Here is a 113,224-nt window from a genome sequence, read left to right on the forward strand (position 1 = left end):
CTTCAACGGCCGGATGCGCGACGAACTCCTGAATGAGAGCCTGTTCTTCGGCCTCGATCACGCCCGCAGCGCCATCGCCGAATGGCGGCAGGACTTCAACACTGCGAGACCGCATTCCTCGCTCGGATACCAGACCCCGGCGGCCTTCGCCGGAACCCTCACCGCAACCGGCTCCGACGCTTCGCTCGATGAAGGCTCCGCGCCTCCGCCGGTTGCTCACCCCGCCCCCCACGGCGTAACAGAAATCGCCGAGGCTCTAATTGCCGCTGGATGACAGCTCAGTGGCAGGTCAATGCCACGTCGTTTTCTTCGAGAAGTTTGTGGATCTCCGACGGACGCGGTGCCCTGAAATCCTGAAGCGCGAGTTTTCGCTGGGCTTCAGCGCGCATCGTCAGCATCGCCTCGCGGTAATCCGCAAAACGCACATCGGGCAGCATCCATTCGAGCACCTCGATCCCGCGCACTGGCGCATCTTCCGCGATCTTCCAGATGCAGTCGCGCAGGAAACGATAAGCAGTTTGGTCTTCGGGATCGCCCGAGCCCCAGCTGCTCGGCAGATGAACCTTCGGCCAGACCGGCACGAATGCATCCATGATCTTGTATATGGTCTCCGCCGCTATTGGCGCATGATCGTCACCTTCGCGTCCATACATTCGACCGATGCGGCCTTCGAAACCGAAGACCGCCTGCGGATCGGTTTTGAGTTCCTGCCACGCCGCCTCATGACCTGGCGTCTGATAAAGCACGGCATTGAGCTGCCAGAATTTTCGGCGACCGCGTGCACGCTTGTCCTGCTCGGTTTCCTTACCGCTATCAACCAGAGGATCTGCGCAACGCCGGTCTATGAGCGCAACCAGGTCTTCCCGTCGCCCGTACCTCGACGCCATGCCGAACAGCGGACGCATCGCCTCCTGAGATATTTGCGGGAAGCGCTCTAGCCACTCCATCGGCAGCGTCGGGCGCAGATCGTGGAAGGCGGGCTTTTCGTCCAACCAGTAGACGTGCTGCGGCGCGTTCTCGATCTCGGCCAGTTGGGGCTCGATGTAGGCGCGTAAGAACGTTTCCGCCGATCCCGGCTCTTTGAACAGCGCTGCGTCGAGCGCAGCCTCGAACGCTTCACCGTCGGCCTCGCTGTCCTTGATACCCACCTTGTCATCCTCAGCCAGGCGGCTCGGCACACCGAGGGGCGCGTTCTCCCACTGCCAAAGGGCATCGGCAACAAAGGCGGCACGGCCAAGCGAGCGCTCAAGTCGCTGCTGCGGCGACGGCTTGTCCAGGAGGGGACTGCCCGTTCCGATGATCACGAGTGGGCGCGCGGCGATCAGGGCCAGCGGCTGACCCTCACGATCACGCCGGCAGGACTATCCGCCATCGGCGTATCCGAGCCGACCGAGCAGACGAACATCAAATCGCCAGGAGGGCCGGTCGCCGATGCAGATGCCCCGGATACCGCATCGCAGGTCAGCGAGGAGGTCGCTAGGAGCAACAGCGCAACGCCCGGTGCCGCCTTTCGGGATGGCACGAAGGGCGCAGCCATTGTTGAACTGCTCCGACGTGAAGCGGGCGCTGCTCTTCCGGACCTAATGGCGGCGACCGGCTGGCAGGCACACTCGGTGCGCGGCTTTCTCTCCGGGGCGCTCAGGAAGAAGCATGGGCTGAACGTCGCCAGCGAGAAGGCTGACGGCATCCGCCGTTACAGGATCGCAGTCTGAGGCGGCGGCGGTGAATGATCTCAAGATCCAGAAGGAGATCGGAGGCCTCGCCGGTCCTTGACCTCGGCTTGCTTCGCAGCCGGTGGCTCGAGCTTTACGGCACCGAGGCCCCTATCCGTATGAGCCGCGAGCTTCTCATCCAGGCAATTGCCTACCGGCTGCAGGAGAACGCCATCGGCGGCCTTTCCGCCATTACTCGCGCCGCCCTTACGTGCGGCAGGACAACGAAGAAGGTAGAGCGGGCTCGCATCGATCGCCGTGTGAAGGCGGGCACGCGCTTCGTTCGGCAGTGGCAGGGACGGACAATCGAGGTCGCTGCCGACGGGTCTGGCGGATATCTCTATCGTGGCCGAACCTACAGGTCGCTCAGCGCCATCGCCAGGGAGATAACCGGCACAAGATGGTCTGGCCCTGCCTTCTTCGGATTGACTGTAGCGCGGGAGAGCAAGCATGGCTCGGACTGAGACGTCTCCGACCCAGGGACGGCGCCCGAAGCTGCGCTGCGCCGTCTATACGCGCAAATCCAGCGAAGAAGGCCTCGAGCAGAGCTTTAACTCGCTCCACGCTCAGCGGGACGCCTGCGAAGCCTTTATCTCGAGCCAGACCCATGAAGGTTGGCGCCTGCTGCCGGAGGCTTATGACGATGGGGGCCTTTCAGGCGGATCAATGGAGCGCCCTGCCCTCAAGCGCCTGCTGGAGGACGTGCGCGGCGGTCTCATCGACATCGTGGTCGTCTACAAGGTCGACCGGCTGACGCGATCGCTTGCCGACTTCGCCAAGCTAACCGAGCTGTTCGACGCGCACGGCACCTCGTTCGTCTCTGTTACCCAGTCATTCAATACCTCGACCTCGATGGGTAGACTGACGCTCAACGTGCTTCTTTCCTTCGCCCAGTTCGAGCGCGAGGTGGCGGGCGAGCGCATCAGGGACAAGATCGCCCTATCAAAGCGGCGCGGCATGTGGATGGGCGGCCTACCGCCGCTCGGCTATGACGGCATCGACCGAAAGCTGGTCATCAACGAGCCTGAGGCCAATATCGTTCGGGAGATCTTTCGGCGCTATCTAGAGGTCGGCTCGATTGCCGACCTCAAACGATCCCTCGACGCCGATGGCATCGTCTCGAAGCGCCGCCGCTTCGGCGACGGCAAGGAGATGGGCGGCTCCAGCCTCAGCCGCGGCGCGCTCTACCAGATTCTTCGCAACCGCCTGTATCGCGGCGAGATCGAGCATCGGGGTGAGGTTCATCAGGGCGAACACGCGGCGATCATCGGCGAGAAGCTCTGGAACGAGGTGCCGTCACGCCTGGGGGACCAAAGAAGGCGGCGTGGCATTGGATCGCGCGGGGCCTCGGCACCCTTGGGTGGTCTGCTGTTTGATCGCAGCGGCAACAGGATGAGCCCGACATATGCCGTCAAAGCAGGGCGCCGCTACCGCTACTACACGTCCCCTCGTGCGAGGCAGCGATGACAAAGGCATGCGCGTGCCCGCGCCGGACATCGAGAAACTTGTCTTCACCACCCTCGCTGGCCACCTGAGCGATCCACAGTGGCTGGCTACCATCGCTGGCGTTGCCGACCTCACCCATCTAACGAAGACGATCGAGACAGGTAAACGTCTGGCTCTGGCCATCGACAAGCAGCAGGCGGGCGCCAGCAAAGACACTGGGCCGAAGGCAGTCGCTGCGTTCATCCAGCGGATCGAGCTGGGGCAGAACAGCGTCGTCCTCGACATCAATCGCGAGGCGCTGGCTGCGGCGTTGGGAATCGCCGAGCCCGGCCGCAGCGCAGATCTGAAGGACGACGATGAGCCGATCGAGATCATCGTCCCGATGCAGCTAAAGCGCTCTGGCAAGCAGGTACGGCTCATCCTCGGCGAGGTGACCAGCAAGACGCGTTCACCCGATGGCGATCTCGTTCGTCTCGTCCATGACGGCCATCGCTGGTTCGACGATCTGCGCTCTGGCCGGGTAGCGACTGTCGCCGCGATTGCCAAGCAAGATCGCCAACAGGTTTCCCATGTCAGCCGCAACATGTCGCTGGCCTTCCTCGCTCCCGACATCACCGAGATGATCGTCACGGGCAGGCAGCCTGTCACGCTGACGCCTGAACGATTGAAGGCTTCGCGCCCCCTGCCCCTCGACTGGAACGAGCAGCGCGCGATCCTGCTCGACTGACAACTCACTAGCATCCGAAGTACAGAAGCCGCCGCCTGCCATCGGCGGCTTTTCTCGTTCGGGGCTCCAGCAAAGTGCCAGGCAACTCACGCGTTGAGCATTTTCTTGCACCATTCCGCGAGCATGTCGGGAATTTGGCCAACGGAGAAAGTCCGGCAACCATCGCGTGGAAACGCGCTAAACTGGCCGGAGAGACTGCGCTACCAGCGGCAAGATGACGGATAAGCTGCTGAAACTTCGTGAGTTTCCCCGGCGGCCTTGCATGTCAGGGAAATGCCGAAGACCGGCTGGCTGGGGCGGCAGGATTCGAACCTGCGAATGGCGGCACCAAAAGCCGCTGCCTTACCACTTGGCGACGCCCCAATGCGCGCTGCGTGCCGTGCTATAGCGTCTGGCGGATCGCCGTGCAACGATTGCCGCGTACGCGGCATCGTCATAACTCGCTGGGTCCGCCGTGTCGGCAGGGTGCCCGTCGCACCACCCCGCTCTTGGCGCGCGCGGCCTGGCTCTGGTCCTTTGCAGGACGTGCAGGCGGAGCAACGTCTGGCGTTCGGGGATCGGGCCGTCTAGGGCTCGGCGTTAAGAATTCAGAGCCTGGCAGGGATGTGCCGATGCTTTCCTTCGAGAAGCAGTTCGATCCGGCCTATGGCAGGGCGGTGGCTGTGGCCGACGGCATCCTGCGGGTGACGGCCCGCAATCCGGGACCCTTCACCTTTCGTGGCACCAACAGCTACGTGATCGGCGGCGCGAACGGCTGCTTCGTGGTCGATCCGGGACCGGACGAGCCGGAGCATGCCGTGGCCCTGGCTGCGGCCATCGGCGGCCGGCCGGTCGACGCGATCCTCCTCACCCATACGCATCGCGACCATACCGGCTCGGTCGGACGGCTGCAGGCCGAGACCTTCGCGCCGGTGATCGGCGGCGGTCCCCACCGCCCGGCCCGGCCGATGCTGGCCGACGAAGCCGGGCGCATGGAAGCCAGCGCCGACATGAGCATCGCCTTCGACCGCGTGCTCGACGACGACGAGCCCCTGACGCTCGGTGGGGTCGCGGTCACGGCGATCGCCACGCCCGGCCACGCGGCCAACCATCTCGCCTTTGCCATCGGCACGGACGGCGTGCTCCTGTCTGGCGATCACGTCATGGCGTGGTCGACGACGGTGGTGGCGCCGCCCGACGGCTCGATGCGGGACTACATGCGCTCGCTCTACCGACTCCTGGCACGCGACGAACGGGTCTATCTGCCGGGCCATGGCGGGGTCGTCGAAAGCCCGGCGGCTTTCGTCCGCGGCCTGATCGACCATCGGCACGGGCGGGAAGCAGCGATCATGGCGCGGCTGGCGGCCGGCGACCGGCATATAACCCAGATCGTCGCGGCGCTGTACCGGGACGTAGACCCAAGGCTTCATCCCGCCGCAGGCCTGTCGGTGCTGGCGCATCTAGAGGATCTGGTGGCGCGGGGCATGGCCGCGACCCCGGGGCTCGCGTCGCTGACAAGCGCCTACACGCCGACCTGACGATCCGGCCCGGAGACCCACCAAAGGCTGCTCATTCGCCGGCGGCGATTGTCTCGAGGCCCGCCATCGCGGTGTCGAGATCGGCGAGGAACCCCTCGATGATGCGCCGGTTTTCGCCGAGATCGATGCCGGTGGAACGCGACATCGACTGCATGTCGACATAGGTGTCGCCGTCATCGGCGGCGATGCGGATGACCATGTCGCTCGGAAGGCCGAACAGGAGGTCGCGTGCCACGGCCTCGATCCGGTACTGGTCGCTTTCCGGCACGGCGTAGGGATCGGCGGCCGCTTCCAGGTCGATGCTATCGCGCGGCGTCGGGATCGGAATGCCCGTCAGCCCGCTGATCCCCAGATCGCCCTCGGCGGGCTCGGGCGGCGCCGGCAGCGACGGATCGCCGACGACGATTTCCCCGATCTGCCAGCCGGAATCCTCGACCACCATCCGCGCCGTCTGGAAGACCCGTGGTGCCTCGGCGACATAGCGCCGGCCGCTGACGATGCTCGGCTGCTCCGGCGCGGCCGGAGCGGCGAAGAACGACCGCCAGCCGGTGGGGGGTTGGGTCACGGCCGCCGCCGCGACGCCGTCGGGGGCCAGCGCTTCGGTATAGGCGGCATTGGCGCGCGGATTGATGAAAGCAAGATAGGTGACGAGCGCAAACGGAAACAGCGCCACGAGCGACAGGAAACAGGCGCTCATCGCGGTGCGACCGCCATCGACGCCGCGATACCAGACCCGGATCAGCCCGACGACCGAGATGAGGAGGGCGACGCTTGCCACCCCCGCGACCAGCAGCAGCAGCCCGATCAGCGCCTGCGGCGCGATCGCGCCCAGCCGGTAGATCACCATCGCGGCGACGAGCAGGACCAGCGCGAAGGCGGCAAGCCGGCGTGCGAAGCTGGCATAGCGCAGGCGCTTGCGCAGATAGTGACCCGAAACCGGCAGGCGCCCGTAGACAGAACTCATGACCGCACCCTTCGATGTCGCCGCCGATCATAGCCCACCGCTGGCCTAAGGCGGAAGCCCCGGCGGCTGTCAGGCGGAGGGCAGGCTGTAGCCCCGGAACTGCTCGCGCAGCGCCATCTTCTGGATCTTTCCGGTGGCGGTATGCGGGATCGCTTCGACGAACACGACGTCGTCCGGCATCCACCAGCTGGCGACCTTGCCTTCCAGAAAACCGAGAATTTCTGCTTTCCCGGGGTCCCGCCCCTCCTTCGGCACGATCACCAGCAGCGGCCGCTCGTCCCAGCGCGGATGCGGCAGGCCGATCACCGCTGCCTCGGCGACATCCGGATGCCCGACCGCGAGATTCTCGAGATCGATCGTCGAGATCCACTCGCCGCCGGACTTGATGACGTCCTTGGCGCGGTCGGTGATCTGCATGTAGCCGTGCGGGTCGATATGGGCGACGTCGCCGGTGTCGAACCAGCCTTCGGCGCCGAACGCCTCGGCGCCGGTGCCCTTGTAGTAGGAAGCAGCGACCGAAGGCCCGCGCACCTTGAGGCGGCCGAAGGTCCTGCCGTCCCATGGCGTGTCTGCGTCGGAGTCGTCCGTCACCTTCATTTCGACGCCGAAGGGCGGGTGGCCCTGCTTCATCTCCAGGTCGAGCAGCGCGTCGCCCTCGAGCCCGGCGTATTCGGGCTTGATGGTGCAGAGCGTGCCGAGCGGGCTCATCTCGGTCATCCCCCAGGCATGGATGACCTGGACACCGTAATCGTCCTGGAACTTCTGGGTGACGGCGCGCGGGCAGGCCGAGCCGCCGATCACCACTCGGTTAAGGTCCGGCAAGGCCCCGCCGTGCTTTTCCAGATGCTGCAGCAGCATCAGCCAGACCGTTGGCACGGCGGCGCTGAACGTCACCTTCTCCGAGACCAGCATCTCGGAGACCGAGGCGCCATCCATCTTCGGTCCGGGCATCACCATCGCCGCACCGGCCATCGGGCAGGTGAAGGCGAGACCCCAGCCATTGGCGTGGAACAGCGGCACGATCGGCAGCACGACGTCGCGCGAGGAGAGCCCCATCGCGTCCGGTTGCTGGGCGAGCATCGAATGCAGGATGTTGGAGCGGTGCGAATAGACGACGCCCTTGGGGTGTCCAGTCGTCCCGGACGTGTAGCACATGCCGGCTGCGGTGTTCTCGTCGAACGCCTTCCAGGCGAAGTCGTCGTCGGCCTCGGCCAGCCAGTCCTCGTAGCAGGCGAGATTGGCGAGGGAGCTCTCGGGCATGTGCGCCGCGTCGGTCAGCACGACGATCTTCTCGAGGCTCGCCAGCTGCGGCGCGATCGCCTCGACGATCGGCAGGAAGGTCAGGTCGACGAACAGCAGCCGGTCCTCGGCGTCGTTCATGATCCAGGCGATCTGTTCGGGGAATAATCGCGGGTTCAGCGTGTGGTAGACGGCGCCGATACCGACGATCCCGTACCAGCACTCGAGATGCCGCCAGGTGTTCCAGGCCATGGTCGCGACGCGATCGCCAAGCCCGATCCCCTCGCGATCGAGGCGCTTGGCAAGGCGCAGCGAACGGCTCCGGACGGTGCGATAGTCGGTGCGATGGATCGGCCCCTCGACGGAACGGCTGACGATTTCACGGTGCGGGTGCTGGATCGCCGCGTGATCGATGACCTTCGAGCACAGCAGCGGCCATGGCTGCATCAGACCCTGCATGTCTTTCCTCCCGGCAATGCAACGCGCCCCTCCCCGGGCGTCGCTACTGTCGGCAACGATCGGCGCCTTGTCCAGTTGCCGGCAACTTGCGGCCCGTTGCCACAGTTCGGCCGCTTCGCGGCGGCACCGTACCCCATGGGACAAGGATCTACCGAGGAGCGCCCGATGCGTATGGAAGCCGACATCGACGCCGGGCAGGACCCAATTGCCGACACGTTCGAGGCGGTCGAGCTCGAACTCGCGCTCGACATGCAGGATCTCACCCAGAGCGATTTCGAGACTTGCGTGCGCGCCGCGGCCGCCGTCGTCGGCGGCGAACTTCTCTTCGACATTCCCGCCGACGGGACGCTCGATGACGCCTCCCGCATCGCCGCCGTGCGCATCGAAGGCACGGATCGCGACACCATCGTCTTCGCCGTTCTCAACGCCGATGCCGACAACATCCGCGTGTCGGGTCGCGAGGAGATCGGCGACCGCTTCCACGGCTTCGCCCGCGCCTTCGTCGGCGTCCTCACGCGAATCCGCGACGACCTGCCCTTCGGCCTTGCCGGCGCGGAAGGCACCGCCTAGCCTCGGAACCGCCACCGCGCAGCGTTCGAACCGAGGCTGCGGTCCGTCGACGATCGATTTAATTCCCTGGCGATCACCGGCGCAGACCGGTTGCCGCCAGGCGCTTGGTCCACAGCGCACGGGGTCCGGCTAAAGAAGCGTCCCGGACCAGCCCTTGCCAAAGACCGCAGGCTTCGCAATTGCCGCGTCTTCGAGCTCTCATCGACCGGTTCCCATGGACAGCTTCCTGACGGATTATTCCGCCTTCATCGCGCTGGCGATCGTGGGCCTGGTGTTTCTCGGCTTCGCGATGGAAGCCTATCCGCCGGAGGTCATCGCAACGGGCGGTGCGGTGGCGTTCCTCATCCTGGGCTATATCGACGGCGACGAACTCACCTCGGTCTTTGCCAACCCCGCGCCGATCACCATCGCGGCGATGTTCGTGCTGTCGGGCGCGCTGGTGCGAACGGGCACGCTGGAAGGCGCGGCGAGCTGGCTGGTGAAGAGCGCCGGAGTACGCCCCGTGGCGACGCTGGTCGTTCTCGGCACCGGCGTCCTGGTCGCTTCGGCGTTCATGAACAACACCCCGGTGGTCATCGTCTTCATCCCGATCATGACGGAACTCGGCCGCGCGCTCGGGGTCAGCTCGACGCGGCTCCTGATCCCGCTGTCCTTCCTGACGATCCTTGGCGGCACCTGCTCGCTGATCGGCACCTCGACCAATCTCCTGGTCGACGGTGTCGCCCGCGACCAGGGGCTCGCGGCCTTCTCGATCTTCGAGATCACCCCGATCGGCATCGTTACGGCGATCACCGGCGTCATCTATCTTCTCGTGGTCGGCCGCTTCCTGCTGCCGGACCGCACGTCGGCGGCAGACGCACTCGATGACGGCAGCGGCAATGAGTATTTCACCGAGGTCGTGGTGCGGGAGGGTGCGCCGGCAATCGGCGAGACCGTCGGGGCTGCCTCTGCCTTCAGCGCGCGGGGCATCCGCCCGCTGGCGCTTCGGCGCGGCTCGGAGACGACGCGCAAGGGCGTCGAGGAGGTCACGATCCAGAAGGGCGACCGGATCGTGATGTTCGCCAGCCCCGAGGAACTGCTGACGCTGCATGCCGACGAGAACTTCCGCGTTGCGCGGGTCGCAGCGTCGGCGGCCAAGGATGACGAGCGGGTCGTCGTCGAGGCGACGGTCGCGGCGCACCGGCGGGGCATCGGCCGGCAGATCTCCGATCTCGTCGGAATCTCGGGCTCGGGCGTGCACGTCCTCGGCGTCCGGCGGCACCGGCACGTGCCCGGCCCCTCGCTCTACGACACGAAGCTGCGGCCAGCCGACGGGCTGCTGCTCGAGGGACGACCCGAGGCAATCGCGCGCATCGCCGAGGCGAACGATCTCATCGGCATCGATCTCAGCCAGGCGCGGCCCTATCGCCGGCGCAAGGCGCCAATCGCCATCGGCGCGCTGCTCGGCGTCGTCGTCCTCGCGGCATTCGGCATCGCCAGCATCCAGATGCTCGCCTTCATCGCTATCGCGGGGCTGCTGCTGATCCGCGTCCTCGATGCGGACGAGGCGTGGCGCTCGATCAACGGCGACATCCTGATCCTGATCTTCGCCATGCTGGCGATCGGCATCGGCATGCAGAACACCGGCGCGGTGGAACTGATGGTCGGCGGCCTCGCGCCGCTGCTGTCGGGCGCCTCGCCGCTGGTCGTCATCCTGATCATCTATGCGGTATCGTCGATCATGACGGAGATCGTGACCAACAACGCCGTCGCGGTGGTGGTCACGCCGATCGCCATCGCACTCGCTGCGTCGGTGGGAATCGATCCGCGGGCGCTCGTCGTGGCGGTGATGTTCGGCGCTTCGGCGTCCTTCGCGACGCCGATCGGTTACCAGACCAACACGTTGGTCTATGCGGCCGGCAACTACAAGTTCATGGATTTCATCAAGATCGGCGTGCCGATGAACATCATCGTCGGCATCGCCAGCTCGATCGCGATCTATTTCTACTATTTGTAGTATGATGGCCGACGATAGCGCGGCCGGCGGTCAGGTCTCCTGGCGCCGGCCCCTGCCCCGCTGCCCGCCGCGCTGGGCGCGGATGGCCGCCTGCGCCGCGGCCAGCCGCGCGATCGGCACGCGGAAGGGCGAGCACGAGACGTAGTCGAGCCCGGTCTGCTCGAAGAACGCGATGGAGGCGGGATCGCCGCCCTGCTCGCCGCAGACGCCGAGCGAAATGTCCGGCCGCGTCCGCCGCGCCTTCTCGACGCCCATGGCGATGAGCTCGCCGACGCCCTCGACGTCGATCGTCTGGAACGGATCGCGCTCGATGATGCCCTCGCGCATATAGGTCGACAGGAAGTTGCCGGCGTCGTCGCGGGAGATGCCGTAGACTGTCTGGGTCAGGTCGTTGGTGCCGAAGGAGAAGAAGTCGGCGACTTCCGCGATCGAGTCGGCCCGCACGATGGCGCGCGGCAGCTCGATCATCGTACCGACCTGGTAGGTGACGGTGCGGCCGCGCTCGGCCATCACCTGCGCCGCGACCCTGTCGATGCGGTCCTTGACGAAGTCGAGCTCGCGCCGGAGGCTGACCAGCGGCACCATGATCTCCGGCACCACTGCGTCGCCGGTCTTCTCGCCCGCCTCGATCGCCGCCTCGAAGATCGCCCGCGCCTGCACCTCGACGATCTCGGGATAGGAGATGGCGAGCCGGCAGCCGCGATGGCCGAGCATCGGGTTGAACTCTTCCAGCGCCGCGATGCGCTGCTTCAGCACCGCCTCCTCGACATGCAGCGTCGCCGCGGTCTCGGCGATCTCGGTGTCGCTCTTGGGCAGGAACTCGTGCAGCGGCGGATCGAGCAGGCGGATCGTCACCGGCAGGCCGGCCATGATCTCGAACAGCTCGATGAAGTCCGAACGCTGGATCGGCAGCAGCTTGGCCAGCGCCTCACGGCGTCCCGCCTCGTCGCTGGCGAGGATCATCTCGCGCATGGCGCGGATCCGGTCGCCTTCGAAGAACATGTGCTCGGTGCGGCAGAGCCCGATGCCCTCGGCGCCGAAGGCCCGCGCCGAGCGCGCCTCGATCGGCGTCTCGGCATTGGTGCGCACCCGCATGCGGCGCGCCCGGTCGGCAAATTCCATCAGCGTCGCGAAGTCGCCCGTAAGCGAGGGGCGCTGCAATGTCACCGCGCCCTCGATCACCTCGCCCGAGGCGCCATCGATGGTGATGCGGTCGCCTTCGTGCAGCACGAGGTCTCCTGCGTGCAGCGTCCGGTTGGCTGCGTTGATGCGCAGCGAGCTCGCTCCGGTCACACAGGGCTTGCCGATGCCGCGTGCGACGACGGCGGCATGGCTCGTGGTGCCGCCACGGATGGTCAGGACGCCTTCGGCGACATGCATGCCGTGGATGTCTTCCGGATAGGTCTCGGTGCGGACGAGAATGACCGCCCGCCCCTCGTTGACCATCTCCTGCGCACGCTCTGCGGTAAACGCAATCTCGCCCGTCGCCGCGCCCGGCGAGGCGGGCATGCCGCGCGCCAGCACGACGAGATCCGACGAGCGCTCGATCGTCGGATGCAGCAGCTGGTCGAGCGAGGCGGGGTCGATCCGCAGGATCGCCTCGGCTTCCTCGATCAGCCCTTCCTTCACCAGTTCCACGGCGACGCGGATGGCTTCCGCCGGCGTTCGCCGCGCCAGCCGCGACTGCATCAGGAAGAGCTCGCCGTCGCCGACCATGAACTCGACCTCGACGGCGTCGCCGACATGCGCCTCGATGCGGCGGACGAAACCGGTCAGTTCGTCGATGTCGGCAGGAAACGCTGCCGCGCCTTCCTGTTCCGCCAGGTCGATGACCGGCGGCCGGCCGCCGATTTCCTGCTGGCGATGCGAGCCGAGCCAGAACTCGCCGGAAAGCCGCGACTCGCCGCTCTGCAGGTGCCGGGAGAGCGCCCGGCCGGTGCCGGAATTCAGGTTGCGCTCGTTGAAGATCATCGCATGGGCGGTGACGGCGAGGCCGGCATTCTCCGGGATGCCATGCAGGACCCGGTGCGCGACGGCGACCGGACGGCGCCAGCTGGCAAAGCTGGCCTCGACGACGCCGTAGAGCTGCTCCAGCGGCGTCTGCGGCAGGACGAGACCGATCTCGTCGTCGAGATAGGCCTGATAGCGGGCGATCAGCGCGCGCCACTCCGCCACCGAGCAGGGCTCTTCGCCCCAGCCGGCACGTTCGCGCTCGGCATCGAAGATTTCCTCCAGCTCCGAAGGGTCGGCGCCGAAGACCAGGACGGCGAAGCTCTCGATGAAGCGCCGGTAGCTGCGATAGGCGAAGGAGAAATCGTTGAGTTCGGCGGCCAGCACGTCGACCGTGCGGTCGTTCAGCCCGACGTCGAGCACGCTTTCGGCGATGCCGGGCATCTGCGAGCGGGCGCTGGTGCGCACCGCCAGCAGCAGCGGGCGGCGATCGCCGCCGAACCGCCGCTCGGTGACGGCCTCGAGATCCTCGATGGCGCCGCGCAGATCGGCCCGCAGCGCCTGCGGCAGGTCCTCGCCGACGCCGATGGCCTCGCGCCATGCCGAGGTCGCGATGGTGAAACCGGGCGGCACCGGCAGGTCGAGCGAAGCCAGGAGGGCGAGGTTCGCACCCTTCAACCCCAACGCCTCGGCGGCGTCGGCCGGCCGATCCGCCGTGCCGCGTCTGAAATGGAAAATTCGCTTGGGCATCGAATGCTGCAGACTGCCTCCCGTACGGGGGTGCCTCTCCCGGACCGCCCACGTCTAGAAGAAGATAGGCGCAACGCCAATTGCTGCAATGCAAAAACAGCCGATCCGCCGAGGGCGGCCGGGATCAGGCTGCGAGCCGGCCCGATGCCGGCTCGCAGCGATAAGACGCTAGAGGTGGGATTCGATCACCGCAGCCATCTGCTCGGGCGACAGCGAGCCCGAATATTTGTCGCCGTTGACGAAGAAGGTCGGGGTCGCCTCGACGCCGAACTCGGCCTGGCCGCGCTGCTGCGTCTCGACGATCTTCTCCTGCAGTTCCTTGTCGTTCAGGCAGGTGGTGAACTCGTCCTGGCTCATCCCGGCGAGCTTGGCGATGTTCAGCAGCGCGGCAGACGCGTTCTCCGCCCGCGCCCACTCGCCCTGCTGGTCGAACAGCACGTCGATCATCGCGGTCCGCCTTGCGTCGTCGGCGGTGCAGCGCGCCAGCATGAACGCGGCCAGCGCGCGCGGGTCGAAAGGGAACTCGCGCAGGATCAGCTTCGCCTTGCCGGTGTCGATGTACTGCTGCTTGATCGCCGGATAGGCATTGGCGTGGAAATCGGCGCAGTGGCTGCAGGTCATCGAGGCGTATTCGATGATCGTGACGGGCGCATTCGCGTCGCCGATGATCACATCGGGGAGCGGCCCCTCTTCCATCAGCGCCTCGACATCGGCCGAGCCCGAGGCGGCGGGCGCCTCGGCAGCCGGCGTGACGGCCTGCGTCGCCGGAGCCTCGGCCGGCGCGGTCTCGGCCTGCGCCATCTGGACGACGCCCTGCGGCGCGGCGATCGCGTCCGCTGCCGCGCTGTCGACCTCGTCGGTGCAGCCCGCGAAGGCCAGCAGACATGCGCCCGAGAGGAGCAGCGCTGCCCTCGGAAGGGTCACGGAACGGGTGCGGGCGGCAGAGTTCTGTTTCGTCATAAGGAAGCGACCTTCACGGCAAGAGACAGCGTTCCCCGTCGATGTACGGGAGAAATGCGGCATTTCCAACTCGCCGAGTGAGGACGGCTGGGCGCGCCGGTTACTCGGCGTCGCGCCTCGATCGCCGCAGCGAGGCCTTGGCAAATTCCCGCAAGGCGTTGCGCAGCTTGGGATCCTCGATCCGCGAGACCATCGCCTCGATCCGTTCCGGCTCGCCCGCGACGAGGTCGCGCAGCGCCGGCCGACGGTCCACCTTGTCCGGGGTGACGGATTTTTGAACGATCTTGATCCGGTCGACGGCGGAAAAGCCGAAGAAGGCATTGACCCGCCCGATCAATTCGCTGGTCTGGTGCTGCAGCCGCAGCGCCGCCGCCGCCTCGCAGGCGACGATCAGCGTCGCCGGCTCGAACGGGTCGGTGTCGCTGCGCTGGGCGGGCCAGACCAGGCGCTCGGGCCGCGTGACGTCATGCAGCCGCGCCCCGGCGATCTCGGCCCATGCGGAGATCAGCCCCATGGTCATGCCGGCCTTGCGGCGCAGGATCGGATCCATGACGCCACCGACAATGTCGGCGATCGGCTGCACGCCGCGCCGGGGAAAGCGCGAGGACGGGCCGCGCGTGTCACTCATCGAAGAAGGCCTTGAAGGGCGCGGTGAGGCTGCGACCTTGTCGGCCTGGCGGCAGCGCCATCTCGCCATGAGGCGCGCTGGCGGCTAGAGAACGGCGCCAAACCGGAACTCTCGATGTCCATCGCCCCGCCTCCGCTCTCTCTTGACCTGCTCGAATGGTACGACCGTCATGCCCGGACGCTGCCCTGGCGCGTCTCGCCGCAGGCGCGGGCTGCAGGAATCCTGCCGGACCCGTACCGGATATGGCTGTCCGAGATCATGCTGCAGCAGACCACCGTCGCAACGGTGAAATCCTACTTCGCCCGCTTCGTCAATCGCTGGCCGGGCGTCACCGATCTCGCCGAAGCGCCCAAAGGCGAGGTGCTCGGGGCCTGGGCCGGCCTCGGCTACTACGCCCGCGCTCGGAACCTGCATGCCTGCGCGCGGACGGTGGCCAGCGAGCATGGCGGCGCGTTCCCGACCACCGCCGCGACGCTACGCGCCCTGCCCGGCATCGGCGAATACACCTCCGCCGCGATCGCCGCCATCGCCTTCGACGAGCCGGCCGCCGTGGTGGACGGCAATGTCGAGCGCGTCGTCAGCCGGTTGTTCGCCATCGAGACGCCGCTCCCGGCCGGGAAGAAGGAGATACGCGCCCGGACGAGCGAACTCACGCCCAATCTCAGGCCGGGTGATTTCGCGCAGGCGATGATGGATCTCGGCGCGACGATCTGCACGCCGACCCGGCCAGGCTGCATTCTCTGCCCGATCCGCCCGCATTGCCGCGCGGCGGCCGAGGGCCGACCGGAGATGTTTCCGGTCAAGAAGCCGAAGGCGGAGGTGCCTTCCCGCCGCGGCGCCGCCTTCGTCGCGATCCGGCGGAGCGACGGTGCCGTATGGCTGCGCAAGCGGGCGACGACAGGCATGCTGGGCGGCATGAGCGAGCCGCCGAGCAGCAACTGGAACGCGCGTTCGGACGGGGCACTCGGGAGCGCAGCCGCGCCCTTCCCCGCCGATTGGCAGGCCTGCGGCACCGTCTTCCACGGCTTCACCCATTTCAAGCTGGCGCTCGACGTCTACCGCGCCGCGGTCGAAACGGATCCACCGGGCGAGGGCTGGTGGTCGGCGCCGCAAGCGTGGGACAGCGAGGCGCTGCCGACGCTGATGCGCAAGGTGCTCGCCGCCGCCGTCCCCGATACCCTCTGAACAGGCACGTCATGATCATCGACCATATCGTCTTCGACATCGGCAAGGTGCTGATCCACTACGATCCGCATATCCCCTATCGCACGATCATTCCGGACGAGACCGAGCGGGCGTACTTTCTTGCCGAGGTATGCTCGCACGACTGGAACCTCGAGCAGGATCGCGGCCGTCCGTGGGCGGATGCCGAAGCCGAGGCGATCGCGCGCCATCCCGACCGGGAAGACGATATCCGGGCCTTCCGCCGCAACTGGCACATGATGGTACCGCATGCCCATGACGGCAGCGTCGCGATCATGCGCGAACTCATCGCCGCCGGCATCGACGTGACGCTGCTGACCAATTTCGCCTCCGACACGTTTTGCGAGGCGCAGGCGAAGTTCCCGTTCCTGACCGAGACCCGCGGCGTCACCGTGTCGGGCGACATCCAGCTGATCAAGCCGGACGCGGCGATCTACCACCGCCATGCCGCGGATTTCGCGCTGGAGCCGGCACGGACATTGTTCATCGACGATACGCCGGTCAACGTCGCGGGGGCGCGGGAAGTGGGCTGGCAGGCCATCCACTTCGTCTCCGCCGAGGCCCTGGCGCGCGACCTGTCGGCACGGGGCCTGCCCGTGCCGACGCTGCCGCGCTGAGGTTCCGGTTCGGCGCCTTACGCCTCGACGGCGCCGAGGCTGTCGCGGATCGTGCGGCGCAGGTCGTCGATCGAGGTCAGCGCCTCGCCTGTCCGAACATGCCAGAACGTCCAGCCGTTGCAGGTGTCGAGCCCCTGCACCCGGGCCCCAATGCGGTGGATCGAGGCGGCGTCGTCACCGATGGCGATCGTGCCGTCGGCCCGTACCCGCGCCGTCCAGCGTCGCTGGGAGTCGGTGAGTTCGGCGCCCGGCTGCACCAGCCCGGCCTCGACCAGGCTGACGAACGGCACGCGGCGTTCGGCGCGCTTGCTCACCGCTGCCCGCACCGAATGGGCTTCCAGCGGCTCGACCGCGGCGATCCGCGCCTCGGCGACCTCGATATATTCGTCCTCCCTCTCGATGCCGACGTAATGGCGGCCGAGACGCTTGGCGACGGCGCCGGTGGTGCCGGTGCCGAAGAATGGATCGAGCACCACGTCGCCCGGCTTGGTCGAGGACAAGAGCACGCGGGCGAGCAGCGCTTCGGGCTTCTGCGTCGGATGCGCCTTGCGCCCATCGGCATCCTTCAACCGCTCGCCGCCCGAGCAGATCGGAAACAGCCAGTCGGAGCGCATCTGGATGTCGTCGTTGGCCGCCTTCATCGAATCGTAGTTGAACGTATAGGCCTTGGCGTTCTGGTCGCGCGATGCCCAGATCATCGTCTCATGGGCGTTCTGGAACCGGCGGCCGCGGAAATTCGGCATCGGGTTGGTCTTTCGCCAGACCACGTCGTTGAGGATCCAGAAGCCGAGATCCTGCATCGCCGCGCCGACGCGGAAGATGTTGTGGTAGGAGCCGATCACCCAGATCGTGCCGTTGGGCTTCAGCACGCGCCGCGCCGCCAGGAGCCAGGCACGGGTGAAGGCGTCATAGGCCTGGAAGCTTTCGAACTGGTCCCAGGCGTCGTCGACCGCGTCGACCTTCGATTGGTCGGGGCGCGTCAGGTCGCCTGCCAGTTGCAGATTGTAAGGGGGGTCGGCGAAGATCACGTCCACCGAATTTTCCGGCAGCGCTTCCATACGGGCGACGCAGTGGCCCTTGTGGATGCGGTCGAGCCATTCGGACCGATCGTTCTCGACGGACGTCGCAAGGGACGCGGAGCTTTTGTATGCCATGATCACCACCGGTTACGCGGGTACTCGTCTGGCATCATGGTTACCGAACGACGTAAACAATCGGTGAAATAGTGGCTTTGTCCGATCGGGCGCCGCGTGTTAGGCGACGCGGACCATATCGCCCGCCGCCTTTTGCCCGCGCCGGAGCGATCCCGACCCCCCCTTCTGCGTGGAGCTGATGATGGCCGACCCCCTGCTCGTGATCTTCGACTGTGACGGCGTGCTCGTCGATTCGGAGATCATCGCCGCGGCGGTGGAGACCGAGATGCTGCAGGAACAGGGGATTGAGATCGAGGCCGCCGACTTCGCGACGCGCTTTGCCGGACTGACCTGGCCGATGATCATGGCGCGGCTTGCGGAGGAGACCGGCACGCGGTTCCCGAAGGATTTCGCAGCAAGGGTCGATGCCGAAATCGACCGACGGCTGGAGAGCGAGGTCGAGGAGGTTCCCGGCGCCCGTGAGGCGATCGAGCGGCTGACCTTGCCGCGCTGCATCTGCTCGAATTCGTCGACGCGCCGGCTGGAGCTGATGCTCGACCATGTCGGCCTGTGGGACGAGTTCGCGCCGAACGTCTTCAGCGCCACCGAAGTGGGAACGAAGAAGGGCAAGCCCGCCCCCGACGTCTTCCTCTACGCCTGCGAGCAGTTTTCCGTCGCCCCGAAGGCCAGCATCGTGATCGAGGATTCGGTGCATGGCGTTACCGCGGCCGTCACTGCGGGATGCCGCGTCGTCGGCTTCACCGGTGGCCGGCACAGCTATGCCGGCCATGCTGAAGCGCTCGCCGAGGCGGGCGCCGAGACCGTGATCAGCCGGCTCGCGGATTTTCCGGCAGTGGTCGAGGCATTGGCGATCTGGTCGGACGCTTGAGGCGGCGCAGCGGCGTCAGCGCCGCGCCGCCGGTGCGGATCAGGCAGGCGCGGTGCGCCGGATCACTCCGGCGGCCCCTCGTCGAAACCGGCATAGATGACCACGCGGGTCTCGCTGGGGTCGAGGGCGATGCCCTGGTCGACATAACGGAAGGTCTTCGCCCCGCCCCCCGGTGCGATCGACACGGCCTGTCGCCCGAGCTCGGAGTAGATCACGTCCTCGCCGAGCAGCACGGCGACCCGGATCGGCAGGTTCACCGCGCGGGCCTGCGCCGCGGCACCCGGAACGATACGGCCTGTCACGCCGACCTGCATGCGCAGGCGGCCATCGACGATCCGGCAATCGCGCGTCGCCTCGGTGATGGACGCGACGTAGTCGACCTCGTCGCCAACATTCTTGCGCAGGATCGCCGTCCCTTCGCGAAGCGTCACCTGGGGACAGAAGCGCGATTCCGATCCAGCCTCCCACGCCGTCGCAGCGCCCGGAGCCGCGAGGGCGCCGGCATCAGCCTCGAGTTGCGCGCCGTTATTGCTCGAGGAACACGCCGACAGCAGCGCCATCGCGCCGCAGACCATAGCGCCCCTGAGGGCAGTCACCATATGCATCGCTCGGTTCTTCCCTTATTGTGACGCGCCGTTCTATATCAGCCGGATCGCGGATAGGCGACGGGTAGGGCGCCCGACAGGCGACGGATCACCAGCCTCATGCGAGCGGAATGCGAAGTGGAGACGACGTGAAATACGTGAGTTCGCGAGGCGAAGCGCCGGTCCTCGGATTTGCCGATGCCCTGATGGCGGGTCTTGCGAGTGACGGCGGCCTGTATGTTCCCGAGACCTGGCCGACGCTGGACGCCGCGGCCATTCGCGGCTTTGCCGGCCGGCCCTATGCCGACGTCGCCTACGACATTCTCCTGCCCTTCGTCGGCGAGGATATCGCGCCCGCCGACCTGAAGCGCATGGTCGACGAAGCCTACGCCACCTTCCCGCATCCGGCGGTCGCGCCGCTGGTGCAGGTCGGGCCGGCGCATTTCGTGCTGGAGCTTTTCCACGGGCCGACGCTGGCCTTCAAGGACGTCGCGATGCAACTCATCGCGCGGCTGATGGACCATGTCCTCGCAGAGCGTGGGCGGCGCGCGACCGTCGTCGGCGCGACGTCGGGCGACACCGGCGGCGCGGCGATCGCCGCCTTTGCCGGCAGCCACCGCACAGACCTGTTCATCCTGTTCCCGCACGGCCGGGTGTCGCCGGTGCAGCAGCGCCAGATGACCACGTCGGGCGCGGACAACGTCCATGCCGTCGCCGTGGACGGAACGTTCGACGACTGCCAGGCGCTGGTGAAGGCGATGTTCAACGACAGGCGCTTCCGCCAGGAAGCGGCACTGTCCGGCGTGAACTCGATCAACTGGGGCCGGATCATGTCCCAGATCGTCTATTATTTCACCGCTGCAGTCAGCCTCGGCGCACCGGACCGGACCGTCTCGTTCACCGTGCCTACCGGCAATTTCGGCGACATCTTCGCCGGCTACGGGGCGCGGCGCATGGGCCTGCCGATCGAGCGGCTGGTCATCGCCACCAACGAGAACGACATCCTGGTGCGCTCGCTGGATCGCGGCCGCTACGAGACCGGCGGCGTCCACGCCACCATGTCGCCGTCGATGGACATCCAGGTCTCGTCGAATTTCGAGCGGCTGATCTTCGAGGCGAGCGGCCGCGATGCCGATCTGGTACGGCGCCTGATGCAGCAGCTCGGCCAGTCGGGCGGCTTCCAGCTACCGGACTCGGTGCTCGCGGCCATTCGGGCTGAGTTCGACGCCGGGGCGACGAACGAGGCGGAAACCGCCGAGACCATCCGCCGGATGCTCGCGACGACCGCCTATCTCCTCGACCCGCACACCGCCGTCGGGGTGCATGTCGCCGAGACCCACATGTCCGGAACCCCGATGATCACGCTCGGCACCGCCCATCCGGCAAAATTCCCGGATGCCGTCAAGAAGGCCTGCGGCCTCTCGCCGGCCCTGCCGCCAAGCCATGCCGACCTGATGCAAAAGATCGAGAAAGTGGACCGCTTGCCCAACGATATCGATGCGATCGAGCAGTACGTACTCGCGCGTTCCCGCGCGGTCACCCAAGGAGCCGACGCTTGAGCGTCGAAGTCACGCGGCTCGCGAATGGGCTGACGGTCGCCACCGAGACGATGCCGCTCCTGGAGAGCGCCGCGCTTGGCATTTGGGTGAAGGCAGGCGCCCGCGACGAGGCGCCCGCCGAACACGGCATCGCGCATCTGCTCGAGCACATGGCGTTCAAGGGCACCAGCCAGCGCAATGCGCGCCAGATCGCCGAGGAGATCGAGAATGTCGGCGGCGAGCTGAACGCTGCCACCAGCGTCGAGACGACGTCCTATTACGCGCGGGTGCTCAAGGACGACGTGCCGCTGGCATTCGACATCCTCACCGATATCCTGATCGATTCCCGCTTCGACGAGCAGGAGCTCGAGCGCGAACAGCAGGTGATCCTGCAGGAGCTCGGCGCCGCCGAGGACACGCCCGACGACATCGTCTTCGACCACTTCCAGGCGACGGCGTTTCGCGACCAGATCATCGGCCGGCCGATCCTCGGCAGCCGCGAGACGGTGAAGTCCTTCGAGCCGCATGACCTGCGCCGCTATCTCGCCCGCCATTATGCGCCGAACAACATGATCATCTCTGCGGCGGGCGCGGTCTCGCACCAGGCGATCGTCGACCAGGTGACCGCGGCCTTCGGTTCCGGCACGGTGTCGCCGCTGCCGAACCGGGCACAGCCGCGCACGCTCGCCAGCTACACCGGCGGTGAGTTCCGCGAGGAACGCGACCTCCAGGACGCGCAGATGGTGCTCGGCTTCGAGGGCCGGCCCTATTACGCCCGCGATTTCTACGCCTCGCAGATCCTGTCGCTGATCCTCGGCGGCGGCATGTCCTCGCGGCTGTTCCAGGAGATCCGCGAGAAACGCGGGCTCTGCTACGCGATCTACGCCTTCCACTGGAGCTTCTCCGACAGCGGCATCTTCGGCATCCATGCCGCGACCGGGGAGGAAGAACTTGCCGAACTCGCGCCGGTGATCGTCGACGAACTGCTGAAGGCGTCGGAGAACATCACCGCCGAAGAGGTGACGCGGGCGAGAGCCCAGATGCGGGCGAGCCTCTTGATGTCGCAGGAAAGCCCCGCCGCGCGCGCCGGCCAGATCGCCCGGCAGCTGATGTTCAAGGGCGAGACCATCGCCAACGAGGAGCTGATCGCCCGGCTTGACGCCATCGACGCGCCGCGGCTGGCCGATCTCGCCCAGCGTCTGTTCGTCGGCACCAACCCGACGCTCGCCGCCATCGGGCCGTTGTCGCGCCTGCCCGCCCAGGCGGACATCGCCGGGCGCCTGACCAGCGAGAGCGCCGGCGTGGCCAGGGCCGCCGCGGGCCGCTGAGCGAAGCGCGATGAGCGTCCTCGACCTGCTCAACGGACCGCAGTTTCCCAGCCTGGAGGGTGACGGCGTCATGCTGCGCATGCCGCGCCGGACCGACTATGTCGCCTGGAAGGAACTGCGAGCCGAAAGCCGCGACTTTCTCAGGCCATGGGAGCCGCTGTGGATGGCGGACGAACTGTCCTGGGAAAGCTACCGGTTGCGGCTGCGCCGCTACGGGCTGGAAGCCCGCGAGGGCGCCAGCTTCACCTTCTTCATCTTCGATGCCGACGGCGTGACGCTCTATGGCGGCATCACGGCCGGTCTGATCCGACGTGGCGTCGCGCAGAGCTGCATGCTCGGATACTGGATCGGCCAGCGCTATGCCGGCGCCGGCCTGATGCAGCGCGCGGTCGAGGCCATCAAGCTGTTCGTCTTCGACATCCAGGCCCTGCACCGGATCGAGGCGGCCTGCCTGCCTTCCAACGCCCGCTCGATCAGGCTACTGGAGAAATGCGGTTTTCACCGCGAGGGGCATCTGCGAAATTACCTGAAGATCGCCGGCCGGTGGGAGGATCATTATCTCTACGCGCTTCTCGCCGAAGAATGGTCGGGTTCGCAGTCCAGAGCTGGTGCCAGCAGGACGGGCGAAGCGTAGGCTCGCCATGCATTTTCGCCGACATCCAGGAGGCTCTGCCGCGCGCATGCGATCGATGACGGTATTCGGCAATATCGCAGTGGCAGTGATGGCGTTTCTCATCGCGCTTCTCGCCACGACGATGCCGTCACGGGCGCTGGAGCCGGTCAGCATCGCCCGCGAGGACACCGCGATCGACATGCAGACCGCCGTGGAGATCTCCCGCGGCGAGGGACGTAGCTTCCAGGTCTCCACCGTTCCCGGCGCCGACGGCATCGTGCGGCGGATCGAGATCGAGGCGACGTCGCCGCAGGCGTCCGGCCTCTGGGCCACCTTCGCGCTGGCCAACAACACCGACGAGCAGCTCGACCGGCTCGTCGTCGCGCCGCATTTCCAGCTCGTCGGCTCGGGCGTCTGGCAGCCCGATCTCGGCTCGCAGCGCATCGCCTCGATCACGCCCTCGCAGGGCTTCGCCCTCGAGCGCCAGCCGAGTGCCGAAGCCGACGTCTTCCTGGTCACGCTCGACCCCGGGGCGGTGGTGACCTTCGTCGCCGAGATGACCGCGAGCAGCCTGCCGGACATCCGGCTCTGGGAGCCCAACGCCTACAAGGACACGGTCAACGCCTTCACCCTCTATCGCGGCATCGTCCTCGGGATTGCCGGCCTGCTCGCGGTCTTCCTGACCATCCTCTTCGTCGTCAAGGGATCGGCGATGTTCCCGGCGACCGCCGCGCTCGCCTGGGCAGTCCTCGCCTATATCTGCATCGACTTCGATTTCTGGCAGAAGCTGGTGCCGATCCTGCCCGGCCAGGAACGGGTCTGGCGCGCCAGTACCGAGGTGGCACTTGCCTTCACGCTGGTGCTGTTCCTCTACACCTATCTCCATCTCAACCGTTGGCACGGCGTCCTGTCGATCTTCACGGTGGTCTGGCTGGCGGCCCTCGGCGGTCTCGGCGCCATGGCGGCGTTCGATCCGCAGCTGGCGTCCGGCATCGCGCGCCTGTCGCTGGCCGCCACCGCGGTCGCCGGCCTCGGCCTGATCGGCTTTCTGTCCTTCAAGCGGTTCGACCGGGCGATCATGCTGATACCGACCTGGTGCCTGATCGGGCTCTGGCTGTTCGCGGGCTGGATGACGGTGACCGGCCAGATCGACAACGACATCATCCAGCCGGCACTCGGCGGCGGGCTGGTGCTGATCGTGCTCCTGATCGGCTTCACGGTCATGCAGCACGCCTTCGCCGGCGGCAGCTTCGCGCACGGGCTTCTGTCCGACATGGAGCGTCGCTCGCTGGCGCTGTCCGGCACGGGCGATGCGGTGTTCGACTGGGACGTCAGCCGCGACCGCATCTTTGCCGGTGCCGACGGCGATGCCCTGGCCGGGATGCCGATCGCCTCGATGAACGGGCCCGCGCGCGACTGGCTTCCGATCCTCCATCCGGACGACCGCGACCGGTTCAAGCTGACACTGGACACCATCCTGGAACACAGGCGCGGCCGGATCACCCAGGAATTCCGGATGCGGGACGAAGATGGCCATTATCACTGGGTCTCGCTGCGGGCCCGCCCGGTGCTCGGCAGCGACGGCGAGGTGGTGCGCTGCGTCGGGACGCTGAAGGACGTGACGGAGCGCAAGAAGGCCGAGGAGCGGCTGCTCCACGACGCGCTGCACGACCAGCTGACGGGCCTGCCCAACCGCGAACTGTTCATGGACCGGCTGGATGCGATCGGCGTCCTGTCGAACACGCGGGAGGACGTCCATCCGACGCTGTTCCTCATCGATCTCGACCGCTTCAAGCAGGTCAACGACGATTTCGGCATTGCCACCGGCGACACGATCCTGCTCACCGTCGGACGGCGGCTGAAGCGCATCCTTAAGCCGCAGGATTCCCTCGCGCGGCTCGGCAGCGACCAGTTCGGCCTGATCCTTCTGTCGGAGACCGAGGTCGGCGCCGTCGCCAGCTTTGCCGAGGCGCTGCGCGAGGCGATCAAGGCACCGATCGCCTTCGCCGGCCGGGAGATCGTGCTGACCGGCTCGATCGGCCTGACCGGCTGGACCGAGGCCTCGACGGCCAACGAGGCGTTGAAGGAAGCCGAGCTCGCCATGTATCAGGCCAAGCGCTATGGCGGCGACCGGATCGAGCCGTTCCGCCCGGCCTACAAGACCATCGGATCGAGCCGCTTGCAGCTCGAGGCGGACCTCAGGCGGGCATTCGAGCGCAACGAGCTGTCGCTGGCGTTTCAGCCCATCGTCCGCCTCGATACCGAGTCCGTCGCGGGCTTCGAGGCGCTGCTGCGCTGGGAACACCCGCGCCGGGGTGCCGTCTCGCCGAGCGAATTCGTGCCCATCGCCGAAAGCACCGGCCTGATCGTGCAACTCGGGCAGTTCGCGCTGGAAGAGGCAGCCAAGCGGCTCAGCGACTGGCACCTGATGACATCCGATCAGACGATCTTCGTCTCGGTCAACATCTCCAGCCGGCAGCTGATCCGCCAGGACCTGATTGCGGACGTTCGCACCGTCGTGTCTCGCTATCGGCTGCCGCCGGAATCGCTGAAGCTGGAACTGACCGAATCGCTGGTCATGGACAATCCCGAGCGCTCGGCGCAGCTCCTGGCGCGCCTCCGGGAAATCGGCGTCGGCCTGTCGCTCGACGATTTCGGCACCGGCTATTCGTCGCTCGCCTATCTGATGCGCTTCCCGTTCGACACGCTGAAGATCGACCAGTCGTTTCTGCGCAACAACACCCAGCCGCAGCGGCCGATCATCCTCAATTCGATCGTGACGATGGCCCATGATCTCGGGCTGAAGGTGGTCGCCGAGGGCATCGAGACCGAGTCCGACCTCAATCTCCTGCGCCAGCTGAACTGCGAGTTCGCCCAGAGCTTCCTGTTCTCGCAGCCTTTGACCGTCGATCAGGCGCGCAAGATGCTGCTCGACCAGATGGGCCTGAAACGCGCCAGTTGAGCTGGCGGTCAGGCGTGGCCGGCCTCGCTGGTCAGGAACGCCGCGTTGACGCCCAAAAGCGCCAGGGCCCGGCCGTATTTGTCATCGAGCTTGCTGTCGAAGACGATCGACAGATCGGCCTTGCAGGTCAGCCAGCCATTGGCAGCGATCTCGCCCTCAAGCTGGCCCGGCGCCCAGCCGGAATAGCCGAGCGCCATGATCGCCGTCCGCGGACCGATGCCCTGCGAGATCGCCTTGAGGATGTCGAGCGTCGGCGTCAGCGAGATCCGCTCGGCGACGGAGACGGTGGATTCGGAATCGTAGTCGTCCGAATGCAGGACGAAGCCGCGCCCGCGCTCCACGGGACCACCCATGCAGACCGACACTTCGCGACCGCCAGCGGGCAGCCTGATGTCGTCCTCGCTCTCGACGATGCCGAGCTGGGTCAGGAGCTCCGGGAAGCTCACATGCTGGGGCTTGTTGATGATGAAGCCCATGGCGCCGCTCGGCGAGTGGGCGCAGACATAAATGACCGTCCTATTGAACGGCTCGGCGTCCAGAGCCGGCATCGCGATGAGGAAATGACCCTCGAGCGAATCCGCGGTGGTCTCTTCGTTCTCGTCTCTCAGCATCATCATTCCCGATCATCCTTTCCGCGACCGTGCCCTATCGTGGCACCGCCGCGCCGATCCGACCAGAGCAAGATAGTCACGCCGCGCCCCCTTTGCTGGCCGGTCGCGTGATTTTGAGTGGCTGCGCCCGAAGGTCCTGGTTAAGGATCGCCGCCTGCCTTTCTGCTCGGGCACCTCGACAAACCGGAAACCGGAGAGCGATGCGCCTTCTCGAAACCTGCCGTTTCGCAGCCACCGCCATCGGCATCCTTGCAGCAATGGGCTCTGCCGAAGCCCGTTCCGTAAGCGCCGCGGAGCCGATGACCGTCCGCCTCGCCACCGCGCCCGCTGGCGCAGATGGCAGCGTGCGGGGCGCGCTGATCCTCGACCTTGCGCCCGGCTGGAAGACCTACTGGGTGGATCCAGGCGCCTCCGGCATCCCGCCGACGATCGACTTCACCGCCACCGAGGGACTTGCTCACGCGGATTTGCATTTCCCGGCGCCGCAACGCTTCGGCGAAGGGCTCGCGCGCGCCAACGGCTACAGGCATTCCCTGGCCGTGGCGTTCGTGCTGGCGCCTGAAACGGGCGCAGCGCTCGGCCCGGTGGCCGCCTCCGTCCTGCTCGGGGTCTGCCGCGAGATCTGCGTCCCCGTCCAGGCGACGCTGACCACAGCGGAGGCCGATAGCGCCGCCGTCCAGGCCGCCTTTTCGGCGCTTCCGGTCAGGGGCGAGGCAAGCGCGCTTGCGTCCGCAACGCTATCCGGCGACATGCTGGCGGTTGCTATCACCCGCCCCGAAACGGACGAGGCGGACGTTTCCGACCACGCCGCCGATCTCTTCGTTGCCGGTCCCGCTGGCTGGTATTTCGACGAGCCGGGCGCGCCAGCGCGTCACGGCGACGAGCTGGTGTTCCAGGTACCGGTGCTGGAGCGGCCGCGCGGCGAGACGGGGCCGCCCGAGCGCGTCGACGTCGTCTTCACCGATAACGCCGGCGCCCTCGAGGCAAAGGGCCTCGCGGTCGCTCTGTCGCAGTAGTTTCGGCTCGACAAAGCGTCGAAATGCTCCAGTTGCACCGGCGCGGGCAGGTGCCGGCAGCAGACCGGAAGCGTTCCGGGAAGGGAAAGACGAGACATGGCTATCGGTGTAGGCGACAAGATCCCCAACGCAACCCTCAAGACCCGGACGTCGGACGGACCGGTGGATCTGTCGACCGAGGAGATCTTCGGTGGCAAGAAGGTCGTGCTGTTCGCCGTCCCCGGCGCGTTTACGCCGACCTGCACGATGAACCACCTGCCCGGCTTCCTGACCTATAACGAGGAAATCCGCGGCAAGGGCGTCGACACGATCGCCGTCGTCGCGGTCAACGACATCCACGTCATGAGCGCCTGGGAAAAGTCGACTGAAGCGTCCGGCAAGATCACCTTCCTGTCGGATGGCAACGGCGAGTTCACCAAGGCCGTCGGCCTCGACATCGACCTGTCGGTCGCCGGCCTCGGCACGCGCTCCAAGCGCTATTCGATGATCGTCGAGGACGGTGTGGTCACGGCGCTGAACATCGAGGATTCGCCGGGCCGGGCCGACACGTCTTCGGCCGAAGCGCTGCTCGAACAGCTCTGACACACGGCTGTCGTCGGCGCCACGGCGCCGGCGATGCCATCGTCAGCCCGCGACCTTCTTCTTGAACGGCGCCATGCCGGCACGGGCCAGTTCATCGGCGCGTTCGTTCAGCTCGTTGCCGTCGTGGCCGCGGACCCAGTGGAAGGTCACGTCGTGGCGGCCCTTCTCTTCCTCGAGGCGCTGCCACAGCTCGGCGTTCTTCACCGGCTTGCGGTCGGCGGTCTTCCAGCCATTGCGCTTCCAGCCGTGGATCCACTTGGTGATCCCGTCCCGCATGTACTGGGAGTCCGAATAGATATCGACGGCGCAGTGCCGCTTCAGCGCGGCGAGCGCCTCGATCACCGCCATCAGTTCCATGCGGTTGTTGGTCGTCAGCGCCTCGCCGCCCTTCAACTCTTTCTCCGCGCCGTTGAAACGCAGGATCGCTGCCCAGCCGCCAGGGCCGGGATTGCCCGAGCAGGCCCCGTCCGTGTGGATCTCGACCCTGTCGCCGCCTTCGCCGCTCATTGCGTCACCCGATCGATATCGAAGCCGTATTCGGCGGCGCTGGCCACCGCCCGGTGGAAGCGCAGCTTGCGCAGATATTCGCGCGGGTCCTTCTTGGTGACGAAGGAGCCCTCCGGCACGTTCAGCCAGTCATAGAGCCGTGTCAGCATGAAGCGCATCGACGCGCCGCGGCACAGGATCGGCAGCGCCGCGACCTCGGCGGCGCTAAGGGGGCGCACGCTCGCATAGCCCTCGATCAGGCCGCGGCCCTTGGTGACGTTGAAGCTGCCATCGGCCTCGAAGCACCAGGCGCAGAGGCCGATGGCGAGGTCGTAGGCAAGCAGATCGTTGCAGGCAAAATAAAAGTCGATCAGCCCGGAGAGTTCGCCGGCGAGGAAGAAGACATTGTCGGGGAAGAGGTCGGCGTGGATGATCCCGTCAGGCAAATCCGCCGGCCAGTTCGCCTCGAGAAACGCCAGTTCCTCGTCGATCGCGGCGGCCAAACCCGGCTCGATCTCGTCGACGCGATCGCCGCAGCTCTCGAACAGCGGCCGCCATTCGCCGAGCGACAGACCGTTCTCGCGGCGGAGACCGAAATCGCCCGCTGCCGCGTGCATCCCGGCCATGGCACGGCCGACGGCGCGGCAGTGATCGGCGGTCGGGCGGCGGGTCCACATGCCTTCAAGAAAGGTGAAGATCGCGCCCGGCCGCCCGGCTAGCTCGCCGAGTGCTTCGCCCGCTTTGGTATGCACCGGCAGCGGGCAGGAGATGCCGCGCTCGGCCAGATGCTCCATCAGGCCAACGAAGAACGGCAGGTCGTCGCGGTTCACGCGCTTTTCGTAGAGCGTCAGGATGAAGGTGCCGGCTTCCGTGCGCAGCAGGAAGTTGGAGTTCTCGACCCCTTCCGCGATGCCCTTGTAGCTCAGCAGCGCGCCGAGACCGTAGTCGGTGAGAAAGTCGGCGAGCTGGATTTCCGAGATGTCAGTATAGACCGCCACGCGCTCAGTTCCGGCCGCTGACGAAGGCCATGTCGGCAGCGGTGAGCGGCGTCTCGCGCAGCGAGCGCATGACCGGGAAGCTCTCGGTTTCCTCGGCGGTTCGCACCAGCTCGACCGTCACCTCGAAGCGCGAACGGAATTCGTCGACGATCGCATCGACCAGGATCTCGGGTGCCGAGGCACCGGCGGAGAGTGCCACCACGCCGCCCGGCGGAACGCAGTCCCACGGCAGGTCCGCCACGCCCTCGACCAGCGCGCCCTGCATGGCGCCCGCCCGCTCGGCGACTTCGACCAGCCGCTTGGAGTTCGACGAATTGGGTGCGCCGACGACGATGAACAGGTCCGCACCCGGCGCTGCCGCCTTCACCGCTTCCTGCCGGTTGGTCGTGGCGTAGCAGATCGATTCGGAGGACGGCGCCTGCATATCCGGGAATCGCGCCTGCAGCGCCGCGATGATGCCGCTGGTGTCGTCGACCGAAAGCGTCGTCTGGGTGACGAAGCCAAGTGCCGCCGGATCGGCCGGCACGAAGGCGGCGACATCGTCCTCGGTCTCGATCAGAGTCACCTCGCCCGGCAGCAGCTGACCCATCGTGCCGATCACCTCAGGGTGCCCCTTGTGGCCGACCAGCAGCACGTGGCGGCCGCGCTTGACGTGCAGCATCGCCTGCTTGTGGACCTTGGAGACCAGCGGGCACGTCGCGTCGAGATAGAGCATCTCGCGGGCAGCAGCAGCCGCTGGCACGGATTTCGGCACGCCATGGGCGGAGAACACCACCGGCTGGCCGTCGTCCGGCACGTCGTCGAGTTCCTTGACGAAGACCGCGCCCATGTTGCGCAGCCCTTCGACGACGTAGCGGTTGTGGACGATCTCGTGGCGGACATAGACCGGCGCGCCGTGCTTCTTCAGCGCCAGCACGACGATCTGGATCGCCCGGTCGACGCCGGCGCAGAAGCCGCGCGGCTCGCACATGCGGATCGTCAGTTTCGGCTTGGCTTGGGAATTGGGCAAACGAGGCTCCGGGTCTGGGGCGGTGTGCCCCGGCCGAATGAAGGGATGCGACCGGCGGGTGTCAAGGCTTGCGGGCGCGCCAGTCCGAAACGACCAGCAGTACAGTCATGACGATGAGGACGAGTCCGATCCCATACCAAGTGACCGCGTATTGCAGGTGGTTGTTGGGTATCTGAACCACCGTCGTGCCGCCGACCGGCCAGCCGCCGGGAGCGCGGCCGGGACCGGCATCGACGAAAAACGGCAAGGTGCGAACGCCCGGCGGGATCGTCAGACCCTCGGCCATCGAGTCGACGTCGCGCCAGAAGAAGGTGTTTCCGCCCGGATCGTTGTCGGGGACGAAGAAGCCGGGCTCCTCCGTCGGCGCATTGCGGGCGAGGCCGGTGATGGTCACCGGGCCCTCGACCTGACCTTCGCGGCGTGTCTCGGGGTCGCGCCGGTCATAGGGCACGAAACCGCGATTGACGAACAGCAGGCGATTGCCGTCCGTCAGCAGCGGGACATAGACGTTCCAGCCCGCCTGCCCGTCAAAGGTCGACAGGAAATACCGCTCGCCCTCGTTGAGGAAGCGGCCTTCGACGGTCGCCGGCGTGTAGTCGACGTCGCCGGTGGCGGCGAATTGCGCTTCGAGCGCGTCGAGATCGATCGGCTCGGAGACGATGCGCTGGTCGATCTGCGCAACGAGCGCTTCCTTCCACTGCAGTCGCTCGACCTGCCAGGTGCCGAGCGCCATCAGGATCACGATGCCGACGAGACAGGCAACGATGGCGAACCAGTAGCGGCCGCGGCTCATGCGGAAGGGCTGGACCGGCCCGCTCGCTACGGCCTCCGGATCATTCACCATGGTCGAGCCGGCCTTCCGCCGCCCGGTGCTTGTACTGGAGGGCGATCATCAGGCCTTTCAACGCCCGCAGCAGCGGCAGCGCGAGCGCCAGGATCAGCGGCAGCCAGAGCAGGAGATGCACCCAGAGCGGCGGGTTGAAGCTGACCTCGACCCACAGCGCCAGGCCGCAGACGACGAAGCCGATGATCAGGATGACGAACACCGCAGGACCATCGCCGGAATCGATGAAGGCGTAATCGAGATCGCAGTTCGAGCAGCGCGGCGCCACCGTCAGGAAGCCGGCGAAGAGCTTGCCCTCGCCGCAGCGCGGACAGCGTCCCAGGAGACCGGCGCGGGTCGGGTCGGCCGAAGCCTGATCGGGCTGCTGATCGGTCATGTGCTCGTTCCCTGAAGCGAAGAAGGCGGCCGCATTGCTGCGCCGCCTCCCCCAAGGTCGCTGTCTGAAGCCAGAATCACATTTGGTGGATGACACCGCCCCAGCTGCCCCAGACATAGATGCTGAAGAACAGGAAGAGCCACACCACGTCGACGAAATGCCAGTACCAGGCAGCCGCCTCGAAGCCGAAATGCTTCTCCGGGCTGAACTGCCCCTTCATCGCGCGGATCAGGCAGACGATCAGGAAGATCGTGCCGACGATGACATGGAAGCCATGGAAGCCGGTCGCCATGAAGAAGGTCGAGCCGTAGATCGAACCGGCAAAGGCGAATGGCGCGTGGGCGTACTCGTAATACTGCACGTAGGAGAAGATCAGGCCGAGCAGCACGGTCAGCGCAAGGCCCCAGACCAGACCCTTGCGGTCGTTGTGCAGCAGCGCATGGTGCGCCCAGGTGACCGTCGTGCCCGACAGGAGCAGGGTCACCGTGTTGAACAGCGGCAGATGCAGCGGGTCGAGCACCTCGATACCGACCGGCGGCCACTGGCCACCGAGCACCTCGGTGCGGGCCGCCTGGACGGCCTCGTTCGGGAACAGGCTAGCGTCGAAGAATGCCCAGAACCACGCGACGAAGAACATCACCTCCGAGGCGATGAACATGATCATGCCATAGCGCAGATGCATCGACACGACCGGCGTATGCGCGCCTTCCTGGCCTTCCTTGATGGCGTCGGACCACCACGCGTACATCACGTAGAGGACGATCGCGAGGCCGACGAAGAAGATCCACGGCGTCGCCAGATCGATCCCGAAGACCAGGAACTGTCCGCCCGATGCGTAACGCATGTAGCTGACCGAGCCGATCATCAGGATGAACGCGCCGATCGAGGCGATGAACGGCCACGGGCTCGGGTCGATGATGTGATAATCGTGATGCTTGGCGTGCGTGTCTGCCATCGCGGTTCCCCGGTCTCCCTTACTGCTCGGCGATCTGACTACAAGAGATCGGCGGCAAACTCCAGCTTGCGATAGATCCCCCACCGGCGCTTCAGCGCGCGGCGCGAGACGTCAAAGATTGTCCGTTGCGGCGCCCGTTCCCCCGTCCGTCGGCGCGGTGGCCACCGGCTCGGACGCGCCGCCCTGCGGGAAGAACGTATAGGACAGCGTGATCGCCCTGCCGTTCTTCAACTCTTCCGATTCCATGATATCCGGGTCGATGAAGAACACGATGGGCATGTCCATCTCCTCGCCCGGCTGGAGCGTCTGGTTGTCGAAGCAGAAGCAGGCGATCTTGTTGAAGTAGAGCCCGGCGGCGTCCGGCGTCACGTTGTAGGTTGCCTGCGCGGTCACGGGCCTGTCCGAATTGTTGCGGACATGGAAACTGGTCTGGCGCGTGTCGCCGAGCTTGACGGTAATCTCGCGCTCGTTCGGACCAAAGGTCCATGCCAGGCCCGGCGCGACATTCCCGTCGAACCGCACCACGACCGACTGGTCGACGACCCGGCCGAATTCGCTATCGGCGCGCTGGGTCGTTCCGCCATAGCCGGTGACCTGGCAGAACAGCTCGTAGAGCGGCACCGAGGCGTAGGCGGCACCGACCATGCCGAAGGCAAAGGCGGCGCAGGCGACAGCGATAATCCTGCCGCGACGGACGGTCTTTTCGGGGAGGCGGTCGGAGGGGCCGCTCATGCCGACATCTTTGCCAGCGAGACGAAATAGAAGATCACTACGAGCGCGACGAGGACGACACCGATCGCGATGTTGCGGTTGCGCCGCGCCTTCTGCTCGGCCTCGGTCAGCCGGATGCCATCATCTTCCATCTCAGAGCCCACCCGTCGAGACCATGCCGCCGACGAGACCCTCGACCAGCAGGATGGCGAACAGCGCGAACAGATAGAAGATCGAGAAGGCGAACAGCTTTTTCGCCGGCACCATCTGGGCGTCGCCGTCGGCCATTTTCAGCGTTGCATAGGCGTGGCGCAGGAAGTTCGCCCCGAGGACGATCGCGGCGATGCCGTAGACCGGCCCGGCGAAGCCGAGCAGCCAGGGAGCGACCGCGACGGGCACGAGAACCGCCGAGTAGAGGAAGATCTGGTTTCGCGTCGTCCGCTCGCCCGCGACGTTCGGAAGCATCGGGACGCCGGCACTGCCGTAGTCCTTCATCTTGAAAAGCGCGAGCGCCCAGAAATGCGGCGGCGTCCAGAGAAAGATGATCAGGAACAGGACGACGCTCTCGATCGCCACGCCGCCGGTCACGGCGGCCCAGCCGATCATCGGGGGGAAGGCGCCCGCCGCCCCGCCGATGACGATGTTCTGCGGCGTCCGGCGCTTCAGGCCCATCGTGTAGATGACGGCATAAAAGAAGATCGTGAAGGCGAGCAGCGCCGCGGCGAACCAGTTGGTCGCAAGGCCGAGCATCATCACTGAAAGGCATGACAAGCCGACGCCGAAGCCGAGTGCCGTCTCGGGCGCGATGCGCCCCGCGGCCACGGGGCGCTGTGCTGTGCGGGTCATCAGCCGGTCGATGTCGGCATCGTACCACATGTTGAGCGCGCCGGAGGCGCCGGCACCCATGGCGATCGACAGGACGGCGATGAACGCCAAAGTCGGGTGCAGATCGCCCGGTGCCATGACCAGGCCGGTGATCGCGGTGAGCACGACCAGCGACATGACCCGCGGCTTCAACAGCGTCAGGAATTCGCGCGGTTCGGCGAGGCTCACCCTGTCGGGAGCGGCCGTTGTGCTGGTGGCATCAAGAAACGTCAAATCAACCTCGGACTGCTCCGGTCGACCGGTTCATCCGGTCCGGTGGGCCGCCGTCCCGGAAGACGGCAGCCACTTCTCGCATCCGCCCGCCGGCCGACGGCCGCGGGCAGATTGCCGTCTTACTTGACGCGCGGCAGCGTCTCCCACTGGTGGTAGGGCGGCGGCGACGGCAGCTGCCACTCGAGCGTGGTCGCACCCTCGCCCCAGGGATTGGCCCCGGCGACGCGCTTCTTCGAGAACGCCTCGAACACCGTGTACAGGAACACCAGCACCGCGAAGGCCGAGATGTAGGAGCCCATCGAGGAGACGAAGTTCCAGCCCGCATAGGCCTCGGGGTAGTCGACGTAGCGGCGCGGCATGCCCGCGGCGCCGAGGAAATGCTGCGGGAAGAACAGGATGTTAACGCCAACGAAGGTCAGCCAGAAATGAATTTTCCCAAGCGTCTCGTTGTACATGTACCCGGTCATCTTCGGGAACCAGTAGTACCAGCCGGCGAAGATCGCGAAGACCGCACCCAGCGACAGCACGTAATGGAAATGCGCCACGACGTAGTAGGTGTCATGCAGCACCCGGTCCATGCCGGCATTGGCCAGCTTGACGCCGGTGACGCCACCGACGGTGAACAGGAAGATGAAGCCGATCGCCCAGAGCATCGGCGTCTTGAAGGACAGCGAGCCGCCCCACATCGTCGCGATCCAGGAGAAGATCTTGATGCCGGTGGGCACCGCGATGACCATCGTGGCGAACACGAAGTAGCGCTGCGTGTTGAGCGAGATGCCGGTGGTGTACATGTGGTGCGCCCACACGACGAAGCCGACCACGCCGATCGCGACCATGGCGTAGGCCATGCCCAGATAGCCGAACACCGGCTTGCGGGAGAAGGTCGAGATGATGTGGCTGATGATGCCGAAGGCCGGCAGGATCAGGATGTAGACCTCGGGGTGACCGAAGAACCAGAACAGATGCTGGAACAGGATCGGGTCGCCGCCGCCGGCCGGATCGAAGAAGGTCGTGCCGAAATTGCGGTCGGTGAGCAGCATGGTGATGGCGCCCGCCAGGACCGGCAGCGACAGAAGCAGCAGGAAGGCGGTGACCAGCACGGACCAGGCGAACAGCGGCATCTTGTGCAGGGTCATGCCCGGCGCGCGCATGTTCAGGATGGTGGTGATGAAGTTGATGGCGCCGAGGATCGACGAGGCGCCGGCAATGTGCAGCGAGAAGATCGCCAGATCCACCGCGGGCCCCGGATGGCCAGACGTCGACAGCGGCGGGTACATGGTCCAGCCAGTACCGACGCCGTTGGCGCCCGGCGCGCCCTCGACGAACATCGAGAGCAGCAACAGCGGGAAGGACACGGCCAGGAGCCAGAAGGAGATGTTGTTCAGCCGAGGGAACGCCATGTCCGGCGCGCCGATCATGATCGGCACCATCCAGTTGGCGAAGCCGCCGATCAGCGCCGGCATCACCATGAAGAAGATCATGATCAGGCCGTGGCCGGTGGTGAAGACGTTGTAGATCTGCGGATCGCCGAAGATCTGCAGACCCGGCTCCTGCAGCTCCATGCGCATCGCGACCGACAGACCACCGCCGATGATGCCGGCGCAGATCGCGAAGATCAGGTAGAGGGTGCCGATGTCCTTGTGGTTGGTCGAATAGACCCAGCGCGTCCAGCCGGTCGGCTTGTGGTCGCCATGGGCGTCGTGAGTGGCTCCATAAGCCATGTCGATCTCCTCGAACCCTAGTGTTTAACGGCCGGCCACGGCGACATCGCCGGCGGACTGGATCTGCGCGGTCAACGCGGCATTGGCGCCGGCGAGGTCGTCGGCGGCAGCAGCATACCAGCTGGCGAACTGCTCCTTGGACACCACCCGCACGGCGATCGGCATGTTGTAATGGGCCTGGCCGCAGAGCTCGGAGCACTGTCCGTAGTAGATGCCCTCGCGCAGCGGCTCCATGAAATACTCGTTGATCCGGCCCGGCACCGCATCGACCTTCACGCCCATCGACGGCAACGCGAAGGCGTGGATCACGTCGGCAGAGGTGGAAAGGATGCGGATGACGGTGTTCACCGGAACGACCATCTCGGAGTCGACGGCCAGGAGATGCGGATAGACGGCGCGATCTTCCTTGCCGGAGCCGTCACGGTCTTCCTCCAGCAGCGGATATGACTCGAAAGAAACCGGCTCGGCGGCGGCCTCGCCCTCGGTCTCGATCGGCTGGTACTCGTAGCCCCAGTACCACTGGTAGCCGGTCGCCTTCACAGTCAGCTCGGGTTCGCGCGGCGGATTGTACTGCGCGGTGAGGAGCTGGAAGGACGGCACGGCCAGGAACAGGAGGATGATCACCGGCGCCAGTGTCCACACGACCTCGATCGTCGTGTTGTGGCTGGTGCGGGACGGCTGCGGGTTGCGGTGCGCGGCGTAGCGATAGATGCACCAGCCCAGGAGGGCGGCCACGAGAGCCGTAATCGGAATGATGAACGCCAGCGTGTAATTGCTGAACCAGTGGACCTGCGCCTGGATCGGCGAAAGCGCCTCCTGCAGCCCCATCTGCCATGGATGTGGCTGTCCCGGGATCAGGGCGGCATCCTGTGCCGACGCGGTGCCGGCCCCTCCCAGAAACGCCGCGGCGGCGAAGAACGATCGTCTCACTCGCATTATCTCCATCTGTCGCACCCGCGGCAGCCCTTGATCATCGATGATGCGGCCGGCAGGAGCCGATGCCCGCACGCCCATACATATTAAAAAACAAATATGTCTGGCAGTCCACCGCTTCAAACCACGAAACCCGGCGCGCCGCAACATCTTAGAAGGGTCATAAGCTTGCGACAAAATCGCGAAAGTCTCAGCCCGGACCTCGGGCATCGTCCGGGCCACTTGCCTGCAAGGGGCCCTGCAAGGAAACGACGACGCGTGCTAGCGTCGTGCCGCGATGCATGGTCGCCTCTCGAAGCGTCCCGGCGTCTCGTGCGATAAGCATTTGTTTACCATGCCCGCGCCAAACCGGTACGAGCGCGTGATTCGGATATTTCCCATGACAAGAACCCTTCGGCCCCTTCTTGCGGCCCTCCTCCTCGCCGGACTTGGATCGAGCGGCCCGGCGGCCGCCCAGTCCGGGGCGACCGGGACGGTGAAGTCGCAGCATGGCTCCTGGGCAGTGGTCTGCGACGAGCCGGCCGGCGCAACCGGCGAACAATGCGCCCTCCTCCAGAACGTCGTCGCCGAGGACCGGCCGGAAGTCGGCCTGTCGATCGTCGCGCTGAAGACGGCCGACCAGCAGGCGCGTATCCTGCGGATCCTGGCGCCGCTCGGCATTCTCCTGCCGAACGGCCTCGGCCTCTATGTCGACGGCAAGGATATCGGGCGGGCGCAGTTCGTCCGCTGTTTCCAGGATGGCTGCTATGCCGAGGTGATCCTCGCCGACGAGCTGCTGACGACGCTGTCGGCCGGCACCACCGCGACCTTCATCGTCTTCCAGACCCCGGAGCAGGGCATCGGCATCCCGGTCGACCTTGCCGGCTTCAAGGACGGCTTCGACGCCCTGCCCTAGTCGTCGCGGCTCCCTGCTCTGAGGGTCTGGCTCGATGGCGGTTGGCAGGACGGCTGCGCGATCATATCTGCGCAGCCACAGTCGCCATCTCAGGAGTTTTTCATGACCGCGTCGCTGATCGAGCGCTTCGACATTTCCCGCGCCGAGATCGACGCGATCCTCGGCGAGACGCTGGCCGACGCCGATGACGGGGAGCTGTTCCTCGAGTACCGCGAATCGGAATCGCTGGTCTTCGACAATGGCCGGCTGAAATCCGGCAATTTTTCGCTGGACCAGGGGTTCGGGCTGCGCGCAGTGGCCGGCGAAGCAGTCGGCTACGCGCATGCCGGCGATTTTTCCGAAGCGGCCCTCAAGCGCGCCGCGAGCGCCGTCGCCGCGGTCAAGACCGGGCATCACGGCACCTATGCCGAGCCGCCGGCCGGCACCAATCGCAAGCTCTACGGCGACGAGAACCCGATCCCGACGCCGGGCTTCGAGGCGAAGGTCAAGCTGCTGCAGGAAATCGACGCCTATCTGCGCGCCAAGGGCGACGACGTCCGGCAGGTGTCGGCAACGCTCGGCGCGCAATGGCAGACGGTCGAGATCTTGCGGGCCGACGGCCGCCTGGCGAAGGACATCCGGCCGCTGGTGCGGATCAACATCTCGGTCGTCTGCGGCGCCGGCGACCGGCAGGAATCGGGCTCCTTCGGCGCCGGCGGCCGGACCGGATTGGCGGAATTCATGGTCGCCGAGAACTGGCAGGCGATCGCCGACAAGGCGCTTCAACAGGCTCGCACCAACCTGACGGCCGTGCCCGCCCCGGCCGGCACGTTCGACATCGTGCTCGGCTCGGGCTGGCCGGGCGTGATGCTGCACGAGGCCGTGGGCCATGGGCTCGAAGGCGACTTCAACCGCAAGAAGACCTCGGCCTTTTCCGGCCTGATGGGCCAGCAGGTCGCCGCTAAAGGCGTCACCGTCGTCGACGACGGCACGCTGGCCGAGCGGCGCGGGTCGCTGACCATCGACGACGAGGGAACGCCGACCAACCGCACCGTGCTGATCGAGGACGGCACGCTCGTCGGCTACATGCAGGACCGGCAGAACGCCCGGCTGATGGGGGCGACCGCCACCGGCAACGGGCGTCGCCAGTCCTATGCCCACGCGCCGATGCCGCGCATGACCAACACGATGATGCTCGCCGGCCCGCACGAGCCAGCGGAGATCATCGCGTCGGTGAAGGACGGCATCTACGCCGTGTCCTTCGGCGGCGGCCAGGTCGACATCACCTCCGGCAAGTTCGTCTTCGGCTGCACGGAGGCCTACCGGATCCGCGACGGCAAGGTGGCCGAGCCGCTGAAGGGCGCCATGCTGATCGGCAACGGACCGGAGGCGATGCACCGCGTCTCGATGATCGGCAACGACGTCGCGCTCGATACCGGCGTCGGCATGTGCGGCAAGAACGGCCAGGGCGTTCCGGTCGGCGTCGGCCAGCCGCATCTGCGGATGGACCAGATCACCGTCGGTGGGACGGAGACGTAACGCCGCAGGCCTGGCCCAGCTCTACTGGCCATTAGTGCGAGCCTGACGACAAGAGCAGGCTCGCTGTGCCCTTACGGATAAAGCCGCTCGATCCGCCAGGCGCCGGCGTTGCCGTCACGGGTGAACAGCGCCCGATCATGTAGCCGGAAGGCGCCGTCGTGCCAGAACTCGATCTGCTGCGGCACGAGGCGGAAACCGGACCAATGCGGCGGCCGCGGCACGGCACCGCCGCCGTACTGGTCGCCCAGTTCGGCGACGCGCGCCTCCAGCACGGCGCGGCTGTCGAGCGAACGCGACTGCGCCGAGGCCCAGGCGCCGATGCGGCTGCCCAGCGGCCGGGAAGCGAAATAGGCATCCGCCTCGGCTTCACTGACCACTTCCACCGGACCGCGAAGCCGGACCTGCCGGCGCAGCGACTTCCAGTGGAAGCACATCGCCGCCTTGCGCGATGCCAGAAGCTGGCGGCCCTTGGCGCTTTCGAAGTTCGTATAGAAGACGAAGCCGGCGGCGTCGAAATCCTTGAGCAACACCATCCGGACGTCCGGCAGGCCCGCTCCGTCGACGGTCGCGAGCGCCACGGCGTTCGGATCGTTCGGCTCGCTCGTCTCGGCGTCCGCCAGCCAGTTCGCGAAAAGGCCGAACGGGTCGTCGCCCACAGGTCTTTCACCAAGGGTTAAGGCTTCATTCGCCATATTCGCTGTGTTCCTTGCAATGGGGAACGCCCTCTGATTCCCAAGAGGGCGTGGCGCGGCAACAGATAAGAGATCGATGGCACGATACCAGCTTCTTGCGGCCAGCGTTCTTTCCCTGGGACTTGGCGGCTGCATCGTCTCGGGCCCGGGCCTCGACGGGATGGTCGATTCGGAGCTGATCACCGGCTCGATCGACCGCGCCCAGCCCGCCGCCGCACCGAACGAGGAACTCGCCTCCGACGAGCGCACCGTGCGCAACGCGGTCTCAACGGCCGACATCAAGGGCGGCGAGGTCCGGCATGCCTGGGCCAATCCGCAGACCGGCGCAAACGGCGTCCTGTCCGCCATACGCGAGGTTCGTGACGGGCCCCGGATATGCCGCAGCTTCGAGACCTCGCGCCAACGCTTCGACGGCATCGCCCTCTATCGCGGCGAGGCGTGCACCGTCGGCGAAGGCGAATGGGCACTGGTCAGCTTCAACGAAGCGGGAAGCTGAACCGTCTCACGCCAGGTCAGCCCTTAAATTTCTAGCAGCAGGGGCCCATATAACCCCGGCGCGGGCCGATCCCGCGCGCATGCCGAATGCCATCATCGTACTCGAAGGACCTCTTGCCAGATGCGCGATCCCTACGCCGTCCTCGGCGTCGCCAAGTCGGCGAGCGAGAAAGAGATCAAGACCGCCTTCCGCAAGCTTGCGAAGCAGTTTCATCCGGACGCCAACGCCAACGATCCGAGCGCCATCAACCGTTTCAACGAGGCGAACCAGGCCTACGAGATTCTTGGCGACAAGGAGAAGCGGGCGCAGTTCGACCGCGGCGAGATCGACGAGGAAGGCAAGCAGAAGTTCCAGGGCTTTTCGGGCGACCCGTTCGGCGGGGCGCGGCGCAGCGCGCGGCCTGGCGGGTTCGAGTTCCGCTCCTCGGGCCGTGCCGACGACCTCGGCTCGGACGGCATCTTCTCCGATTTCTTCGAGCAGGCGTTTTCCGGCGGCGCCGGACGGCGGGGCGCCGCGGAAGGGCCTGGCTTCAACGCCGCGCGCAGTGCCGCCGCGAAGGGGGCCGACCTCAATGCGCGGCTGGCGGTCCGTCTCGAGGACATTGTCGCCGGCGACAAGGTGGAAGCGGAATTTCCCAATGGCAAGCGGCTTGCCATCCGCCTGCCCGACGGCGTCGAGGACGGCCAGACCGTCCGTTTGAAGGGCCAGGGCCAGCCCTCGCCGCTGCCCGGCGGCACGGCCGGTGACGCGCTGGTGACCATCAGCTTCGTGCCGCATCCTCGCTTCCGCATCGACGGACGGGACCTCGTCCATGACCTCGCTCTGCCTCTGGAAACGGCGGTTCTGGGCGGCAAGATCGCGGTCGAGGCCCTCAACGGCCGGGTTTCGCTGCGCATCCCGCCGTGGACCAGCTCCGGCAAGACCTTCCGCCTGAAGGGCAAGGGGCTGACGACGAAGGCCGGTGGACGGGGCGATCTGCTCGTCTCGGTCCGGGTGATGCTGCCGAAGGACGATCCCGAGCTGGAAGCGCTGTTTCGCCAGCGCGCCGAGCAGGAGCTCGCCACGGACTAACCGGGCGAGACGGCCACTGCGCTTGATGGTCCGGCGGGGCTGTGCCATACCCGCCGCCGTCTAAACCACCCATTGCAGTAGGTCCGGGGGATTCGCGCCATGGCACATTCAACCGGATTGATGAACGGCAAGCGCGGCCTCGTGATGGGGGTCGCGAACAACCGCTCGATCGCCTGGGGCATCGCCAAGGCGCTCGCCGAGCAGGGCGCCGAGATCGCCCTCACCTACCAGGGGGACGCGCTGAAGAAGCGCGTCGAGCCGCTCGCCGCCGAACTCGGCGCATTCGTCGCCGGTCACTGCGACGTCGCCGACAGCGCCAGCATCGACGCGGTGTTCGAAGGTCTCGAGGCGCGCTGGGGCAAGCTCGACTTTCTCGTCCACGCCATCGGCTTTTCCGACAAGGACGAGCTGACCGGCCGCTACGTCGACACGTCGGAAGGCAATTTCACCAAGACGATGCTGATCTCGGTCTATTCCTTCACGGCGGTCGCACAGCGGGCCGAGAAGCTGATGACCGATGGCGGTTCGATGCTCACGCTGACCTATTACGGCGCCGAAAAGGTCATGCCGCACTACAACGTCATGGGCGTCGCGAAGGCCGCGCTCGAAGCCTCTGTGCGCTATCTCGCGGTCGATCTCGGCAAGCAGAAGATCCGCGTCAACGCGATCTCCGCCGGCCCGATCAAGACCCTGGCGGCCTCCGGCATCGGCGATTTCCGCTACATCCTGAAGTGGAACGAGTACAACGCGCCGCTGAAGCGGACGGTGACGATCGACGAGGTCGGCCAGTCGGCCCTGTATCTCCTCTCCGACATGTCGACGGCCGTCACCGGCGAAGTCCACCATGTCGATTCGGGCTACCACACGGTCGGCATGAAGGCGGTCGACGCGCCGGACATCTCCGTCGTCAAGGACGTCCCGTAGCCCGCGCGGTTGCTGGTGTCGGCATGAGCCCTCCCCTCCTCTATCTGTGCCGCCACGGCCAGACAGCCTGGAACGCCGAAGGGCGACTGCAGGGACAGGAAGACGTGCCGCTGACGCCGCTCGGCCGCACTCAGGCCGCCCGCAACGGCCTCTATCTGCGCAACGTGCTGGGCGAGCGCGCCGCGTCGCTCCGCTTCATCTCGAGCCCGCTGTCGCGCACGGTCGAGACGATGCGGATCATCCGCACGCAGCTTGGCCTCGACCCCGACGCTTTCGAGCGCGATCCGCGGCTGGTCGAACTGCATTTCGGCGACTGGCAGGGCTCGACCCTGGCCGAGATCGGCGCCCGCGAACCCGGGCAGATCGCCGCCCGCAAGGCGGACAAGTGGCATTTCGTGCCGCCTGGGCCCTTGGGTGAAAGCTACGAGATGCTGGAAAAGCGCGTCGGGCCGGTGTTCGACGCGCTGTCGGAGCCCAGCCTGGTCACCGCCCATGGCGGCGTCGCCCGCATCTTCCTGCGGCGCTATGCCGGGATGGCGCCGGACACGGCGGCCCGCTTCGGCGTGCCGCAGGACCGCATCCTGCACTGGCAGAGCGGCAAGGTCGCCTGGGTCTAGGTCGCTTCAGCCTCAGACGAGGCGGATCGTGCCGAGCGGATGCTGCTCGTCATAGATCAGCACGACGTCCATGCCGGCCTTGACGCCATCGAAGTCGAAGCCATCCGGCAGCATGTAGACGAGACCGTCGCTGAGACGGATTTCCGCCCGCTCGCGATCGACCGCCTCGATCGTCCCGTCGACTTCCTGGGCCATCGACGGAATCTGCATCGCGACCGTCAGCACCGAACTGGCGAAAAATGCGAGTATCTGCCTGGTCATCGAACTGCCTCCTGCGATCGCCGCCCGGGGCCCTGATCCCCGGAGCCCCGGTACCCCGCGAGCCATTTGCCCACGCCATGGCAAAGTCGGATGGGATTGTGTCGGAAGTGGCGCCGAAACTTTAACGATGTGTTGCGTTTCGTTGCATTTGACCGGTTCGCCCCGCAGGGCCTACATCGCCCTTCAGAAATATGCTTCCACCCGGCGGAGTTTCATGTCCCACAACACGTTCGGTCATCTGTTTCGCGTCACCACCTGGGGCGAGAGCCACGGCCCGGCCATCGGCTGCGTGGTCGACGGGACACCGCCCGGAATCCGCTTTTCCGAAGCCGGGATCCAGGCGTTCCTGGATCGCCGCCGCCCCGGCCAGTCGCGCTACACGACCCAGCGCCAGGAGCCCGACCAGGTGCGGGTGCTGTCCGGCGTCGTGCCCGGCGAGGCCGAGGGCGAACTCGTCGCCACCGGGACGCCGATCGCACTGGAGATCCAGAATGTCGACCAGCGGTCGAAGGACTACTCCGACATCGCCCAGCGCTATCGCCCGGGCCACGCCGACATCACCTACGACATCAAATACGGCGTCCGCGACCATCGCGGCGGTGGCCGCTCGTCGGCGCGCGAGACCGCGACGCGGGTCGCAGCCGGTGCGATCGCCCGGCTGGTCGTGCCGGGACTGACCGTGCGGGCGGCGCTGGTGCAGATCGGCACGATCGCCATCGACCGGAGCCGCTGGGACTGGAGCGAGATCGACCGCAACCCGTTCTTCTGCCCCGACGCCGAGACCGCCAAGCGCTGGGCCGACCATCTCGACGCGGTGCGCAAGGCCGGCTCCTCGGTCGGCGCCATCGTCGAGGTCGTCGCCGAGGGCGTGCCGGCGGGTCTTGGCGCGCCGGTCTACGGCAAGCTCGACGCCGACATCGCCGCCGGCCTGATGTCGATCAACGCGGTCAAGGGCGTCGAGATCGGCGACGGCTTCGAAGCGGCGCAACTGACCGGCGAGGACAATGCCGACGAAATCCGGACCGGGCCGGACGGGCAGCCGCAATTCCTGTCGAACCATGCGGGCGGCGTCCTCGGCGGCATCTCCACCGGCCAGCCGGTGGTCGCGCGCTTCGCCGTCAAGCCGACGTCGTCGATCCTGACGCCGCGTCGGTCGATCGACGCGGCGGGCGCCGAGGTCGACGTGATGACCAAGGGACGCCACGACCCCTGCGTCGGCATCCGGGCGGTGCCGATCGGCGAGGCGATGGTGGCCTGTGCCCTCGCCGATCACTATCTGCGCCATCGCGGGCAGACCGGACGCATCTGATCGCCTTCCGGTTGTCGAAGTGGATCGGCCGCATCCGACGATTGGGGCGATTGATAAGCCGACCGCAACGCGCTAGCCCTTGGGCGGACGGTGCGACGAAACAGGAGGACGACCGGATGACCCAGCGGACGAGCCCGGTTTCCTGCCAGCCATGACGACGCGCCTCTATCACCATTCGGTCTTCGCCGAGCACCTGACCGGTCCCGGCCATCCGGAGCGCCCGGAGCGCATGGCCGCGGTGTCGGCGGCGCTCGAGGCCGAATGCTTCCAGCATCTTGACCGCGCAGAGGCGCCGGAAGCCTCGCTCGAGGCGATCTATCGCTGCCACCCGGAAGCCTATGTCCGCAAGGTCGCGACGGCCATCCCGACGGACGGCCTGGTGCGGGTCGACGGCGACACGATCATCAGCCCGAAGAGCTTTTCGGCCGCTTTCCGCGCCGTCGGCGCCGCCGTGGCGGCGGTCGACGACGTCGTGTCGAAGGAAGCCGACAACGTCTTCGTCGCAGCGCGTCCGCCCGGCCATCATGCCGAGACCGCGGTGGCGATGGGCTTCTGCCTGTTCAACAACGCCGCCATCGCCGCGCGCCACGCGCAGGCGGTGCACGGCCTCGAGCGCGTCGCCATCGTCGACTGGGACGTCCATCACGGCAACGGCACGCAGGAGATCTTCTGGTCGGATCCCAGCGTGCTCTACTGCTCGACCCACCAGATGCCGCTCTACCCGGGCACCGGCGCGAAGAACGAGACCGGCGCCGGCAACATCGTCAATGCGCCGCTTTCCTCCGGCGACGACGGCGAGATGCTGCGCGACGCATTCCGCAGCCGGATCCTGCCGGCGCTCCGGGAATTCGAGCCGGATCTGGTAATCGTCTCGGCCGGCTTCGACGGCCATTACCGCGACCCGCTCGGCAATCTGAAGCTGACCGAGGGCGATTTCGACTGGGCGACGGCCGAGCTTCTGGCCATCGCCGACCGCTATGCACAGGGGCGGCTTGTGAGCCTGCTCGAAGGCGGCTACGACCTGCAGGGCCTTGCCGTCTCCACCGCCGCGCACGTCAAGCGGCTGATGACCGGCTGACAGGGGCCGGCAGCAAGCCTCTGCCACGCGCCCAGCCAAACCAACGACGAGAGCCGATGTCCGATACACCTGAAGCCGCGCTGCCGAGCGACGATTCCGACATCAAGCGCATGAGCTTCGAGGAAGCCCTGGCTTCGCTGGAGCGGATCGTCTCGGATCTCGAGCGCGGCGACGTGCCGCTCGACCGCTCGATCCGCATCTACGAGCGCGGCGAGAAGCTGAAGAACCATTGCGATCGGTTGCTCTCGGCAGCCGAGGACAAGGTCGAGAAGATCAAGCTCAACCGTGCCGGCAAGCCGGTCGGCACCGAGCCGCTCGATCCGGGCTGACGCAGGCGTACCGGGCGCGACGCCCGGTCCCGCCGTTCGCTGCCTCACGTCCATGCCGAACCACTCGCGGCGAAACCGTAGCGGCGACACAGCCGCGGTCGATGCGTTCCGCCTCCAGCCATCCCCATCTCCGGTGTGCCTCACGTTGCTGCGCCGCCACATCGCGTTTGGTGGACCATCCGGCTTGAACCATGCAATCTGGAACCGATGTAAGCGAGTTCCTGCCGTCCCGATGGCCTCTGAAAGGTTGATTCAGTGTCCCACGAGTTGAATACGCCGCTGCTCGATCAGATCACTTCGCCCGCGGATCTGCGCCAGATCAAGGAGAGCCAGCTGCGGCAGGTGGCGGACGAGCTGCGCGAGGACCTGATCGACGCGGTGTCGAGGACCGGCGGCCATCTCGGCGCAGGACTGGGTGTCGTCGAGCTGACGGTGGCGATCCATCACGTCTTCAACACGCCGGACGACCGGCTGATCTGGGATGTCGGCCACCAAGCCTATCCGCACAAGCTTCTGACGGGGCGGCGTGACGGCATGCGCACCGTGCGCCAGGAAGGCGGCCTCTCGGGCTTCGCCAAGCGCACGGAGAGCGAATACGACCCGTTCGGCGCCGGCCACTCCTCGACCTCGATCTCCGCCGGTCTCGGCATGGCCGTGGCGCGTGACCTGTCTGGCGGCGACAACAATGTCATCGCCGTCATCGGCGACGGCGCGATGAGCGCCGGCATGGCGTACGAGGCGATGAACAATGCCGGCGCGCTCGACGCGAGACTGATCGTCATTCTCAACGACAACGACATGTCGATCGCCCAGCCAACCGGGGCGATGAGCGCCTATCTCGCCCGGCTCGTCTCGGGCAAGACCTATCGGACGCTGCGCGACCGGGCCAAGCACATCACCCAGCGCCTGCCGGAATTCATGCGCGAGGGCGCTCGCAAGACCGAGGAATATACCCGCGCCTTCTTCACCGGCGGCACGATGTTCGAGGAGCTCGGCTTCTACTACGTCGGGCCGATCGACGGGCACGATTTCGACCATCTCCTGCCGGTCCTCAAGAACGTTCGCGATGCCAAGACCGGGCCGATCCTTGTCCACGTGATCACCAAGAAGGGCAAGGGCTACGCCCCCGCCGAGAGCTCGGCCGACAAGTATCACGGCGTGTCGAAATTCGACGTCATCACCGGGACACAGGCAAAATCCAAGGGCAATGCCCCGAGCTATACCGCCGTCTTCGCCGAATCGCTGATCCAGGAAGCGCAGGAAGACGACAAGATCGTCGCCGTGAACGCCGCGATGCCGAACGGCACCGGGCTCGACAAGTTCGAGGCCCTCTTCCCGACCCGCACCTTCGACGTCGGCATCGCCGAGCAGCACGCCGTGACCTTCTGCGCCGGGCTCGCGTCGGAAGGCTACAAGCCCTTCGCCGCGATCTACTCGACCTTCCTGCAGCGCGCCTACGACCAGATCGTCCACGACGTGGCGATCCAGAAGCTGCCGGTGCGCTTCGCCATCGACCGCGCCGGCTTCGTCGGCTCCGACGGCCCGACCCATGCAGGCTCGTTCGACACCGGCTTTCTGGCGCCGCTGCCGGGCATGGTGGTGATGGCCGCCGCCGACGAGGCCGAACTGCGCCATATGGTGCGCACCGCGGTGGTCTACGACGAGGGGCCGATCTCCTTCCGCTACCCGCGCGGCAACGGCACCGGCGTCGAGATGCCGGACCGCGGCGTCGCGCTGGAAATCGGCAAGGGCCGCATCCTGCGCGAGGGCACCAAGGTCGCGATCCTGTCCTTCGGCAGCCGGCTCGCCGACAGTCTAGCCGCCGCCGAGGAGCTGGAATCCTTCGGCCTGTCGACGACGGTGGCCGATGCGCGTTTCGCCAAGCCGCTGGACACCGAGCTGATCGGTCGCCTCGCCCGCAATCACGAAGTGCTGATCCTGGTCGAGGAAGGCGCCAGCGGCGGCTTCGCCTCGCAGGTGCTGCAGCATCTGGCGACCAGCGGCCTGCTCGACCGCGGGCTGAAGGTCCGGCCGCTGGTCATGCCGGATCGCTTCATCGACCACGCCTCCCCGGAAGCGATGATCAAGCTCGCCGGGCTCGACAAGCAGGGCATCGTCGATGCGGTTTTCCGCGCGCTGGGCACCGAGGCGAGCCGGGTGATGCAGGCCTGAGAAGGTCCTGCCTCGCTATCGCCGCTTGCCATTTGCGTCGCCGGCCCGCATGACCTCCCGATGGCAGCCACCGAAGAGCAGCATTTGTCGCGCGTGCGACTGGACAGCCTCGTCAGCGAACGAGGCCTAGCGGCGAGTCGCGCAAGGGCCCGCGACGCAATCCGGCGCGGGCACGTCAAGGTCGACGGCCTGACCGTCACCAAGCCGAGCCTCAACGTTCCACCGGACATTGTCATCACCCTCGACGATCCGGCCGCCGACTACGTCTCGCGCGCCGGGCTGAAGCTGGAGTTCGCCCTCGACCGGTTCGGCATCGATGTCGCAGGGCGCACGGCCGTCGATCTCGGCGCCTCGACCGGCGGCTTCACCGAGGCGCTGCTGCGCCGCGGCGCCGCGCATGTCGTCGCGATCGACGTCGGGCACGGGCAGCTGCATCCGCGGATCCGCGCCGACGAGCGCGTCACGGTGATCGAGGGGCTCAATGCCCGCGACATGGAGCGCGAAGATATAGGCGGCCGGCAATTCGACATTCTCGTCGCCGATGTCAGCTTCATCACGCTGCGCCTTGCCCTCCCGCCGGCGCTGGAACTCGCCGAGCCGGGGACGAACGCGGTCTTCCTCGTCAAGCCGCAATTCGAGGCGGGCCGCGACGCGATCGCCAAGAACGGTCTGCTGCGCGATCCCGACAGCGCGCCCGCGGTCGCCGAGGCGCTCCGTGCCTGGCTCGACGACCAGCCGGGCTGGCGGGCGATCGACCTGATCCCCTCGCCGATCGCCGGCGGCGACGGCAATCACGAATTCCTGCTGGCCGGGACGAAGCAGTGAACCTGACCATCGACCATCTCGGCGCCAAGGGCGACGGCGTCGCCGAGACCGCCGACGGTCCCGTCTACGTGCCGTTCACGCTGCCCGGCGAGACCGTGGCCATCGAGCGGCCGGGCACGCCGTTCAAGACGACGACGATCGTGGAAGCGTCGACGCATCGCCAGACGCCGCCCTGCCCGCATTTCGGCGATTGCGGCGGCTGCGACATGCAGCACGCCGACAACGAACTCTACCATTTGTTCAAGCGCGACCTGGTCCTCAAGGCGCTTGCCCGCGAGGGGATCGAGGCCGAGGTGGCGGAACTCGTGCCCTGCCCGCCGGCATCGCGCCGGCGCGTCGTTCTCTCGGCGGCGCGGGTGGATAGCGGCGTCGTGCTCGGCTTCAACGCCGCAGAGTCGAACCGGATCGTGCCGATCACCGTCTGCGTCATCGCGTTGCCGGCGATCGAGCGCGCCCTGCCCGCGCTGCGCCGCCTGGCAAGCCTTCTCGTCGACCGCCGGCGGCCGCTGCGGATCACCGTCACGGCGACGGCAACCGGGCTCGACGTCGTCGTCGCCGACGCGGGAAAGCTGTCGGAGTCGGTGCGCCGCAACGCCGTGAAGCTGGCGCTGGCAGAAGATTTCGCCCGCCTCACGGTCGGTGGCGAGACGGTGATCATGACGCGGCCGCCGACTCTCGCCTTCGACGGCGTCTCGGTGGAACTGCCGGCCGGCACCTTCACCCAGGCCGTCGCGTCGGCCGAGGCGGCGATGGCGACGCTGGTCGAGGGTCATCTTTCCGGCGCCAAGCGGATTGCCGATCTCTTCGCCGGCTGCGGCACGTTCTCGCTGCGACTGGCCCGCCAGGCTGCGGTTCACGCAGTCGAGACCGACCCAGCGGCACTCGCCGCACTGGACACTGCCTGGCGCCGCGCCGCCGGCCTGAAGGCGGTGACGACGGAAAAGCGCGACCTCTACCGCCGGCCGATCCAGGCGAAGGAGCTGAAGCGCTACGACGGCGTGGTGTTCGACCCGCCGCGGGCCGGCGCCGAGGCTGTCGCACAGGAACTGGCCGCCTCGACGGTGCGCCGCGTCGCGGCCGTCTCGTGCAATCCCGTGACCCTGGCGCGCGATCTGCGCATCCTGATCGACGGCGGCTACCGCCTGACCTCCGTGACGCCCGTCGACCAGTTCCTCTGGTCGCATCACGTGGAAGTCGTCGCGCTGCTGGAGCGCTGACGTCGCGCCGGCCTCGCTTGCCGTCCCCGGCTATTCATGCGAGCCAAGTCCGCCTGTCCGACGAGCGCGACATTCTCTTTCCACCAGCCTGAACCGAGACCGTGACCGAGTACCTGACCAGCTACGGCTACGCGTTCCTGTTCGTCGTCGTGCTCCTGGAATCGACCGGGCTGCCGCTGCCGGGTGAAAGCCTGGTGATGGCCGCCGGCATGCTGGCAGGCGAAGGCTCGCTCAGCCTCGGCGCGGTGTTCCTGACCGCGATGGTCGGGGCGGTCGTCGGAGACAATCTCGGCTATCTGCTCGGCCGCCGCTACGGCCGGAACATGGTGGTGCGCTGGGGCGAAAAGGTCGGGCTCGGCGAGCGCCGCTTCGCCATGGTCGAGAAGCGCTTCGAGGATTACGGCATCTGGGTCGTGCTGGTCGCCCGCTTCATCATCATCCTGCGCCAGCTCAACGGCTTCGTCGCCGGCACGATGCACATGAGCTGGCCGAAATTCCTGCTGCTGAACACGATCAGCGCCGCCCTGTGGGCCGGCGCCTACGGCCTCGGCGCCTACATCTTCGGCGCGGCGTTCCGGGTGTTCTTCGCCGAACACGGCACCTGGCCGATCATCGTCATCGCGGCCGGCATCTGCCTCGTCGGCTGCGTCGGAACATACCGGTTTTTGTTTCGGGATGAGGCGGAGGAGCCGGGGATCGGAGAGTCTGCGCCCGTCGAGGGCATCAAGTGCGGCGGCGTTGGGCGAGAGGGTGGCCACGGGCAGACCACCGACAGCATCGAGGAAGACCGTCGAAAGCGTGGATGAAGGCCAACCGCATCGGCGAGGTGGCAGTCACCACACTCACGGCGTCATCCCCGGGCTTGACCCCGGGATCCCTGCCTCACCGCGGAAGCTGCCGCCGCGCGGCAGGGAAGCGATGCCGCTGTCGGCCTGAGGGCGCTCAAACTGATCCTCGCGACGGGGCCCGAGGATGACGCCGGTGGATGATCTGACGCGTCGCCGACGGCGGCGGGACCGTCCCGGTTTGCCAGAGGGTGGCGTCAGCCAGCGCCCCCACGTGCCCGTTGCCGGCGACGGAAACGCGTGCGGACACCGCCGTTACGACACGTCAGTCCACCAACTCGACGAAAAGGCACCTGCGCCCACCAAGGGTCGTCATCCTCGGGCTCCGTCCCGAGAATCCAGGAACGTTGAATGGCGGCAGAGGCGTTGAGGCGTGTCCCACCGGAATCGGCGGCTCGGACGGTTTGGAATGGATCCCCGGGTCAAGCCCGGGGATGACGCCGTGAGGGAGGGAGCGGCCTGTCGCTGGACAAGGGCGGGCGGAAGCCAAGCCTGAGTGAGGCCTCACCCCGCCGAAGCCAAGGGGCGCGACCGATCGAGCCGAGCCGACCGGCGCTACCGGGACATGAAGGCCATAAAAGCGGCCTTCGCCTCCTCCGACGACAGGCGCTCGGTGAAATGGCCGATTTCGCGGTCGATCCGTTTCACGATTTCGTCCTGGCTGCCGCGCAGCAACTCGCGGGCGATGCGCAGAGCTTCCGGCGGCTTCTTCGCCAGGCGCCGCGCGGCATCCAGGGCGGCGGCCTCGGCGTCTTCCGATACCGCATAGACGAGGCCGGCCTGCCGCGCCGCCTCGGCGTCGAAGGTTTCCCCCAGCGCCAGGAGCGCGAAGGCGCGCTGGTCGCCCATGATCCGCGGCGCAATCAGGCTGGAGCCGGCCTCCGGCGTCACGCCGAGATCGAGAAACGGCGTGCGGAAGGTCGAGGCGGGCGAGGCATAGGCGAGGTCGCAATGCATCAGGATGGTCGTGCCGATGCCGATGGCGATGCCGTCGACGGCGGCGACAAGCGGCTTCCTCGTCGTCGCGAGGGCGATGAGGAAGTCGTAGGCGTCGCGCGGCGGGGTGCCGCTCATGGCAACCGCCGTGAAATCCTTGATGTCGTTGCCGGCGGTGAAGGTGCCGGGCGCGCCGCAGATCAGCACCGCGGCGATCGCGTCGTCCTGGCCCGCGCCGGTAATCGCGTCGGCCATCGTCCGGTACATCTCCTGCGTGATGGCGTTCTTCTTGTCGGGCCGGTTCATCCGGAGGGTCAGGACGCCGGCTTCGACGCCGGTCTCGATCAAATCGCTCATCGTGCATCCCTTTCGAGGAGGGACCGCGCAGCGTTCAGGCTGGCGGCGCCGGTGATGACCTGGCGCGAGAGCGCTGCGGTCTCGGTCAGGAGATTCTCGGCCATGAAGCGCGCCAGGGTGGCGCGATCCGGCCGCGAAGAATCGGCGAGCGCCCCCTTGGCGAGATACACCCCGCCTGCGACCAGGCCGAACAGCCGCAGGTAGGATGTCGCGCCGGCGAGTGCCGTATCCATTTCGCCGTCCGCCACGCAGTTGGTCATGAAGTCCGTCGCCTCCCGCAGATCGGCGAGCGAGGCCGCCAATGCCGCGCCGGTAGCCCCAAATGCCGGCTCGTTCCGCGCTGCGACGGCATCGGCCGTTTCGGTCAGCTCGCCGAGATAGGCTTCCATCGTCGCGCCGCCGGACTGGCCGAGCTTGCGGACGACGAGGTCGATCGCCTGGATGCCGTTCGTGCCTTCGTAGATCGGCGCGATGCGCGCGTCGCGCAAAAGCCGCGCGGCGCCGGTCTCTTCCACATAGCCCATGCCGCCATGCACCTGGATGCCGAGCGAGGCGACGTCGACGCCGACATCGGTGGCGAAGGCCTTGGCGACGGGCGTGAGGAGATTGGCCCTCTCCTTCCAGGCCTTGGCCGCGGACGGATCGTCGGCGCGCGCACGGGCCATGTCGGTGGCGTGGCCGCAGGCATAGCAGATGGCGCGCGCCGCGCCGGTCAGCGCCATCATCGTCAGGAGCATGCGCGCGACGTCGGGATGGTCGCGAATCGGGCTCATCTGTCCGGGCGCCCCGCCATCCGGCACGAGGCGCGTCGCGCGGCCCTGCCGGCGCTCGCCGGCATAGGACAGCGCCTGCTGGCAGGCCGCCTCGGCCACCCCGACGCCCTGGATGCCGACGAGCAGGCGGGCATTGTTCATCATCGTGAACATGCAGGCGAGGCCGCGATTCTCCTCGCCGATCAGCCAGCCGACGGCGCCGGCTTCCTCACCCGCGACGAAACCGTCGCCATAGATCATCGTGCAGGTCGGCGAGCCATGGATGCCGAGCTTGTGCTCCAGCGCCGAGCAGAACACGTCGTTGCGCCGGCCGAGGGAGCCATCTGCCTCGGGCAGGAACTTCGGCACCAGGAAGAGCGAGATGCCCTTCACGCCGGCCGGCGCATCCGGCAGGCGCGCCAGGACCAGATGCACGATGTTGTCGGTGAAATCCTGTTCGCCATAGGTGATGTAGATCTTCGTGCCGAAGATCCGGTAAGTGCCGTCCGCGGCGCGTTCGGCGCGAGCCTTTAGCGCTGAGAGGTCGGAACCCGCCTGCGGCTCGGTGAGGTTCATCGTCCCCATCCACTCGCCGGAGACGAGCTTCGGCAGATAGCGGGCCTGCAGTTCCTCCGAGCCGTGCGCTTCCAGCGCCTCGACCGCGCCGACGGTGAGCGTCGGGCCGATCGCGAAGCCCATCGAAGCGGAATTCCACATCTCGAAGACCGCGGCGGAGAGCGCCGTGGGCAAGCCCTGGCCGCCGAAGGCTTCGGCGCCGGTCAGCGCGTTCCAGCCGCTGGCGCTCCAGTCGGCATAGAGCTCGCGCCAGCCTTTCGGCGTGGTGACGACGCCATCCTTGACCGCGGCACCCTCCCGGTCGCCGCTCATGGCCAGCGGCGCGACGCGCTCGCCGGCAAAGCGGCCCGCCTCCTCCAGCACGGCCTGCAGCAGGTCCGGTGTCAGTTCGCCGAGCAGGCCCTGTTCCATGGCGGGGCCGAGGCCGGCCACCTTCTCCAGCGCGAAGGCGATATCGGTGATCGGGGCCTTGTACATTGGCGAATCCTCCCAAGATTTATCGTGCGCGCCAGCGCCTGACTCGGCCAGCTTCGATCGGTAGACATCTTACGTAATCGTCAATCTATCGCAAGGAACCGAACGACCTCCGGAGCCATTTGCGTGGCAGGGACAGGGAGTAGCATTCATGCGGTTTGTACGGTTCGGGGACCGGGGCGTAGAGCGTCCCGGCTGCATCGACAGTGACGGCCGCATTCGCGATCTGAGCGATCACGTCACCTCCCTGGAGGGGGAATCGCTCGATCCGGACTCCCTCAGCCGTCTGGGCAGTCACGATCATGCCACGCTGCCGCTCGTCGCCGGCGGCGTCCGCCTCTGCAAGCCCGTGCGGCGCATCGGCAAGATCATCGGCATCGGCCCGAACTACAGCGACAGCGCCGAACTCGCCGGCTTCAAGATCAATCCCGAACCGACGCTGTTCCTGAAGGCCGCAACCGCCGCTTCCGGCCCGAACGACCCGATCGAGATCCCCCGGATGGCCAATCGTGTCGACTGGGGCGTGGAACTCGCGGTGGTGATCGGCCGCGTCGCGAAATATGTCCGGGTCGAGGAGGCGCTCCGCCATGTCGCCGGCTTCACGCTGGCCAACGATTTGACCGAGCGCAGCTTCCAACTGCAGCGCGGCGGCCAGTGGACAAAAGGCAAGTCGCACGACACGTTCGCGCCGCTCGGACCATGGCTGGTGCCGCCGTCGGCGATCAACCACGAGGACATCGAGCTGTGGCTCGACGTCAACGGCGAGCGCCAGCAGACCGGCCATACAAGGCAGATGATCTTCAAGGTTCCCTATCTCATCTCCTACATCTCGCGCTTCATGCGGCTGGAGCCGGGCGACGTGATACTAACCGGCACGCCCGCCGGCGTCGGCCTCTCCTACGACCCGCCGCGCTTCCTGCGCCCCGGCGACCGGGTGACGCTCGGCGGCACCGGGCTGGGCACGCAGGACTATGTCTGCACGACGCTCTGAAGCGTCACTCGGCTGACCTGGCCTGGTCAGCCCTTCAGGCGATCCCAGCCGGCGTCCGGCGTAAAGCGCGGACCGTGCTTCTCGGCCAGCGCCCGGAGCTTTGCCGTGATCTCGTCTATTCCGCGATGACGCGCGTAATGGATCGGGCCGCCGCGGAAGGGCGCGAAGCCGGTGCCGAAGATCATCGCGCCGTCGGCGATATCCTCCCGCTCGACGACGCCTTCCCTGAGGCAGGCGACCACGGCGTTCAGCATCGGCAGGATCATCCGGTCCAGCAGGTCCGGGTCGCTCTTGGCGTCCTCCGGCGAGGCTTCGACGCGCTGCTTCTTCGGCTTGCCGTCGGAATCGTATTCGTAGAGGCCAGAGCCGGTCTTGCGGCCGAGCTTCTTCTCCGCGACCAGCTTCTCCAGCCAGGCTGGGCTGTCCGGGAACGGCACGTCGAGGCGCTGGCGCAGCGAGGCCGAAACCTCGAGGGCGATGTCGAGCCCGACCTGATCGGCCAATTCCACAGGCCCCATCGGCATGCCGAAACTCTCGGCGATCCGGTCGATTCGCTCCTTCGGGATACCCTCGTCCACCATGATCAGCGCCTCGGCCATGTACGGCGTCAGCGCGCGGTTGACGAGGAAGCCGGGTGCCGAGGACACCGGCGCTGGCAGCCGTGACAATTTGACCGCGAAGGCGGTCGCCCGGCGCAGAGTTTCGGCGCTGATCCGGTCGTGCCGGACGATCTCGACCAGCTGCATGCGCGACACGGGGTTGAAGAAATGCAGCCCGACGAGGCGCGAGGGATCGGCAAGGCCCTCGGCCAGGTCTTCCAGCGGCAGCGCCGAAGTGTTGGTCGCCAGCAACGCGCCCGTCTTCAGCTGCGGCTCGATGGCGGCGTAGATGGTCCGCTTCAGGTCGATGCGTTCCGGCGCCGCCTCGATGACGAGATCGGCTTGGCGGATTCCCAGCCCGTGCGGGTCCGGCGTGAGGCGATCCAGCGCGTCGCGGATCTTCAGCGGGTCTTTCAGTGTGGCGGTGAGCATCTTGGTCGCGGCCTTCATGGCCCGGCCGATCGGCTCGTTCGCGACGTCGCCCAGCGTGACGTGGAAGCCCTCGCGTGCGGCCCAGGCGGCGATGTCGCCGCCCATCGCGCCGGCGCCGACGACATGGACCCGGCTGATCGCGGACGAGCCCTGTTTGAGGCCGCGCATCGCCTCGCGCAGGAAGAACACCCGCACGAGGTTCTGTGCCGTCTCGGTCTCGATCAGCTCGGCGAAGCTCCTGACCTCGGCGGCCTGCATCGCCTTGGCGTTGCCGCCGTGCTCCTCCCAGAGATCGATCAGGCGATAGGGTGCCGGGTAATGCGCCTTCGGCGCCTTGTCGGCCGCCTTGCGCCGCATCTGGCTGGCCATCAGGGCGCGCGCCGGGCGGAGCGAGAAGGCCTGCGCCTTGAAGCTGCCGCCGGCCGGCTCGAGCTCGCCACGGATCGCCGCCTGCACGGCGGCGCGCACATGCCGCTCCTCGACCACCGCATCGACGAGGCCGACGACCTTGGCCTTCTTCGCGGTCGCCGGCTTCCCGGTCAGCATCATCGTCATGGCTTCGAGCGGATCGGCGATCGCCGTGGCGCGGTAGGTGCCGCCGAGACCCGGGTGCAGGCCGAGCATTACCTCCGGAAAGCCGAGGCTTGCATCCGGTACGGCAATACGCCGGTCGCAGGCGAGAGCCAGTTCGAGGCCAGCACCGAGGCAGTGGCCGTGGATCACCGCAATGGTGCGCATGGGCAGTTGCGACAGCCTGTCGAGAACGCGATGCGCTTCCTCCAGCATGGCACTGATCTCGGCGGTCGAGGCGCCGGCAAATTGCTGGATGTCGGCGCCCGCCGCGAAACCGGAGGGCTTGGCCGAGCGGATGACCAGCGCCGTCGGCCGCCGCTCGGCGATGCGCTCGACGTGGCCCGCGAGTTCCTCGATGACGCTGCGGTCGATCGTGTTGACCGACTTGCCGGGCCGGTCGAGGACGAGCCAGGCGACGTGGTCCGTATCCATCGCGAAGCGCCAGTTACCCTCCGGCCCGGCCGAACGTGCGGGGCCGAGTTCGAGGGTCTGGTCGGAAAGGGCGGCGAGCATGCGACTCATGGGCTGGTTCTCGTCTTCTCGTCGGGACCGTCGGTTTCGGGCAGTCGCGTTCTCACGCCGCTTCCAACAACATGGCGCCGCCCTGGCCGCCGCCGATGCATTCGGTGGCAATGCCACGCTTGTGGCCCAGCCGCTGCATGGCATTGGCGAGATGCAGGGTGATGCGGGTGCCGCTGGTGCCGACCGGATGGCCGAGCGAGATCGCGCCGCCGTCGACATTCAGCCGCGCGCGATCGATGGCGCCGCCGCGACCATCGAGGCCGAGCAAGTCGTTGGCGATGTTCTCCGTCTCGAAGGCCCTGAGGCAGGCAAGGACCTGAGCCGCGAAGGCCTCGTTCAGTTCCCAGAGATCGACGTCGGAGACGCCCATGTTCTGACGCTTCAGGATTGGCGCGGTGGCGACGACCGGACCGAGCCCCATGATCGAGGGATCGAGGGCGCCCCATTCAGAATCGACGATGCGCGCCAGCGGTTTCATTCCGTGACGCGCAACGGCCTCCTCGGAGGCCAGCACCACCCAGGAGGCGCCATCGGTGATCTGCGAGGAATTGCCGGCGGTGACCTTGCCGTAGGGCTTCTCGAAGACCGGCTTCAGCTTGGCAAGATTCGCGGCGCTCGAGCCGGGGCGGACGCCGTCGTCGCGCTCGTAGACATCGCCGTCGCGCCCGAAGGAAGGCAGCATCTCGTCCTTCAGCCAGCCCTCATTGGTCGCCCGGTCCAAACGATTGTGGCTCTCGGCGGCGTATTCGTCGGCTTCCTGCCGGGAGATGGCGAAATAATGCGCCAGCAGCTCGGCGGTCTGCCCCATGTTGAGATTGGTGATCGGGTCGGTCAGGCCGCGCTCAAGGCCGATCAGCGGCTTGAGGAAATCCGGCTTCAACCCCGCGAAGGCCTTCAGCCGGTCGCCGGTGGAGCGGGCGCCGTTCAACTCGGCGAACCAGTCGACGGCGCCGCGCCGCAGCACCAGCGGCGAATGGCTGAGCGCGTCGGTGCCACCGGCCAGCACGATGTCGGCGGTGCCGCCCTCGATATAGCGGAAGGCGGTGTCGATCGATTGCATGCCCGAGCCGCAATTGATCTGCACGGTGAAGGCTGGCGTCTCGTCCGGCAGGCCGAGCCGCAGACCGGCGACCCGCGCCGGGTTCATCTCGTCGGCGACGACGTTGACGCAGCCGAGGATGACCAGATCGATCGCGTCCGGCTCGAAAGCCTGGCGCATGAGCAGCGGGCGGCCGCACTGGACCGCGAGGTCGACCGGGGTGAACGGCCCCGGCCGGCCGCGCGCCTTGATGAAGGGCGTCCGTGCTCCGTCGACGAGATAGACCGCGCGGGCCATTATTCCGCCGCCTCGCGCCGCTCGCCGGAATCGTCACCATTCGGACGATCATGCTGGGCGGCGATGGGCGACACGTCGTGCATCGGGAAGGCGTCGACGGCGACGACCTTGTCGACCGCTGCTTTGGCTTCCGCGAGCTGCGTGAACTCGGCCTCGGTGATCAGGCCCTCGTCGCGTGCCCGGGCCGGATCGCGCTGCTTGGCCTCGCGCATCCGTTTCTCGATCGGCGCCACAGCGGAGACGAGCTCGAAGGCCAGCTCCAGATCCTTGACCGGATGCTCGGCTCGGCCTTCGCCGAGATAGATGTCAGGTGTCAGCCGGTCGCGCTGCGAGGACGGACGCATCAGGATGGCCGCGACCTCGCTCGTCAGCTCGTCCGCCGGCTCCTGGTACGGAACCCCGAGCGGGAAGGCGAGCGCCCGCGTCAGCACCGCGGCCCAGCGGGAGGGGAGATTGTCCAGGACGCCGTTGAAGGCGAGCCCCATGCGGTTGTAGCCCTTCTGCATGATGAACTCGACGAGCGGCTTGTCGGCCTCGGGCCGGCCTTCGACCTCGAAGCGCTTCAGCGTCGCGCCGAGAAGGTAGAGCTCCGACAGGATGTCCCCGAGGCGGGCCGAGATCATCTCCTTGCGCTTCAGCGCGCCGCCGAGCGTCAGCAGCGAGAGGTCGGCGATCAGGGCGAAGGCGGAGGAATAGCGCGACAGCTGGCGCCAGTGGCTGGTGAAGGCGGCGCCCTTCGGCGCCGGGGCGGCGAGGCCGCCGGTCCAGCCGCGCACGAAGGTGCGGCCGGCATTCTTCAGCGCGTGTGCGACATGGGCCCAAAAATGCGTGTCGAAGTCCTTGAGGCCCCGCGCCTCGTCCTTGTCCGACAGCGCCAGCAGTTCCTTCAGCATGTAGGGATGCGCGCGGATCGCCCCCTGGCCGAAGATCATCAGGTTGCGGGTGAGGATGTTGGCGCCCTCGACGGTGATGCCGATGGGCACGGACTTGTACTGCTGGCCGAGATAGTTGTTCGGACCGTCGATGATCGCCTTGCCGCCGTGGATGTCCATCGACCGCTCGATGGATTCGCGCATCCGGTAAGTGGCGTGCGCCTTCATGATGGCCGAGATCACCGAAGGGCGGTGCCCCTCGTCGAGCGCCGCGACGGTCAGCCGCCGCGCCGCGTCGATCTGGTAGGCATTGGCGGCAATGTCGGCGAGCGGCTGCTGGATGCCCTCGAACATGCCGATCGGCACGTTGAACTGGGTGCGCACCCGCGCATAGGCGCCGGTGGTACGGGCACAGATCGCCGCGGATGCCGCAGACTGCGACGGCAGCGAGATGCCGCGACCGGCGGCGAGCGCCGTCATCAGCATCGTCCAGCCTTCGCCCACCCGGTCGGGTCCGCCGAGCACCCAGTCCAGCGGGATGAAGACGTCCTTGCCGTAGAGCGGGCCGTTCTGGAAGAAGGTGAATTGCGGGATATGGCGGTCGCCATGGGTGACGCCCGGCGTCGCCGTCGGCAGCAGCGCCACGGTGATGCCGAGTTGCTCGCCCTTGCCGAGATGGTTCTCCGGATCGAACATCTTGAAGGCGAGGCCCATCACCGTCGCGACGGGGCCGAGCGTGATGTAGCGCTTGCTGAAGTTCAGCCGGATGCCGAGGACGCGCTCGCCCTCGTGCTCGCCATATTCGACGATGCCGCTGTCGGTCATCGCCGCGGCGTCGGAGCCGGCCTCGGCCGAGGTCAGGCCGAAACAGGGGATCTCGCGCCCGTCGGCGAGGCGCGGCAGCCAATGGTCGCGCTGCGCCTGCGTGCCGAAATGCAGCATGAGCTCGCCGGGTCCGAGCGAGTTCGGGACCATGACGGTGACGCCCGCCACGACCGAGCAGGAGGAGACCTTGCGTACCACCTCGGAATGGGCGGTGTTGGAGAAGCCGAGCCCGCCATATTCTTTGGGGATCACCATCCCGAAGAATTTCTTCTCGCGCAGGAAGGTCCAGACCTCGGGCGGGAGATCCTTGTCCTCCCAGACCATCTTCCACTCGTCGATCATCGCGCAGAGCTCGTTGGCCGGCCCGTCCATGAAGGCCTGCTCGTCCGGCGACAGCCGCGCCGGCGGCATGGCGAGGAGCTTCGCCCAGTCGGGATTGCCGGTGAACAGCTCGCCGTCCCACCAGACCGTGCCGGCGTCGATCGCCTTCTGCTCGGTGTCGGAAATCGGCGGCATCGCCCGCTTGGCCCAGCGGTAGATCGGTTGTGTCAGCTTCTCCTGGCGGAATGACATGACTTCGCTCTCCCGTTCGCAGCCTGCTCCATCCAGATGTATGGTCCCGCAGGCGGTTTCCCACCCTTGTAACGCATCTCTTACGTAAACGTCAGAGGATGGCCGGCGAAAATCGACGGTGACGTCTACGTAGCGGTGGCGGCGCGGCTCAGTTCGGCTCGGTCATGATGGCACGATGGCCGATGTCGGAGCGCCAGAACCCTTCGTCCCACTCGACCTTTTCCAGAAGGTCGTAGGCGCGGCGCGCGGCCTCGCGGACGCTGGCGCCGGTCGCCGTCACGTCGAGCACGCGGCCGCCGACGGCAACGAGCCGGCCGTCGCGCACCGCCGTCCCGGCATGGAAGATCAGCGCGTCGTCGGTGGGCTTCGGCAGGCTGCGGATTTCGGTGCCGGTGACATAGGTTCCCGGATAACCGTCCGTCGCCATGACGACGGTCAGCGCCCGCTCGTTCGACCATTCCGGCACGATGCCGGAGAGATCGCCTCGTGCGGAGGCCAGCAGGATCGGCAGGAGGTCGCTCTTCAGCCGCGGCATCAGCACCTGGCATTCAGGATCCCCGAACCGAACATTGTATTCGATCAGCTGCGGGCCTTCCTCGGTCAGCATCAACCCGGCATAGAGCACGCCGCGGAATGGCGTGCCGGCATCCTTCATGCCGGCGAGCGTCGGCTCGATGATCTCGCGCATGACCCGCGCGGTGACCGCCTCGGTCATCGGCAGCGCGGGCGAGTAGGCGCCCATGCCACCCGTGTTCGGTCCGCGATCGCGGTCGAAGGCGCGCTTGTGGTCCTGCGCCGTGCCGAAGAACACCGCCCGCTCGCCGTCGCAGATGCAGAAGAGGCTCGCCTCCTCGCCTTCGAGAAACGCCTCGACCACGAGTTCGGCACCGGCCGCGCCGAACTCGCCGGCAAAGCAGGCGTCGATGGCCTTCAGCGCCTCGTCGCGGGTCATCGCCACGGTGACGCCTTTGCCGGCGGCCAACCCGTCCGCCTTGATGACGACCGGAACGCCGCCCGCCTCGACATATTCGCGGGCGCTTGCCGCATCGGTGAAGCGCCGGTAGCGGGCAGTCGGGATATCGTGCCGGGCGCAGAGATCCTTGGTGAAGCCCTTGGAGCCCTCCAGCTGCGCCGCGGCGGCTGACGGCCCGAACACGGGAACGCCCGCCTCGGCCAGTGCGTCGGCAAGGCCCGCCACCAGCGGCGCTTCCGGTCCGACGACGACGAGACCGATGTCGTGATCGCGGCAGAAGCCGGCGACCGCGGCGTGGTCGGCGATATCGAGGGAGACGAGGCTGGCGTGTTCGGCGATCCCCGGATTGCCGGGCGCTGCATGCAGCGTTCCCAGCTCCGGCGACTGCGCGAGCTTCCACGCCAGGGCGTGTTCGCGGCCGCCCGAGCCCACCAGCAGCACGTTGATCGCCATGTCTTCTCCGATTCGACGCACCGCCGGCAGAGGAACCGGCTGCAGGCGGTTACCGTCGCAATGCCGGAAAGGTCAAGGCGACCGGCGGCGGCACAACAGGTGAAATTCGGCGAAAAGCCTTGACTGCGGCTCTTGTGCAATCACTCTCTCGCCATGTCGAATCTCAAGACCGGCCTCGCCGACCGCACCGACCGCGTTGCAGACGCGCCATCGGATAACTGGGTCTATCGCACCCTGCCCCGCGGTGTCTGGCCCTACGCACAACTCGCCCGCTGGGACCGCCCTATCGGCTGGCAGCTGCTGCTGTGGCCATGCTGGTGGGCGGCAGCGCTGGCGCCGCAGGCAGTCGCGCCGAGTTCGGTGCATCTCGGCCTGCCGAGCCTCTGGCAGCTCTTCCTGTTCCTCGTCGGTGCGATCGCCATGCGGGGCGCCGGCTGCACCTACAACGATCTCGTCGACCAGAAGATCGACGACATGGTGGCGCGGACCCGCTCGCGCCCGCTGCCGTCCGGCCGCGTGTCACGCTCGCAGGCGAAGATGTTCCTCGTCGCCCAGGCGCTGGTCGGCTTCCTGGTGCTGATCCAGTTCAACGTCTTCTCGGTGCTGCTTGGGATCGCCTCGCTCGGCGTCGTCGCGATCTACCCGTTCCTCAAGCGCTTCACCGACTGGCCGCAGCTGGGGCTGGGCTTTGCCTTCTCCTGGGGCGCGCTGATGGGATGGGCGGGCTACTGGGGCGAACTCGCGCCCGGCGCGCTGCTTCTCTACGCCGGCTCCATCCTGTGGACGATCGGCTACGACACGATCTACGCGCACCAGGACAAGGAAGACGACGCGCTTGTCGGCGTGCGCTCAACGGCGCGCCTGTTCGGCAGCCGCACCAAGCCGGCGCTGGTGGTGCTGTATGCCGCAACGATTGGGCTGTTTCTCGCCGCCTTCGCGACGACGGGCAACGGGATGGGCGGTGGCCCGGCATGGCCGGCCTATGCGGGCCTTGCCATCGGTGCCGCGCAGATGGGCTGGCAGATCCGCACGCTCGACATCGACGACCCCGACCAGTGCCTGAAGCTGTTCAAGTCGAACACGCTGTTCGGCTGGATCGTGTTCTTCGGCCTGATCTTCTCGGCGCTCTGGGCGCTGTCGTTCCCCGTGACGGGCGGCTGACGCCAGGCGCCAGCCGTTCCGGTCAGCTGCGGGCGATGATTTCCTCGCCGGCGACGACCATGCGCATGCCGAGACCGCCGGGCTTGCGACGGGCCAGGAAACGCGGCCGGCGCTGGCGGTTGGCGGAGCGGCGGCGCGGCGCCGGCTGGGCCGCCTTGATGGCGCCGAGCGTGTCCTCGAGCGCGCAGATCGTGCCGTCGGCCTCGACCATCAGCATCGGCAGGCCGAACAGCTCGGACCAGCCGCGCCAGTCGGCGGCGACGTCGTAGAGATCGCTGGCGACCAGCAGCGGCACCGTGCAGCGCGGGTCGTCATGGTGGAGTTCGAGCGTCACCGTCACCTCACCTTCCGCAGTCTCCATGGCGCGGGCTGCCACGCCGCGGAAGGCGCGGGCCGGCAGCGCGATCGATACCGGCAGGCCGGAGCCGCCGAGCTTGCGGCGGATCACCGCGCCGCGCCTGTCGACGCGGCAGACGATGACCTCGCCATCCTCGATGATCTCGACCGTCTGACGGCGATCGCAGGCGGCCGGATCGAGCCGGACCGGAAGCGTCGCCCAGACGGGCCTCACTGCTGCATCGAACGGAGCGGTATTCATGTGTTGACGCCTCTGTCTCTCCTGAGAGCCGACGGCTCTCCCTGCGGCCGATGTGATCCCGGCCTTGCTTATGGAGACAGTAGCTGCGGCGTCTTGCGGCCCCGCTAAGAAAGTCAGTTAAGTCTTCATGACCCGCAAGAAGGGTTAGCAAGGATAAAACTTGAATCAAGTCTAAACCAGCTTTCCCGGGTTTAAGATATCGTCAGGATCGAAGGCCGCCTTGATGCGCCGCATCAGCTCGATCTCGGGGCCCCGCTTGCTTGCGGCGAGTTCGTCGCGCTTCAGCTGGCCGATGCCGTGCTCGGCGGAGAAGGTGCCGTCCATCGACGCGACGATGCCGTGGACGATGACGTTCATCTCGTGCCAGCGCGCCAGGAAGGCGGCGGTGTCGGCGCCGACGGGCTGGGAGATGTTGTAGTGGATGTTGCCGTCGCCGAGATGGCCGAAGGCCACCACGCGCGCCCCCGGCATCGCCTCGGCCACGGCGCGATCGGCCTTCGCCAGGAATTCCGGGACCAGCGCCACGGGCACGGCGACGTCGTGCTTGATCGAGCCGCCTTCCGGCTTCTGCGCCCAGCTCAGCTCCTCGCGCATCGCCCAGAAGGCATTGGCCTCCGCCAGCGACTTCGCCGGCACGGCATCGTCGACGACTCCCGCCTCGAAGCCCTCGGTCAGCACTGCCTCGAGCGTGTCGCGCGCGTCCTCGGCCGAACGGCTGGAGCTGATCTCGATCAGGACGTACCAGGCATGCGGCGTCTGCAGCGGGTCGCGCGCGCCCTGCCTGTGGCGAAGGGTGAATTCCATGCCGATCCGCGGCATCAGCTCGAAGGCCGAAAGCTGCGGCCCGGCGAGGCGTTCGGCATGGCGCAGCAGCTGCAGGGCCGCTTCCGGCGAGGCGAGGCCGACATAGGCGACCTCGCGGCCGGCGGGCTTCGGGAACAGCTTCAGGACGGCCGCGGTGATGATGCCAAGCGTGCCCTCCCCGCCGATGAAGAGATGGCGCAGATCGTAGCCGCGATTGTCCTTCTTCAACCGGCGCAGGCCATGGAAGATCTCGCCCGACGCCAGCACCGCCTCGACGCCGAGGCAGAGGTCGCGGGAATTGCCGTAGGCGAGCACGCCCGTGCCGCCGGCATTGGAGGAGAGGTTGCCGCCGATCTGGCAGCTGCCCTCGGAGCCGAGCGACAGCGGGAAGAACAGCCCGGCCGCGTCCGCCGCCTCCTGCACGCGCTTCAGGACGACGCCGGCCTCGACCGTCAGCGTCCGGCCCACGGGATCGACCGCCCGCACCTTGTCCATCCGCGAAAGCGAGACGACGATCTCGCGGGGCGAGCGGGGCGACTGGCCGCCGACGAGGCCGGTATTGCCGCCCTGCGGCACGATGGTGGTGCGGGTCTCGCTGGCGAGGCGCATGATCGCGGCGACCTCGTCGGTGCTGCCCGGCCGCAGCACCATGCCGGTGCGGCCGTGGAAGAGGTCGCGCGGCTCGTGCAGATAGGGCTCGACGAGGTCCGGATCGGTGAGCGCGTTGCGTTCGCCGACGATCGCGGCGAAGCGGGCGAGAAGGTCGGCGGGGAGCGGCGTGTCGATCATATCCATGACCTGCCAGATAGGCGGCGGCGACACCGGAGTCGAGGCGAAACGCCTATGGTCTGGGCGCTCAGATTTCCGGACGCGGCGCCGCGGCGCGGCGGAGCCGGTCGTTGATCGCCTCGCCGAGTCCATCGTGCGGGATCGGCGCGACGGCGATCCGCGCGATCTCCGGTGCGTCGAAGGCTGCAAGCGCCGCAAAGAGATTGCTGGCCGCCTCCGCCAGGCTGCCGGCGGGGCTGAGATTGACGACGCCGGCGGCGGCTTCCTCCCCCGGGACGAGACCCGCTCCGAAGGCGATGAGGTATTCACCCGGCTCGACGTTCGTTGCATCGAGGCGGACACGGCCGGCTGGCGCATAATGCGAGGTCATCTGGCCGGGTGCCGACAAGGCCGCGTCGGGAGCCGGGTCGACGACGGGTAATCCGGTCGCGGCGGCAAGCGCCGCCCGGTCGATGCCGCCGGCGCGCAGCAGCACCAGCCGGTCCCGCTCAGGCCGGACGATGGTGGATTCCAGGCCGACCGAGGACGGCCCGCCGTCGAGGATCAACGGAATGCGGCCGCCGAGCCCGCGCAGCACCTGTTCCGCGCTGGTCGGACTGACGCGACCGGAGGGATTGGCGCTGGGGGCCGCCAGCGGGCGCCCGAGCGCCTCGGCGAGACGCCCGACGACGCCTTTCGGGGCGCGAATGGCCACCGTCGAAAGGCCCGCCGTGGCCAGCGGATGCACGGGTGAGTCCGATCGAAGCGGCAGAACCAGCGTCAGCGGGCCCGGCCAGAACGCCTCAGCCAGCCGTTCGGCGACGGAACCAACTTCGGCAAGGCGCCCGGCCATCGCGAGGCCGGGTACATGGCAGATCAGCGGATTGAAGCGCGGCCGCCCCTTGGCCGCGAAGATCGCCGCGACAGCCGTGCCGTTGGTGGCGTCGGCGGCAAGCCCGTAAACGGTCTCGGTCGGCAGCGCGATGGCGGCGCCAGCCTCCAGCAGGGCCAGGGCACGCGGTTCGGCGTCAGCCGCCGTGACAGGGATGAGATCGGTCTGCACGCGAGGGAGATCGCAGAAGACGCCGTGGAAGGAAAGCGGAAAGCGGCGTTTGCCGCCATCGCGTGCCGGTCCTAGCGGGTTGCCGCGAAGGCGCCGAGGATGCGCTGGTCGGGCAGCGCCAGTTCGGCGTAGCGCCCGGAGCCGGTCACGACGCGCGGGCCACGGGGAGAGGTGTCACCACCGAACTGCGAGAGGATTCGGGCGGGCATCGGCAGGGCGCCGGCCTTCTGGGCTGCCGTCGCGGCCTTCACGACCTCGACGAAGCGCGAGCGCGGCGTATCGGTGCGAAGGGAAGCTTCCTCGTCCGACGCAGCGGCTTCCGGCATGGTGGCGGCATCGGCGCTACCGATGAACAGCCGGTCGACTTCTTCGGCGGCGATGGCGATCGCCGAGCGCAGCGTGCCGATATGGTCCTGCAGCTTGCGGGCGGCTTCCTGCGACAGGCTGGCAGTGCCTTCGACCGCCTGCGGCGCGCTGGCGGCGACGGATACGGCCCCGGCGGCACCGCCCTGCTGTTCCTGGCGGGCGACGTCCGCGAGCATCTTCAGCGGGTCGAGGCCGACATGGTGCGCGGCGGGAGCGTAGGCGGCGGCGAGCGTGCCCGGCAGCGGCGCCTCGGGCACCCGGCGCGCCGGCTCCGGCAGATGCGGACCCTTCGGCTCGGTGATGCCGGCAACTGCCGCCTTGGTCTTCTCGTCGACCGAGGCGATCAGCATCGCGGGGTCTTCCTCGGCGGGCTTCGTCTCGATCAGCTCGTCGAACGGCCACGCCTTGCGCAGCTCGGCCACGTCCATCGAGGCGACGTTGACGTCGATGTCGGTCTTGGCGCCCTGCACCCGGTAAGGGCAGCTGCGGGTATTGCAGTTGTGCATCGAGGAGAACTGCCAGAGCGCGTAGCTCGGCCACGTCTCCTCGGGGAACTTGCCGGTGATGTCCTCGCGGTAGCGGGCGTACCAGAGCGGCAGGCGCGACAGCAGCGGGTATTCAGCCTTGTTCTTGGAGATGTATTCGGCGGTGTTGCCGTTGGTGTAGAGGACCGGGTAGCGGCCGGTGCGGATCTTCACCTGGTCGGCGAAGATCTCGGCGTCCGACAGGGTCATCCACTCGTCGGAAATGTCCTCGATGTCGAGGGCGATCAGGTCATCTTCGGCCGGCTCGGCGAAATCGACGAAATGGTCAGCCTGCGCGCGCGGATTGCCGGGCCGGGCCAGATGATAGGCGCCCCAGAGCAGCCCCTTCATCTTCGCCATCTCGCGGCGCGTCATGTAGAGTTCCTTGGTGACGGAATATTTCCACCACCGGTTCTTGCAGAGCTTGTAGGCGTCGTTGTCGACCTTGCCGCAGTTCCATTCCGGCGGCAGGCCGTCTGACGCCTTGTTGATGAAGCCGGCGATCCGCTTGTCGGACGACAGTTCCTGCCAGTTGATCGGATTGAATTCGTAGGCGTCGATGACGAGGGCCTTGTCCTCGGACTTCCAGGGAGCGTTCCACGCGGCCGCGGCCGGTGTCGCCAGAAGGACCGTGCCGGCAGCGATGGCACAGGCGAGATTCAGGGCGGCCGCCAAAGCGGCGCTCAGTGTCGTCATTCGGTGGTTTCCCCTCGAAGTCGCTCGCAGTCTTCATGCATGCCGGGCGGCGGTCCCCAGAGCCGAAGCTCCAACTGCCCCAAGCGGCTATGCCCTTACGTCTCACACCGAAATCAGGCAGGTTCCGGGCGCTTCAATCACAAAATGTTACAGTCGCTGCCAGATATTTCGGCAGGGCATTCGGATTGCGTAGAATTTGACACAATCCGACGATTTCGCACAGGTTTTGGTGAAGAAAGGGTTAATGCGGCTGGGATTCGTGGCTTTTCGGCATCTCCAGCGGTCAGTGGGGCGCGAAGCCCGCCCCTGCGCCACGGTCGTCCTGATGGGAGGCCGAGGCCTGTGACAGCTGAATTGGCCCTGCCGATTGCGGTCGGGTTCGCTTCGACAACCACCGCACCGCCGGTCAGCGCCCCATGGATCCTCGGGACGGGGCCCGAGGAAGACGATCGCGGCTATGGGGGACGGGCCATCTCCGGCCGCGGTGCCTGCATCGAGGACCCCGCACGCACAGTGAACCCATGAACGGCGTCATCCTCGGGCCCGTCCCGAGGATCCAGTCCGAGCGGTCTCAGGACGGCAGCGACACTTCTGCCGCGCGCGGCAGCGTCTGCCAAGAGGAATGGGTCCTCGGGTCAAGCCCGGGGATAACGCGCGGTGGTGGCGATAGCGGGTCGACCGTCCACCCGTTGAGCCGAGACGCAGCCGCATGGCCTCGGTGGCACTGCCGGGATCGCGGCCGCGCGCTGGCCGAGGCGGCTGCCCGCACCGCCAGGTGCGCGGACACCTCAACTTACCCCGCCTACCCCGCAATGCGCGAAAAGTCCGCCATCCGGCGGGTCGCGGCGCGGATACGGGTGAGGAGCGCCAGGCGGTTGGCGCGGACCGCGGCATCCTCGGCGTTGACCAGCACCTTATCGAAGAACGCGTCGACCGGCAGCCGCAGGCGGGCGAGCGCTGCCATGGCGTGCGCGTAATTGCCGACGGCGAGCGCCTCGTCGAGTTCGAGCTCGGCGCGGTCGATGGCGCCGGCCAGGACCTTCTCCTCGTGCTCGGTGAGGAGATCGAGCGAGACGGACGCGGCGATGGCCGTGCCCTTCTTCTCCTCCGCCGCGAGGATGTTCGCGGCGCGGCGGGTGCCGGCGAGGAGGTTGGCGCCGTCTTCGGTGTCGAGGAAGGTACCGAGCGCCGTCACCCGGCGGGTGATGTCGAGCAGGTCGTCGTTGAGCGCCGTCGATTGCGACTGGCTGGTCACCCCCCTCGTGGGGGAGATGGGCCCAGAGGGGGGTGACGTCATCTGCCCATGCGCGAGGTCATAAGGCTGGACGGGTTGCGGGACAGGCCCCCCCTCTGCCCTGCCGGGCATCTCCCCCACAAGGGGGGAGATCGAAGTTTGGCTGTCCTGCGTGCTGGAAAGAACGGCGTCGACCAGATCGTGGCGGGCACCAGACTCGCGGAGCTGGCCCTTCAGGCGGTCGTGGAAGAAGGACAGGAGGTCGCCGGCGGGCATCAGGGAGCCCAGTGGCAGCACCAGCCCATTGTCCAGCACCAGCCGGATCACGCCCAGCGCCGCGCGGCGGAGCGCGTAGGGGTCCTTCGAGCCGGTTGGCTTCTCGTCGATGGCCCAGAAGCCGACGAGCATGTCGAGCTTGTCCGCCAGCGCGACGGCGATCGCCACCGGGTCGGTCGGCACGGTGTCGGTCGGCCCGAGCGGCTTGTAGTGATCCTCGATCGCCGCCTGGACGGAGGCGTGCTCACCCTGCAGCGCGGCGTAATAGCGGCCCATCAGGCCCTGCAGCTCCGGGAACTCGCCGACCGCCTCGGTGGTAAGGTCGGCCTTGGCAAGCAATGCGGCGCGCCGGACGAGGGTCTTGAGCTCTGCCGCGGTTACGCGTTCGCTGCCCAACGTCGCGCCGTCCGGATAGACAGTCGCGGCAATCGTCTCGGCCAGCGCCGCGATGCGGGCCACCCGCTCGCCCTGCGTGCCGAGCTTGGCGTGGAAGGTCACGCCCAGCGCGTCGAGCTTGGCCATGCGCTGGTCGAGCGGCCGCGCGAGGTCGAGGCCGAATTTCTCTGCCGCGGGACGCAGCGCGTCCAGGTCAGGCAGATCGGCCTGGTCGGTCTTCCAGAAATACAGCGCGTCGGAAAGGCGGGCGCGCACGACCTTGCCGTTGCCGCGGGCAATCTCCGCCCCGCCGTCGGAGGCGGCGATGTTGGCGACGAGCACGAAACGGTTCGACAGGGTCCCTACCCCGGTCTGCCGGGTCACGAAGCATTTCTGGTTGGTCTTGATGGTCTGCTGGATCACCTCCGGCGGGATCGCCAGAAACGCCTCGTCGAACTCGCCCATCAATGTGACCGGCCACTCGACCAGGCCCGAGACCTCCTCGAGCAGCGCCTCGTCGGGCACGACTTCCAGGCCGAGCGCGAATGCGAGGTTCTCGGCATCGTGGCGGATCATGTCCTTGCGACGCTCGGGATCGAGCACCACGAAGGCCCGGGCGAGGCCGTCCGCGTAGTCGTCGAAGCGGCGAACGCGGAACTCTGCCGGCGCGTGGAAACGGTGACCGCTGGTGACGTTGGACGCACGGATGCCCTGCACCTCGATGTCGACGACCACCGGCTCCTCGGTCTCGGGGCCGAAAGTGCAGAGGATCGACTGCAGCGGGCGCACCCAGCGCAGCGAGCCGGGCTCGCGCGAGGCGGGGCCCCAGCGCATCGATTTCGGCCAGGGGAAGTTGCGGATGATCCCCGGCAGGACGTCGGCCAGGATTTCCTCGGCCGGGCGGCCGGGTTTGGCGATCGTCGCGACGTAGAAATCGCCCTTCTTCGGATCGCTGCGGATCACCGCCTCGTCGATCGAGGCGAGACCGGCGCCGCGCAGGAAGCCCTCGATGGCCTTTTCCGGCGCGTCGGTTCGCGGGCCCTTGCGCTCCTCGACGACGTCCCTGGAGCGGGCGTCGACACCGCGGACGTCCAGCGTCAGGCGGCGCGGCGTCCAGTATTCGCGGGCGCCCTCGTAGGTCAGCCCCGCCTCGACCAGCGCGTTCGTGACGAGCGCCTTGAGGTCCCCCGCCGCCTTGCGCTGCATGCGGGCCGGGATCTCCTCGGAGCGGAGTTCGAGCAGGAGGTCGGGCATGGGCGTTTCGCAATCGCAGGAAATGTCGGGGCCTTGCACCATGGCTCAACGGCGATTGCAAGCCGTCACCGGGCCATCGTCACTCCAGCGCCGCCAGAAACGTCGCGACATCCCGCGGCGATGTCAGCCGGAACTTCTGCCGCGGGAACGCCGCGTAGAGGCGGGCCAGTCCCGGGCCGGAATGCGTCGGGAACGTCTACGCCCATTTCAGGAATTCGGCGTCGAAGCGCTCGGGGCAGCCCGCCGCCATGTCGGGCCGCACCTGCCCGTGGCTTGCGGCGATCCGGCGGAGAATGCGCAGGACGCAGAGCCAGCGCGGCAGATCCAGCCAGATCAGCGTGTCGGCCTTTTCGGTCCGGATATGCATGGTCGCGGTGTGGTTGCCGTCGAACACCCAGCCCGGTTCGGCAACGGCGTCCTCGACCAGCGCGATCTGGCGCCGCGCCTCGCGCTTGCGCCAGCCAGCCGTCCAGTAGAGCTGGTCCATGTGGACGACGCGGAGGCCGTGCGCGGCGCCGATCCGGCGGGCCAGCGTCGACTTGCCGGCGCCGGGACTGCCGACGATCATCACCGAGCGACCGAGAGCCGGCACGCGCCCCTCCCCGGCGGCGTTGTCCACAGATCGGATCGAAGCCCAGTTCCGTCCGTCGATCAACCGTCCACCCGACGAAAGGTTTGCAGACAGGCGACAAGAGCGAGTGACGCTCCCACGGACGACCCGCTTCAGGACGTCCCGGGTTTCGGCCGCGGGCGTTTCTTGCCGACGATCTCCCGCCGTGCGGGTTCGGCGCCGGGCGGCAGATGCCGTCGTTCGTCGACCGCGGCGCGGATGGCAACGAGCACCACGGCGGCATCGGCGCGGACCGCATCATTGGCAAAGCGCAGGACATGGTAGCCGCGGTCGGCGAGCCAGCGGTCGCGCGCCGCGTCCCTTGCCCGCTGTTCCGGGCGGCCGTGCTGGGCGCCGTCGATCTCGATGATCAGGCGGAGGCGATGGGAGACGAAGTCGGCGAGGTAGGGGCCGATCACCACCTGCCGGTGGAAATGGCCGCCTTCGTCGGGAATGGCGCGGATACCGCGCCAGAGGTGCTCCTCCAGCGCGGTGGTCTGTGCGGCAATGGCGCGGCGGGCGCGGTGCGCCTTCGCCTCGAGGCGGGTCATCGCCATGGCTGCGACCCGCCCCGATCCGCGTCAGATATCGGCGTTGATCGCGTCGCAGGACGCCATGTCGCCGCTCTCGTAGCCACGGCGGAACCAGGTCTGGCGCTGCTCGGACGTACCGTGGGTGAAGCTGTCCGGCACGACCGTGCCCTGGCTGCGCTTCTGCAGCGTGTCGTCGCCGATCTGCTCGGCGGCATTCAACGCCTCGTCGATGTCGCCGTCCTGGATATAGCCGGCCTGGTCGGTGTCGTGCGCCCAGATCCCGGCATAGCAGTCGGCCTGCAGCTCGACCCGCACCGACATCGCGTTGGCATCCGCCTCGCTCATCGACTGCCGGGCCTGGTTGAACTCCGGCAGGACGCCGGTGACGTTCTGGATGTGGTGGCCGACCTCGTGCGCGACGACATAGGCTTGGGCGAAGTCACCCGGCGCGTTCAGCTGGTTGCGCAGCTGGTCGAAGAAGGTGAGATCGATATAGAGCCGCTGGTCGGACGGGCAGTAGAACGGCCCCGTCGACGCGCCGGCATTGCCGCAGGCGGAGTTTACCTGGCCGTTGAACAGGACCAGCGTCGGCGCCGGATAGGTCTCGCCCGCCTCCTGGAACCGGCGACCCCAGACGTCCTCGGTGTCGGCCAGAACCGTGGCGACGAAATCGTCCGTGCTGTCGGACGTGCCGGCGACGCCCGGCCCGCTCTGCGTCGTCTGCGTTCCGGTGCCGGAATCCATGCCGAGCAGCGTCATCGGATTGATGCCGAAGCCGATCCACAGGACCAGCGCGACAATGATGATCAGGATCGATCCGCCGCCGCCGGCGCGGATCGGCAGGCGCATGCCGCCACCGCCGCGCATGCCGCCGCCCGAACCGCGCCTGTCCTCGATATTGCTGGATTGCCTGCGCCCGCGCCACTGCATCCGGTCGTTCCTTACCTGCGGCGCGCCCGTTCGTGACGGCGCGCCAAATCTGTCCCTGACCGGCGATATAAAGGGCGCGGCCGGAATTGGTACGGCAGCGACGCCAGATAGCTCAGGCGGCGGCGGAAATCGCCACGGCGCCACCCGCATCCGTCAGCAAAAACGCCTCGCCGCAGGCCTTGGCGAGGTTGCGCACGCGCAGGATGTAGCTCTGGCGTTCGGTCACGGAGATGACGCCGCGCGCGTCGAGCAGGTTGAAGACGTGGCTCGCCTTGATGCACTGGTCGTAGGCCGGAAACACGCAGTGGTGGAGGCCGCCCGGTCCCGTGGGCGCGCCGAAGGCCAGGACCGCCTGGCACTCTTTCTCGGCGTCCTCGAAATGGCGCAACAGCGTCGCGGTGTCGGCGATCTCGAAATTGTAGCGGGAATATTCCTGCTCGGCCTGCAGGAAGACGTCGCCATAGGTGACCTTCTCGTCGCCGTCGCGGCCGTTGAAGTTCAGGTCGTAGACGTTGTCGACGTTCTGGACGTACATCGCCAGGCGTTCGAGCCCGTAGGTCAGCTCGCCCGCCACCGGCGCGCATTCGATCCCGCAAACCTGCTGGAAATAGGTGAACTGCGAGACCTCCATGCCGTCGCACCAGCATTCCCAGCCGAGACCCCAGGCGCCCAGTGTCGGGCTCTCCCAGTCGTCCTCGACGAAGCGGATGTCGTGCAGCAGCGGATCGATGCCGATCGCCTTGAGCGAGCCGAGATAGAGCTCCTGCAGGTTCGACGGGTTCGGCTTCAGGATCACCTGGTACTGGTAATAATGCTGCAGCCGATTGGGGTTCTCGCCATAGCGCCCATCCTTCGGCCGCCGCGACGGCTGCACGTAGGCGGCGTTCCAGGGTTTCGGCCCCAGCGCGCGCAGCGTCGTCGCGGGATGGAAGGTGCCGGCGCCGACTTCCATGTCGTAGGGCTGCAGCACCACGCAGCCATAGTCGGCCCAGTAGCGGTGAAGCGTCAGGATCAGCGCCTGGAAGGAGCGGCGCGGGTCCATGTGCGGGGGAATGTCAGACATGGTAACGGGCTTTCCGGAGAGCGGGGCGCGCGGCCGCCAATAGCTGGCGGAGGTGCCATGTCCGGAGCCGGCGGGTCAAGCGGCGCGGCGCGTGGAGGCGGTGCCGGGCAATCTCTCGCCGCCCGGCACCGGGACGATCAGGGCTTCAGGACGACCTTGACGCAGCCGTCGGCCTTGTCGCGGAAGGTCTTGTAGAGCGCCGGCGCATCCTCGAGCGAGCCGCGATGGGTGATCATCGAGGTCATGTCGAACTGGCCCTCCTGGATCCGGATCAGAAGGTCATCGGCCCATTTGTTCACGTGGGTCTGGCCCATGCGGAAGGTCAGGCCCTTGTTCATCGCGGCGCCGAACGGGATTTTGTCGATGATGCCGCCATAGACGCCGGGAACGGAGATGATGCCGGCCGGGCGGCAGACATAGATCATCTCGCGCAGCACGTGCGGGCGATCGGTTTCGGCCATCACCGCCTGCTTGACGCGGTCGTAGAGATGCTCGGCCTCGTAGCCCGAATGGGCTTCCATGCCGACGGAATCGATGCACTTCTCCGGGCCCTTGCCGCCGGTCAGCTCGTTCAGGCGCTCGACCACGCTCTCATTCTGGAAATTGATGGTGATGGCGCCCTTGGCTTCGGCCATGGCGAGGCGTTCGGGCACTTCGTCGATGACCACGACCTGCTTGGCGCCCATGATCATCGCGCTCTGCATGGCGAAGAGGCCGACCGGGCCGGCCCCCCAGATGGCGACCGTGTCGGTCGGCTCGATGTCGCAGTTGGCGGCGGCCTGCCAGCCAGTGGGGAGAATGTCGCCGAGGAACAGCACTTCCTCGTCGCTCATGCCGTTCGGAATGACGACCGGACCAACATCGGCGTAGGGAACGCGGACATATTCGGCCTGGCCACCGGAATATCCGCCGGTCAGGTGGGTGTAGCCGTAGAGGCCGGCGCCGGAATGGCCGAACATCTTGGCGGCCATATCGGCGTTGCGGTTGGAGCGTTCGCAGACGGAGAAGTTCCCCCGCTTGCACTGCTCGCAGTCGCCGCAGACGATGGTGAAGGGCACGACGACCCGGTCGCCGATCTTCAGCTTCTTGTTGTCGCGGCCGACCTCCATGACCTCGCCCATGAACTCATGGCCGACGATGTCGCCGGACTTCATGCCCGGCATGAAGCCGTCGTAGAAATGCAGGTCCGAGCCGCAGATGGCGCAGGCGGAGACCTTGATGATGGCGTCGCGGCCGTCCTCGATGACCGGATCGGGAACGGTGTCGCAGCGCATGTCGTGCTTGCCGTGCCAGGTGATGGCTTTCATGGATAGATCTCCGGAACGTCAGGATTGGATGTTCCGACCCAACCGGTCACCCGGCCCCATCGTTCCGTTCAACCGTCCGCAGACTTGCCAGTCGGCTAAGCGCAAAATGTCGCAGCAATCCGTCCCGCGGGGCGTTCACATGCGAACGGTGAAGGCGACCAAGGCCTTAGTCCTTCTTGATGCGGTAGACGCCGTCCTCACCGCGGACCAGCGTGCCCTGCGCACCAGTGCGCATTTCCTCCTCCGAGCGTTTGCTGCGCTCGGCCAGCTTCTGCGCATCCCGTGTCATCTGCTTGTAGCCGTACCAGGCGGCCGCGCCGACAAGGCCGAGAAGAAGAAACTGCGGCATGAGTTCGACCATCGTTCGAGTGTTCCGCGAATATGCGTGGCGGCGCGCGCCTCGGCAAGGTACGAGCGCGCGCCCTGAAAGTTCCGCCGTCAGAGGCCGTAACGCGCCCAGAGCATACGCTCTTCGGCCGTGCCAATGAACTCGCTGGTGATGCCGGCGCCGATTGCCGCCATGCCGCGGCCCTCCGCTCCCGCGTTGATGCCGGGCGTCTTGCGGCCAAACAGGCCGCGGCTGCCCTGGATGAGGACGGGCTTGGCGGTTTTGCCGTAGCGCTCGCGCAGGACGCCGCGCAGATCGCCGAGGCGGTCGACGAGGCCGAGTTCCAGGCCGCGGATGCCGGACCAGAACAGGCCGGAGAAGAGGTCGTCGCTTTCGACCAGCCGTGTACCCCGGCTTTCCTTGACGAGGGCGATGAACGTGTCGTGGACCTCGCGCTGCAGGGCCTTCAGATGCTCGATGTCCTCGGGCCGTTCGGGCTGGAAGGGATCGAGCGTGGCCTTGTTGGTGCCCGCGGTGTGGACGCGGCGCTCGATGCCGAGCTTGCGCAGCGCCTCGACGAAGCCGAAGGATCCCGAGACAACGCCGATCGAGCCGACGATCGATGACGGATCGGCGATGATCTCGTCGCCGGCGCAGGCGATCATGTAGCCGCCGGAAGCCGCGACGTCCTCGACGAAGACCAGGACGCGCTTGTCCTTCTCGCGGGCGAGATCGCGGATGCGCTGGTAGATCAGCCGCGACTGCACCGGAGACCCGCCGGGCGAGTTGACGATGATGGCGACCGCCGGCGCGCGCTTGTGGGCGAACGCCTTCTCCAGCAGCGGCGCGGCGGTGGCGAGCGATAGCGCCGGCCGCAGCATGCTGCCGCTCGCCATGATCGCGCCGGAGAGGCGGACGACGGGAATAGTGATGGCGTCGGAACGGAAGCGGCGGGGCAGGTATCGCGTCAGGAAATTGGCCACGGGAAGCCTTTGCTGCTGGATGATCAGGATCCGGATGTAAGCGCGAACGGCGGGGACACAACTGAGAGGATGTCTCCCGTCGCCCGATGGCTCTCGGCGAGAAGCTTCAGACACCGACCATAATATCGGCGAGCCCGGACCCGACATCCTCGCCAAACCGGCTCAAGGCCCCGTCCGGCTCGTGCAGGAAACGGCCCGGGAGCAGGGCAAGCGGCGCGCGCGATCCCTTGCGGCCCGAGACCAGGAGCCGCACGGCCGGGGTATCTTCGCGAGCGTGGATGGGCAGGACATGGATGCCGCCGAGCCGGCCGTCGCAGGCACCTAGCACGGCCGACAGCGCCGCCGGCGGCAGGACCGCGACGAATCGCCCGCCATTGGCGAGCAGCGCTGCGCAGCCCTTGATCCAGGCCGGCAGGAACTGTCCGTCGGTGCCGGTCAGCGCCTCCGCCCGCAGCCTGTCGGGCGATGCGCGATGGCCGTCCGGATAGAAAGGCGGGTTGGTCAACACGAACTGGAACGCCCCGTCCGCCAGGCCCGCCGCCTCCCGCGCCGGGCGAGTCGCAAGGATGTCGGCCTCGACGACCGCGAGACGGGGTGCGAGCCGCGCATTGGCCGGCAGTGCCACGCTCCCCCGCGCCAGCTCCGCCATGGCCGGGCTCTTTTCGACCAGGGTGACGGTCACGCCGTCGCTGCGGCAGGCGGCTGCGATCCCGACGGCGCCGGCGCCGGCGCCGACATCGGCCATCGCCCCCAACGCGGCTGACGGCACGGTCGCCGCCAGGAGCAGCGCATCGAGGCCGGAGCGGTAGCCTTTGCCGACCGGCTGCAGCAACGCGAAGCGGCCGTCATAGAAGGCGTCGCACCGGGTTTCCAGGGTGTCCGCCCCGGCAGCGACAGAGGGCGCGTCAGGAAAGTTCATGGCCGAGCTCGGCGTCGCGCAGCAGGCGGCGCGCCTGGTCCAGCCGGTCCGGATCCACCAGGACGCGTCGCGGCAGGACGCCGATCGAGCCGTCGAGGATGCTCATGTGGACATCCGCGACGAAATGCGGAATCTGCGCGTCCTTGAGCAAGGCGTCGACGAAGGATAGGAGAACCGCGTCATTGGAGCGCATCAGTTCCTGCATGTAGGGCACCATTTCGAGGCGTATTCGGGAGAACCGTCGGACGACGGACCGGACGGACGCTTGTGGCGCCCTAGGTGGAGGCACTCATAGCCTGATGACAAGTCGCGCCGTACGTTTTGCCGTCGGACGGTTCAGGCGCCCGGCCTTCCTATCGGCGACAATGACGCCATCTTAGCCTCGCGACGTTGGCAGTGTGCACTGCGGCCGTCGAGGAAACCATCGGAGTGACATGGTGAGCTTGGCCATACCCGTCGGGCGGATCGATACCCGCGCCTCGATCGAACCGCTGATTGCCGTGAGCGGCCCCGACATGACGCGCGTCAACGCCTTGATTCTGGCGATGGCCGGATCGAACGTCGAACTGATTCCCGAAATCGCCGAACACCTGATCTCGTCGGGCGGCAAGCGCCTGCGGCCGATGCTGACCATCGCCTCGGCCCTTGCCCATGGCTATACCGGCGACGCGCACGTGAAGCTCGCGGCCAGCGTCGAGTTCATGCACACCGCGACGCTGCTGCACGACGACGTCGTCGACGAGAGCGATCTGCGGCGCGGCAAGAAGACGGCGCGGACCATCTGGGGCAACCAGGCGAGCGTCCTGGTCGGCGACTTCCTGCTCGGCCAAGCGTTCAAGATGATGGTGGAAGTGGGTTCGCTGACAGCCCTCCACATCCTCTCCAGCGCCTCGGCGGTGATCGCCGAAGGCGAGGTCTGGCAGCTCTCGGCCGCCAAGCACATGACCACCAGCGAGGCCGACTACATGGCGGTCGTCGACGCCAAGACGGCCGCGCTCTTCGCTGCGGCGGCCGAGGTCGGCCCCGTGGTCGCCGGTGCCGGCGATGCCGAGCGGATGGCGATGCGCAACTACGGCCGCAGCCTCGGCCTTGCCTTCCAGCTGGTCGACGACGTGCTCGACTATCGCGGCTCCGCTGCTGATCTCGGCAAGAACACCGGCGACGATTTCCGCGAGGGGAAGATCACCCTGCCGGTGATCCTCGCGTATCAGGCCGGCAACAACGAGGAAAAGGCGTTCTGGCGCGAGGCAATGGAGCACGGCCGCAACGACGACGAGGCGCTGGCGCGCGCCAAGTCCCTGATGCATGGGCACGGGGCGCTCGACGCGACCATCACTCGCGCCCGCAGCCATGGCGAGGCCGCCTATGCGGCAGCGTCAACGCTGCCGCGGACCCCCAGCCGGGATGCGCTGCTGAGCGTCGTCGAATTCTGCATCGACCGGGTCAACTGATCGTGTAACGCGACGGGGGCAAAACCCAGTCGCATTCCCGCCAATCTCTCGGCGCAACAAGGCGATGCCCTTGCATTATGGGGCGGCTTGACTTCACCTCGGCGAATCGTCCGGCCTGCCGGAACGACTCGGCCGCGCGTCGAGCATGGCCCGTGGCCGAAGCCCGCCCGGAAGAGGATCTCACGTGAAGATAACGCGCCTTCTCTCGTCGTTGACGACCGCCCTGCTCCTGGCAGGCAGCCCGCTCAGCGCGATGGCCGCCGGATCGACGAACGAACCACCGGCCGCCGCGACGATCGGCGTGCGGGCGCAGTCGCTGTCCGGCGCCTATCTTGCCGCCAAGGCGGCCCAGCTCGAGGGCGATCTCGAAGCGGCCAGCGACTTCTACAGCCAGGCGCTGGCGATCGACCCGGATTCCAATCTCCTGCAGCAGGACGCGATGTTCGCGTATCTCGCCAATGGCCGGTTCGAGGACGGCATCGATCTCGCCGCCAAGCTGCGCGACAGCGAGGAAGCCAGCAAGGTCGCGCGCATCACGCTCGGCGTCGATGCACTGCGCAAGGGCGACTACGACAAGGCGATCGCCGAACTCGACATCGTCAACCCGAGCGATCTCGACGCGCTGCTGCTCGGCCATCTGACCGCCTGGGCGGAGCTTGGCGCCGGCCGGATCGATGCCGCGCTATCGCGTATCGACGAACTCGATTCGGCGCCTTGGTATGCGATCTTCAACGCTTACGAGAAGGGGCTCCTCGCCGAGGTAGCCGGGCGCGTCGACGTCGCCCGTCGGTCCTACAAGCAGGTCGCCGACGACCAGGAACTCGCCCGCACCTCGCCCGACGCCTACCTCGCGGCAGCCGAAGCGCTCGCCCGGCTGGAGATGCGCGCAGGCAATAGCGACGCGGCACTGGCCGCCGTCGACCAGGGCCTGGCGCTCGTCGGCACCTACGATCCGCTGCTGCATCTGCGCGCCCGCATCGAGAAGGGCGAGACGGTCGAACCGGCCGTCGCCGACGTCCAGGACGGCGCTGCGGAGACGCTCTACATTCTGGGTCAGGCGATCAATCGCGGCGACGGCCAGCAGGTGGCGTTGCTGTATTTCCAGCTGGCGCGGGCGATCGAGCCTCGCAGCCCGGCGCTGCTGACGGCTTTGGCGGGCATCGCCGAGCGCTCCGAGCGGCTGGATCTTGCCATCTCCTACTATCGCGAGATCCCGGAGAGCTCGGCCTATCGGCGGACTGCCGAGCTGCAGATCGGGCTCGACCTCTGGTATGCCGAGCGCAAGGACGAGGCCAAGGAGCATCTGCGCCGCGCGGTCCGGGACTATCCCGACGACGTGCAGTCGCACACGGCGCTCGCCGACGTGCTGGCCGCGGACAAGGACTATGCCGGCGCCGCCGAGTCGCTCAACGAGGCGGTGCGCCTGGCGGAAGCCAAGGACTCGGCCGGCTGGAACCTCTATTACCAGCGCGGCATCGCCCATGAGCGGCTGAAGCAGTGGGATCAGGCGGAGCCGGACTTCCGCAAGGCGCTGGAGCTTTCGCCGAACCAGCCGGCGGTGCTGAACTACCTCGGCTATTCTTGGGTCGACATGAACCGGAACCTCGAAGAGGGTCTGGACATGATCAAGAAGGCGGTGACGCTGCGCCCGAACGACGGCTACATCATCGATTCGCTGGGCTGGGCCTACTACCGGCTCGGACGCTACCAGGAAGCGGTCGACGAGCTGGAGCGCGCCGTCCTGATCACGCCGATGGATCCGACGATCAACGACCATCTCGGCGACGCCTACTGGCATGTCGGCCGCAAGCGCGAGGCCGAGTTCCAGTGGGAGCGGGCGCTGAACGGCGAGCCGGCCCCGGAGCCCGACGTGATCGAGGCGATCAAGGTCAAGCTTGAGAAAGGTCTCCAGCCGGAGACCGACGAAGGCGGTTCGGCGGACGGCCGGGCCGAGCCGGCAGAGGAGGCGCCGGCGCCCAGTGGTCCGCGCGCCAACGCAGCGCCACCGGAGACGGGCATCGAAGCCGCCGACTGACCGGCCGCAAGCCGTGAAGCCTCTGGCGCTCCCCGCCGCCGCCGGCGACGCTCCCGCCAAGGTCAACCTGGCGCTGCACGTCGTTGGCCAGCGGACCGACGGCTATCACCGGCTGGAGAGCCTCGTGACCTTCGTGGCCGAGGCGCGTGACAGGGTGTCTGTCACGCCCGGTGGCGACGATGACACGATCGTCGTCGAGGGACCGTTCGCCGCCTCCGTACCGGACGGAGCGGACAACATCCTGCTGCAGGCGGCGCGATTCGCCCGCGCGCGGGTCGCGGCCTTTGGCCTGGCACTGCCGCCTCTCGCCATCCATCTCGACAAGCGCCTGCCGGTCGCGGCGGGCATCGGCGGCGGCTCGGCAGATGCGGCGGCGCTGCTTCGCATCATTTCGAACGCCTGCCCGGTCGCAAGCGCCGAAATCGCGGCAGACGCCGTCACGCTCGGCGCCGACGTGCCGATGTGCCTGACGGGCCGCCCTGCCCTCGTCTCCGGCATTGGAGAGCATGTCGAGGCGCTGGCGCCGTTGCCGGACCTGCCGATCCTCCTGGTCAATCCGGGGGTGGCGGTGGCGACGCCGGCGGTGTTCCGGGCGCTGGCTAGCCGGGACAATGCGAAGCTGCCGCTGCTTCCGCCGGACGGGTTCCGTGATGCCGTCGCGCTGGCGGCGTGGCTCGGGCAAACCCGCAACGACCTCGCAGCGCCCGCCACCACGATTGCCCCGGCGATCGCAGAGGTGACCGACGCGTTGCGCGCCGCCGGCGCACTGTTCGCCCGCGTTTCCGGTTCCGGCGCCACGGTGTTCGGCCTGTTTGCCGATCGCCCGTCGCTGCATCGGGCAAGGCTTGGCCTGAAAGCGGCCTATCCCTCATGGTGGGTCTCGGACCCTGCCGACACGGAGCTGACCACGGCATGAGCGACGAACGCGCCTTCATTCCCCTGTCTATCGCCATTCTCACCGTCTCCGACACGCGGGGCCTCGACGACGACCGGTCGGGCTCGGTGCTGGTCGAGCGCCTGACCGCCAATGGTCATCGTCTGGCTGACCGGCAGATCGTCACCGACGACGTCGACGCAATCCGGGCGGTGGTGCAGGGATGGTGCAACCGCGCCGACGTCGACGTGGTGATCACCACCGGCGGCACCGGCTTCACAGGCCGCGACGTGACGCCGGAAGCGCTCGAGCCGCTGTTCGAGAAGCGCATGGACGGGTTCTCGACGATCTTTCACCGGATTTCCTACGACAAGATCGGTGTCTCGACGATTCAGTCGCGGGCAACCGGCGGGGTCATAAACGCCACCTTTGTCTTCGCCCTGCCCGGCTCGCCCGGCGCCTGCCGCGACGGCTGGGATCACATCCTCGAGCCGCAGCTCGACTACCGCCACAAGCCCTGCAATTTCGTCGAGATCATGCCGCGGCTCGACGAGCACCTGCGACGCGGCGGCCGCTCGACCTGACTTGACGGATCAGCCCCGCGGGCGGTGACGCGGGGCCGGACGGATGTCCGCCGGCAGGGTGCCGACAGCGACGCCTTTGGCCATGGCCTCCAGGCTGGAAGCCGCCCGCGCGCGCCCCACGGCCTGCTGCTTCGGCATCATGAAACCTTCGACGAGAGCACTGCGCGACTGGCGCAGCCGACCGAGGAGGCTCGGCCTGTCCGCCCGCGACCGCGAGAAGCGGGCCGCCGGAATACGGGCATTGCCGCGCGCGACGGCGTCGGCATGCTCGATCACCGCCTCGATCCAGCCGGGCTGCAGCCGCGCGCCGGGCTCCAGCATCAGCAGCCATTCCCCCCGTGCGGCCGTTACCGCCTGGCGCAGATCCGCGGCCGCGACGATGCGGCACCCGGCATGATCGGCGACCTTGCGGCTTTCCGCAGACATTCCCCGATCGACCAGCACCACCTCGCGGACGACGCCCTCTACGGCGCCGGGCACCAGCGTCGCCAGCGTCGCCGCCACACCCTGATCGTCCGTCCCGCATTCCATCAGCACAGTGAGCATGCCCCTCGATAGCCGAGCGCCGCATTCCTGGCCAGCAGGCATTTTGTTCTTGTATTGTTCTCATTCGAGCATTAGGTCTTTGTTCACAAGTCCACCGAGGGTTCGAACCGGAAGGGTAAGACCATGCAGGACGTCAGCCACGCCGACCGCGCAGCGTTCGCTACGGCGAACGGAGTCGAGATCGCCAATCAGTTGATCGACGGCTCGGGCCTCCGGGTCGACCGGATGCGGCGACGCGGCCGCGGCGCCGGGATCAACCCCACCGGCCGCTATGAGCCCTTCGCGCGCGTCGCGTTCGACGACGGCTGGAACAGCCTCGAGGAACTGCCGCCGTTCAAGACCGAGGTGCAGGTCGAGGCGCCGAAGACGATAATCACCCGCAACAGCTCGCCGGACATCTCGTTCGACCGGTCGATCAACCCGTATCGCGGCTGCGAGCATGGCTGCGTGTACTGCTTCGCGCGGCCGACGCACGCCTATATGGGCATGTCGCCGGGGCTCGACTTCGAGTCCAAGCTGTTCGCCAAGCCGAACGCGGCCGAACTCCTGGAGCGCGAGCTGTCGAAGCCCGGCTACGAGGTCCGCTCGATCGCCATCGGCACCAATACCGACCCGTACCAGCCGGTGGAGAAGACCTGGCGGATCATGCGCGAGGTCCTGGAAGTGCTCGAGGCGGCGAACCATCCGGTGGGCATCGTGACGAAGTCGGCGCTGGTCACGCGCGACATCGACATCCTGTCGCGCATGGCGGCCAAGGGGCTCGCCAAGGTGGCGCTGTCGGTGACGACTCTCGATCGAAGCCTCGCCCGCACGATGGAACCCCGCGCCGCCACCCCAGCCAAGCGGCTGGAGGCAGTCAAGGCGCTGTCGGAAGCCGGGATCCCGGCGATGGTGATGATGGCGCCGATCATCCCGGGCCTCACGGACTCCGAGATCGAGCGGATCCTCGACTCGGCCCAGTCGGCAGGGGCGCGGGAGGTCGGCTACGTCCTGCTGCGCCTGCCGCTGGAGGTCTCGCCCTTGTTCAAGGAGTGGCTGCTGCGCCATTACCCCAACCGCTACCGGCATGTCCTGTCCCTGCTGCGCTCTATGCGCGACGGCAAGGACTATGACGCCGAGTGGGGCAAGCGGATGCGCGGCACCGGGCCCTATGCCTTCCAGATCCGGCGGCGATTCGAGATGACGGCGCGGCGCCTCGGCCTCAACGAGGCGCGCACCAAGCTGCGCTGCGACCTGTTCACCCCGCCGCGGGGCACCGGCGTGCAGCTGGCGCTGCTCTAGACCGGTCCTGCCGGAAAACGTCTCGGCCGGACCGCCACCCCTGGTCCGGCCAGGGCTCGTCGATCCCTCACCCCGTGATCGGCGAGGCTTGTGGAGAATCGGAGAATGCGCGAGTCTTGCCGCATCATGGCTCGCCGTTCCTCCGATTCTCCCGCTCTTCCCAAGGGCCGGGCCGCCAAGGCGCCCGGGCCGGACTTCACGCGCGAAGACCAGCTTCTGGGCTCCGGCGCGCGCTGCGTCGCCGGCATCGACGAGGCGGGTCGCGGCCCGCTGGCTGGCCCGGTCGTGGCGGCAGCGGTGATTCTCGACCCCGCACGGCTGCCGCAGGGCCTTGATGATTCCAAGAAGCTCGAGCGCGTAGACCGCGAACGGCTGTTCGGCGAGATCGTCGCGACCGCCTGGGTGGGCATCGCGTCCGCCAGTGCGCGCGAGATCGACATATTGAACATCCGCGGCGCGACGCTGCTCGCCATGCGCCGGGCGCTGCACGCGCTGGGGGACCCGCCGTGCCATGTCTTGATCGACGGGCGGGACGTGCCGCCGCGCCTCCGCTGTCCGGGGACGGCCGTCATTGGCGGCGACGCGTTGAGCCTGTCGATCGCCGCAGCCTCGATCGTCGCCAAGGTCACGCGCGACCGGATGATGTATCGGGCCTGCCCGACCTATGCCGGCTACGGATTCTCGCGGCATGTCGGCTATGCGACGGCCGAGCATCTCTCGGCCATCGCCCGCCTCGGGCCGACGCCGCTGCATCGCATGAGTTTTAGGCCGCTGCGCCCGGACCTGCTCGACGCGGCCGAGTGACGGCGAGGCCTCCTCGGAAAACTGCGGCCAGCAGGCTTCGCCGGAAGGCCGCGCTGCTCTCCCCCGCAAGGTAAATGCCTGCCCCAACGCAAAGAGGCCGCCTTACGGCAGCCTCTAGATTGCGTTGATGACTTGAAGGCAGCGATGGCTGCCCGGAATCTCAGTTGAGGTTCTTGCGGACCGCTGCGATCGATTCGTTGATGAACCGGCCACCTTCGGCGGCCTGGCGCTCGGCAAGGATCTTCGCGGCCGCCTCGACGGCGAGATCGACGGCAGAGGCACGCACTTCGGCGATCGCGTCGGTCTCGGCCTGGGCGATCTTGGCCTCGGCCATGGCGGTCCGGCGGGTGATGTATTCCTCGTTGCGCCGCTGCGCATCCTCGAGCATCAGGGCTGCCTCGCGCTTGGCGGCGGCGAGGATGTCCTGCGCCTCGACCTCGGCCTCGCGCCGACGCCGCTGATATTCGGCCAGCTGCTGCTTGGCCTCTTCCTTCAGCTCGCGCGCTTCCTCGATCTCCTGGCGGATGCGGACCGCGCGGTCGTCGAGGGTCTTGCCGACCTTCTGCGGCCCGCGGACGTAGAAGATAATCACAAAGAACAGGATCAGGCCGACAAGAGCCCAGAATGAATTGTCCATCATGGCCGTCAGCTCCGAACAGCGGTGACGGCGCCGGCGATTTCCTCGCGCGGTGCCTCGATGCGCGCGACCTCGCGCAGGATCGCGTCGGTCGCCTCTTCGGCGATCGAGCCCACATCCTTCAGCGCCTCGCGCTTGATGTCGTCGATTCGGACCTGGGCGGCGCCGAGCTTGCCGTCCAGTTCGCCGTCGATGCGCTTGCGCTCGCTCTCGGCGTCGGTGCGGGCCGATTCCTTGGCTTCGAGCGCGATCCCATGGGCGCGGTCGCGGGCCTCGGTGAGTTCCTGCTCGTAGGCGGCCTGCGCCTCGTCGGCGTCGGCGCGCATGCGATCGGCGGCCTCGAGGTCGAGCGCGATCCGATCGCGGCGGTTCTCGAGGATTCCCGCGATCCGCGGCAGGATGACCTTCTTCAGGACGAGGTAGAAAATGCCGAAAGTGATCGCCAGCCAGAGCAGCTGCGATGGGAAATATTCGGTCTCGAACGGCGGGAAACCGCCCTCATGACCTTCCTCGACATAGATTTCGCCATGCGTCGACGGCGCCGGGCTCGCCGGCGGAAGCAGGACGTCGGGCGATTCGGTCTGCGCGAAGGCTTGGCTTACGAACATCGAGGGCTCCGGCAAACGGACCGGCGACAGAGACTGCCGCCGGCCGGTTCGTCTTCAGTGGCTGCTTGGATCAGACGGCGAAGAGCAGCAGAAGCGCGATCAGCAGCGAGAAGATGCCGAGCGCTTCCGTGACTGCGAAGCCGAAGATCAGGCGGCCGAACTGGCCGTCGGCGGCCGACGGGTTGCGCAGTGCGCCCGAGAGATAGGCGGCGAACATGTTGCCGAGACCGAGGGCGGTTCCCGCCATGCCGAAGCATGCGAGGCCGGCACCGATGTATCTTGCTGCTTCCGCGTCCATGTCAAACTCCTTTGAAATTTCGATTGCGGCTGATGTGGCGGCTGGACGGCCGCCCCTGGGGTATCCTGGGGATGTCTTAGTGGCCTGGATGGATCGCGTCGTTGAGATACATGCAGGTCAGGACCGCGAAGACGTAGGCTTGCAACGCGGCGACCAGGAATTCGAGTGCCGTCAGAGCGACGGTCATGAAGAGCGGCAGGATCGCCCCGCCGATGCCGAGGGCGCCCATGGCGGTCATCGAGACGATGAAGCCGGAGAACACCTTGAGCGTGATGTGGCCCGCCAGCATGTTGGCGAAGAGACGAACCGAGAGCGAAACCGGCCGGGACAGGAACGAGACGACTTCGATGATCACCACCAGCGGGACCAGGATCGCCGGCACGCCGGACGGCACGAACAGCTTGAAGAAGCCGAGGCCGTTCTTCTTGATGCCGTAGACAACCACGACGCCGATCACCAGCACGGAGAGCGCGAAGGTGACGATCAGATGGCTGGTGACGGTGAAGAAATACGGCACCATCCCGAGCAGGTTGGCGACGAGGATGAACATGAACAGCGAGAACACGAAGGGGAAGAAGCGCATCCCCCCGGAGCCGGCGGCATCGCGCAGCATGTTCGCGATGAACTCGTAGGACAGCTCGGATACCGACTGCATGCGGTTCGGCACCAGGCCGCGACCACGCGTCGAGTAATAGAGCAGCGCCGTCGTCAGCGCGACCGTGACCACCATGAACAGGGCGGAATTGGTGAACGAGAAGTCCAGTCCGCCGATTTCGATCGGCACGATTCTGGAGATCACGAACTGGTGGATCGGATCGGTCGGGTTGGTCGCCAAACTCAGTGGTCCTTCGTCACATTCGCTACCCGGCGAGGGCCGCCCTGCCCAATAGCGTCCCGAACTCCGCTTCGCAACACCCTGCGCAAGACTTTGCTGCAGTCGCTCAATCCGGCGTGCTCGTCCCGCTTCCCGGAGGCCCGCCGGCCGGGCCGGTGCCGGAGGCTCCGCGAATGACGTTGAGAACCCCCGCGGCGAAGCCGATCATCAGGAAGATGATGAGCCCGAAGGGCGACGTGCCGGCCAGCATGTCGATCAGATAGCCGATCGCCGCGCCGACCAGAATGCCCGCGACAAATTCGCTGGCGATCTTCAGCCCCTGCGCGACGCCCTGCATTCCCTGCGATCGGTCCGCCGGTTCGCGGTTTTCCGGAAGCCGCTTCCGCTGGTCGGCGATACGCCTGGCAAGCGCCTCCCGGCGGGCGGCCAGCGCCGCATCGTCGACGGGCAGAAGCGTCGGGTCGGGGTCGTTCGGATTGTTCGCCGCCATCGTGTCGCCTCGCCGTTGCACCCATGCCGGGTGAGCCTCTGCGACGCTAGGCACCCCGCGGGTTTGCCGTCAATGACGCAGACCCTCGGAGCCTCAGGATGCCGGGGCGTGTCTTCAGCGAAAGCCCGCCACCGGACGCGGCACATACGGCGCTTCCAGCGCCGCGATCTCATCGGCGGACAGCTCGATCTCCAGCGCCGCCACGGCGTCGTCGAGATGCTGCATCTTGGTGGCGCCGACGATCGGCGCGGTGACGCCGGGCTTCTGCCGCACCCAAGCGAGCGCCACCTGTGCACGGGGCACGCCACGCGCCGCGGCGACCGTGCCGACCGCCTCGATCACGCCCTTGTCGGCATCTTCATGCGCCTTGTAGAGCGCCTTGCCGACCTCGTCTGTCTCGGTGCGGTTGGTCGCCTCGCCGAATGGCCGCGTCAGCCGGCCACGCGCCAGCGGCGACCAGGGAATCACCGCGATCCCCTCGTCGCGGCAGAGCGGCAGCATCTCGCGCTCCTCCTCGCGATAGAGCAGGTTGAGGTGATTCTGCATGGTCGCGAAGCGGGCCCAGCCGTGCCGATCGGACAGGTGCAGCGCTTTGGCGAACTGCCAGGCGAACATCGAGGACGCGCCGATATAGCGGGCCTTGCCGGCCTTCACCACGTCGTGGAGCGCCTCGAGCGTCTCCTCGATCGGCGTGCCGTAGTCCCAGCGGTGGATCTGGTAGAGGTCGACATAGTCTGTGCCGAGCCGCTTCAGGCTGTTGTCGATCTCGGACATGATCGCCTTGCGCGACAGGCCGGCGCCGTTCGGCCCGTCATGCATCCGGTTGAACACCTTGGTGGCGATCACCAGCTCGTCGCGGTTGCCGAAGTCCTTCAGCGCCCGGCCGACGATCTCCTCGCTGGTGCCGGCCGAATAGGCGTTGGCGGTGTCGAAGAAATTGATGCCGAGCTCGATCGCCCGTCGGATGAAGGGGCGGCTCTCCTCCTCCGGCATCGACCAGGGATGCGTGCCGGCTTCCGGAACACCGTAGCTCATGCAGCCGAGGCAGATGGGCGTCACGTCGAGGCCGGTGCGGCCGAGCTTGATCGTCTTCATGGCGGGCTTCCCTCACGTCGTTCCAGCACGCGGGGTCAGCGCCGCACGCGCGGCAGGCAAGATAGCGACCTGCGGCGCGAGGGAAAGGCGGCGGCACCTTCGATCACCGCCGCCTCATTCTGTCAGATGGCGACGTCGCCCACTGGCGCGGCACCCGTCTTCGCGCGCTCCGCCTGTTCGATGGCGAATTCCTCTTCCGGCGAGAGGATCAGGCGGTGCCGGCCGACCAGCGCGAAATAGGCGATGCCGATGGCGAACCAGATCGCGACCCCGATGACGCCGGCGCGATAGGTCGGGTCGGAAAGCTGGAAGGCCAGCGTCACTGCCGCGATGACGATCGTCGCGACGGCACCTGGAATGCCGAAGGGGCTGCGATACGGCCGGGCGATGTCGGCATGGTTGCGGCGCAGCAGGATGAATGAGATCGCCTGGGCGATGTAGGAACACATCGCCCCGAACACCGCCATGTTGAGCAGCGTCCCGCCGATGATCGCCGAACCCGCATCGGCGCCGAGCCCGACGAACAGCACGAGCATGATCGCCAGGCCGACGGAAGCACCGACCACCATGGCGAGATACGGCGTCTTGCGCTGGTCGTGGGTGATCGACAGCGCCCGCGGGAAATACCCTGCCCGCGACAGCGAGTAGATCTGCCGCCCCTGCGCGAAGATGATCGTGTGGAACGAGGCGATCAGCCCGATGATCGCAACGAAGGCGAGCAGCTTGGCGATGCCCGACCCGTAGATCGCGCTGAAGCCTTCGAGGAGCGGCTCGCCCGAGGAGCCGAGCGCAAAGGAGCCGACGCCCGGCAGCGACGGGTTGAGGAACAGGATCATGAAAGCCGAGACGATCAGCGTCAGCATGCCGAAGAGGATGCCCTTGGGCATGTCGCGCTTCGGGTCGACCGATTCCTCGGCGGCGAGCGGCAGCTGCTCGATGGCGAGGAACAGCCAGACGGCGAAGGGCAGAGCGGTCAGCGCGCCGGTGAGACCGAAAGGCAGGAAGGGGCCGTTGCCGCCCTCCAGCAGGCCGCCGCCGGGTGCGATGTCCAGCGCATTGGCGGCGAAGTCGACATCGGGGATCGCCGAGATCCAGAAGATCACGAGCACCGCCAGCGCCATCAGCGTGACGACCACCGTCACCTTGAACGACAATTCGACGCCGACGACGTTAAGGCCGACGAAGAGGATGTAGCCGACGATCCACCAGACCGGCTGGAAGGAAGCGGGCGTTTCGAAGATGCCGGTCAGGTACGAGCCGATGAAGAACACGATCACCGCCGGCGTCAGGACGTACTCGACGTTTTCGCAGAGCCCGGTGACGAAGCCGCCCCAGCGGCCCATGGCGGTCCGCGCGAAGGAGTAGGCGGCGCCGGTGTGCGGCAGCGCCGGCGACATCTCGGCGATCGAGAAGGTCAGCCCGAGATACATGATGGCGATGAGGATGGTGGCGATGAACATGCCGCCCCAGCCGCCGGAGGCGAGGCCGAGGTTCCAGCCGGAATAGTGGCCGGAGATCACCGCGCCGACGCCGAGCGCCCACAGCGACCAGACGCCGGCGTATTTCTTCAGACTTCGCTTGTCGAAATATCCCGCGTCAGCGGTCTGGTATGAAATGGCTTTGCGTTCAGACAGCATGGCAGCAGATCCCCGGTGAAGCCTCCCGAAGCGATACGATCACTGAATCGTTATGGCGTCAATCTGGGCAGTTCTCCATCAGCCCAATGACTGTGCATTCATCCTGAGGAGAGGAGCGGCGCGGATGTCGACTCGCTGGTGAGCCGGTCGTCGCCGTCGTCCTTGAGTCCGACGCCCGAGAGCCCGAGTTCGTGCGAACGCTGGATCAGGGCGAGGAGTTTCTCCACAGCCGCTGCCGGGCTGAAACCGCGATCGCGGATATTGGAGACGCAATTGCGGTCTGCGTCGCTGCGTCCGGGCCGCGGTCCGAAGGTCAGGTAGGCGCCGAGACTGTCGGCAGCCGACAGGCCGGGCCGCTCGCCGACCAGCATCAGCGCGATCCGGGCACCCAAAGCCTCGCCGATCGGGTCGGACAAAGCAACGCGCGCATGGCTGGCGACGACCACCGGTGCGGCGGTCCAAGCGTCTGGCAGTCGTTCGAGGATCCCCGCGGCGACTTCGGCGCCGTAGCTGTTGGCAGCAAAGGCCGACAGGCCGTCGGCGATGATGAGCACCAGGTCGTGTGGACCGGGCGTCTGGCGGAGCAGGGCAGCGGATTCCGGCGCTAGCAGCCGCCCGAGATCCGGGCGCCGAAGATAGGTCGGTCGGTCCGGCGCCTGGCTTTCGACGCGTAGCGAGGAATGACCGGAAGCCGCCAGCGCCGCCGCGACGCCAACGACGTCGAATGCGGCATGGACCGCGTCGCGCGCCGCGGCATGGGCCTCGGCAAAGTCGAGATGCGCCGCGGTCGGCAGCCCGGCGCCGAACCGGCCGAGGGCGATGCGCGCGTCGGTATGGCGCCGCAGCCGCGCCAGCGGATGGGGTCCGCCCTGCCCCGGCTTGCGCAGGTCGCTCATTCGGCGGCCTCCAGCAGCTGCGCCCTCGCGGCCAGCATCAGCGACCCGTCGGCTGGATTCAGGAAACCCTCCCGGTTGAAGATCCCTGCATCCATCAGCCAGGTCTCGAACTCCGGCGAGGGGCGCAGACCGAGCACCCGGCGGACATAGGCGGCGTCGTGGAAGGAGGTCGACTGGTAGTTCAGCATGACGTCGTCCGAGCCCGGCACCCCCATGACGAAATTGACGCCGGCGACGGCGAGCAGCGTCAGGAGATTGTCCATATCGTCCTGGTCGGCCTCGGCGTGGTTGGTGTAGCAGACGTCGACGCCCATCGGCACGCCGAGCAGCTTGCCGCAGAAATGGTCCTCCAGCCCGGCGCGGATGATTTCCTTGCCGTCATAGAGATATTCCGGGCCGATGAAGCCGACGACGGTGTTGACCAGCAGCGGATCGAATTCGCGCGCCACCGCATAGGCCCGCGCCTCCATGGTCTGCTGGTCCATGCCGTGATGGGCATTGGCTGACAGGGCCGAGCCCTGGCCGGTCTCGAAGTACATGACGTTGTCGCCGACCGTGCCGCGCCGCAGCCCGCGCGCGGCGTCGTGTGCTTCCTTCAGCATCGCAAGGGAGATGCCGAAGGAGGCGTTGGCCTTCTGCGAGCCCGCCACTGACTGGAAGACCAGGTCGACGGGCGCCGCCCGGTTCATCGCGTCGATCGCCGTCGTGACATGGGCCAGCACGCAGGACTGCACCGGGCAGCCGAGGCGCAGGCGCAGTTCCTCGATCAGCTCGAGCAGGCGGCGCATGGCCGACGGGCTGTCGGTGGCCGGGTTGATGCCGATCACCGCGTCGCCGCAGCCGAAGGCCAGGCCGTCGACAATCGAGGCCGCGACGCCGCGCGGGTCGTCGGTCGGATGGTTGGGCTGGATGCGGACCGACAAGCGCCCCGGCAGGCCCACGGTCGTGCGAAAGGCGGTGACGACGGGTCGCTTGCGGGCAATCGCGATCAGATCCTGGTTTCGGCAGATCTTGGCGATCGCCGCGACCATTTCCGGGGTCAGCGCCCATTTGAGCGCGGCGATGGCGGGCGGCGTCGCATCGTCCGAGAGCAGCCATTCGCGCATCTCGCCGACCGACCAGCCGGCGATCGGCCGAAACGAATCGGCATCGTGCTGGCGCAGGATCAGCGCCGAAACGTCGTCTTCCTCCGGATCGATCAGCGGCGCTTCGAGAATGGCGCCGAGCGTCGTATCGGCCAGCTGGCGCTGGGCCTTCACCCGCTCCTGCCGGGTCGCCGCCGCGATTTCCGCCAGGAAGTCGCCGGAGCGGGCGGGGGAGGCCTTGGCGAGCAGGGTCTTGAGGTCTTCGCCGGACATGATCGTTCCTCCGGTCGCATATCGGCCCAAAGGCCACTCTGACGCATCTGAAGGCAAGAGCTGCGTCCGGTCAATTTGCGGGCAGCGCCCCCTGAACACGTCCGCCCTTGACCTTCCAGTCAGGGGAAGCCCCATCTGCCGGTAACGCGCAAGGAACGACAAACATGACGATGGCGAAGACGCACGATCATTCGGCCTGTGGGGCGGCTACGCAGGAACCCGCGCTGGTTCGCGACCCCGTGTGCGAGATGACCGTGGACCCCAACGCCGGCAAGCCGCATCTGCATCATGCCGACCGGGTCTTCCACTTCTGCTCGGAAAGCTGCCGCGACAAGTTCGAGGCGGCGCCGGACGACTATCTCACGGCGAAGGACCCGGTCTGCGGCATGGATGTCGACCGCGCCAGCGCCCGGCACATGGCCAAGCATCAGGGCGAGCGCTTCTATTTCTGCTCGGCGGGCTGCCAGAAACGTTTCGAGGCGGCGCCCGAGCAGTATCTCGGCGATCGCCCTGCCCCCGCTCCGGCCCCCGCCGGCACCCAATATACCTGCCCGATGCACCCGGAGATCGTCCGCGACGCGCCCGGCGACTGCCCGAAATGCGGCATGGCGCTGGAGCCGATGGGCGTTCCGACCGGCGACGAGGGCCCCAATCCGGAGCTGGTCGACTTCACCCGCCGGCTCTGGGTCAGCGCCCTTTGCGCCATCCCGCTGCTGATCCTGACCATGGGGCCGATGGTCGGGCTGCCGGTCCGCGAATGGATCGGCGAGCAGACCGCCGTCTACGCCGAGTTCCTGCTGGCGACCCCGGTGGTGCTCTGGGCGGCACTGCCCTTCTTCAAGCGGGGCTGGGCGTCGATCGTCAACCGCTCGCCCAACATGTGGACGCTGATCTCGCTCGGCGTCGGCGCCGCCTATGGCTACAGCCTCGTCGCGACGTTCCTGCCGGACCTCTTCCCCGCCTCGTTCCGCACCGGGATGGCGATGGACGGCATGGGCCATGCCGGCGTCGTGCCGGTCTATTTCGAGGCGGCGGCAGTCATCGTCGCGCTGATCTTCGTCGGCCAGGTGCTGGAGCTGAAGGCGCGCGAGCGCACCGGTTCGGCGATCCGCGCGCTGATGGACCTCGCGCCGAAGACAGCACGGCGGCTCGGCGCCAATGGCGGCGAAGAGGACGTGCCGCTGAACGCCATCGCCAGCGGCGACCGGCTGCGGGTACGGCCGGGCGAAGCCGTGCCGGTCGACGGCACGGTCGTTGAAGGCCGTTCCTCGATCGACGAATCGATGCTCACCGGAGAGCCGGTGCCGGTGGAGAAGAGCGCCGGCGACAGGGTCACCGGCGGCACGCTGAACCGCACCGGCTCCTTCGTCATGAAGGCGGAGGCCGTCGGCGCCGATACCACCCTGTCGCGCATCGTCGCGATGGTGGCGACGGCGCAGCGATCCCGCGCGCCGATCCAAGGCCTCGCCGACCGGGTCGCCGGCTATTTCGTGCCGGCCGTCGTTCTCGTCGCGATCATCGCCTTCGCCGTCTGGGCGCTGGTCGGCCCGCCGCCGGCGATGATCCATGCCCTGATCGCCGCCGTCTCGGTGCTGATCATCGCCTGCCCCTGCGCGCTGGGTCTGGCGACGCCGATGTCGATCATGACGGCGACCGGGCGCGGCGCATCGGCGGGCGTGCTGATCAAGGACGCCGAGGCGCTGGAGCGCTTCGCCGGGATCGACACGCTGGTGATCGACAAGACCGGCACGCTCACGGAAGGGCGGCCGCGCCTCACCGACGTGGTAGCGGTGGACGGCGACGAGACGGCTTTCCTGTCGGCTGCCGCCAGCCTCGAACGCGGCTCGGAGCATCCGCTGGCCGAGGCGATCGTCGCGGGCGCGAGGGGTCGCGGGGCTGAACTGTCCGATGCCACGGATTTCGACGCGATCACCGGCAAGGGCGTGCGCGGCACGGTGGGCGGGGCCACCGTCGTGCTCGGCAACCGCGCCATGCTGGAAGCCGAAGGCATCGACGCGGCGTCGCTCGACGAGGCCGCGCGCGGCATGGAAACCGACGGCAAGACGGTGATGTTCGTCGGCATCGAAGGTCGGGCCGCCGGCCTCCTGGCCGTCTCCGACACGATCAAGCCGACCACGGAGGCCGCCATCCGGGCGCTGCACGACAGCGGTATGCGGATCGTGATGGCGACCGGCGACAACGAGCGGACCGCGCAGGCCGTCGCCCGGACGCTCGGCATCGACGAGGTTCGGGCCGGGCTCTCGCCGGAGGCGAAGCAGGCGCTGGTGGAGGATCTGCGGGCCTCTGGCGCCAAGGCCGCGGTGGCCGGCGACGGCGTCAACGACGCGCCGGCCCTCGCCGCCGCCGATGTCGGCATCGCCATGGGGACCGGCGCCGACGTGGCGGTCGAGAGCGCCGGCATCACGCTGGTGAAGGGCGACCTGAACGGCATCGTTCGCGCACGCCGGCTGGCGCAGGCGACGATCCGCAATATCCGTCAGAACCTGTTCTTCGCCTTCGTCTACAACGCGGCCGGCGTGCCGATCGCCGCGGGCATCCTCTATCCGGTCTTCGGCCTGCTGCTGTCGCCGATGCTGGCGGCTGCGGCGATGAGCCTGTCCTCGGTATCGGTCATCGCCAACGCGTTGCGACTACGGACGGTGAAGCTCTGACCGATCGGCCTACCGTGCCGTCAGCTTCTCGAGGATCGCCGAGAAATCCCGGCCTTTTCCGCCCGCCTCGACGAAACCTGCGTAGATGTCGCGGGCGTGCCGGCCGAGCTCGGTCGCGGCGCCCGACACATCGGCGGCTTCCTGCGACAGGTTCAGGTCCTTCAGCATCAGCTCGGCGGCAAAGCCCGGCCTGTAGTCGTTGTCGGCCGGGCTCTTCGGTCCGATGCCCGGCGCCGGGCAATAGGTGTTGAGCGACCAGCAGGAGCCGGACGAGGTCGAGGCGACGTCGAACATCGCCTGCCGGTCGAGGCCCAGACGATCGGCCAGGTGGAAGGCCTCGCAGACGCCGATCATCGAGATGCCGAGGATCATGTTGTTGCAGATCTTCGCGGCCTGGCCGGCGCCGGCCTCGCCGCAGAGAACCGCCTTCTGGCCCATGATCTCGAAGAGCGGCTGGCCCTTCGCGAAGGCGTCCGCGCCGCCGCCGACCATGAAGGTCAGCGTGCCGGCCGCCGCGCCGCCGGTGCCGCCGGAGACCGGCGCGTCGAGCGACAGGAGCCCGGCATCAAGCGCTATGCCATGGACGGCGCGGGCGCTATCTACATCGACGGTCGAGCAGTCGACCAGCAACGCGCCCGGCTCGGCCAGCCGGGCGATGTCATCATGCACGGCGCGCACGATCGCGCCGTTCGGCAGCATGGTGATAACCGCCGCCTGGCCTCGCACCGCGCCTTCCAGCGTCTCGGCGACGATGACCCTCTCCGCCGTCACGCCGGCCGGATCGTAGCCAGTCACCATGTGGCCGGCCTTCGCCAGATTGGTGGCCATCGGCGCGCCCATGTTGCCGAGACCGACAAAACCGATCTTCATGGCCGTTCCTCCCCGTTGTCTTCGAATGTGAGTTCGGCGTCGCGAAGGGGCGCAAGCATGGCCTCGACCCGCCTCGCCGGCAGGTCCTCCAGCCGCGCCACCGACCATCGCGGGGTTCGGTCCTTGTCGATCACTGCGGCGCGGATGCCTTCCTGCAGATCACCGTATTCCTGGCTGCGGAAGGTGAAGCGGTATTCGTGGCGGAGCGCCGTCTCGATGGTCGGGTCCCGCCTGACCGTCCGGATGATCGCCAGCGTCGCCGCGACGGATAGCGGCGAGCCCTTGCGGATCGCCTCCAGGGTCTGCGCCGCGAAGGCGCTGCCATCGGCCGAGAGGCCTCCAACGAGCACCGCCGCGTCGGAGGCCTCGAAGAGGCGGTCGATGACCGTGCGTCGTTCCGCGAGCACGCCCGCGTCGGCAGGGGCCATGGAATAGATTTCGCTCACGCCCGGATCGCCGATCTCGACAAGGCGCGCCACGAGTTCCGCTAGCCGGTCGGACGCTACGGCGACATCGGCGAAGCCCGCGAGAATGGCGTCCGCGGCACCCATGCGAAAACCGGTCAGGCCGAGATACTCGCCGAGCCGGCCGGGCGCGGTGGCGAGGAGCAGCGAGGCGCCGACATCCGGCACGAGGCCGATGGCGCATTCGGGCATGGCGACCATCGAGCGCTCGGTGACGATCCGGTGGCTGCCATGCGCGGACAGGCCGACGCCACCGCCCATGACGATGCCGTCCATCAGCGCGACGAAGGGCTTGGGGTAATGGCGAATGAGCCTGTTGAGACGATATTCCTCGGCCCAGAAGCGCCGCCCGGCGCCGAGATCGCCGGCAAGCCCACGCCGATAGAGTTCGGCGATGTCGCCGCCGGCGCAGAAGGCGCGGTCGCCGGCCGCATCGATGACGACCAGCGCGACGCGCCCGTCGCTCTCCCATGCCCGCAGCGCCGCCTCGATCGCCACCACCATGCCGTGGTTCAGGGCGTTGAGGGCCTGCGGGCGGTTGAGCGTGATGCGCCCTGCCCGGCCTTCGATCCGGATCAGGACATCAGCTTGCGATCTTTCGCTCATGAATGCTCCGCCAGCAGCGCCCGCGCCGTGATCACCCGCATGATCTCGTTGGTGCCTTCGAGGATCTGGTGGACGCGCAGGTCGCGGACGATCTTCTCGATGCCGTAGTCGGCGAGATAGCCGTAGCCGCCGTGCAGCTGCAGCGCCATGTTGGCGACCTCGAAGCTCGCGTCGGTGACGAAGCGCTTGGCCATGGCGCAGTGCTTGGTGGCGTCGGGTGCCTTGGCGTCGAGCTTCCAGGCCGCCTGGCGCAGGAAGATGCGCGCCGCCTGCAACTCCGTCTCCATATCGGCGAGGCGGAACTGCAGCGCCTGAAATTCGGCGAGGCTTTGGCCGAAGGCGGTGCGGTCCTTCATGTAGGCCACCGACTTGTCGAGGCAGGCCTGCGCCGCGCCGAGCGCGCAGGCAGCGATGTTGAGTCGGCCGCCGTCGAGCCCGATCATGGCATAGGTGAAGCCCCTGCCCTCCTCGCCAAGGAGGTTGGCGCGCGGCACGCGACAGGCCTCGAAGCGCACCTCGGCCGTCGGTTGGGCGATCCAGCCCATCTTCTTCTCCGGCGCGCCGAAGCTCATGCCGGGCGTGCCGTTCTCGACGAGGATCGCGGATATGCCCCTGGGCCCCGCCCCGCCGGTGCGCGCCATCACCACGTAGAGTTCGGAGAAACCGGCGCCGGAGATGAAGCTCTTGGTGCCGTCGAGGACGTAATGATCCCCGTCGTCCTTCGCCGTCGTCCGCAACGCGGCGGCGTCCGAGCCCGAGCCCGGTTCGGTCAGGCAATAGCTGCCGACCGCCTGCATCGAGACGAGCTTCGGCAGCCATTCGGCGCGCTGCGCCTCGGTGCCGAAGCTGTCGACCATCCAGGCGACCATGTTGTGTATCGAGAGGAAGGCCGAGACGGATGGGTCGCCATAGGACAGCGCCTCGAAGATCAGCGTCGCGTCGAGACGGGACAGGCCCGAGCCATGATCGTCGCGGACACAGATCGCTGCCATGCCGAGATCGGCGAGTTCCGCCAGCAGTTCGCGCGGTAGAGTCTTTTCCTCCTCCCAGCGCGCGGCATGCGGCGCCATCTTCTCGACGGCGAATTCCCGTGCCATCGAAAAGATCTGCTGCTGTTCGTCGCTGAGCGAGAAGTCCACGCGCCCTCCCAAGCGACCGTCGATCCTCAGGAAGGTCTAGAAGGCTCGGGGCACCGCATCAAGCGCCACGGTCATTCGCGGGAAGCCGGTGGCAACGTGCAAAGGGCGCCGAGCCGGCATGCACGGTGCGCGCTCAGGCCGTGGCGGCGGTCGGAACCGGGGTCGACGGAACGGTGATGTTGGCGTTGGCGATGACGGCGCGGCGGCGGCTGCAATGCGAGATGTGACCATCCGCGTAGCGGATCAGAAAATTGCCAGGCTGCGGGATGGATCGCATGAAGAAACCGTCCCTGACGGTGATGGTCCGATGCTCGCCGTCGCTGTCGCTGATCACCAGTTCACCCTTGACGATATCCACACTGAGGATCTCGCTGACTTCGGCGATGGCGCTCGTTGCTCCCAGCATGCGTGCGCGCGGCTTCAGGTTCTGAACCAAGTCGTACCTCCGTCAAACTGGTGTCGATTAGAGGTTAACGAGGATTGTATTCCTTAGTTCCACATGGCCGACACAATTCGGCAAGGCTTCGCAACAGGATGCTCTGCCGTTCATGCAGTTTGCGAGACGCCACCAGTCCCGGCTTGGCGGATGGCGCGCATGTTCGACGCGTAATGTTCCAGCGTGCCGCCCTTGAACACGGCCGAGCCGGCGACCAGCACGTCTGCGCCGGCCGCCACGACCAGCGGCGCAGTCTCCGGCGTCAGGCCGCCGTCGATCTCGATATGGATGTCGCGGTCGCCGATCATCGCCTTGACCCGGCGGACCTTCTCGACGACCGACGGGATGAAGGCCTGGCCGCCGAAGCCCGGATTGACCGTCATCAGCAGCACGAGGTCGAGCCGGTCGAGGACGTATTCGATGACGCTTTCCGGCGTCGCCGGGTTGAGCGACACGCCGGCCTTCTTGCCGAGCGCGCGGATCGCCTGCAGCGACCGGTCGAGATGCTTGGTCGCCTCGGCATGCACCGTGATGATGTCGCAGCCGGCCTCGGCGAAGGCTTCGAGGAAGGGATCGCACGGCTCGATCATCAGATGGCAGTCGAACACCTTCGCCGAGGACTTGCGGATCGCCTTGATCACCGGCGGGCCGAAGGTGATGTTCGGCACGTAATGGCCATCCATGACGTCGAGATGGATCCAGTCGGCACCCGCCGCGTCGACCGCCGCGACTTCCTCGCCGAGCCGCGAGAAATCGGCGGACAGGATCGACGGCGCGATGATCAGGGGTCTCGTCATGGTGTCTCCTCGGGTGTGGCAGCCGGCTGGTCGCTGGCCGCCTTCTGCTGGAAGACGCGGCTCGCCGCAATGTCCTCGGCGGCAATCAACGACAGCGCCGCCGCGTCCAGCGGCCCGACCGCCTGCTCGAACAGCCGGTTGGCCTGGCGCAAGCGCGCCCGGTCGAGGGCGTTGCGGATGGATCGCGCATTGGCGAAATGCGACTGCCCGCGGCGGTGTTCGATATAGCTCGCCAGCATTTCCCCGGCCTCTGGGCTCAGCCGGTAGTTCTGCCGATCCAGCATGCCCACCGCGATGCGCAAGAGTTCGTCGTCGCTGTAGTCGGGAAAGTCGATGTGGTGGGCGATGCGCGAGCGAAAGCCCGGATTGGATTCGAAGAACTTGTCCATCCGGTCGGCATAGCCGGCAAGGATGACCACCAGGTCGTCGCGCTGGTTCTCCATCACCTGCAGCAGGATCTCGATCGCCTCCTGGCCGTAGTCGCGCTCGTTCTCCGGCCGGTAGAGGTAGTAGGCCTCATCGATGAACAGCACGCCGCCCATCGCCTTCTTGAGGATGTCCTTGGTCTTGGGAGCGGTATGGCCGATATACTGGCCGACGAGGTCGTCGCGGGTGACCGAGACGAGGTGGCCCTTGCGGATATAGCCGAGGCGATGCAGCAGGTTGGCCATCTTCAGCGCCACCGTCGTCTTGCCGGTGCCGGGATTGCCGGTGAAGCTCATGTGCAGCGTCGGCGTGTCGTGGGCGAGGCCAAGCCGCTTGCGCGCCCGCTCGACGAGGAGCAGCGCCGCAGTCTCGCGGATGCGCTTCTTCACCGGCGCGAGGCCGACGAGTTCGCGGTCGAGTTCCTCCAGCACGTCCTGGACCCCGGCATCGCGATATTCCTGCTGCAGATCGACGGTGGTGGGCGCGGCGGGCGTTTCGGCACCGGTCGCCTCTCCGCCTCCCTGTGCCGCCCCGCTCGCTGCCGGATCGCGGGCGGCAGGCGCATCGGCGCCCTTCGCCGGCTTACCGCCCTTCTCCACCTGATCGAGATAGCTCATTGGATGACCTCCCGTTGATCTCGCCGTCCGGGTGCCCCGCTAAGAAGCGAGCACCCTCCTGGCGCGTCGTCATCCTCGGGCCCCGTCCCGAGGATCCAGTCTTCCGCACCGACTGTGTCGATGCGGGTTTGCTTGCGCGCACGCGACCCGCATACGCAAAGCGCAGCCACTGCCTCTTCGGTAAGGACGGGGAGCCCTCTCTCCCCTTGAGGGAGAGAAAGCGATTTCATCACTTGCGAAGCTAAGTGATGAAATCGCAAGAGAGAGGTTTCCCGTGTCCACTCTTGTCGGAATTCCAAGAAGTCACCGCCCCCGCCACGGACTTCGTTGCGGGCAGCGGCGTCATTGGTGGAGCCCCTCTCTTGTCATTCTCAAGATTTGGACCTCGCTTCGCTCGGACCAATTCCTTGGAATGACGTTCTCTCCCGCAAGGGGAGAGAGGGAGCCCCTTCCGTCGACCTCACTCCGCGTAGCGGTCGCCTTCCGGCTTGTCGGTGGCGTAGGGCTCGGTGGTGTAGCGGATGTTGCGGCCGCCGGATTCCTGGCGGCGGAGGCGGAAGCCGGGCTCGTTGGCCGGCCGGTTTACGATGAAGGACAGCTTCACCGACTCCCAGCCATGGGTGGAATCGAAGGCCGACATGCGGATGTAGAGATCGCCGTGCGCCTTGCGGCAGTTGGCGAGTTCCATCATCACGCCGGCGGCGTCGGCGATGTCGAACATCGGGTGGCCCCACATGTCCCAGTAGGTGTTCCGCGGGTGCGGGTCGTCGGTGTATTCGAGGTTCACCGCCCAGCCATTGTCGAGGCAGTACTGGACCTGCGCGGTGATCTGCTCGTCGGTGAGGTCGGGCAGGAACGAGAAGGCGCCCTGGGTGATACGCATGATGCTCTCCTGTGATCGTTGTTTCGTCGCGGGTAGCTGACGTCGATAGTTTCCTCTCCCGCTTGCGGGAGAGGGTGGCCGAGCGAAGCGGAGGCCGGGTGAGGGCCTGAAAGCCGCCTGCATCGCGGCGCCTTTGAATGTCCGCCGGCGCAGGACTGGGAGGCGTCCCGCCCCGGCCTCGCCAACGAGGCTCAGGCGGCGGTCGCCGTCACCGCGTAGTCGGGAGCGTCGGTCGAGGTGTAGTTGAAGGTCACGTCCTTCCACGTATCCAGCGCCTGCTTCAGCGGGGTGCAGGTGCGGGCGGCCTCGTTGAGGATGTCCGGTCCCTCGCGAACGATGTCGCGGCCCTCGTTGCGGGCCAGCACCATGCATTCCAGCGCCACGCGGTTGGCCGTTGCGCCGGCGGCGATGCCCATCGGATGGCCGATCGTGCCGCCGCCGAACTGCAGCACCGTGTCCTCGCCGAGGAGGTCGAGCAGCAGGTGCATCTGGCCGGCATGAATGCCGCCGGAGGCGACCGGCATCATCTTGTTGAGCGAGGCCCAGGGCTGGTCGAAGAAGATGCCGTTCTCGAGCTTCTGGTGGGTGAACTCGTCGCGGCAGATGTCGTAATAGCCCTTGGTGGTGGCCGGATCGCCCTCCAGCTTGCCGACGACCGTGCCGGCATGGATGTGGTCGACGCCGGCAAGCCGCGCCCATTTGGCGATGACGCGGAACGACACGCCGTGGGCCTTCTGCCGCGTATAGGTCGAGTGACCGGCGCGGTGCAGATGCAGGATCATGTTGTTGCGGCGCGCCCACTTGGCCATCGACTGCATCGCCGTCCAGCCGATGACGAGGTCGATCATGACGATGGTCGAACCCAGTTCCTTGGCGAACTCGGCCCGCTCGTACATGTCCTCCATCGTCGCGGCAGTGACGTTGAGATAGGTGCCCTTGATCTCGCCGGTGGCGGCCTGCGCCTTGTTCACCGCCTCCATGCAGTAGAGGAACCGCTCGCGCCAATCCATGAAGGGCTGCGAGTTGATGTTCTCGTCGTCCTTGGTGAAGTCGAGCCCGCCCTTCAGCGCCTCGTAGACGACGCGGCCGTAGTTGCGGCCCGACAGGCCGAGCTTCGGCTTGACGGTGGCGCCGAGCAGCGGCCGGCCGAACTTGTCGAGGCGTTCTCGCTCGACGACGATGCCGGTGGCCGGGCCCTGGAAGGTCTTCACGTAGGCGACCGGCAGCCGCATGTCCTCCAGCCGCAGCGCCTTCAGCGGCTTGAAGCCGAAGACGTTGCCGATGATCGAGGCGGTGAGGTTGGCGATCGAGCCGTTCTCGAACAGGTCGAGATCGTAGGCGATATAGGCGAAATACTGGTCGTCGGTGTTCGGCACCTTGTCGACGCGGTAGGCCTTCGCCCGGTACTTCTCCGCCGCCGTCAGGCGGTCGGTCCAGACCACCGTCCAGGTCGCGGTGGAGGATTCGCCGGCCACTGCCGCCGCCGCCTCGATCGGATCGACGCCATCCTGCGGCGAGATCCGGAAGCAGGCGATGATGTCGGTGTCCTTCGGCTCGTAGTCGGGCTCCCAATAGCCCATCTTGCGGTATTCCATGACGCCGGACTTGTAGCGGTCCTTGCCGGTGACGGTCTGGGATTTCTGGTCCATCTGGTTCTCCTCCTCTGGTGGTTCGCGAGCCGCCCGCCACGCCCGGCGACGGCCGTTTCAGGACAAGACTGTCCCTTCGCCGCGGAGGGTGCCCCCGCGCCGTGTGCCTGCTGTCACTTCGGTACCTGTCGTGTGCGGCGGCCCTTCCGGCGGGCCGCCGTCTGCTATGCGGCGGCCTGCATCGGCGCGATCGGATCGAGCTCGCCGCTGCCGTAGCGGATCGCCATCTCGTCGAGCGGCAGGACCTTGATCCTCGAGGCCTTGCCGGCGCAGCCGAAGCGCTCGTAGCGGTCGAGGCAAAGCTTGCGCAGCGCTTCCATCGCCGGGACCATGAACTTGCGCGGATCGAACTCTTCCGGCTTCTCCATGGCCACCTTGCGGAACTGGCCGGTCATCGCCATCCGACAGTCGGTGTCGATATTGACCTTGCGGACCCCGTGCCGGATGCCGCGGACGATCTCGTCCACCGGCACGCCGTAAGTCTCTCGCATCTTCCCGCCATAGCGGTTGATGATCGCCTGCAGGTCTTCCGGCACCGACGACGATCCGTGCATGACGAGATGCGTGTTGGGCAGTTTCTGGTGGATTGCCTCGATGACGTGCATCGCGAGGATGTCGCCGTCGGGCTTGCGGGTGAATTTGTAGGCGCCGTGCGAGGTGCCCATGGCGATCGCCAGCGCATCGACCCTGGTGCGCCGCACGAAGTCGACGGCCTGTTCGGGATCGGTGAGCAGCTGTTCTTCCGACAGCTTGCCCTCGAAGCCGTGGCCGTCTTCCTTCTCGCCCTCGCCGCTCTCCAGCGAGCCGAGGACGCCGAGCTCGCCCTCGACCGAGGCGCCGACCCAGTGCGCCATGCGGGTGACGCGCTCGGTGATGGCGACGTTGTATTCGTAGGAGGCCGGCGTCTTCATGTCGGCCTCCAGCGATCCGTCCATCATCACCGAAGTGAAGCCGTGGCGGATCGCCGTCAGGCAGGTCTGCTCGTCATTGCCATGGTCCTGGTGGATGCAGACCGGGATCGCCGGAAACATCTCCACCAGCGCGTCCATCATCTTTTCCAGCATGATGTCCTTGGCGTAGGACCGCGCGCCGCGGGAGGCCTGCATGATCACCGGGGCGTCGCACGCGGCGGCCGCCTCCATGATCGCCAGGCCCTGCTCCATGTTGTTGATGTTGAACGCCGGCACGCCGTAGTCGTGTTCGGCGGCATGATCGAGCAATTGTCGCAGCGTGATCTTGGCCATGTGAGCAGTCCTCCCTGAGCGGTGTCGCCGCCTATCCGGCGAGCTCGTGCGCCGCCGCAACGACGGCGTCCGCGGTGATGCCGAAATGCTTGTAGAGCTCCGGCGCCGGCGCCGAGGCACCGAAGCCCTTCATGCCGATGAAGCGGCCGTTCTCGCCGATCCAGCGGTCCCAGCCGAGCCGCACGGCCGCCTCGATGGCGATCCGCGGCGCGGTGCCGAGAACGCTCTTGCGATAGGCCTCGTCCTGCGCCTCGAACAGCTCCCAGCAGGGCATCGAGACGACGGCGACCTTCTTGCCTTCGGCTTCGAGCTTGCGGGCGGCGTCCATGGCGATTGAGACTTCCGTTCCGGTCGACAGGATCGTCACGTCGCGCTCCCCGTCGGCTTCCTTGAGGACATAGGCGCCCTTGCGGGACCGGTTCTCGGTGGTATCGCCGGTCCGCACCGTCGGCACATTCTGACGCGACAGCGCCAGGACCGAGGGATGCTTCTTCTCGGTCAGCGCGATCTCCCAGGCCTCGTTGGTCTCGACCCCGTCGGCCGGCCGGAAGAGGAGAAGGTTCGGCGTTGCCCGCAGCATCGCCAGGTGTTCGACCGGCTGGTGCGTCGGGCCATCCTCGCCGAGGCCGATCGAATCGTGGGTCATGACGTAGACCACACGGGTCTCCATCAGCGCCGACAGGCGGATCGCGCCGCGGGCATAGTCGGTGAAGCACATGAAGGTGCCGCCGTAGGGGATGAACCCGCCATGCAGCGCCATGCCGTTCATCACCGCCGCCATGCCGTGCTCGCGGATGCCGTAGTGGATGTAGCGGCCGGAATAGTCGCCCGGCGTGATGTCCTTAAGGCCCTTGGTCTTGGTGTTGTTCGAGGGCGTCAGGTCGGCCGAGCCGCCGATGGTCACCTCGGTGGCGCCATTGATCACCCCGAGCGCCATTTCGGACGCCTTGCGGGTCGCGACCGCCGGCTGGTCGGTGACGACTTTGGCGCGGGCCTCGGCCATCAGCGTCGCGAGGTTTTCCGGCAGGGTGGTCGCGTACTGCTTCTCGAACGCAGCCTTCTTCGGGGAGGCATCTCGGGCCTTTTCCCAGGCTTCGCGAGCCTTGCGCCCCTCGGCCGCCACGGCATGCCATGCCTTGGTGATCGGCTCCGGAATGACGAAGGGCTCCGACGTCCAGACCATGTTCTTGCGGGCCGCGGCGACCTCGTCGGCGCCGAGCGCGTTGCCGTGCACCTTGTCAGTGCCCTGCAGGTTCGGCGCGCCGTAGCCGATGATGGTCTTGCAGGCGACGAAGGCCGGCTTGTCGCTCTGGCGGGCGGCGGCGATCACCGTCTCCAGCGCCTCGGCATCATGGCCGTCGACCTCGTAGACGTTCCAGCCATGGGCGAGGAAGCGCTGCTTCTGGTCGGTCGAGGTCGACAGATTGATGTCGCCGTCGATGGTGATCTTGTTGTCGTCCCAGAGCAGGATGAGCTTGTTGAGCTTCAAATGGCCCGCGAGGTCGATCGCCTCGTGGCTGATGCCCTCCATCAGGCAGCCGTCGCCGACGATCGCGTAGGTGTAGTGGTCGACGAGGTCGTCGCCGAAGCGCTGGTTGAGCATCCGCTCGGCGAGCGCCATGCCGACCGCCATGCTCATGCCCTGGCCGAGCGGGCCGGTGGTCGCCTCGATGCCGGCGGCATGGCCATATTCGGGATGGCCCGCGGTGCGGCTGCCAAACTGGCGGAAATTCTCGATCTCCTGGATCGTCATCTCCGGAAAGCCGAGGAGATGCATGATCGAATATTGCAGCATCGAGCCGTGGCCGTTCGACAGGATGAACCGGTCGCGATTGGGCCATTCGGGCTGCGAGGGGTCCACCCGCAGGAACGACTTGAACAGCACCGTCGCGACGTCGGCCATGCCCATCGGCATGCCGGGATGGCCGGAATTGGCCTTCTGGACGGCGTCCATCGAAAGCGCGCGGATGGCGTTGGCCATGTCGCGGGGCTTGAGGTCGGTCGTCTCGGGCGCTGGCTGGGCGGCGGTCTGGGACATGAAATCTTCCTTCCGAATTGATCGCGCTACGAAGCGCGGCGCTTCTTTTCCATCAGCTGCAGTATCAACGGGGTCAATATCAGCTGCATGGCAATGTCGAGCTTGTTGCCCGGTGCCACGATGGAGTTGGCGCGAGACATGAAGCTGCCGTTGATCATCGACAGCAGATAGGGGAAATCGATCCCCCGGGGATTGGCAAAGCGGATGACGATCATCGATTCATCCGCCGTCGGGATCCAGCGCGCGATGAACGGGTCCGACGTATCGACGATCGGAACGCGCTGGAAGTTGATGTTGGTGCGCGCAAATTGCGGGCAGATGTACTTCACGTAGTCCGGCATGCGCCGCAGGATGGTGTCCATGACGGCTTCCGTGGAGTAGCCACGGGTCGCCTTGTCGCGATGGATCTTCTGGATCCATTCGAGGTTGATGACCGGCACGACGCCGATCTTGAGATCGGCCATCGGTGCGAGATCGACCGTATCGGTCTTCACGCAGCCATGCAGCCCCTCGTAGAACAGAAGGTCGCTGTCGTCCTCGAAGGCAGCCCATTCGGAGAAGGTTCCGGGGGGCGTGCCGTAGATCTTGGCTTCGGCGTCGTCATGGATGTAGTGGCGGGTCTGTCCCCGACCGCGGCGGCCGTATTCCTCGAAGACCTCCTGCAGCCGGTCGAGGATGTTCGCCTCCGGGCTGAAATGGGAGAAGTTGCGGTTGCCGCCCGCTTCCTCCTCGGCCATGCGCTCCTTCATCGCCTGGCGGTCGAAGCGGTGGAACGCGTCGCCCTCGATGAACACCGCCCGCACCTGCTCACGCCGGAAGATCTGGTCGAAGATGTTCTTCACCGACGTGGTGCCGGCGCCCGAGGACCCGGTGATGGCGATGATCGGATGGCGTGCGGACATGCTTTCGTTCCTCCCGGCGCCGGAGCGCCCCTTCGCTCCGGCGTATTCTCGTCGTCTCAGGCCCTGAACAGGCTTCTCTTGCCGAACAGCGGCGAGCGTTCGCTCAGCTCCGCCGGATCGGCCATGTAGCGGGCAATCCGCGCGACCTCGCGCTTGCCGCCGAACACCAGCGACGTGCGCGCATGCAGGCTGTCCGGCACGATGTCGAGGATGCGGTGCAGCCCGTCGGTGGCGCTGCCACCGGCATGCTCGACGCAGAAGGCCACCGGGCTCGCCTCGTAGACGTGGCGCAGGCGCCCCTTGGCGTAACCCTTGCGCGCATCGCCCGGGTAGAGGAAGACGCCGCCGCGCACGAGGATGCGGTAGCAGTCGGCGACCATCGAGCCGATCCAGCGCATGTTGAAGTCGCGCTCGCGCGGCCCTTCGGCGCCGGCCAGGCAATCGTCGATATAGGAGCGGATCTGCGGCTCCCAGTGGCGGTAGTTGGAGGCGTTGATGGCGAATTCGCTGGCCCGCTCGGGGATCGAGACCGAGCCGATCAGCTCGACGAAGCCACCGAAGCTCGACGAGAAGATGAAGACGTGCGTGCCGTTGCCGACCGACAGGACGAGCAGCAGCTGCGGCCCGTAGATGAAGAAGCCGGCCGCCAGCTGGCGCGAGCCCGGCTGCAGGAACGCCGACTTTGGATCGCCGCGGTGCGCGTCGGTGACCGGCAGGATCGAGAAGATGGTGCCGATCGAGACATTCGTCTCGATGTTGGACGAGCCGTCGAGCGGGTCGATGGCGAGGGCCAGCGCACCGTCCCTGTCGATGACGATCGCCTCGTCCTGCTCTTCCGAGCCGAAATAGGCGATCCCGGCTGCCTTGGCCGCATCCAGGAACAGCCGGTCGGCGACGACGTCGAGCTCCTTCTGGACGTCACCGCCGGCATTCATCGCGTCGCGGGACGCGCCGAGATGCTCGCTGGCCGAGCCGTTGGTGATCGTGTTGCGGACCTTGACCGAAGCGGCGCACAATTGCCGGATCGTCTCGGCGACCTGCCGCCGCGTCGGGTCGGAATCGCATTGCGAGCCGAGATAGGCGTCGAGAGACGATGTCATGGGTTTCCTCCTGGGATGTCGAGGCTCTGCGTCCCCGTTCATCCACGTGAACACTGGACAGCAGTGAGCCATAAGTAAAATTTAATATCTTTACCGCACCGGTAAATTTGTCTAACGGGTGGGCATGCGAAACCTCACACTTCGCCAGCTTCGTTCCGTCCAGGCCATCGTCCGACATCGGACGATCGCCGCTGCGGCACGCCAGCTCGGCCTCACCGCGCCGGCCGTGACACTACAGATAAAGCAGCTCGAGGACGATGTCGGTCTGCCACTCTTCACCCGGACCAATGACGGCATGCGCCTGACGGCGGCCGGCTCTGCCGTACTCAACGCCGCCAATGCTGTCGAGACGAGCCTGCGGGCGCTGGGCGACGAGGTGGGCGCGATCAAGGGCGTGCGCTCCGGCACGATCCGGCTCGGCGCCGTCTCCACGGCGAAATATTTCGCGCCGCGGCTGATCGCGGCGTTTCGGCAGTCCTTCCCCGACATCGAGATCAAGCTGACCGTCGGCAACCGGCTGGCGATCATCGCCGATCTCAAGGCCTATCAGTCGGACATCGCGCTGATGGGCCGGCCGCCGGTCGAGTTTCCGGTGACGTCGACCTTCTTCGGCGATCATCCGCTGGTGATGATCGCCCCGCCGGATCATCCGCTGGCCCGCGAGCGCGATATCAGCCGCGAGCGGCTGCTGGAGGAGACGATCATCATCCGCGAGCCGGGATCGGGCACGCGTTCGTCGCTCGAGATCTTCTTTGCCGCCTATCCGGATGGCCTCGAAGCTGCGTCGGCCGAGATGGGCTCGAACGAGACGATCAAGCAGGCGGTGATGGCCGGGCTCGGCATCGCCTTCATCTCCGCCCACACGATCGCGTTCGAGGTGGAGATGGGGCGGCTGGTGATCCTCGACGTCGCCGACATGCCGATCCGGCGTAAATGGTACGGGGTAAGCCGGCGCGAACGGATGACGGCGCCGGCCGAACTTGCCTTCATGGATTTCCTGGTGCAGCGCGGCGCGCGGCATCTGCCGCTCATCGACCGGCTCTACCCGCCCGATTCGCTGTCCGGTGCGAAGGAACGGCTTTCGACCGACGATGGCTTGCTCAGCCCGTAGCCGGCGTTTCGACGAGCCTTGCCTGGCGCAGGGCGGCGAGGTCTGCCGAGCCGGTGCAGAAGCAGGCGACCCGCAGCTGGTCGATCACCGTGCGAAAGTGTAGCGCCGTCGCCTCCGCCGAATGATCGGCGCTGGCAAGGCCCGCGGCCGCCTGGCCGGCCAGATCGGCGCCGAGGCGAATCGCCCGGGCCACATCGAGGCCGTTGGCAATCCCGCCGGAGCCGATGAGAAGCGCTTCCGGACAGGCCTGACGGACACCGAGAATAGCGTCGGCGGTCGGGATGCCCCAGCCGGCAAACAGCAGCGCCGTGTCGCGTCGCGCCGGGTCCGATGTCCGCTCGGCTTCGACGGCTGCCCAGCTCGTGCCGCCCGCCCCGGCCACGTCGACGGCGTGGACGCCGGCATCGACCAGGCGCCGGGCGATAGCCCCCGAAATTCCCGCCCCGACCTCCTTGACCACCACAGGCACGGACAGCACGGCGACGAGCGCCTCGATCGCTGCCAGCACGCCGCGCCAGTCGGTGTCGCCGCCTTCCTGCAGGGCTTCCTGCAGCGGGTTGAGGTGGATGATCAACGCGTCGGCACCGATCATGTCGACGGCACGCTCGGCTTCGTCGCGGCCATAGCCGAGGACGAGCTGCGCGCCGCCGACATTGGCAAGGATCGGAATGCTCGGCGCGAGCCGCCGCAGCGAGCGGTCGAGACCGCCGGAGGCGCGGCCCTCCAGAGCGATTCGCTGCGAACCGACGGCGAGGGCGATGCCCAGTTCCTCGGCGGCTTCCGCAAGATGGGCGTTGATTCGGGCGGCGCGCTCCGGCCCGCCGGTCATCGAACTTATCAGCAGGGGCGCCCGAAGCCGTCGGCCAAGGAACTCGGTGGACAGGTCGATTTCGGCCAGCGACAGCTCGGGCAGCGCGACATGTTCGAAGACGACACGGGCAAAACCGCTGGCGGCGCGCTGCGAAGCGAGCGAAGGGGCAAGCACGATGTCGAGATGATCGCTCTTGCGCGCCCCGATATCGCCCGTCGACGACGACCCGCCCCGTTCCGTACCCTGCATGCCAGTCCTATCGTCGCAGTTGTAATTGAACCGACCGATGGCCGTCGCATCTCGCGCGGTTCGTGTTAGCATTCCCTATCGGATTTCGTGTACGAATGGACAGTGACAAGTTTGTTTGACTTCAAGGCAGTCATTTCGCCATGACAGTGGACCTCAAGAGCGGCGTCGCCGTCTATGTCCGCAAGATCGACCAGCGACTGGCCGATCTCATCCCGCGGGCACTCCCCGGCCAGACCCAGCTGGACGCGGCCATTGCGGCCAGTGTCCTGGCGCCCGGCAAGCGGCTGCGGCCGCTGATGACCGCGATCGCCGCGGAGGATCTGGGGGGGAATCTCGGCCCCGCCATCGACGCCGGCTGCGCGGTGGAGATGGTGCACGCCGCCTCGCTGATTCTCGACGACCTGCCGTCGATGGACGATGCGACGATGCGGCGCGGCCAGCCGGCCGTTCACATCACCTATGGCGAGGATGTCGCCGTGCTGGCCTCCATCGGGGTGCTGGCCGGCGCCTTCGAGATGCTGACGACGATCGAGACGCTGCCGCCGGCAGCGCGGACCGAGTGCATTCGCCTGCTGACACGTGCTGTCGGGGTGGGCGGCCTGGTTGGCGGGCAGTTCGAGGATCTGCGCGGCGGGCGCGCCGCGCGCCCGGTCGCCGACATCGCGGTCGCCAACGGGCTGAAGACCGGCTCGCTGTTCTCCGCCGCGGTGGAGATCGGCGCTGTGGTCGCCGGCGCCGATGCCATGACGCGGACCCGGCTGCGGGAATTCGCGGCCGAACTCGGCCACGCCTTCCAGCTGCTGGACGACCTCCTCGACGGCGGCTCCAGCGCGATCACCATCGGCAAGGACATCGGCAAGGATGTCGGCAAGTCGACCATCGTCTCGATGCTCGGGCGGCCGTCCGTCGTCCACCGCATCGATCGCCACGTGGAGACCGCGCATGCGCGGCTGAACGACGTGTTCGGGCCCGCCGGTCGGATGCATATCCTGGTCGGCGCGATCTTCGACACGACGCTGCGTGCCCGCATGGCCGAGGCGGCGGGCAGCGAGGCCGGCTTGCGCGAGCAGGAAGCCGGCGCCAGATAGGCAGGATGGAGACGACGGACTGGCCGGTTCTCGCGGCCATCCCCTTTGCGGTCTTCCTCGGAATGGAAGTCTTCGCATGGGCCGCGCCCCAATACATCATGCACAGTTGGGGCTGGGGCTGGCACCATTCGCACCACGAGGAACGCGAAGGCTGGTTCGAGAAGAACGATCTCTACGCCGTGGCCTTCGCCGCTTTCGCGATCTCGCTGTTCGTCGTTGCCAGCTACGGCTATTTGATCGTCGGGGCGGTCGCGACCGGCATCACGCTCTATGGCGCGTTCCA

107 protein-coding genes and 1 tRNA gene (1 of these 108 cut by a window edge) are annotated in these 113,224 nt (G+C 67.3%); 42 read left to right on the top strand and 66 right to left on the bottom strand.

What is annotated here, in order from left to right; all coding sequences use genetic code 11:
• Positions 1-274 (top strand): integrase core domain-containing protein (locus GTW51_RS04375; RefSeq protein ID WP_163042692.1); only part of this gene is annotated, 274 nt, incomplete at its 5' end.
• A 4-nt stretch (positions 275-278) separates the two neighbouring features.
• On the opposite strand, the gene GTW51_RS04380 is transcribed toward GTW51_RS04375, so the two are convergent.
• Complete coding sequence (locus tag GTW51_RS04380) at positions 279-1,304, bottom strand: hypothetical protein (RefSeq protein WP_246232636.1); 1,026 nt, start codon at positions 1,302-1,304, stop codon at positions 279-281.
• Between the two features lie 99 nt (positions 1,305-1,403).
• On the opposite strand from GTW51_RS04380, the gene GTW51_RS24310 reads away from it, so the two are divergent.
• From GTW51_RS24310 to GTW51_RS23840, 4 genes are read left to right on the top strand one after another with little or no spacing between them, the layout of a single operon-like run.
• Positions 1,404-1,712 carry a DUF3489 domain-containing protein gene (locus GTW51_RS24310; protein WP_343033923.1) on the top strand — a complete coding sequence of 103 codons (309 nt, stop codon included), beginning with the start codon at positions 1,404-1,406 and terminating at the stop codon, positions 1,710-1,712.
• Positions 1,713-1,726: 14 nt separating this feature from the next.
• Positions 1,727-2,176 (top strand): DUF2924 domain-containing protein, encoded by a 450-nt coding sequence (locus GTW51_RS04390; RefSeq protein WP_163042693.1) that lies wholly within the window; start codon positions 1,727-1,729, stop codon positions 2,174-2,176.
• Entirely contained in the window at positions 2,163-3,179 is a 1,017-nt protein-coding gene (locus tag GTW51_RS23835) for a recombinase family protein (protein WP_163042694.1), read from the top strand. Before GTW51_RS04390 ends, GTW51_RS23835 begins: the two co-directional genes overlap by 14 nt.
• Positions 3,180-3,186: 7 nt before the next feature.
• Positions 3,187-3,885 carry a hypothetical protein gene (locus tag GTW51_RS23840; protein WP_163042695.1) on the top strand — a complete coding sequence of 233 codons (699 nt, stop codon included), beginning with the start codon at positions 3,187-3,189 and terminating at the stop codon, positions 3,883-3,885.
• 288 nt (positions 3,886-4,173) lie between these two features.
• Here the strand turns inward: GTW51_RS23840 and GTW51_RS04405 are convergent.
• Positions 4,174-4,248, bottom strand: a tRNA-Gln gene (locus tag GTW51_RS04405).
• 248 nt (positions 4,249-4,496) lie between these two features.
• Between GTW51_RS04405 and GTW51_RS04410 the strand changes: the two genes are divergently transcribed.
• On the top strand, positions 4,497-5,402 hold the full coding sequence (locus GTW51_RS04410; RefSeq protein ID WP_163042696.1) for an MBL fold metallo-hydrolase: 906 nt from the start codon (positions 4,497-4,499) through the stop codon (positions 5,400-5,402).
• A gap of 31 nt (positions 5,403-5,433) precedes the next feature.
• On the opposite strand, the gene GTW51_RS04415 is transcribed toward GTW51_RS04410, so the two are convergent.
• Together GTW51_RS04415 and GTW51_RS04420 are read right to left on the bottom strand one after the other, a co-directional pair.
• On the bottom strand, positions 5,434-6,366 hold the full coding sequence (locus GTW51_RS04415) for a DUF1499 domain-containing protein (RefSeq protein ID WP_163042697.1): 933 nt from the start codon (positions 6,364-6,366) through the stop codon (positions 5,434-5,436).
• Positions 6,367-6,435: 69 nt separating this feature from the next.
• On the bottom strand, positions 6,436-8,064 hold the full coding sequence (locus GTW51_RS04420) for a long-chain-fatty-acid--CoA ligase (protein WP_163042698.1): 1,629 nt from the start codon (positions 8,062-8,064) through the stop codon (positions 6,436-6,438).
• A gap of 165 nt (positions 8,065-8,229) precedes the next feature.
• Between GTW51_RS04420 and GTW51_RS04425 the strand changes: the two genes are divergently transcribed.
• A complete protein-coding gene (locus tag GTW51_RS04425) occupies positions 8,230-8,634 on the top strand; it encodes a hypothetical protein (protein WP_163042699.1) in 405 nt (134 codons plus the stop codon).
• A gap of 214 nt (positions 8,635-8,848) precedes the next feature.
• Positions 8,849-10,630 (top strand): SLC13 family permease, encoded by a 1,782-nt coding sequence (locus tag GTW51_RS04430; RefSeq protein ID WP_163042700.1) that lies wholly within the window; start codon positions 8,849-8,851, stop codon positions 10,628-10,630.
• Between the two features lie 30 nt (positions 10,631-10,660).
• On the opposite strand, the gene ppdK is transcribed toward GTW51_RS04430, so the two are convergent.
• The 3 genes from ppdK to GTW51_RS04445 all read right to left on the bottom strand — a co-directional run bounded on the left by ppdK (position 10,661) and on the right by GTW51_RS04445 (position 14,918).
• Positions 10,661-13,330: a pyruvate, phosphate dikinase gene (gene ppdK, locus GTW51_RS04435; protein ID WP_163042701.1), complete on the bottom strand. Its 2,670-nt coding sequence runs from the start codon at positions 13,328-13,330 to the stop codon at positions 10,661-10,663.
• A gap of 168 nt (positions 13,331-13,498) precedes the next feature.
• A complete protein-coding gene (locus GTW51_RS04440) occupies positions 13,499-14,290 on the bottom strand; it encodes a DsbA family protein (protein ID WP_163042702.1) in 792 nt (263 codons plus the stop codon).
• A 100-nt stretch (positions 14,291-14,390) separates the two neighbouring features.
• A complete protein-coding gene (locus tag GTW51_RS04445) occupies positions 14,391-14,918 on the bottom strand; it encodes a DUF721 domain-containing protein (protein WP_163042703.1) in 528 nt (175 codons plus the stop codon).
• A 114-nt stretch (positions 14,919-15,032) separates the two neighbouring features.
• Here GTW51_RS04445 and mutY point away from each other — a divergent pair, with 114 nt between their 5' ends.
• Positions 15,033-16,103 carry an A/G-specific adenine glycosylase gene (gene mutY, locus GTW51_RS04450; protein WP_163042704.1) on the top strand — a complete coding sequence of 357 codons (1,071 nt, stop codon included), beginning with the start codon at positions 15,033-15,035 and terminating at the stop codon, positions 16,101-16,103.
• 11 nt (positions 16,104-16,114) lie between these two features.
• Positions 16,115-16,738: an HAD family hydrolase gene (locus tag GTW51_RS04455; RefSeq protein WP_163042705.1), complete on the top strand. Its 624-nt coding sequence runs from the start codon at positions 16,115-16,117 to the stop codon at positions 16,736-16,738.
• Between the two features lie 17 nt (positions 16,739-16,755).
• Here GTW51_RS04455 and GTW51_RS04460 read toward each other — a convergent pair whose 3' ends face one another.
• Positions 16,756-17,892: a site-specific DNA-methyltransferase gene (locus GTW51_RS04460; protein ID WP_163042706.1), complete on the bottom strand. Its 1,137-nt coding sequence runs from the start codon at positions 17,890-17,892 to the stop codon at positions 16,756-16,758.
• A gap of 181 nt (positions 17,893-18,073) precedes the next feature.
• On the opposite strand from GTW51_RS04460, the gene GTW51_RS04465 reads away from it, so the two are divergent.
• Positions 18,074-18,760, top strand: coding sequence for an HAD family hydrolase (locus GTW51_RS04465; RefSeq protein WP_163042707.1), 687 nt, complete (start codon positions 18,074-18,076; stop codon positions 18,758-18,760).
• Positions 18,761-18,822: 62 nt separating this feature from the next.
• Here GTW51_RS04465 and GTW51_RS04470 read toward each other — a convergent pair whose 3' ends face one another.
• On the bottom strand, positions 18,823-19,365 hold the full coding sequence (locus GTW51_RS04470; RefSeq protein WP_163042708.1) for a hypothetical protein: 543 nt from the start codon (positions 19,363-19,365) through the stop codon (positions 18,823-18,825).
• Positions 19,366-19,493: 128 nt separating this feature from the next.
• Here GTW51_RS04470 and thrC point away from each other — a divergent pair, with 128 nt between their 5' ends.
• Genes thrC through GTW51_RS04490 form a run of 4 tightly spaced genes read left to right on the top strand, consistent with a single transcriptional unit; the run spans position 19,494 to position 25,785 of the window.
• Entirely contained in the window at positions 19,494-20,903 is a 1,410-nt protein-coding gene (gene thrC, locus GTW51_RS04475; RefSeq protein ID WP_163042709.1) for a threonine synthase, read from the top strand.
• Positions 20,900-22,210, top strand: a complete 1,311-nt coding sequence (locus GTW51_RS04480; RefSeq protein ID WP_163042710.1) for a M16 family metallopeptidase — start codon at positions 20,900-20,902, stop codon at positions 22,208-22,210. Before thrC ends, GTW51_RS04480 begins: the two co-directional genes overlap by 4 nt.
• A 10-nt stretch (positions 22,211-22,220) precedes the next feature.
• On the top strand, positions 22,221-22,844 hold the full coding sequence (locus GTW51_RS04485; RefSeq protein ID WP_163042711.1) for a GNAT family N-acetyltransferase: 624 nt from the start codon (positions 22,221-22,223) through the stop codon (positions 22,842-22,844).
• A 46-nt stretch (positions 22,845-22,890) separates the two neighbouring features.
• Positions 22,891-25,785, top strand: coding sequence for an EAL domain-containing protein (locus tag GTW51_RS04490; RefSeq protein WP_425483226.1), 2,895 nt, complete (start codon positions 22,891-22,893; stop codon positions 25,783-25,785).
• Between the two features lie 8 nt (positions 25,786-25,793).
• Here the strand turns inward: GTW51_RS04490 and GTW51_RS04495 are convergent, their stop codons facing one another.
• Positions 25,794-26,399 carry a YqgE/AlgH family protein gene (locus GTW51_RS04495; protein ID WP_163043004.1) on the bottom strand — a complete coding sequence of 202 codons (606 nt, stop codon included), beginning with the start codon at positions 26,397-26,399 and terminating at the stop codon, positions 25,794-25,796.
• A gap of 197 nt (positions 26,400-26,596) precedes the next feature.
• Between GTW51_RS04495 and GTW51_RS04500 the strand changes: the two genes are divergently transcribed.
• Together GTW51_RS04500 and GTW51_RS04505 are read left to right on the top strand one after the other, a co-directional pair.
• The gene (locus GTW51_RS04500; RefSeq protein ID WP_163042712.1) at positions 26,597-27,412 is read left to right on the top strand and encodes a protein-disulfide reductase DsbD domain-containing protein; all 816 of its coding nucleotides are present in this window, start codon (positions 26,597-26,599) and stop codon (positions 27,410-27,412) included.
• A 96-nt stretch (positions 27,413-27,508) separates the two neighbouring features.
• Positions 27,509-27,994 carry a peroxiredoxin gene (locus GTW51_RS04505; protein ID WP_163042713.1) on the top strand — a complete coding sequence of 162 codons (486 nt, stop codon included), beginning with the start codon at positions 27,509-27,511 and terminating at the stop codon, positions 27,992-27,994.
• Between the two features lie 42 nt (positions 27,995-28,036).
• On the opposite strand, the gene rnhA is transcribed toward GTW51_RS04505, so the two are convergent.
• The 11 genes from rnhA to coxB form a co-directional block, all read right to left on the bottom strand.
• The gene (gene rnhA / locus GTW51_RS04510; protein ID WP_163042714.1) at positions 28,037-28,501 is read right to left on the bottom strand and encodes a ribonuclease HI; all 465 of its coding nucleotides are present in this window, start codon (positions 28,499-28,501) and stop codon (positions 28,037-28,039) included.
• Positions 28,498-29,478 (bottom strand): homoserine kinase, encoded by a 981-nt coding sequence (locus GTW51_RS04515; RefSeq protein WP_163042715.1) that lies wholly within the window; start codon positions 29,476-29,478, stop codon positions 28,498-28,500. Before GTW51_RS04515 ends, rnhA begins: the two co-directional genes overlap by 4 nt.
• A gap of 4 nt (positions 29,479-29,482) precedes the next feature.
• The gene (ispH, locus tag GTW51_RS04520) at positions 29,483-30,448 is read right to left on the bottom strand and encodes a 4-hydroxy-3-methylbut-2-enyl diphosphate reductase (protein ID WP_246232677.1); all 966 of its coding nucleotides are present in this window, start codon (positions 30,446-30,448) and stop codon (positions 29,483-29,485) included.
• A 100-nt stretch (positions 30,449-30,548) separates the two neighbouring features.
• On the bottom strand, positions 30,549-31,331 hold the full coding sequence (locus GTW51_RS04525; RefSeq protein ID WP_163042717.1) for an SURF1 family protein: 783 nt from the start codon (positions 31,329-31,331) through the stop codon (positions 30,549-30,551).
• A complete protein-coding gene (locus GTW51_RS04530; protein WP_163042718.1) occupies positions 31,321-31,707 on the bottom strand; it encodes a DUF983 domain-containing protein in 387 nt (128 codons plus the stop codon). Before GTW51_RS04530 ends, GTW51_RS04525 begins: the two co-directional genes overlap by 11 nt.
• Positions 31,708-31,783: 76 nt before the next feature.
• The gene (locus GTW51_RS04535) at positions 31,784-32,662 is read right to left on the bottom strand and encodes a cytochrome c oxidase subunit 3 (RefSeq protein WP_163042719.1); all 879 of its coding nucleotides are present in this window, start codon (positions 32,660-32,662) and stop codon (positions 31,784-31,786) included.
• Positions 32,663-32,773: 111 nt separating this feature from the next.
• Positions 32,774-33,394: a cytochrome c oxidase assembly protein gene (locus tag GTW51_RS04540; protein WP_163042720.1), complete on the bottom strand. Its 621-nt coding sequence runs from the start codon at positions 33,392-33,394 to the stop codon at positions 32,774-32,776.
• Positions 33,391-33,525: a hypothetical protein gene (locus GTW51_RS24315; RefSeq protein ID WP_281354574.1), complete on the bottom strand. Its 135-nt coding sequence runs from the start codon at positions 33,523-33,525 to the stop codon at positions 33,391-33,393. Before GTW51_RS24315 ends, GTW51_RS04540 begins: the two co-directional genes overlap by 4 nt.
• Position 33,526: 1 nt before the next feature.
• Positions 33,527-34,471 carry a heme o synthase gene (locus tag GTW51_RS04545; protein ID WP_163042721.1) on the bottom strand — a complete coding sequence of 315 codons (945 nt, stop codon included), beginning with the start codon at positions 34,469-34,471 and terminating at the stop codon, positions 33,527-33,529.
• Between the two features lie 119 nt (positions 34,472-34,590).
• Complete coding sequence (gene ctaD / locus GTW51_RS04550) at positions 34,591-36,192, bottom strand: cytochrome c oxidase subunit I (protein ID WP_163042722.1); 1,602 nt, start codon at positions 36,190-36,192, stop codon at positions 34,591-34,593.
• A 24-nt stretch (positions 36,193-36,216) separates the two neighbouring features.
• On the bottom strand, positions 36,217-37,128 hold the full coding sequence (gene coxB, locus GTW51_RS04555; protein ID WP_163042723.1) for a cytochrome c oxidase subunit II: 912 nt from the start codon (positions 37,126-37,128) through the stop codon (positions 36,217-36,219).
• Between the two features lie 376 nt (positions 37,129-37,504).
• On the opposite strand from coxB, the gene GTW51_RS04560 reads away from it, so the two are divergent.
• Both GTW51_RS04560 and tldD read left to right on the top strand, forming a co-directional pair.
• Complete coding sequence (locus tag GTW51_RS04560) at positions 37,505-38,020, top strand: invasion associated locus B family protein (protein WP_163042724.1); 516 nt, start codon at positions 37,505-37,507, stop codon at positions 38,018-38,020.
• 102 nt (positions 38,021-38,122) lie between these two features.
• Positions 38,123-39,538, top strand: a complete 1,416-nt coding sequence (gene tldD / locus GTW51_RS04565) for a metalloprotease TldD (protein ID WP_163042725.1) — start codon at positions 38,123-38,125, stop codon at positions 39,536-39,538.
• A gap of 71 nt (positions 39,539-39,609) precedes the next feature.
• Here the strand turns inward: tldD and pdxH are convergent, their stop codons facing one another.
• The gene (gene pdxH / locus GTW51_RS04570) at positions 39,610-40,230 is read right to left on the bottom strand and encodes a pyridoxamine 5'-phosphate oxidase (RefSeq protein WP_163042726.1); all 621 of its coding nucleotides are present in this window, start codon (positions 40,228-40,230) and stop codon (positions 39,610-39,612) included.
• A 76-nt stretch (positions 40,231-40,306) separates the two neighbouring features.
• Between pdxH and GTW51_RS04575 the strand changes: the two genes are divergently transcribed.
• The 4 genes from GTW51_RS04575 to GTW51_RS04590 all read left to right on the top strand — a co-directional run bounded on the left by GTW51_RS04575 (position 40,307) and on the right by GTW51_RS04590 (position 43,338).
• Positions 40,307-40,726 (top strand): RT0821/Lpp0805 family surface protein, encoded by a 420-nt coding sequence (locus GTW51_RS04575; protein ID WP_163042727.1) that lies wholly within the window; start codon positions 40,307-40,309, stop codon positions 40,724-40,726.
• A gap of 120 nt (positions 40,727-40,846) precedes the next feature.
• Entirely contained in the window at positions 40,847-41,797 is a 951-nt protein-coding gene (locus GTW51_RS04580) for a DnaJ C-terminal domain-containing protein (protein ID WP_163042728.1), read from the top strand.
• A gap of 99 nt (positions 41,798-41,896) precedes the next feature.
• Entirely contained in the window at positions 41,897-42,721 is an 825-nt protein-coding gene (gene fabI, locus GTW51_RS04585; protein ID WP_163042729.1) for an enoyl-ACP reductase FabI, read from the top strand.
• 23 nt (positions 42,722-42,744) lie between these two features.
• Entirely contained in the window at positions 42,745-43,338 is a 594-nt protein-coding gene (locus GTW51_RS04590) for a histidine phosphatase family protein (protein ID WP_163042730.1), read from the top strand.
• 12 nt (positions 43,339-43,350) lie between these two features.
• Here GTW51_RS04590 and GTW51_RS04595 read toward each other — a convergent pair whose 3' ends face one another.
• Positions 43,351-43,599 (bottom strand): DUF1344 domain-containing protein, encoded by a 249-nt coding sequence (locus tag GTW51_RS04595; RefSeq protein ID WP_163042731.1) that lies wholly within the window; start codon positions 43,597-43,599, stop codon positions 43,351-43,353.
• A 214-nt stretch (positions 43,600-43,813) separates the two neighbouring features.
• Here GTW51_RS04595 and aroC point away from each other — a divergent pair, with 214 nt between their 5' ends.
• The 7 genes from aroC to GTW51_RS04630 all read left to right on the top strand — a co-directional run bounded on the left by aroC (position 43,814) and on the right by GTW51_RS04630 (position 51,335).
• Positions 43,814-44,908, top strand: a complete 1,095-nt coding sequence (gene aroC / locus GTW51_RS04600; RefSeq protein WP_163042732.1) for a chorismate synthase — start codon at positions 43,814-43,816, stop codon at positions 44,906-44,908.
• A gap of 151 nt (positions 44,909-45,059) precedes the next feature.
• Positions 45,060-45,986, top strand: a complete 927-nt coding sequence (locus GTW51_RS04605) for a histone deacetylase family protein (protein WP_163042733.1) — start codon at positions 45,060-45,062, stop codon at positions 45,984-45,986.
• Positions 45,987-46,042: 56 nt separating this feature from the next.
• Entirely contained in the window at positions 46,043-46,315 is a 273-nt protein-coding gene (locus GTW51_RS04610) for an exodeoxyribonuclease VII small subunit (protein ID WP_163042734.1), read from the top strand.
• Between the two features lie 255 nt (positions 46,316-46,570).
• Complete coding sequence (gene dxs, locus GTW51_RS04615; RefSeq protein WP_163042735.1) at positions 46,571-48,487, top strand: 1-deoxy-D-xylulose-5-phosphate synthase; 1,917 nt, start codon at positions 46,571-46,573, stop codon at positions 48,485-48,487.
• Between the two features lie 60 nt (positions 48,488-48,547).
• On the top strand, positions 48,548-49,312 hold the full coding sequence (locus tag GTW51_RS04620; protein ID WP_163042736.1) for a TlyA family RNA methyltransferase: 765 nt from the start codon (positions 48,548-48,550) through the stop codon (positions 49,310-49,312).
• Positions 49,309-50,529 (top strand): 23S rRNA (uracil(1939)-C(5))-methyltransferase RlmD, encoded by a 1,221-nt coding sequence (rlmD, locus tag GTW51_RS04625; protein ID WP_163042737.1) that lies wholly within the window; start codon positions 49,309-49,311, stop codon positions 50,527-50,529. Before GTW51_RS04620 ends, rlmD begins: the two co-directional genes overlap by 4 nt.
• 101 nt (positions 50,530-50,630) lie before the next feature.
• Positions 50,631-51,335: a VTT domain-containing protein gene (locus GTW51_RS04630; protein WP_163042738.1), complete on the top strand. Its 705-nt coding sequence runs from the start codon at positions 50,631-50,633 to the stop codon at positions 51,333-51,335.
• 594 nt (positions 51,336-51,929) lie between these two features.
• On the opposite strand, the gene GTW51_RS04635 is transcribed toward GTW51_RS04630, so the two are convergent.
• A complete protein-coding gene (locus GTW51_RS04635) occupies positions 51,930-52,667 on the bottom strand; it encodes a crotonase/enoyl-CoA hydratase family protein (RefSeq protein ID WP_163042739.1) in 738 nt (245 codons plus the stop codon).
• The gene (locus tag GTW51_RS04640; RefSeq protein ID WP_163042740.1) at positions 52,664-54,472 is read right to left on the bottom strand and encodes an acyl-CoA dehydrogenase family protein; all 1,809 of its coding nucleotides are present in this window, start codon (positions 54,470-54,472) and stop codon (positions 52,664-52,666) included. Before GTW51_RS04640 ends, GTW51_RS04635 begins: the two co-directional genes overlap by 4 nt.
• Before the next feature lie 148 nt (positions 54,473-54,620).
• Here GTW51_RS04640 and GTW51_RS04645 point away from each other — a divergent pair, with 148 nt between their 5' ends.
• On the top strand, positions 54,621-55,460 hold the full coding sequence (locus GTW51_RS04645; protein WP_163042741.1) for a fumarylacetoacetate hydrolase family protein: 840 nt from the start codon (positions 54,621-54,623) through the stop codon (positions 55,458-55,460).
• Between the two features lie 26 nt (positions 55,461-55,486).
• Here the strand turns inward: GTW51_RS04645 and GTW51_RS04650 are convergent, their stop codons facing one another.
• The 4 genes from GTW51_RS04650 to purD all read right to left on the bottom strand — a co-directional run bounded on the left by GTW51_RS04650 (position 55,487) and on the right by purD (position 62,612).
• Positions 55,487-57,586: a 3-hydroxyacyl-CoA dehydrogenase NAD-binding domain-containing protein gene (locus tag GTW51_RS04650; RefSeq protein WP_163042742.1), complete on the bottom strand. Its 2,100-nt coding sequence runs from the start codon at positions 57,584-57,586 to the stop codon at positions 55,487-55,489.
• A gap of 52 nt (positions 57,587-57,638) precedes the next feature.
• Positions 57,639-58,922: an acetyl-CoA C-acetyltransferase gene (locus GTW51_RS04655; RefSeq protein WP_163042743.1), complete on the bottom strand. Its 1,284-nt coding sequence runs from the start codon at positions 58,920-58,922 to the stop codon at positions 57,639-57,641.
• Positions 58,922-61,192: an acyl-CoA dehydrogenase gene (locus GTW51_RS04660; protein ID WP_163042744.1), complete on the bottom strand. Its 2,271-nt coding sequence runs from the start codon at positions 61,190-61,192 to the stop codon at positions 58,922-58,924. Before GTW51_RS04660 ends, GTW51_RS04655 begins: the two co-directional genes overlap by 1 nt.
• A gap of 148 nt (positions 61,193-61,340) precedes the next feature.
• A complete protein-coding gene (purD, locus tag GTW51_RS04665; protein ID WP_163043005.1) occupies positions 61,341-62,612 on the bottom strand; it encodes a phosphoribosylamine--glycine ligase in 1,272 nt (423 codons plus the stop codon).
• Positions 62,613-62,771: 159 nt separating this feature from the next.
• Here purD and ubiA point away from each other — a divergent pair, with 159 nt between their 5' ends.
• Positions 62,772-63,779, top strand: coding sequence for a 4-hydroxybenzoate octaprenyltransferase (ubiA, locus tag GTW51_RS04670; RefSeq protein ID WP_163042745.1), 1,008 nt, complete (start codon positions 62,772-62,774; stop codon positions 63,777-63,779).
• A 22-nt stretch (positions 63,780-63,801) separates the two neighbouring features.
• Here the strand turns inward: ubiA and GTW51_RS04675 are convergent, their stop codons facing one another.
• The 14 genes from GTW51_RS04675 to GTW51_RS04740 form a co-directional block, all read right to left on the bottom strand.
• Positions 63,802-64,377: a DUF6101 family protein gene (locus GTW51_RS04675; protein WP_163042746.1), complete on the bottom strand. Its 576-nt coding sequence runs from the start codon at positions 64,375-64,377 to the stop codon at positions 63,802-63,804.
• A 171-nt stretch (positions 64,378-64,548) separates the two neighbouring features.
• The gene (locus tag GTW51_RS04680) at positions 64,549-65,970 is read right to left on the bottom strand and encodes an FAD-binding oxidoreductase (RefSeq protein WP_163043006.1); all 1,422 of its coding nucleotides are present in this window, start codon (positions 65,968-65,970) and stop codon (positions 64,549-64,551) included.
• A gap of 67 nt (positions 65,971-66,037) precedes the next feature.
• Complete coding sequence (locus GTW51_RS04685; protein WP_163042747.1) at positions 66,038-67,012, bottom strand: L-threonylcarbamoyladenylate synthase; 975 nt, start codon at positions 67,010-67,012, stop codon at positions 66,038-66,040.
• Positions 67,013-67,083: 71 nt separating this feature from the next.
• Complete coding sequence (locus tag GTW51_RS04690) at positions 67,084-68,598, bottom strand: glycoside hydrolase family 25 protein (protein ID WP_163042748.1); 1,515 nt, start codon at positions 68,596-68,598, stop codon at positions 67,084-67,086.
• An 802-nt stretch (positions 68,599-69,400) separates the two neighbouring features.
• The gene (gene glyS / locus GTW51_RS04695) at positions 69,401-71,737 is read right to left on the bottom strand and encodes a glycine--tRNA ligase subunit beta (protein WP_163042749.1); all 2,337 of its coding nucleotides are present in this window, start codon (positions 71,735-71,737) and stop codon (positions 69,401-69,403) included.
• A gap of 196 nt (positions 71,738-71,933) precedes the next feature.
• Positions 71,934-72,329: a P-loop NTPase family protein gene (locus tag GTW51_RS04700; protein WP_163042750.1), complete on the bottom strand. Its 396-nt coding sequence runs from the start codon at positions 72,327-72,329 to the stop codon at positions 71,934-71,936.
• A 131-nt stretch (positions 72,330-72,460) separates the two neighbouring features.
• Complete coding sequence (locus GTW51_RS04705) at positions 72,461-72,904, bottom strand: endonuclease domain-containing protein (protein WP_163042751.1); 444 nt, start codon at positions 72,902-72,904, stop codon at positions 72,461-72,463.
• A gap of 24 nt (positions 72,905-72,928) precedes the next feature.
• The gene (gene ypfJ, locus GTW51_RS04710; RefSeq protein ID WP_163042752.1) at positions 72,929-73,810 is read right to left on the bottom strand and encodes a KPN_02809 family neutral zinc metallopeptidase; all 882 of its coding nucleotides are present in this window, start codon (positions 73,808-73,810) and stop codon (positions 72,929-72,931) included.
• 112 nt (positions 73,811-73,922) lie between these two features.
• Complete coding sequence (locus tag GTW51_RS04715) at positions 73,923-74,873, bottom strand: glycine--tRNA ligase subunit alpha (protein ID WP_163042753.1); 951 nt, start codon at positions 74,871-74,873, stop codon at positions 73,923-73,925.
• 137 nt (positions 74,874-75,010) lie between these two features.
• Complete coding sequence (locus GTW51_RS04720) at positions 75,011-76,180, bottom strand: zinc-dependent alcohol dehydrogenase (protein WP_163042754.1); 1,170 nt, start codon at positions 76,178-76,180, stop codon at positions 75,011-75,013.
• A 166-nt stretch (positions 76,181-76,346) separates the two neighbouring features.
• Positions 76,347-76,541, bottom strand: a complete 195-nt coding sequence (locus GTW51_RS04725; RefSeq protein ID WP_163042755.1) for a hypothetical protein — start codon at positions 76,539-76,541, stop codon at positions 76,347-76,349.
• A gap of 77 nt (positions 76,542-76,618) precedes the next feature.
• Entirely contained in the window at positions 76,619-77,491 is an 873-nt protein-coding gene (locus GTW51_RS04730; RefSeq protein WP_163042756.1) for a S49 family peptidase, read from the bottom strand.
• Positions 77,492-77,597: 106 nt separating this feature from the next.
• Positions 77,598-78,410 carry a tRNA1(Val) (adenine(37)-N6)-methyltransferase gene (locus tag GTW51_RS04735; protein ID WP_163042757.1) on the bottom strand — a complete coding sequence of 271 codons (813 nt, stop codon included), beginning with the start codon at positions 78,408-78,410 and terminating at the stop codon, positions 77,598-77,600.
• The gene (locus GTW51_RS04740; protein ID WP_163042758.1) at positions 78,397-78,615 is read right to left on the bottom strand and encodes a putative signal transducing protein; all 219 of its coding nucleotides are present in this window, start codon (positions 78,613-78,615) and stop codon (positions 78,397-78,399) included. Before GTW51_RS04740 ends, GTW51_RS04735 begins: the two co-directional genes overlap by 14 nt.
• Before the next feature lie 229 nt (positions 78,616-78,844).
• Between GTW51_RS04740 and GTW51_RS04745 the strand changes: the two genes are divergently transcribed.
• The 4 genes from GTW51_RS04745 to moaB all read left to right on the top strand — a co-directional run bounded on the left by GTW51_RS04745 (position 78,845) and on the right by moaB (position 83,354).
• Positions 78,845-79,861: a polyprenyl synthetase family protein gene (locus GTW51_RS04745; protein WP_163042759.1), complete on the top strand. Its 1,017-nt coding sequence runs from the start codon at positions 78,845-78,847 to the stop codon at positions 79,859-79,861.
• Positions 79,862-80,045: 184 nt separating this feature from the next.
• Positions 80,046-81,896 (top strand): tetratricopeptide repeat protein, encoded by a 1,851-nt coding sequence (locus GTW51_RS04750; protein ID WP_343033909.1) that lies wholly within the window; start codon positions 80,046-80,048, stop codon positions 81,894-81,896.
• 13 nt (positions 81,897-81,909) lie between these two features.
• Positions 81,910-82,812, top strand: coding sequence for a 4-(cytidine 5'-diphospho)-2-C-methyl-D-erythritol kinase (locus GTW51_RS04755; protein ID WP_163042761.1), 903 nt, complete (start codon positions 81,910-81,912; stop codon positions 82,810-82,812).
• A complete protein-coding gene (gene moaB / locus GTW51_RS04760; RefSeq protein WP_163042762.1) occupies positions 82,809-83,354 on the top strand; it encodes a molybdenum cofactor biosynthesis protein B in 546 nt (181 codons plus the stop codon). Before GTW51_RS04755 ends, moaB begins: the two co-directional genes overlap by 4 nt.
• Before the next feature lie 9 nt (positions 83,355-83,363).
• Here the strand turns inward: moaB and GTW51_RS04765 are convergent, their stop codons facing one another.
• Positions 83,364-83,900 (bottom strand): glycosyltransferase family protein, encoded by a 537-nt coding sequence (locus tag GTW51_RS04765; protein WP_163042763.1) that lies wholly within the window; start codon positions 83,898-83,900, stop codon positions 83,364-83,366.
• 123 nt (positions 83,901-84,023) lie between these two features.
• Here GTW51_RS04765 and GTW51_RS04770 point away from each other — a divergent pair, with 123 nt between their 5' ends.
• Complete coding sequence (locus GTW51_RS04770; protein ID WP_163042764.1) at positions 84,024-85,181, top strand: PA0069 family radical SAM protein; 1,158 nt, start codon at positions 84,024-84,026, stop codon at positions 85,179-85,181.
• A gap of 123 nt (positions 85,182-85,304) precedes the next feature.
• Entirely contained in the window at positions 85,305-85,985 is a 681-nt protein-coding gene (locus GTW51_RS04775; protein ID WP_425483227.1) for a ribonuclease HII, read from the top strand.
• A gap of 160 nt (positions 85,986-86,145) precedes the next feature.
• Here the strand turns inward: GTW51_RS04775 and GTW51_RS04780 are convergent, their stop codons facing one another.
• From GTW51_RS04780 to GTW51_RS04820, 9 genes are all read right to left on the bottom strand, one after another.
• Entirely contained in the window at positions 86,146-86,622 is a 477-nt protein-coding gene (locus GTW51_RS04780) for a F0F1 ATP synthase subunit B (RefSeq protein ID WP_163043008.1), read from the bottom strand.
• An 8-nt stretch (positions 86,623-86,630) separates the two neighbouring features.
• The gene (locus GTW51_RS04785; protein ID WP_163042765.1) at positions 86,631-87,230 is read right to left on the bottom strand and encodes a F0F1 ATP synthase subunit B; all 600 of its coding nucleotides are present in this window, start codon (positions 87,228-87,230) and stop codon (positions 86,631-86,633) included.
• 70 nt (positions 87,231-87,300) lie between these two features.
• Positions 87,301-87,528 (bottom strand): F0F1 ATP synthase subunit C, encoded by a 228-nt coding sequence (locus GTW51_RS04790; RefSeq protein ID WP_163042766.1) that lies wholly within the window; start codon positions 87,526-87,528, stop codon positions 87,301-87,303.
• 76 nt (positions 87,529-87,604) lie between these two features.
• Positions 87,605-88,369 carry a F0F1 ATP synthase subunit A gene (locus GTW51_RS04795; protein ID WP_425483228.1) on the bottom strand — a complete coding sequence of 255 codons (765 nt, stop codon included), beginning with the start codon at positions 88,367-88,369 and terminating at the stop codon, positions 87,605-87,607.
• A gap of 100 nt (positions 88,370-88,469) precedes the next feature.
• Positions 88,470-88,853, bottom strand: a complete 384-nt coding sequence (locus tag GTW51_RS04800; protein ID WP_163042768.1) for an AtpZ/AtpI family protein — start codon at positions 88,851-88,853, stop codon at positions 88,470-88,472.
• 114 nt (positions 88,854-88,967) lie between these two features.
• Positions 88,968-89,948, bottom strand: coding sequence for an aldo/keto reductase (locus tag GTW51_RS04805; protein WP_163042769.1), 981 nt, complete (start codon positions 89,946-89,948; stop codon positions 88,968-88,970).
• A gap of 122 nt (positions 89,949-90,070) precedes the next feature.
• On the bottom strand, positions 90,071-91,585 hold the full coding sequence (locus GTW51_RS04810) for an amino acid permease (protein WP_163042770.1): 1,515 nt from the start codon (positions 91,583-91,585) through the stop codon (positions 90,071-90,073).
• 98 nt (positions 91,586-91,683) lie between these two features.
• Positions 91,684-92,481, bottom strand: a complete 798-nt coding sequence (eutC, locus tag GTW51_RS04815) for an ethanolamine ammonia-lyase subunit EutC (RefSeq protein WP_163042771.1) — start codon at positions 92,479-92,481, stop codon at positions 91,684-91,686.
• On the bottom strand, positions 92,478-93,839 hold the full coding sequence (locus GTW51_RS04820; RefSeq protein ID WP_163042772.1) for an ethanolamine ammonia-lyase subunit EutB: 1,362 nt from the start codon (positions 93,837-93,839) through the stop codon (positions 92,478-92,480). The genes eutC and GTW51_RS04820 overlap by 4 nt, the downstream gene beginning before the upstream one ends.
• A gap of 164 nt (positions 93,840-94,003) precedes the next feature.
• On the opposite strand from GTW51_RS04820, the gene GTW51_RS04825 reads away from it, so the two are divergent.
• Entirely contained in the window at positions 94,004-96,511 is a 2,508-nt protein-coding gene (locus tag GTW51_RS04825; RefSeq protein ID WP_163042773.1) for a heavy metal translocating P-type ATPase, read from the top strand.
• 9 nt (positions 96,512-96,520) lie between these two features.
• On the opposite strand, the gene mmsB is transcribed toward GTW51_RS04825, so the two are convergent.
• From mmsB to GTW51_RS04885, 12 genes are all read right to left on the bottom strand, one after another.
• Entirely contained in the window at positions 96,521-97,381 is an 861-nt protein-coding gene (gene mmsB / locus GTW51_RS04830; protein ID WP_163042774.1) for a 3-hydroxyisobutyrate dehydrogenase, read from the bottom strand.
• Positions 97,378-98,451, bottom strand: a complete 1,074-nt coding sequence (locus GTW51_RS04835; protein WP_163042775.1) for an enoyl-CoA hydratase/isomerase family protein — start codon at positions 98,449-98,451, stop codon at positions 97,378-97,380. The genes mmsB and GTW51_RS04835 overlap by 4 nt, the downstream gene beginning before the upstream one ends.
• On the bottom strand, positions 98,448-99,590 hold the full coding sequence (locus GTW51_RS04840; protein ID WP_163042776.1) for an acyl-CoA dehydrogenase family protein: 1,143 nt from the start codon (positions 99,588-99,590) through the stop codon (positions 98,448-98,450). Before GTW51_RS04840 ends, GTW51_RS04835 begins: the two co-directional genes overlap by 4 nt.
• Before the next feature lie 133 nt (positions 99,591-99,723).
• Complete coding sequence (locus tag GTW51_RS04845; RefSeq protein ID WP_163042777.1) at positions 99,724-100,026, bottom strand: hypothetical protein; 303 nt, start codon at positions 100,024-100,026, stop codon at positions 99,724-99,726.
• A 110-nt stretch (positions 100,027-100,136) separates the two neighbouring features.
• The gene (gene rpe, locus GTW51_RS04850) at positions 100,137-100,823 is read right to left on the bottom strand and encodes a ribulose-phosphate 3-epimerase (RefSeq protein ID WP_163042778.1); all 687 of its coding nucleotides are present in this window, start codon (positions 100,821-100,823) and stop codon (positions 100,137-100,139) included.
• The gene (gene cbbX / locus GTW51_RS04855) at positions 100,820-101,866 is read right to left on the bottom strand and encodes a CbbX protein (protein WP_163042779.1); all 1,047 of its coding nucleotides are present in this window, start codon (positions 101,864-101,866) and stop codon (positions 100,820-100,822) included. The genes rpe and cbbX overlap by 4 nt, the downstream gene beginning before the upstream one ends.
• Before the next feature lie 460 nt (positions 101,867-102,326).
• Positions 102,327-102,749, bottom strand: coding sequence for a ribulose bisphosphate carboxylase small subunit (locus GTW51_RS04860; RefSeq protein WP_163042780.1), 423 nt, complete (start codon positions 102,747-102,749; stop codon positions 102,327-102,329).
• A gap of 191 nt (positions 102,750-102,940) precedes the next feature.
• Entirely contained in the window at positions 102,941-104,398 is a 1,458-nt protein-coding gene (locus GTW51_RS04865; protein ID WP_163042781.1) for a form I ribulose bisphosphate carboxylase large subunit, read from the bottom strand.
• Positions 104,399-104,562: 164 nt separating this feature from the next.
• Entirely contained in the window at positions 104,563-105,642 is a 1,080-nt protein-coding gene (gene fba / locus GTW51_RS04870; RefSeq protein WP_163042782.1) for a class II fructose-bisphosphate aldolase, read from the bottom strand.
• A 31-nt stretch (positions 105,643-105,673) separates the two neighbouring features.
• Complete coding sequence (gene tkt, locus GTW51_RS04875) at positions 105,674-107,680, bottom strand: transketolase (protein WP_163042783.1); 2,007 nt, start codon at positions 107,678-107,680, stop codon at positions 105,674-105,676.
• A gap of 26 nt (positions 107,681-107,706) precedes the next feature.
• Entirely contained in the window at positions 107,707-108,582 is an 876-nt protein-coding gene (locus GTW51_RS04880) for a phosphoribulokinase (protein WP_163042784.1), read from the bottom strand.
• A 56-nt stretch (positions 108,583-108,638) separates the two neighbouring features.
• On the bottom strand, positions 108,639-109,682 hold the full coding sequence (locus tag GTW51_RS04885; protein WP_163042785.1) for a class 1 fructose-bisphosphatase: 1,044 nt from the start codon (positions 109,680-109,682) through the stop codon (positions 108,639-108,641).
• Between the two features lie 124 nt (positions 109,683-109,806).
• Between GTW51_RS04885 and GTW51_RS04890 the strand changes: the two genes are divergently transcribed.
• Positions 109,807-110,793, top strand: a complete 987-nt coding sequence (locus GTW51_RS04890) for a LysR family transcriptional regulator (protein ID WP_163042786.1) — start codon at positions 109,807-109,809, stop codon at positions 110,791-110,793.
• Here GTW51_RS04890 and fni read toward each other — a convergent pair.
• Positions 110,783-111,853 carry a type 2 isopentenyl-diphosphate Delta-isomerase gene (gene fni / locus GTW51_RS04895; RefSeq protein ID WP_163042787.1) on the bottom strand — a complete coding sequence of 357 codons (1,071 nt, stop codon included), beginning with the start codon at positions 111,851-111,853 and terminating at the stop codon, positions 110,783-110,785. The genes GTW51_RS04890 and fni overlap by 11 nt on opposite strands.
• A 140-nt stretch (positions 111,854-111,993) precedes the next feature.
• On the opposite strand from fni, the gene GTW51_RS04900 reads away from it, so the two are divergent.
• A complete protein-coding gene (locus GTW51_RS04900) occupies positions 111,994-112,941 on the top strand; it encodes a polyprenyl synthetase family protein (RefSeq protein WP_163042788.1) in 948 nt (315 codons plus the stop codon).
• Positions 112,942-112,946: 5 nt separating this feature from the next.
• Positions 112,947-113,224 carry the 5' portion of a sterol desaturase family protein gene (locus tag GTW51_RS04905; protein WP_203565895.1) on the top strand. The gene runs 148 nt beyond the window's last position, so 278 of the gene's 426 nt are visible here — the first part of the coding sequence; its start codon is at positions 112,947-112,949; its stop codon lies beyond the right edge, outside the window.

Source organism: Aurantimonas aggregata (assembly GCF_010500835.1).
Classification (GTDB): Bacteria; Pseudomonadota; Alphaproteobacteria; order Rhizobiales; family Rhizobiaceae; genus Aurantimonas; species Aurantimonas aggregata.

Bases quoted from the DNA above. Each gene is read 5' to 3' on its own strand.
- GTW51_RS04575 (WP_163042727.1), top strand. From the start codon at position 40,307: ATGGCACGATACCAGCTTCTTGCGGCCAGCGTTCTTTCCCTGGGACTT.
- GTW51_RS04785 (WP_163042765.1), bottom strand. From the start codon at position 87,230: ATGTTCGTAAGCCAAGCCTTCGCGCAGACCGAATCGCCCGACGTCCTG.
- eutC (WP_163042771.1), bottom strand. From the start codon at position 92,481: ATGAGCGACCTGCGCAAGCCGGGGCAGGGCGGACCCCATCCGCTGGCG.
- GTW51_RS04675 (WP_163042746.1), bottom strand. From the start codon at position 64,377: ATGAATACCGCTCCGTTCGATGCAGCAGTGAGGCCCGTCTGGGCGACG.
- GTW51_RS04420 (WP_163042698.1), bottom strand. From the start codon at position 8,064: ATGCAGGGTCTGATGCAGCCATGGCCGCTGCTGTGCTCGAAGGTCATC.
- rpe (WP_163042778.1), bottom strand. From the start codon at position 100,823: ATGACGAGACCCCTGATCATCGCGCCGTCGATCCTGTCCGCCGATTTC.
- GTW51_RS24315 (WP_281354574.1), bottom strand. From the start codon at position 33,525: ATGGAAGATGATGGCATCCGGCTGACCGAGGCCGAGCAGAAGGCGCGG.
- GTW51_RS04740 (WP_163042758.1), bottom strand. From the start codon at position 78,615: ATGCAGGAACTGATGCGCTCCAATGACGCGGTTCTCCTATCCTTCGTC.
- GTW51_RS04495 (WP_163043004.1), bottom strand. From the start codon at position 26,399: ATGATGCTGAGAGACGAGAACGAAGAGACCACCGCGGATTCGCTCGAG.
- ubiA (WP_163042745.1), top strand. From the start codon at position 62,772: ATGTCGAATCTCAAGACCGGCCTCGCCGACCGCACCGACCGCGTTGCA.
- GTW51_RS04460 (WP_163042706.1), bottom strand. From the start codon at position 17,892: ATGGCATACAAAAGCTCCGCGTCCCTTGCGACGTCCGTCGAGAACGAT.
- ispH (WP_246232677.1), bottom strand. From the start codon at position 30,448: ATGTGCGAGCCGCGCGGCTTCTGCGCCGGCGTCGACCGGGCGATCCAG.
- fba (WP_163042782.1), bottom strand. From the start codon at position 105,642: ATGGCCAAGATCACGCTGCGACAATTGCTCGATCATGCCGCCGAACAC.
- GTW51_RS04530 (WP_163042718.1), bottom strand. From the start codon at position 31,707: ATGACCGATCAGCAGCCCGATCAGGCTTCGGCCGACCCGACCCGCGCC.
- tldD (WP_163042725.1), top strand. From the start codon at position 38,123: ATGACCGCGTCGCTGATCGAGCGCTTCGACATTTCCCGCGCCGAGATC.
- mmsB (WP_163042774.1), bottom strand. From the start codon at position 97,381: ATGAAGATCGGTTTTGTCGGTCTCGGCAACATGGGCGCGCCGATGGCC.
- GTW51_RS04655 (WP_163042743.1), bottom strand. From the start codon at position 58,922: ATGGCCCGCGCGGTCTATCTCGTCGACGGAGCACGGACGCCCTTCATC.
- GTW51_RS04465 (WP_163042707.1), top strand. From the start codon at position 18,074: ATGGCCGACCCCCTGCTCGTGATCTTCGACTGTGACGGCGTGCTCGTC.
- GTW51_RS04680 (WP_163043006.1), bottom strand. From the start codon at position 65,970: ATGATCGACACGCCGCTCCCCGCCGACCTTCTCGCCCGCTTCGCCGCG.
- GTW51_RS04770 (WP_163042764.1), top strand. From the start codon at position 84,024: ATGCAGGACGTCAGCCACGCCGACCGCGCAGCGTTCGCTACGGCGAAC.
- moaB (WP_163042762.1), top strand. From the start codon at position 82,809: ATGAGCGACGAACGCGCCTTCATTCCCCTGTCTATCGCCATTCTCACC.
- GTW51_RS04860 (WP_163042780.1), bottom strand. From the start codon at position 102,749: ATGCGTATCACCCAGGGCGCCTTCTCGTTCCTGCCCGACCTCACCGAC.
- GTW51_RS04885 (WP_163042785.1), bottom strand. From the start codon at position 109,682: ATGACATCGTCTCTCGACGCCTATCTCGGCTCGCAATGCGATTCCGAC.
- GTW51_RS04525 (WP_163042717.1), bottom strand. From the start codon at position 31,331: ATGGTGAATGATCCGGAGGCCGTAGCGAGCGGGCCGGTCCAGCCCTTC.
- ctaD (WP_163042722.1), bottom strand. From the start codon at position 36,192: ATGGCTTATGGAGCCACTCACGACGCCCATGGCGACCACAAGCCGACC.
- GTW51_RS04745 (WP_163042759.1), top strand. From the start codon at position 78,845: ATGGTGAGCTTGGCCATACCCGTCGGGCGGATCGATACCCGCGCCTCG.
- coxB (WP_163042723.1), bottom strand. From the start codon at position 37,128: ATGCGAGTGAGACGATCGTTCTTCGCCGCCGCGGCGTTTCTGGGAGGG.
- ypfJ (WP_163042752.1), bottom strand. From the start codon at position 73,810: ATGCAGTGGCGCGGGCGCAGGCAATCCAGCAATATCGAGGACAGGCGC.
- GTW51_RS04705 (WP_163042751.1), bottom strand. From the start codon at position 72,904: ATGGCGATGACCCGCCTCGAGGCGAAGGCGCACCGCGCCCGCCGCGCC.
- GTW51_RS04725 (WP_163042755.1), bottom strand. From the start codon at position 76,541: ATGGTCGAACTCATGCCGCAGTTTCTTCTTCTCGGCCTTGTCGGCGCG.
- fni (WP_163042787.1), bottom strand. From the start codon at position 111,853: ATGCAGGGTACGGAACGGGGCGGGTCGTCGTCGACGGGCGATATCGGG.
- GTW51_RS04825 (WP_163042773.1), top strand. From the start codon at position 94,004: ATGACGATGGCGAAGACGCACGATCATTCGGCCTGTGGGGCGGCTACG.
- GTW51_RS04820 (WP_163042772.1), bottom strand. From the start codon at position 93,839: ATGTCCGGCGAAGACCTCAAGACCCTGCTCGCCAAGGCCTCCCCCGCC.
- GTW51_RS04485 (WP_163042711.1), top strand. From the start codon at position 22,221: ATGAGCGTCCTCGACCTGCTCAACGGACCGCAGTTTCCCAGCCTGGAG.
- GTW51_RS04470 (WP_163042708.1), bottom strand. From the start codon at position 19,365: ATGCATATGGTGACTGCCCTCAGGGGCGCTATGGTCTGCGGCGCGATG.
- GTW51_RS04540 (WP_163042720.1), bottom strand. From the start codon at position 33,394: ATGAGCGGCCCCTCCGACCGCCTCCCCGAAAAGACCGTCCGTCGCGGC.
- GTW51_RS04620 (WP_163042736.1), top strand. From the start codon at position 48,548: ATGGCAGCCACCGAAGAGCAGCATTTGTCGCGCGTGCGACTGGACAGC.
- cbbX (WP_163042779.1), bottom strand. From the start codon at position 101,866: ATGAGCTATCTCGATCAGGTGGAGAAGGGCGGTAAGCCGGCGAAGGGC.
- GTW51_RS04610 (WP_163042734.1), top strand. From the start codon at position 46,043: ATGTCCGATACACCTGAAGCCGCGCTGCCGAGCGACGATTCCGACATC.
- GTW51_RS04810 (WP_163042770.1), bottom strand. From the start codon at position 91,585: ATGCTGTCTGAACGCAAAGCCATTTCATACCAGACCGCTGACGCGGGA.
- tkt (WP_163042783.1), bottom strand. From the start codon at position 107,680: ATGTCCCAGACCGCCGCCCAGCCAGCGCCCGAGACGACCGACCTCAAG.
- GTW51_RS04425 (WP_163042699.1), top strand. From the start codon at position 8,230: ATGCGTATGGAAGCCGACATCGACGCCGGGCAGGACCCAATTGCCGAC.
- GTW51_RS04535 (WP_163042719.1), bottom strand. From the start codon at position 32,662: ATGGCAGACACGCACGCCAAGCATCACGATTATCACATCATCGACCCG.
- GTW51_RS04765 (WP_163042763.1), bottom strand. From the start codon at position 83,900: ATGCTCACTGTGCTGATGGAATGCGGGACGGACGATCAGGGTGTGGCG.
- fabI (WP_163042729.1), top strand. From the start codon at position 41,897: ATGGCACATTCAACCGGATTGATGAACGGCAAGCGCGGCCTCGTGATG.
- GTW51_RS04805 (WP_163042769.1), bottom strand. From the start codon at position 89,948: ATGAAGACGATCAAGCTCGGCCGCACCGGCCTCGACGTGACGCCCATC.
- GTW51_RS04595 (WP_163042731.1), bottom strand. From the start codon at position 43,599: ATGACCAGGCAGATACTCGCATTTTTCGCCAGTTCGGTGCTGACGGTC.
- GTW51_RS04900 (WP_163042788.1), top strand. From the start codon at position 111,994: ATGACAGTGGACCTCAAGAGCGGCGTCGCCGTCTATGTCCGCAAGATC.
- GTW51_RS04635 (WP_163042739.1), bottom strand. From the start codon at position 52,667: ATGAGCGATTTGATCGAGACCGGCGTCGAAGCCGGCGTCCTGACCCTC.
- GTW51_RS04660 (WP_163042744.1), bottom strand. From the start codon at position 61,192: ATGTCATTCCGCCAGGAGAAGCTGACACAACCGATCTACCGCTGGGCC.
- GTW51_RS23840 (WP_163042695.1), top strand. From the start codon at position 3,187: ATGCGCGTGCCCGCGCCGGACATCGAGAAACTTGTCTTCACCACCCTC.
- GTW51_RS04580 (WP_163042728.1), top strand. From the start codon at position 40,847: ATGCGCGATCCCTACGCCGTCCTCGGCGTCGCCAAGTCGGCGAGCGAG.
- GTW51_RS04890 (WP_163042786.1), top strand. From the start codon at position 109,807: ATGCGAAACCTCACACTTCGCCAGCTTCGTTCCGTCCAGGCCATCGTC.
- rnhA (WP_163042714.1), bottom strand. From the start codon at position 28,501: ATGAGCGGCGAAGGCGGCGACAGGGTCGAGATCCACACGGACGGGGCC.
- GTW51_RS04720 (WP_163042754.1), bottom strand. From the start codon at position 76,180: ATGAAAGCCATCACCTGGCACGGCAAGCACGACATGCGCTGCGACACC.
- GTW51_RS04505 (WP_163042713.1), top strand. From the start codon at position 27,509: ATGGCTATCGGTGTAGGCGACAAGATCCCCAACGCAACCCTCAAGACC.
- GTW51_RS04560 (WP_163042724.1), top strand. From the start codon at position 37,505: ATGACAAGAACCCTTCGGCCCCTTCTTGCGGCCCTCCTCCTCGCCGGA.
- GTW51_RS04645 (WP_163042741.1), top strand. From the start codon at position 54,621: ATGCGGTTTGTACGGTTCGGGGACCGGGGCGTAGAGCGTCCCGGCTGC.
- GTW51_RS04835 (WP_163042775.1), bottom strand. From the start codon at position 98,451: ATGAGCGAAAGATCGCAAGCTGATGTCCTGATCCGGATCGAAGGCCGG.
- GTW51_RS04790 (WP_163042766.1), bottom strand. From the start codon at position 87,528: ATGGACGCGGAAGCAGCAAGATACATCGGTGCCGGCCTCGCATGCTTC.
- GTW51_RS04410 (WP_163042696.1), top strand. From the start codon at position 4,497: ATGCTTTCCTTCGAGAAGCAGTTCGATCCGGCCTATGGCAGGGCGGTG.
- GTW51_RS04640 (WP_163042740.1), bottom strand. From the start codon at position 54,472: ATGTACAAGGCCCCGATCACCGATATCGCCTTCGCGCTGGAGAAGGTG.
- GTW51_RS04430 (WP_163042700.1), top strand. From the start codon at position 8,849: ATGGACAGCTTCCTGACGGATTATTCCGCCTTCATCGCGCTGGCGATC.
- pdxH (WP_163042726.1), bottom strand. From the start codon at position 40,230: ATGGCGAATGAAGCCTTAACCCTTGGTGAAAGACCTGTGGGCGACGAC.
- glyS (WP_163042749.1), bottom strand. From the start codon at position 71,737: ATGCCCGACCTCCTGCTCGAACTCCGCTCCGAGGAGATCCCGGCCCGC.
- GTW51_RS04690 (WP_163042748.1), bottom strand. From the start codon at position 68,598: ATGACGACACTGAGCGCCGCTTTGGCGGCCGCCCTGAATCTCGCCTGT.
- aroC (WP_163042732.1), top strand. From the start codon at position 43,814: ATGTCCCACAACACGTTCGGTCATCTGTTTCGCGTCACCACCTGGGGC.
- GTW51_RS04800 (WP_163042768.1), bottom strand. From the start codon at position 88,853: ATGGCGGCGAACAATCCGAACGACCCCGACCCGACGCTTCTGCCCGTC.
- mutY (WP_163042704.1), top strand. From the start codon at position 15,033: ATGTCCATCGCCCCGCCTCCGCTCTCTCTTGACCTGCTCGAATGGTAC.
- GTW51_RS04390 (WP_163042693.1), top strand. From the start codon at position 1,727: ATGATCTCAAGATCCAGAAGGAGATCGGAGGCCTCGCCGGTCCTTGAC.
- GTW51_RS04490 (WP_425483226.1), top strand. From the start codon at position 22,891: ATGCGATCGATGACGGTATTCGGCAATATCGCAGTGGCAGTGATGGCG.
- GTW51_RS04735 (WP_163042757.1), bottom strand. From the start codon at position 78,410: ATGAACTTTCCTGACGCGCCCTCTGTCGCTGCCGGGGCGGACACCCTG.
- GTW51_RS23835 (WP_163042694.1), top strand. From the start codon at position 2,163: ATGGCTCGGACTGAGACGTCTCCGACCCAGGGACGGCGCCCGAAGCTG.
- GTW51_RS04445 (WP_163042703.1), bottom strand. From the start codon at position 14,918: ATGAGTGACACGCGCGGCCCGTCCTCGCGCTTTCCCCGGCGCGGCGTG.
- GTW51_RS04880 (WP_163042784.1), bottom strand. From the start codon at position 108,582: ATGTCCGCACGCCATCCGATCATCGCCATCACCGGGTCCTCGGGCGCC.
- GTW51_RS04780 (WP_163043008.1), bottom strand. From the start codon at position 86,622: ATGGACAATTCATTCTGGGCTCTTGTCGGCCTGATCCTGTTCTTTGTG.
- GTW51_RS04415 (WP_163042697.1), bottom strand. From the start codon at position 6,366: ATGAGTTCTGTCTACGGGCGCCTGCCGGTTTCGGGTCACTATCTGCGC.
- GTW51_RS04650 (WP_163042742.1), bottom strand. From the start codon at position 57,586: ATGAGTCGCATGCTCGCCGCCCTTTCCGACCAGACCCTCGAACTCGGC.
- ppdK (WP_163042701.1), bottom strand. From the start codon at position 13,330: ATGCCCAAGCGAATTTTCCATTTCAGACGCGGCACGGCGGATCGGCCG.
- GTW51_RS04865 (WP_163042781.1), bottom strand. From the start codon at position 104,398: ATGGACCAGAAATCCCAGACCGTCACCGGCAAGGACCGCTACAAGTCC.
- GTW51_RS04715 (WP_163042753.1), bottom strand. From the start codon at position 74,873: ATGTCTGACATTCCCCCGCACATGGACCCGCGCCGCTCCTTCCAGGCG.
- GTW51_RS04590 (WP_163042730.1), top strand. From the start codon at position 42,745: ATGAGCCCTCCCCTCCTCTATCTGTGCCGCCACGGCCAGACAGCCTGG.
- GTW51_RS04455 (WP_163042705.1), top strand. From the start codon at position 16,115: ATGATCATCGACCATATCGTCTTCGACATCGGCAAGGTGCTGATCCAC.
- GTW51_RS04500 (WP_163042712.1), top strand. From the start codon at position 26,597: ATGCGCCTTCTCGAAACCTGCCGTTTCGCAGCCACCGCCATCGGCATC.
- GTW51_RS04440 (WP_163042702.1), bottom strand. From the start codon at position 14,290: ATGACGAAACAGAACTCTGCCGCCCGCACCCGTTCCGTGACCCTTCCG.
- GTW51_RS04605 (WP_163042733.1), top strand. From the start codon at position 45,060: ATGACGACGCGCCTCTATCACCATTCGGTCTTCGCCGAGCACCTGACC.